This window comes from Curtobacterium sp. NPDC088465 (assembly GCF_044753165.1).
Classification (GTDB): domain Bacteria; phylum Actinomycetota; class Actinomycetes; order Actinomycetales; family Microbacteriaceae; genus Curtobacterium.
This window is the reverse complement of the sequence record NZ_JBIVMR010000001.1, coordinates 1,401,092-1,512,999: the sequence shown is the minus strand read 5'-3', so window position 1 is coordinate 1,512,999 and position 111,908 is coordinate 1,401,092. Positions and strand designations below refer to the sequence as shown.

The 111,908-nt window shown below is 71.6% G+C and carries 116 protein-coding genes, 1 pseudogene and 1 riboswitch (2 of these 118 running past the window's edge); of the genes and pseudogenes, 38 read left to right on the top strand and 79 right to left on the bottom strand.

Annotation, left to right across the window (positions count from 1 at the left end; all coding sequences use genetic code 11):
* Window positions 1-87 carry the 5' end (the start) of a hypothetical protein gene (locus ACIP6W_RS07185; RefSeq protein WP_251160921.1) on the bottom strand. 447 nt of this gene lie to the left of the window's left edge, so only the first 87 of its 534 coding nucleotides appear in the window; its start codon is at window positions 85-87; the stop codon falls past the left edge of the window.
* Between the two features lie 119 nt (window positions 88-206).
* On the opposite strand from ACIP6W_RS07185, the gene ACIP6W_RS07180 reads away from it, so the two are divergent.
* The gene (locus ACIP6W_RS07180) at window positions 207-2,672 is read left to right on the top strand and encodes an ATP-dependent helicase (RefSeq protein ID WP_066656896.1); all 2,466 of its coding nucleotides are present in this window, start codon (window positions 207-209) and stop codon (window positions 2,670-2,672) included.
* Window positions 2,673-2,730: 58 nt separating this feature from the next.
* On the opposite strand, the gene ACIP6W_RS07175 is transcribed toward ACIP6W_RS07180, so the two are convergent.
* The 10 genes from ACIP6W_RS07175 to ACIP6W_RS07130 all read right to left on the bottom strand — a co-directional run bounded on the left by ACIP6W_RS07175 (window position 2,731) and on the right by ACIP6W_RS07130 (window position 11,111).
* Window positions 2,731-3,003, bottom strand: a complete 273-nt coding sequence (locus ACIP6W_RS07175) for a hypothetical protein (protein WP_251160922.1) — start codon at window positions 3,001-3,003, stop codon at window positions 2,731-2,733.
* Window positions 3,004-3,167: 164 nt separating this feature from the next.
* The gene (locus ACIP6W_RS07170) at window positions 3,168-3,659 is read right to left on the bottom strand and encodes a GNAT family N-acetyltransferase (protein ID WP_251160923.1); all 492 of its coding nucleotides are present in this window, start codon (window positions 3,657-3,659) and stop codon (window positions 3,168-3,170) included.
* A 229-nt stretch (window positions 3,660-3,888) separates the two neighbouring features.
* On the bottom strand, window positions 3,889-4,524 hold the full coding sequence (locus ACIP6W_RS07165; RefSeq protein WP_066656890.1) for a pyridoxal 5'-phosphate synthase: 636 nt from the start codon (window positions 4,522-4,524) through the stop codon (window positions 3,889-3,891).
* Window positions 4,525-4,542: 18 nt separating this feature from the next.
* Complete coding sequence (locus ACIP6W_RS07160; RefSeq protein ID WP_400340653.1) at window positions 4,543-5,196, bottom strand: hypothetical protein; 654 nt, start codon at window positions 5,194-5,196, stop codon at window positions 4,543-4,545.
* A complete protein-coding gene (locus ACIP6W_RS07155) occupies window positions 5,193-6,746 on the bottom strand; it encodes a nicotinate phosphoribosyltransferase (protein ID WP_251160925.1) in 1,554 nt (517 codons plus the stop codon). Before ACIP6W_RS07155 ends, ACIP6W_RS07160 begins: the two co-directional genes overlap by 4 nt.
* Window positions 6,743-7,573: a ribose-phosphate pyrophosphokinase gene (locus ACIP6W_RS07150; protein WP_400428837.1), complete on the bottom strand. Its 831-nt coding sequence runs from the start codon at window positions 7,571-7,573 to the stop codon at window positions 6,743-6,745. The genes ACIP6W_RS07155 and ACIP6W_RS07150 overlap by 4 nt, the downstream gene beginning before the upstream one ends.
* Before the next feature lie 49 nt (window positions 7,574-7,622).
* Window positions 7,623-8,504 (bottom strand): oxygenase MpaB family protein, encoded by an 882-nt coding sequence (locus tag ACIP6W_RS07145; RefSeq protein WP_066656870.1) that lies wholly within the window; start codon window positions 8,502-8,504, stop codon window positions 7,623-7,625.
* Window positions 8,501-8,863 (bottom strand): hypothetical protein, encoded by a 363-nt coding sequence (locus ACIP6W_RS07140; protein ID WP_066656866.1) that lies wholly within the window; start codon window positions 8,861-8,863, stop codon window positions 8,501-8,503. Before ACIP6W_RS07140 ends, ACIP6W_RS07145 begins: the two co-directional genes overlap by 4 nt.
* A gap of 50 nt (window positions 8,864-8,913) precedes the next feature.
* Window positions 8,914-9,207: a hypothetical protein gene (locus ACIP6W_RS07135; RefSeq protein WP_066656863.1), complete on the bottom strand. Its 294-nt coding sequence runs from the start codon at window positions 9,205-9,207 to the stop codon at window positions 8,914-8,916.
* 272 nt (window positions 9,208-9,479) lie between these two features.
* Window positions 9,480-11,111: an ATP-dependent DNA helicase RecQ gene (locus ACIP6W_RS07130; protein ID WP_066656860.1), complete on the bottom strand. Its 1,632-nt coding sequence runs from the start codon at window positions 11,109-11,111 to the stop codon at window positions 9,480-9,482.
* A 296-nt stretch (window positions 11,112-11,407) separates the two neighbouring features.
* Here ACIP6W_RS07130 and sucC point away from each other — a divergent pair, with 296 nt between their 5' ends.
* The 3 genes from sucC to ACIP6W_RS07115 all read left to right on the top strand — a co-directional run bounded on the left by sucC (window position 11,408) and on the right by ACIP6W_RS07115 (window position 15,680).
* The gene (sucC, locus tag ACIP6W_RS07125; protein WP_066656857.1) at window positions 11,408-12,577 is read left to right on the top strand and encodes an ADP-forming succinate--CoA ligase subunit beta; all 1,170 of its coding nucleotides are present in this window, start codon (window positions 11,408-11,410) and stop codon (window positions 12,575-12,577) included.
* A gap of 14 nt (window positions 12,578-12,591) precedes the next feature.
* A complete protein-coding gene (sucD, locus tag ACIP6W_RS07120) occupies window positions 12,592-13,485 on the top strand; it encodes a succinate--CoA ligase subunit alpha (protein WP_271826383.1) in 894 nt (297 codons plus the stop codon).
* 140 nt (window positions 13,486-13,625) lie between these two features.
* The gene (locus ACIP6W_RS07115) at window positions 13,626-15,680 is read left to right on the top strand and encodes a DUF6350 family protein (protein ID WP_400428834.1); all 2,055 of its coding nucleotides are present in this window, start codon (window positions 13,626-13,628) and stop codon (window positions 15,678-15,680) included.
* Between the two features lie 29 nt (window positions 15,681-15,709).
* Here ACIP6W_RS07115 and ACIP6W_RS07110 read toward each other — a convergent pair whose 3' ends face one another.
* A complete protein-coding gene (locus ACIP6W_RS07110; RefSeq protein WP_400428832.1) occupies window positions 15,710-16,678 on the bottom strand; it encodes an SDR family NAD(P)-dependent oxidoreductase in 969 nt (322 codons plus the stop codon).
* Window positions 16,679-16,778: 100 nt separating this feature from the next.
* Here ACIP6W_RS07110 and ACIP6W_RS07105 point away from each other — a divergent pair, with 100 nt between their 5' ends.
* The 6 genes from ACIP6W_RS07105 to ACIP6W_RS07080 all read left to right on the top strand — a co-directional run bounded on the left by ACIP6W_RS07105 (window position 16,779) and on the right by ACIP6W_RS07080 (window position 24,670).
* A complete protein-coding gene (locus ACIP6W_RS07105; protein WP_400428830.1) occupies window positions 16,779-17,615 on the top strand; it encodes a helix-turn-helix transcriptional regulator in 837 nt (278 codons plus the stop codon).
* A gap of 10 nt (window positions 17,616-17,625) precedes the next feature.
* Window positions 17,626-18,219, top strand: a complete 594-nt coding sequence (gene purN / locus ACIP6W_RS07100; RefSeq protein WP_209685336.1) for a phosphoribosylglycinamide formyltransferase — start codon at window positions 17,626-17,628, stop codon at window positions 18,217-18,219.
* Window positions 18,216-19,874: a bifunctional phosphoribosylaminoimidazolecarboxamide formyltransferase/IMP cyclohydrolase gene (gene purH, locus ACIP6W_RS07095; RefSeq protein ID WP_400428828.1), complete on the top strand. Its 1,659-nt coding sequence runs from the start codon at window positions 18,216-18,218 to the stop codon at window positions 19,872-19,874. Before purN ends, purH begins: the two co-directional genes overlap by 4 nt.
* Before the next feature lie 599 nt (window positions 19,875-20,473).
* Entirely contained in the window at window positions 20,474-22,297 is a 1,824-nt protein-coding gene (locus ACIP6W_RS07090; protein WP_066656843.1) for an ABC transporter ATP-binding protein, read from the top strand.
* Window positions 22,294-24,216, top strand: a complete 1,923-nt coding sequence (locus tag ACIP6W_RS07085) for an ABC transporter ATP-binding protein (protein WP_400428826.1) — start codon at window positions 22,294-22,296, stop codon at window positions 24,214-24,216. The genes ACIP6W_RS07090 and ACIP6W_RS07085 overlap by 4 nt, the downstream gene beginning before the upstream one ends.
* Before the next feature lie 31 nt (window positions 24,217-24,247).
* Window positions 24,248-24,670 (top strand): DUF805 domain-containing protein, encoded by a 423-nt coding sequence (locus tag ACIP6W_RS07080; RefSeq protein ID WP_066656841.1) that lies wholly within the window; start codon window positions 24,248-24,250, stop codon window positions 24,668-24,670.
* A 4-nt stretch (window positions 24,671-24,674) separates the two neighbouring features.
* Here ACIP6W_RS07080 and ACIP6W_RS07075 read toward each other — a convergent pair whose 3' ends face one another.
* Complete coding sequence (locus ACIP6W_RS07075; protein WP_400428824.1) at window positions 24,675-25,055, bottom strand: MGMT family protein; 381 nt, start codon at window positions 25,053-25,055, stop codon at window positions 24,675-24,677.
* Window positions 25,056-25,061: 6 nt separating this feature from the next.
* On the bottom strand, window positions 25,062-25,517 hold the full coding sequence (locus ACIP6W_RS07070) for a GNAT family N-acetyltransferase (RefSeq protein WP_066656837.1): 456 nt from the start codon (window positions 25,515-25,517) through the stop codon (window positions 25,062-25,064).
* Window positions 25,518-25,615: 98 nt separating this feature from the next.
* Here ACIP6W_RS07070 and ACIP6W_RS07065 point away from each other — a divergent pair, with 98 nt between their 5' ends.
* Entirely contained in the window at window positions 25,616-26,866 is a 1,251-nt protein-coding gene (locus tag ACIP6W_RS07065; protein WP_311206393.1) for an ROK family protein, read from the top strand.
* 165 nt (window positions 26,867-27,031) lie between these two features.
* On the opposite strand, the gene ACIP6W_RS07060 is transcribed toward ACIP6W_RS07065, so the two are convergent.
* A complete protein-coding gene (locus ACIP6W_RS07060) occupies window positions 27,032-27,460 on the bottom strand; it encodes a hypothetical protein (protein WP_209685343.1) in 429 nt (142 codons plus the stop codon).
* A gap of 160 nt (window positions 27,461-27,620) precedes the next feature.
* On the opposite strand from ACIP6W_RS07060, the gene ACIP6W_RS07055 reads away from it, so the two are divergent.
* The 9 genes from ACIP6W_RS07055 (at window position 27,621) to ACIP6W_RS07015 (ending at window position 41,150) form a co-directional block, all read left to right on the top strand.
* Window positions 27,621-30,203, top strand: coding sequence for a lamin tail domain-containing protein (locus ACIP6W_RS07055; protein ID WP_400428821.1), 2,583 nt, complete (start codon window positions 27,621-27,623; stop codon window positions 30,201-30,203).
* A 138-nt stretch (window positions 30,204-30,341) separates the two neighbouring features.
* On the top strand, window positions 30,342-31,184 hold the full coding sequence (locus ACIP6W_RS07050; protein ID WP_271826388.1) for a PhzF family phenazine biosynthesis protein: 843 nt from the start codon (window positions 30,342-30,344) through the stop codon (window positions 31,182-31,184).
* A 324-nt stretch (window positions 31,185-31,508) separates the two neighbouring features.
* Window positions 31,509-32,873, top strand: a complete 1,365-nt coding sequence (locus ACIP6W_RS07045) for an extracellular solute-binding protein (RefSeq protein ID WP_066656825.1) — start codon at window positions 31,509-31,511, stop codon at window positions 32,871-32,873.
* 103 nt (window positions 32,874-32,976) lie between these two features.
* Window positions 32,977-33,927 (top strand): carbohydrate ABC transporter permease, encoded by a 951-nt coding sequence (locus tag ACIP6W_RS07040; RefSeq protein ID WP_374109582.1) that lies wholly within the window; start codon window positions 32,977-32,979, stop codon window positions 33,925-33,927.
* A gap of 71 nt (window positions 33,928-33,998) precedes the next feature.
* Entirely contained in the window at window positions 33,999-34,829 is an 831-nt protein-coding gene (locus ACIP6W_RS07035; protein ID WP_235426671.1) for a carbohydrate ABC transporter permease, read from the top strand.
* Between the two features lie 61 nt (window positions 34,830-34,890).
* On the top strand, window positions 34,891-38,019 hold the full coding sequence (locus tag ACIP6W_RS07030) for an alpha-mannosidase (RefSeq protein ID WP_400428819.1): 3,129 nt from the start codon (window positions 34,891-34,893) through the stop codon (window positions 38,017-38,019).
* 415 nt (window positions 38,020-38,434) lie between these two features.
* Entirely contained in the window at window positions 38,435-39,394 is a 960-nt protein-coding gene (locus ACIP6W_RS07025; RefSeq protein ID WP_400428817.1) for a hypothetical protein, read from the top strand.
* Between the two features lie 141 nt (window positions 39,395-39,535).
* The gene (locus ACIP6W_RS07020; protein WP_400428815.1) at window positions 39,536-40,276 is read left to right on the top strand and encodes a histidine phosphatase family protein; all 741 of its coding nucleotides are present in this window, start codon (window positions 39,536-39,538) and stop codon (window positions 40,274-40,276) included.
* Window positions 40,266-41,150 (top strand): NAD(P)H-hydrate dehydratase, encoded by an 885-nt coding sequence (locus tag ACIP6W_RS07015; RefSeq protein WP_400428813.1) that lies wholly within the window; start codon window positions 40,266-40,268, stop codon window positions 41,148-41,150. Before ACIP6W_RS07020 ends, ACIP6W_RS07015 begins: the two co-directional genes overlap by 11 nt.
* A 204-nt stretch (window positions 41,151-41,354) precedes the next feature.
* Here ACIP6W_RS07015 and ACIP6W_RS07010 read toward each other — a convergent pair whose 3' ends face one another.
* Window positions 41,355-41,870: a YdeI/OmpD-associated family protein gene (locus ACIP6W_RS07010; RefSeq protein WP_400428811.1), complete on the bottom strand. Its 516-nt coding sequence runs from the start codon at window positions 41,868-41,870 to the stop codon at window positions 41,355-41,357.
* A gap of 197 nt (window positions 41,871-42,067) precedes the next feature.
* Here ACIP6W_RS07010 and ACIP6W_RS07005 point away from each other — a divergent pair, with 197 nt between their 5' ends.
* The 5 genes from ACIP6W_RS07005 to ACIP6W_RS06985 all read left to right on the top strand — a co-directional run bounded on the left by ACIP6W_RS07005 (window position 42,068) and on the right by ACIP6W_RS06985 (window position 46,975).
* A complete protein-coding gene (locus tag ACIP6W_RS07005; RefSeq protein WP_251155233.1) occupies window positions 42,068-43,207 on the top strand; it encodes an extracellular solute-binding protein in 1,140 nt (379 codons plus the stop codon).
* A 5-nt stretch (window positions 43,208-43,212) separates the two neighbouring features.
* Window positions 43,213-44,238, top strand: a complete 1,026-nt coding sequence (locus ACIP6W_RS07000) for an ABC transporter permease (protein WP_400428809.1) — start codon at window positions 43,213-43,215, stop codon at window positions 44,236-44,238.
* Window positions 44,239-44,261: 23 nt separating this feature from the next.
* A complete protein-coding gene (locus tag ACIP6W_RS06995) occupies window positions 44,262-45,110 on the top strand; it encodes an ABC transporter permease (RefSeq protein ID WP_400428807.1) in 849 nt (282 codons plus the stop codon).
* Entirely contained in the window at window positions 45,107-46,177 is a 1,071-nt protein-coding gene (locus ACIP6W_RS06990) for an ABC transporter ATP-binding protein (RefSeq protein WP_271826396.1), read from the top strand. The genes ACIP6W_RS06995 and ACIP6W_RS06990 overlap by 4 nt, the downstream gene beginning before the upstream one ends.
* Before the next feature lie 267 nt (window positions 46,178-46,444).
* Entirely contained in the window at window positions 46,445-46,975 is a 531-nt protein-coding gene (locus ACIP6W_RS06985; RefSeq protein ID WP_400428805.1) for a hypothetical protein, read from the top strand.
* A gap of 250 nt (window positions 46,976-47,225) precedes the next feature.
* Here ACIP6W_RS06985 and ACIP6W_RS06980 read toward each other — a convergent pair whose 3' ends face one another.
* Window positions 47,226-47,705, bottom strand: a complete 480-nt coding sequence (locus tag ACIP6W_RS06980; protein ID WP_400428803.1) for an NUDIX hydrolase — start codon at window positions 47,703-47,705, stop codon at window positions 47,226-47,228.
* A gap of 58 nt (window positions 47,706-47,763) precedes the next feature.
* On the opposite strand from ACIP6W_RS06980, the gene nagB reads away from it, so the two are divergent.
* On the top strand, window positions 47,764-48,549 hold the full coding sequence (gene nagB, locus ACIP6W_RS06975) for a glucosamine-6-phosphate deaminase (RefSeq protein ID WP_209685360.1): 786 nt from the start codon (window positions 47,764-47,766) through the stop codon (window positions 48,547-48,549).
* A gap of 16 nt (window positions 48,550-48,565) precedes the next feature.
* Here nagB and ACIP6W_RS06970 read toward each other — a convergent pair whose 3' ends face one another.
* Together ACIP6W_RS06970 and ACIP6W_RS06965 are read right to left on the bottom strand one after the other, a co-directional pair.
* A complete protein-coding gene (locus tag ACIP6W_RS06970; RefSeq protein ID WP_400428801.1) occupies window positions 48,566-49,735 on the bottom strand; it encodes a MalY/PatB family protein in 1,170 nt (389 codons plus the stop codon).
* 31 nt (window positions 49,736-49,766) lie between these two features.
* Window positions 49,767-50,705 carry an SDR family oxidoreductase gene (locus ACIP6W_RS06965; protein ID WP_066656779.1) on the bottom strand — a complete coding sequence of 313 codons (939 nt, stop codon included), beginning with the start codon at window positions 50,703-50,705 and terminating at the stop codon, window positions 49,767-49,769.
* A gap of 122 nt (window positions 50,706-50,827) precedes the next feature.
* Here ACIP6W_RS06965 and ACIP6W_RS06960 point away from each other — a divergent pair, with 122 nt between their 5' ends.
* From ACIP6W_RS06960 to ACIP6W_RS06950, 3 genes are all read left to right on the top strand, one after another.
* Entirely contained in the window at window positions 50,828-51,655 is an 828-nt protein-coding gene (locus tag ACIP6W_RS06960) for a helix-turn-helix transcriptional regulator (protein WP_400428799.1), read from the top strand.
* 54 nt (window positions 51,656-51,709) lie between these two features.
* The gene (locus ACIP6W_RS06955; RefSeq protein ID WP_271826399.1) at window positions 51,710-52,210 is read left to right on the top strand and encodes a hypothetical protein; all 501 of its coding nucleotides are present in this window, start codon (window positions 51,710-51,712) and stop codon (window positions 52,208-52,210) included.
* 83 nt (window positions 52,211-52,293) lie between these two features.
* Window positions 52,294-53,838 carry an alpha-L-fucosidase gene (locus ACIP6W_RS06950; protein WP_400428797.1) on the top strand — a complete coding sequence of 515 codons (1,545 nt, stop codon included), beginning with the start codon at window positions 52,294-52,296 and terminating at the stop codon, window positions 53,836-53,838.
* Between the two features lie 27 nt (window positions 53,839-53,865).
* On the opposite strand, the pseudogene ACIP6W_RS06945 reads toward ACIP6W_RS06950, so the two are convergent.
* The 4 genes and pseudogenes from ACIP6W_RS06945 to purU all read right to left on the bottom strand — a co-directional run.
* Window positions 53,866-54,063, bottom strand: a pseudogene (locus ACIP6W_RS06945) (VOC family protein); the annotation flags it as partial.
* 76 nt (window positions 54,064-54,139) lie between these two features.
* Window positions 54,140-55,291, bottom strand: a complete 1,152-nt coding sequence (gene nagA, locus ACIP6W_RS06940; protein WP_066658744.1) for an N-acetylglucosamine-6-phosphate deacetylase — start codon at window positions 55,289-55,291, stop codon at window positions 54,140-54,142.
* A gap of 116 nt (window positions 55,292-55,407) precedes the next feature.
* The gene (locus ACIP6W_RS06935) at window positions 55,408-55,821 is read right to left on the bottom strand and encodes a YrdB family protein (RefSeq protein WP_066656768.1); all 414 of its coding nucleotides are present in this window, start codon (window positions 55,819-55,821) and stop codon (window positions 55,408-55,410) included.
* 7 nt (window positions 55,822-55,828) lie between these two features.
* Complete coding sequence (gene purU / locus ACIP6W_RS06930; RefSeq protein ID WP_066656765.1) at window positions 55,829-56,689, bottom strand: formyltetrahydrofolate deformylase; 861 nt, start codon at window positions 56,687-56,689, stop codon at window positions 55,829-55,831.
* A gap of 165 nt (window positions 56,690-56,854) precedes the next feature.
* Here purU and ACIP6W_RS06925 point away from each other — a divergent pair, with 165 nt between their 5' ends.
* Window positions 56,855-57,178: a hypothetical protein gene (locus tag ACIP6W_RS06925; protein WP_066656763.1), complete on the top strand. Its 324-nt coding sequence runs from the start codon at window positions 56,855-56,857 to the stop codon at window positions 57,176-57,178.
* A gap of 26 nt (window positions 57,179-57,204) precedes the next feature.
* Window positions 57,205-57,837, top strand: coding sequence for a nucleotidyl transferase AbiEii/AbiGii toxin family protein (locus ACIP6W_RS06920; protein WP_251155245.1), 633 nt, complete (start codon window positions 57,205-57,207; stop codon window positions 57,835-57,837).
* Between the two features lie 9 nt (window positions 57,838-57,846).
* Here ACIP6W_RS06920 and ACIP6W_RS06915 read toward each other — a convergent pair whose 3' ends face one another.
* The 4 genes from ACIP6W_RS06915 to clpS all read right to left on the bottom strand — a co-directional run bounded on the left by ACIP6W_RS06915 (window position 57,847) and on the right by clpS (window position 60,674).
* Window positions 57,847-59,394 carry an MFS transporter gene (locus ACIP6W_RS06915; RefSeq protein ID WP_400428795.1) on the bottom strand — a complete coding sequence of 516 codons (1,548 nt, stop codon included), beginning with the start codon at window positions 59,392-59,394 and terminating at the stop codon, window positions 57,847-57,849.
* A complete protein-coding gene (locus ACIP6W_RS06910) occupies window positions 59,283-59,702 on the bottom strand; it encodes a MarR family winged helix-turn-helix transcriptional regulator (protein ID WP_209685378.1) in 420 nt (139 codons plus the stop codon). Before ACIP6W_RS06910 ends, ACIP6W_RS06915 begins: the two co-directional genes overlap by 112 nt.
* A 202-nt stretch (window positions 59,703-59,904) precedes the next feature.
* A complete protein-coding gene (locus ACIP6W_RS06905) occupies window positions 59,905-60,378 on the bottom strand; it encodes a DUF2017 family protein (protein ID WP_326496942.1) in 474 nt (157 codons plus the stop codon).
* Window positions 60,375-60,674, bottom strand: a complete 300-nt coding sequence (clpS, locus tag ACIP6W_RS06900) for an ATP-dependent Clp protease adapter ClpS (protein ID WP_066656757.1) — start codon at window positions 60,672-60,674, stop codon at window positions 60,375-60,377. Before clpS ends, ACIP6W_RS06905 begins: the two co-directional genes overlap by 4 nt.
* A 64-nt stretch (window positions 60,675-60,738) precedes the next feature.
* Window positions 60,739-60,824: riboswitch (ZMP/ZTP riboswitch) on the top strand.
* 51 nt (window positions 60,825-60,875) lie between these two features.
* Here clpS and glyA point away from each other — a divergent pair.
* From glyA to ACIP6W_RS06885, 3 genes are all read left to right on the top strand, one after another.
* Complete coding sequence (gene glyA, locus ACIP6W_RS06895; RefSeq protein ID WP_400428792.1) at window positions 60,876-62,165, top strand: serine hydroxymethyltransferase; 1,290 nt, start codon at window positions 60,876-60,878, stop codon at window positions 62,163-62,165.
* Window positions 62,162-63,085 (top strand): tetrahydrofolate dehydrogenase/cyclohydrolase catalytic domain-containing protein, encoded by a 924-nt coding sequence (locus ACIP6W_RS06890; protein WP_400428790.1) that lies wholly within the window; start codon window positions 62,162-62,164, stop codon window positions 63,083-63,085. Before glyA ends, ACIP6W_RS06890 begins: the two co-directional genes overlap by 4 nt.
* Before the next feature lie 153 nt (window positions 63,086-63,238).
* Window positions 63,239-63,688 carry a hypothetical protein gene (locus tag ACIP6W_RS06885; RefSeq protein ID WP_400428788.1) on the top strand — a complete coding sequence of 150 codons (450 nt, stop codon included), beginning with the start codon at window positions 63,239-63,241 and terminating at the stop codon, window positions 63,686-63,688.
* A gap of 165 nt (window positions 63,689-63,853) precedes the next feature.
* Here ACIP6W_RS06885 and glmM read toward each other — a convergent pair whose 3' ends face one another.
* From glmM to truA, 6 genes are all read right to left on the bottom strand, one after another.
* Entirely contained in the window at window positions 63,854-65,230 is a 1,377-nt protein-coding gene (gene glmM / locus ACIP6W_RS06880; protein WP_066656981.1) for a phosphoglucosamine mutase, read from the bottom strand.
* Between the two features lie 22 nt (window positions 65,231-65,252).
* A complete protein-coding gene (gene rpsI / locus ACIP6W_RS06875; RefSeq protein WP_066656983.1) occupies window positions 65,253-65,738 on the bottom strand; it encodes a 30S ribosomal protein S9 in 486 nt (161 codons plus the stop codon).
* 36 nt (window positions 65,739-65,774) lie between these two features.
* Window positions 65,775-66,221, bottom strand: a complete 447-nt coding sequence (rplM, locus tag ACIP6W_RS06870; RefSeq protein ID WP_022904636.1) for a 50S ribosomal protein L13 — start codon at window positions 66,219-66,221, stop codon at window positions 65,775-65,777.
* A 253-nt stretch (window positions 66,222-66,474) separates the two neighbouring features.
* Window positions 66,475-69,270, bottom strand: a complete 2,796-nt coding sequence (locus tag ACIP6W_RS06865; RefSeq protein ID WP_400428786.1) for an ExeM/NucH family extracellular endonuclease — start codon at window positions 69,268-69,270, stop codon at window positions 66,475-66,477.
* 139 nt (window positions 69,271-69,409) lie between these two features.
* On the bottom strand, window positions 69,410-70,156 hold the full coding sequence (locus tag ACIP6W_RS06860) for an MBL fold metallo-hydrolase (protein ID WP_400428784.1): 747 nt from the start codon (window positions 70,154-70,156) through the stop codon (window positions 69,410-69,412).
* On the bottom strand, window positions 70,153-71,085 hold the full coding sequence (gene truA / locus ACIP6W_RS06855) for a tRNA pseudouridine(38-40) synthase TruA (protein ID WP_251155201.1): 933 nt from the start codon (window positions 71,083-71,085) through the stop codon (window positions 70,153-70,155). Before truA ends, ACIP6W_RS06860 begins: the two co-directional genes overlap by 4 nt.
* 165 nt (window positions 71,086-71,250) lie before the next feature.
* On the opposite strand from truA, the gene ACIP6W_RS06850 reads away from it, so the two are divergent.
* Together ACIP6W_RS06850 and ACIP6W_RS06845 are read left to right on the top strand one after the other, a co-directional pair.
* Window positions 71,251-72,264: an ATP-binding cassette domain-containing protein gene (locus tag ACIP6W_RS06850; protein WP_400428782.1), complete on the top strand. Its 1,014-nt coding sequence runs from the start codon at window positions 71,251-71,253 to the stop codon at window positions 72,262-72,264.
* Window positions 72,261-73,097, top strand: a complete 837-nt coding sequence (locus ACIP6W_RS06845) for an ABC transporter permease (protein WP_400428780.1) — start codon at window positions 72,261-72,263, stop codon at window positions 73,095-73,097. Before ACIP6W_RS06850 ends, ACIP6W_RS06845 begins: the two co-directional genes overlap by 4 nt.
* A 42-nt stretch (window positions 73,098-73,139) precedes the next feature.
* Here the strand turns inward: ACIP6W_RS06845 and ACIP6W_RS06840 are convergent, their stop codons facing one another.
* On the bottom strand, window positions 73,140-76,343 hold the full coding sequence (locus tag ACIP6W_RS06840) for a BTAD domain-containing putative transcriptional regulator (RefSeq protein WP_400428778.1): 3,204 nt from the start codon (window positions 76,341-76,343) through the stop codon (window positions 73,140-73,142).
* Between the two features lie 105 nt (window positions 76,344-76,448).
* Between ACIP6W_RS06840 and ACIP6W_RS06835 the strand changes: the two genes are divergently transcribed.
* Entirely contained in the window at window positions 76,449-77,597 is a 1,149-nt protein-coding gene (locus ACIP6W_RS06835; RefSeq protein ID WP_400339949.1) for a hypothetical protein, read from the top strand.
* A 13-nt stretch (window positions 77,598-77,610) separates the two neighbouring features.
* Here ACIP6W_RS06835 and ACIP6W_RS06830 read toward each other — a convergent pair whose 3' ends face one another.
* The 7 genes from ACIP6W_RS06830 to infA all read right to left on the bottom strand — a co-directional run bounded on the left by ACIP6W_RS06830 (window position 77,611) and on the right by infA (window position 82,059).
* Entirely contained in the window at window positions 77,611-78,723 is a 1,113-nt protein-coding gene (locus ACIP6W_RS06830) for an aromatic acid exporter family protein (RefSeq protein WP_209684907.1), read from the bottom strand.
* A 170-nt stretch (window positions 78,724-78,893) separates the two neighbouring features.
* Window positions 78,894-79,451, bottom strand: coding sequence for a 50S ribosomal protein L17 (rplQ, locus tag ACIP6W_RS06825; protein ID WP_251160639.1), 558 nt, complete (start codon window positions 79,449-79,451; stop codon window positions 78,894-78,896).
* A 66-nt stretch (window positions 79,452-79,517) separates the two neighbouring features.
* Window positions 79,518-80,513 carry a DNA-directed RNA polymerase subunit alpha gene (locus ACIP6W_RS06820; protein ID WP_066656999.1) on the bottom strand — a complete coding sequence of 332 codons (996 nt, stop codon included), beginning with the start codon at window positions 80,511-80,513 and terminating at the stop codon, window positions 79,518-79,520.
* A gap of 205 nt (window positions 80,514-80,718) precedes the next feature.
* On the bottom strand, window positions 80,719-81,117 hold the full coding sequence (gene rpsK / locus ACIP6W_RS06815; protein WP_017885507.1) for a 30S ribosomal protein S11: 399 nt from the start codon (window positions 81,115-81,117) through the stop codon (window positions 80,719-80,721).
* Between the two features lie 9 nt (window positions 81,118-81,126).
* Window positions 81,127-81,501: a 30S ribosomal protein S13 gene (gene rpsM / locus ACIP6W_RS06810; protein WP_058728274.1), complete on the bottom strand. Its 375-nt coding sequence runs from the start codon at window positions 81,499-81,501 to the stop codon at window positions 81,127-81,129.
* 149 nt (window positions 81,502-81,650) lie between these two features.
* Window positions 81,651-81,767, bottom strand: a complete 117-nt coding sequence (rpmJ, locus tag ACIP6W_RS06805) for a 50S ribosomal protein L36 (protein WP_022903266.1) — start codon at window positions 81,765-81,767, stop codon at window positions 81,651-81,653.
* A gap of 70 nt (window positions 81,768-81,837) precedes the next feature.
* Window positions 81,838-82,059 carry a translation initiation factor IF-1 gene (infA, locus tag ACIP6W_RS06800; protein ID WP_017885509.1) on the bottom strand — a complete coding sequence of 74 codons (222 nt, stop codon included), beginning with the start codon at window positions 82,057-82,059 and terminating at the stop codon, window positions 81,838-81,840.
* A gap of 285 nt (window positions 82,060-82,344) precedes the next feature.
* Between infA and ACIP6W_RS06795 the strand changes: the two genes are divergently transcribed.
* Window positions 82,345-83,622: an LCP family protein gene (locus tag ACIP6W_RS06795; RefSeq protein WP_400428775.1), complete on the top strand. Its 1,278-nt coding sequence runs from the start codon at window positions 82,345-82,347 to the stop codon at window positions 83,620-83,622.
* Between the two features lie 179 nt (window positions 83,623-83,801).
* Here ACIP6W_RS06795 and map read toward each other — a convergent pair whose 3' ends face one another.
* From map to ACIP6W_RS06605, 38 genes are all read right to left on the bottom strand, one after another.
* The gene (gene map / locus ACIP6W_RS06790; protein WP_400340378.1) at window positions 83,802-84,581 is read right to left on the bottom strand and encodes a type I methionyl aminopeptidase; all 780 of its coding nucleotides are present in this window, start codon (window positions 84,579-84,581) and stop codon (window positions 83,802-83,804) included.
* Between the two features lie 59 nt (window positions 84,582-84,640).
* Window positions 84,641-85,231, bottom strand: a complete 591-nt coding sequence (locus tag ACIP6W_RS06785) for an adenylate kinase (RefSeq protein WP_400339967.1) — start codon at window positions 85,229-85,231, stop codon at window positions 84,641-84,643.
* Window positions 85,228-86,550 (bottom strand): preprotein translocase subunit SecY, encoded by a 1,323-nt coding sequence (gene secY / locus ACIP6W_RS06780; protein ID WP_066657008.1) that lies wholly within the window; start codon window positions 86,548-86,550, stop codon window positions 85,228-85,230. The genes ACIP6W_RS06785 and secY overlap by 4 nt, the downstream gene beginning before the upstream one ends.
* 146 nt (window positions 86,551-86,696) lie before the next feature.
* Window positions 86,697-87,161, bottom strand: coding sequence for a 50S ribosomal protein L15 (rplO, locus tag ACIP6W_RS06775; protein WP_066657012.1), 465 nt, complete (start codon window positions 87,159-87,161; stop codon window positions 86,697-86,699).
* Entirely contained in the window at window positions 87,158-87,343 is a 186-nt protein-coding gene (rpmD, locus tag ACIP6W_RS06770) for a 50S ribosomal protein L30 (RefSeq protein WP_031273241.1), read from the bottom strand. Before rpmD ends, rplO begins: the two co-directional genes overlap by 4 nt.
* The gene (gene rpsE, locus ACIP6W_RS06765; protein ID WP_081985128.1) at window positions 87,343-88,116 is read right to left on the bottom strand and encodes a 30S ribosomal protein S5; all 774 of its coding nucleotides are present in this window, start codon (window positions 88,114-88,116) and stop codon (window positions 87,343-87,345) included. The genes rpmD and rpsE overlap by 1 nt, the downstream gene beginning before the upstream one ends.
* Complete coding sequence (gene rplR / locus ACIP6W_RS06760) at window positions 88,113-88,484, bottom strand: 50S ribosomal protein L18 (protein ID WP_066657014.1); 372 nt, start codon at window positions 88,482-88,484, stop codon at window positions 88,113-88,115. Before rplR ends, rpsE begins: the two co-directional genes overlap by 4 nt.
* 2 nt (window positions 88,485-88,486) lie before the next feature.
* Window positions 88,487-89,023, bottom strand: a complete 537-nt coding sequence (gene rplF, locus ACIP6W_RS06755; protein WP_066657016.1) for a 50S ribosomal protein L6 — start codon at window positions 89,021-89,023, stop codon at window positions 88,487-88,489.
* 6 nt (window positions 89,024-89,029) lie between these two features.
* A complete protein-coding gene (gene rpsH / locus ACIP6W_RS06750; RefSeq protein ID WP_065960021.1) occupies window positions 89,030-89,428 on the bottom strand; it encodes a 30S ribosomal protein S8 in 399 nt (132 codons plus the stop codon).
* A gap of 179 nt (window positions 89,429-89,607) precedes the next feature.
* On the bottom strand, window positions 89,608-90,198 hold the full coding sequence (gene rplE, locus ACIP6W_RS06745; protein ID WP_066657018.1) for a 50S ribosomal protein L5: 591 nt from the start codon (window positions 90,196-90,198) through the stop codon (window positions 89,608-89,610).
* Complete coding sequence (gene rplX / locus ACIP6W_RS06740) at window positions 90,198-90,557, bottom strand: 50S ribosomal protein L24 (RefSeq protein WP_066657021.1); 360 nt, start codon at window positions 90,555-90,557, stop codon at window positions 90,198-90,200. Before rplX ends, rplE begins: the two co-directional genes overlap by 1 nt.
* A 3-nt stretch (window positions 90,558-90,560) precedes the next feature.
* A complete protein-coding gene (gene rplN, locus ACIP6W_RS06735; RefSeq protein ID WP_017885523.1) occupies window positions 90,561-90,929 on the bottom strand; it encodes a 50S ribosomal protein L14 in 369 nt (122 codons plus the stop codon).
* 31 nt (window positions 90,930-90,960) lie between these two features.
* Complete coding sequence (rpsQ, locus tag ACIP6W_RS06730) at window positions 90,961-91,245, bottom strand: 30S ribosomal protein S17 (protein ID WP_066657023.1); 285 nt, start codon at window positions 91,243-91,245, stop codon at window positions 90,961-90,963.
* Window positions 91,245-91,562 (bottom strand): 50S ribosomal protein L29, encoded by a 318-nt coding sequence (gene rpmC / locus ACIP6W_RS06725; RefSeq protein ID WP_058728265.1) that lies wholly within the window; start codon window positions 91,560-91,562, stop codon window positions 91,245-91,247. The genes rpsQ and rpmC overlap by 1 nt, the downstream gene beginning before the upstream one ends.
* Window positions 91,562-91,981: a 50S ribosomal protein L16 gene (rplP, locus tag ACIP6W_RS06720; protein WP_066657030.1), complete on the bottom strand. Its 420-nt coding sequence runs from the start codon at window positions 91,979-91,981 to the stop codon at window positions 91,562-91,564. Before rplP ends, rpmC begins: the two co-directional genes overlap by 1 nt.
* Before the next feature lie 2 nt (window positions 91,982-91,983).
* The gene (rpsC, locus tag ACIP6W_RS06715; protein ID WP_066657031.1) at window positions 91,984-92,790 is read right to left on the bottom strand and encodes a 30S ribosomal protein S3; all 807 of its coding nucleotides are present in this window, start codon (window positions 92,788-92,790) and stop codon (window positions 91,984-91,986) included.
* Window positions 92,790-93,182 (bottom strand): 50S ribosomal protein L22, encoded by a 393-nt coding sequence (gene rplV, locus ACIP6W_RS06710; protein ID WP_056121420.1) that lies wholly within the window; start codon window positions 93,180-93,182, stop codon window positions 92,790-92,792. Before rplV ends, rpsC begins: the two co-directional genes overlap by 1 nt.
* Before the next feature lie 25 nt (window positions 93,183-93,207).
* Window positions 93,208-93,489 carry a 30S ribosomal protein S19 gene (gene rpsS, locus ACIP6W_RS06705; RefSeq protein WP_017885529.1) on the bottom strand — a complete coding sequence of 94 codons (282 nt, stop codon included), beginning with the start codon at window positions 93,487-93,489 and terminating at the stop codon, window positions 93,208-93,210.
* Window positions 93,490-93,500: 11 nt separating this feature from the next.
* Window positions 93,501-94,340, bottom strand: a complete 840-nt coding sequence (gene rplB / locus ACIP6W_RS06700; protein ID WP_058728264.1) for a 50S ribosomal protein L2 — start codon at window positions 94,338-94,340, stop codon at window positions 93,501-93,503.
* Window positions 94,341-94,358: 18 nt separating this feature from the next.
* Window positions 94,359-94,658 (bottom strand): 50S ribosomal protein L23, encoded by a 300-nt coding sequence (gene rplW, locus ACIP6W_RS06695; protein ID WP_058742338.1) that lies wholly within the window; start codon window positions 94,656-94,658, stop codon window positions 94,359-94,361.
* The gene (gene rplD, locus ACIP6W_RS06690; protein ID WP_066657033.1) at window positions 94,655-95,314 is read right to left on the bottom strand and encodes a 50S ribosomal protein L4; all 660 of its coding nucleotides are present in this window, start codon (window positions 95,312-95,314) and stop codon (window positions 94,655-94,657) included. The genes rplW and rplD overlap by 4 nt, the downstream gene beginning before the upstream one ends.
* A gap of 2 nt (window positions 95,315-95,316) precedes the next feature.
* Entirely contained in the window at window positions 95,317-95,970 is a 654-nt protein-coding gene (gene rplC / locus ACIP6W_RS06685) for a 50S ribosomal protein L3 (RefSeq protein WP_022903285.1), read from the bottom strand.
* 13 nt (window positions 95,971-95,983) lie between these two features.
* The gene (gene rpsJ, locus ACIP6W_RS06680; protein ID WP_022903286.1) at window positions 95,984-96,292 is read right to left on the bottom strand and encodes a 30S ribosomal protein S10; all 309 of its coding nucleotides are present in this window, start codon (window positions 96,290-96,292) and stop codon (window positions 95,984-95,986) included.
* A gap of 842 nt (window positions 96,293-97,134) precedes the next feature.
* Window positions 97,135-97,995 carry a DarT ssDNA thymidine ADP-ribosyltransferase family protein gene (locus ACIP6W_RS06675; RefSeq protein WP_209684903.1) on the bottom strand — a complete coding sequence of 287 codons (861 nt, stop codon included), beginning with the start codon at window positions 97,993-97,995 and terminating at the stop codon, window positions 97,135-97,137.
* 36 nt (window positions 97,996-98,031) lie between these two features.
* Complete coding sequence (locus ACIP6W_RS06670) at window positions 98,032-99,009, bottom strand: DNA topoisomerase IB (RefSeq protein WP_271826706.1); 978 nt, start codon at window positions 99,007-99,009, stop codon at window positions 98,032-98,034.
* A gap of 143 nt (window positions 99,010-99,152) precedes the next feature.
* On the bottom strand, window positions 99,153-100,340 hold the full coding sequence (tuf, locus tag ACIP6W_RS06665) for an elongation factor Tu (protein ID WP_058728450.1): 1,188 nt from the start codon (window positions 100,338-100,340) through the stop codon (window positions 99,153-99,155).
* A gap of 136 nt (window positions 100,341-100,476) precedes the next feature.
* Window positions 100,477-102,591 (bottom strand): elongation factor G, encoded by a 2,115-nt coding sequence (fusA, locus tag ACIP6W_RS06660; RefSeq protein ID WP_066657042.1) that lies wholly within the window; start codon window positions 102,589-102,591, stop codon window positions 100,477-100,479.
* 102 nt (window positions 102,592-102,693) lie between these two features.
* The gene (rpsG, locus tag ACIP6W_RS06655; RefSeq protein ID WP_058742332.1) at window positions 102,694-103,164 is read right to left on the bottom strand and encodes a 30S ribosomal protein S7; all 471 of its coding nucleotides are present in this window, start codon (window positions 103,162-103,164) and stop codon (window positions 102,694-102,696) included.
* 5 nt (window positions 103,165-103,169) lie between these two features.
* Complete coding sequence (rpsL, locus tag ACIP6W_RS06650) at window positions 103,170-103,538, bottom strand: 30S ribosomal protein S12 (protein WP_058728453.1); 369 nt, start codon at window positions 103,536-103,538, stop codon at window positions 103,170-103,172.
* Window positions 103,539-103,874: 336 nt separating this feature from the next.
* The gene (locus ACIP6W_RS06645) at window positions 103,875-105,008 is read right to left on the bottom strand and encodes a hypothetical protein (RefSeq protein ID WP_271826705.1); all 1,134 of its coding nucleotides are present in this window, start codon (window positions 105,006-105,008) and stop codon (window positions 103,875-103,877) included.
* Between the two features lie 182 nt (window positions 105,009-105,190).
* The gene (locus tag ACIP6W_RS06640) at window positions 105,191-105,649 is read right to left on the bottom strand and encodes a DUF6121 family protein (RefSeq protein ID WP_271826704.1); all 459 of its coding nucleotides are present in this window, start codon (window positions 105,647-105,649) and stop codon (window positions 105,191-105,193) included.
* Between the two features lie 52 nt (window positions 105,650-105,701).
* Complete coding sequence (locus ACIP6W_RS06635) at window positions 105,702-106,367, bottom strand: hypothetical protein (protein ID WP_400428772.1); 666 nt, start codon at window positions 106,365-106,367, stop codon at window positions 105,702-105,704.
* Between the two features lie 173 nt (window positions 106,368-106,540).
* Window positions 106,541-107,317, bottom strand: a complete 777-nt coding sequence (locus ACIP6W_RS06630; protein ID WP_400428770.1) for a hypothetical protein — start codon at window positions 107,315-107,317, stop codon at window positions 106,541-106,543.
* 1 nt (window position 107,318) lies between these two features.
* Window positions 107,319-107,939, bottom strand: a complete 621-nt coding sequence (locus tag ACIP6W_RS06625) for a hypothetical protein (RefSeq protein WP_400428768.1) — start codon at window positions 107,937-107,939, stop codon at window positions 107,319-107,321.
* A gap of 161 nt (window positions 107,940-108,100) precedes the next feature.
* Entirely contained in the window at window positions 108,101-109,153 is a 1,053-nt protein-coding gene (gene pilM / locus ACIP6W_RS06620) for a type IV pilus assembly protein PilM (protein ID WP_400428766.1), read from the bottom strand.
* Between the two features lie 21 nt (window positions 109,154-109,174).
* Entirely contained in the window at window positions 109,175-110,011 is an 837-nt protein-coding gene (locus ACIP6W_RS06615; protein WP_400428764.1) for a prepilin peptidase, read from the bottom strand.
* Window positions 110,008-111,762: a hypothetical protein gene (locus tag ACIP6W_RS06610; protein ID WP_400428762.1), complete on the bottom strand. Its 1,755-nt coding sequence runs from the start codon at window positions 111,760-111,762 to the stop codon at window positions 110,008-110,010. Before ACIP6W_RS06610 ends, ACIP6W_RS06615 begins: the two co-directional genes overlap by 4 nt.
* Window positions 111,759-111,908: the 3' portion of a type II secretion system protein J gene (locus ACIP6W_RS06605; protein WP_400428760.1), read on the bottom strand. The gene runs 579 nt beyond the window's last position; the window shows 150 of its 729 coding nt (coding positions 580-729); its start codon lies off the right edge, out of view; the stop codon is at window positions 111,759-111,761. The genes ACIP6W_RS06610 and ACIP6W_RS06605 overlap by 4 nt, the downstream gene beginning before the upstream one ends.

The window sequence follows — 111,908 nt, the reverse complement described above, 5'->3', positions numbered from 1 at the left end:
GATCGTCACGGGCGTCGTGACGAACGACATCCAGACCCAGCTCCGCTCGACGAGCTCGAGGGCGTCACCTGCGGTCCACGTCCTCATGCCCGACAGCCTGTCCGCCGTCGGACCCGATCCCGGTCCTGGTGCGTCGCAGTGTGTCCCGCGGCCCACGGACCGCAGCCGCTGCGCCTGTCGGAGGGCGCGCCTAGACTGACCCGGTCATGACGATCGTGCTCGACCCCTTCGACCAGTCCCCCGAGCCGGGCGCGGGCAACCGCCCCGGCGGGTACGACGACCCCTTCACGGCGGGTCTCAACCCCCAGCAGAAGGAAGCCGTCGAGTACCGCGGCGAGTCCCTGCTCATCGTGGCGGGTGCCGGATCGGGCAAGACGAGCGTGCTCACCCGCCGCATCGCCCTGCTGCTGGCGAACCGCGAGGCCTGGCCGTCGCAGATCCTCGCCATCACGTTCACGAACAAGGCCGCCGCCGAGATGCGCGAGCGCGTGCAGGCACTGGTCGGGCAGGCCGCCGAGGGCATGTGGATCTCGACGTTCCACTCGGCGTGCGTACGGATCCTCCGGCGCGAGGCCGAGCGCTTCGGGTTCCCGCAGTCGTTCACGATCTACGACTCCGCGGACTCCCGTGCGCTCCTCAAGCGGATCATCAAGGAGCTCGAGGCGGACTCCCTCGGGCTGACCGTCGGCGCCGCGGCGTCGAAGATCTCGAAGCTCAAGAACGAGCTGCAGGACGTCGACACCTACGCCCGGAACATCAACGTGAACGACCCGCAGGAGGTCATGTTCACGGAGGTGTTCCGGCGCTACACGAACGAGCTCCGCCGGGCGAACGCCTTCGACTTCGACGACCTGATCGGGCAGACCGTCTTCCTGTTCCGCGCGTTCCCCGAGGTCGCCGCGCTCTACCAGCGCCGCTTCCGGTTCGTCCTGGTCGACGAGTACCAGGACACCAACCACGCGCAGTACGCCCTGATCCGCGAGCTCACCCGCCCGGTGCCCGTCGAGCAGGTCGACAAGCTGGAGGACACCGGACAGCACGTCGCCCGGATGCGCGAGGCCGACGGGTCGATCGCCCCGGCATCGCTCACCGTCGTCGGTGACTCGGACCAGTCGATCTACGCCTTCCGCGGCGCGGACATCCGGAACATCGTCGAGTTCGAGCGGGACTTCCCGAACTCGAAGGTGATCCTGCTCGAGCAGAACTACCGGTCGACGCAGACGATCCTCGACGCTGCGAACGCCGTCATCGCGAACAACTTCGACCGCCAGGCGAAGAACCTGTTCACCGACGTCGGGGCCGGCGACAAGATCGTCGGCTTCACCGGGTACACCGGCCACGACGAGGCGCAGTTCGTCGCCGACGAGATCCAGCGCCTGCACGACGAGGGCACGTCGTACCGGGACATGGCCGTGTTCTACCGGACCAACTCGCAGACGCGTGCGCTCGAGGAGATCTTCATCCGCTCGGCGATCCCGTACCGGGTGCTCGGCGGCACGAAGTTCTACGAGCGTGCGGAGATCAAGGACGCCATGGCGTACCTGATCACCGTCGCCAACCCGGCCGATCCGCTGTCGCTCCGGCGCATCCTCAACGTGCCCAAGCGCGGCATCGGTGCCGTGACGGAGACGGCACTGCAGCGCTACGCCGACGAGCACGAGACCTCGATGCGCGACGCCCTGCGGCACGCCGACGAGCTCGGGTTCGGGCCGAAGGTGCGGACCGCGATCACGTCGTTCGCAGCGCTGCTCGACGACGTCGCTTCGCGCGCCGCCACCCAGCCGGTGGTCGACACGCTCACGCAGCTGCTCGACGGCTCCGGGCTGCTCGAGAACCTGCGGAAGTCGCCCGACGCGCAGGACGCGGCGCGTGCGGACAACATCGACGAGCTCGTGGCGGTGACGCGGGAGTTCCAGAAGAACAACCCCGAGGGCACCCTGTCCGACTTCCTGACCGAGGTCTCCCTGGTCGCAGCGGCCGACGAGCTCGACGACTCGTCCGGCACCGTGTCGCTCATGACGCTGCACACGGCGAAGGGCCTGGAGTACGACGCGGTGTTCCTCACCGGCGTCGAGGAAGACCTGCTGCCGCACCGGATGTCCGCGAACGAGCCGGGCGGCCCCGCCGAGGAACGCCGGCTCTTCTACGTCGGCATCACCCGAGCGAAGAAGTCGCTCTTCCTGTCGCTGGCGATGACCCGCGCGCAGTTCGGCGACGTCAACGTGGCGATGCCGTCCCGCTTCCTGCAGGAGATCCCCGAGGGACTGATCGAGTGGAAGCAGTCGCCCGGCATGGCGAACAGCCGTGGGGGGACCGAACCGCGCGCGCTGAACGCCCGTCGCGGTGGCGGTCCGGGTGGCTTCGGCGGTGCCGGCGGGGGCGGCGGTGGCTACCGCGGCGGTGGCGGCTTCGGCGGCGGTTCCTACGACCGTGCGGCCGCGGCGGCGAAGACCCGTCCGAAGACCGAGTGGGCGAACCGGGTGTCCGGGCAGGTCCGGGACAACGGTGACATGGAACTCGTCGCCGGAGACCGCATCAAGCACGTCGACTTCGGCGAGGGCACGGTGTCCGCGGTGACCGGGCAGGGCGCGAAGCGCATCGCCGAGATCGCCTTCGACGCCGCGGGTCGCAAGAAGTTGCTCATCAAGATCGCGCCGATCGAGAAGCTCTGACGGCAGCGGGCGCGGTGGTGCCGGTCGACCCGGGCGGGTCGACCGGCACCCGGTCAGCTCAGCGATCCACGGGGGACCACTTCCCGTCCATCTCCGAGCGCTCCTCGTCGGTCATGGGTCGGACGTCCTCCGTGCCGTCGGCGTTGCGCGAGACCGCGATGCCGCCCGCTCCGGGGTCCTGTGCGGCGGCAGCCGGGGCGCTCGTCGTGCTCGCAGCGGGGTCGGTCGGTGTCGCGGGCGCGGCGTTCGCGACGGACGTCCCGCCGACGAGGGCTGCGCCCAGCGCGCAGGTGGCGACGGCGGTGGCGAGCAGGTGCTTCGAGGTGGTCATGGTTCCTCCTGGGATCGGGGAGCGGCGGCTGGTCCGGCGCTCCTGAGTCCAGGGAACAGCATGTGATGTTCCAGATTCCGCACTCGCAGGTGATCTCTGGACGATGACCACCCGGCGCTCAGCCCGCGTGCTGATCGAGCCGCGCCGCGGTCGAGGGCGGGAGGTCAGCGCACCATCCGGACCGCATCGAGCCCGTGCGGGCCGATCGGTTCGTGCTTGACGGTGCCGTCCCGCTCGAAGCCGTTCCGGCGGTAGAAGGCCTCGGCGCGCGCGTTGCCGTCGGCGACCCAGAGGAACGCGGGCGCGGTGCCGATCGCGGCGTCGAGCAACGCCTGTCCGACGCCCGCTCCGTGCTGCGCGGCGAGGACGTCGATGCCCTCGAGCTCGCGGTCCCGCGGGGCCTCGCCGCGACCGGGCCCCGCGGACGCCCAGCCGACGATCGCGTCGCCGACGGTGGCGACGAGCACGTCGACACCGGGCTCGGCGATGATCCCGCGCCATCGTGCCGCGCGGGCATCGACGTCGAGGGCCGCGAGGAACTCCGCCGGCAGGAGGTGGGCGTAGGCCTCGCGCCACGCCTGCACGTGCACGGCGGCGATCGCGTCGGCGTCTCGCACGTCGGCCGGTCGGACGGTGAGCGCGTGCGTGGTCCCCATCCGACGACGGTACCGCTGGCCCTGCCGTCGGCGTCGAACCACGTTCCCGACGTCGAACCAGCACCGGCGGCTGGTTCGATGTCGGAGTCCTGGTTCGACGTGCCGCTGCACAACGCGGAGCACGTCGCGCCGTGGGGTTCCGTGGCGCGAGGTGCTCACGGTTGTGCGGGGCGCCGCCGGCCCCGCCGCGCCAGCCGCGCCCGCGGCCGACCGCGCCGACCGCGCAGCGCTACGGCTGCAGCCGCGCCACGTCCCAGCCGTCACCGGCGCGGACGTACTGCAGCCGCCGGTGCATCCGGTCGCGGCTGCCCTGCCAGAACTCCACCACGTCGGGCTCGAGCCGCCACGCCACCCAGCCCTCGGGGCGCGGCACGTCGTCGTCGCTCTCGTCGAGCAGCACGTTCGCGTCGTCGATCAGGTCCTGCAGCGTGCGCGGTTCGAGCACGTCCGACTGGTCGGCGATCGCGGTGGCGGCGCGTGACTTCGGCGAGCGGTCGGCGAACAGCGCGTCGGACTCCTCGTCGGACAGCTGCACGGCCCGGCCCTCGAAGCGCAGCTGCTGCATGCTCTCGCGCCAGTACACCTGCAGCGCCGCGTGCGGGTTGTCCGCCAGCTGCCGTCCCTTCGGGCTCAGGGTCGAGGTGCCGAACACCAGCCCGCGGTCGTCGAGCCGCTTCACGTCGACGGTGCGGGCGGACACCCGCCCGTCGGTGCCGGCGGTCGCGAGGGTCATCGACATCGGCTCGGACACCTCGCGCTCCGCGGCGCCGTCGAGCCAGGCTCGGGCGACGTCGAACGGGGACGCGGGAGGCGCGTCGAACTCGGGCAGGTGCAGGGAGTCGTCACCGGAGAGCGAACTGGACATGCCCCCACCCAACCGTGCTCAGTCGGTCCACGTCCAGGTCGCCGGGGGACGACCGCCCCGGCCGGTGGACGTCGGGGAGGCATCGGCTCGGACGAGCGCGGGGTTCGTCCGGAGTGCACGGTTGAGGTTGCCGGCATCCGGGGCGGTCCCGTGGAGCGCCGCGTGGAGTACTGCCGCCGCACTCGTCGGGAAGACGTCACCGAGCAGGGCGCGTGTCATCGGGACGTCCCGCCAGAGCCGGGTGCGCACCTGGTCGAGGGCGGCCCGCACGATCGTGTCGTGGTCGAACGGGAGGCCCGGGTCGCCCCCGTCGGTCGACCTCCACACCACGGGCCCGCCGTCCACCGCCGGTGCCACGACCGCCGCGAACGCGATGCTGATCGCGGTCTCCCGCGGGTCGCGGGACGGGCCGTCGAACGCACCGACCTGTGCGAGGTGCCGCACCGCCCCGGTGCCGATGGCGGCCTTGGTGCGCAGGGCGCGCCGTGCACCGTCGGCGAGGCGTTCCGCAGCGTCCAGGAGCACGCCGGGCAGTGCCTCCCGACCGGCGTACGGGTCGTACGCCCGGCGCGCGGTGGCGACCCGCAGACCCTCCGTCACCGTGAACGACACCGGGACGACGTCGATCGCGATGAGCGGCTGGTCGCGGGTCGCCGTGTGGGCGTCGGTCACACCGACGCCCGGCGGGCCGCGCGGGCGGCGCGTTCGGTGCGGAGCGTCTCGCGCACGTCGGCGAACGACTGGTGCACCCGGAAGCGGCCGTCGACCCAGACGGGCTGGAGCAGGCTGGTCGCCTCGTCCTCGGCGGTGGCCTCGTCGGTCTGGCGGATCTCGCCGGTGTCGTCGCGGTGCAGGGCGATGCGGCCCTTCGCGCTCTTCTTGCCGCTGCCGGTCTTCGGGTCCTTCTGGATGTCGACCGGCTGCCCGTCGACGAGGGCCCACGTGGCCTTCACGGCGCTGCCGAGGTTGTCGCGCGTCATGTACTGGTACGTGTACGACCCGATGCCGAGCACGACGTTGTCGCTCGCGTAGCCCTTCGCGGCGAGCCGCTCGTAGATGCGACGGGCACGGTCGAGCGTGATGCTGTCGCCGTAGATGACGCCGATGTGCTGGTCGAGCACCTTGAAGCCCCGCTCGTTCACGGTGTGCCCGAACAGCTCGTCGAGGAGCTCGACGACGCCCTTCTCCTCGTGGCTGCGCGACGGGTCGGTCAGCGCTGCCTGGTCGACGCCGTGCACGGTGCCGGTGACGATGTCGACCGGGTCGCCGGAGTCCGGGCGGATGACGAGCTTGCCGTCGCGGGCCGTGATGCGGTCCTCGAGCTGCGGGAGCGTCTCGGTGATCACCTTGAACAGGTCGAAGCCGTCGCTCACCGCCGAGACGATGCCGGTCGGGTACACGTCGAGGATCTGCGCGAACGTCTCGAGCTCGCCGTCGGCGCCGCGGACGCACATCACGCTGTGCTCGGTGGCGGGGACGCTGGCCGCCACCCAGCCGTTGTCGCCCGGGTAGTAGCGGTCGATGAAGTCGAGCGACGGCATCGAGTCGGTGCCGAGGAACGACAGCAGGTGTCCGGCACCGCCCGCGGCGGCGGACTCGATGCTCGTCTGCCCGCGGAACGAGAAGTCGTGGGCGGCGAAGTCGATGCTCGCCGGGTCGGCGCCGGTGCGCTCGGCCCACTCCTCCATGAGGTCGCGGTACTCGAGCGCCTTCGTCGCGACGGTCGAGGGGTGCCAGATCGACGCCGACAGGGCGGTCTCGATGTAGTTCGGCAGCCAGAAGAAGTCGTCGAGGGTGTTCTCGACCGTCAGCGTCGCGACGCCGATCGGGGCGAGGGTGCCCTCGGGGAGCGCCCGGATGTCGAGCGGGAGGTACCCGAGGCGGTGCAGGGCGCGGACGTGGTCGACACCGATGTGGTTCGGGCCGAAGTAGCCCTGCAGTGCCTGCTCGAACAACCGCGCGACCTCGTCCTCGTCGGCGGCGAAGAACGGCGCCCACGCCTCGACCAGGTACCGCTGCACGAACGCCTGCAGCCCGAAGACCACCGCGTGGGTCGACTCGGGCATGTGCGCGTTCGAGCGGTTCGTCCAGTTGATCAGGATCCGGGTCGTGCCCTCGGGGTAGACCTGCCGGTGCGAGTGCTTGTACCCGTCGACCGCCAGCAGCGGGGCGATCGGACTCGCGGTGGTGGTGCGGGGCTCGAGGCCCGTCGTGGTCGTCATCGGATCTCCTCCGTGAGGTACGGGCTGAGCGGGACGGTGCGGAGGCCCGGGACGTCCTGCTGTGCGGGGTAGCTGTCGGTGGTGACGATCTCACCGAAGTGCTCGGCGAGCTGCGGGGCCCGTCCGGAGAAGACGCCGTGCGAGACCCAGAGGCCCAGGCGCTCCGCAGGCAGGCCGGTCGAGCCGGCGAGGCCCGCGAAGGTGCCGCCGCCGTCGCAGATGTCGTCGACGACGAGCAGCCGACCGGTCTCGGGGAGCGGCTCGCACGAGAACCCGTCGAGCTTGCCGGTGTCCGGGTTGCGGTGCTTCTCGGCGCGGAACAGGGGGAGACCGGCTGCCTCGGCGACGAGCGCCGCCCGGGCGACCGCGCCCTTGTCCGGGGCGATGATGCCGCTGTAGTCGGACCCGGCGAGGACCGCGTCGTGCACGACCCGCTCGCTCGGCACCACGGTGAGGCGCTCGACCAGCCCGACGATCACGGGCGAGTGGGGGTCGAAGGCGATCACCTGGTCGATGGCGAAGCCGTTCAGGACGTCCGCGTAGACCTTCGCGCCGAAGGGGAGTCCGCGGTCCTGCCGCGCTCCGGGCAGGTACGGGACGAGCGCCACCGAGCGTGCCCCGCGCTGTCGGACCGCGTCCGCCCACATGCCGAGCATCACCAGGTCGTCGCCGCCGGTGCCGCGCAGGGTCGCGATCTCGGTGGTCGCCCCCGCGTCGGCGTCGTCCCGGACCTTGACGTGTGCCTCGCCCGCGGGGAACCGCATCGTGGAGAACGTCGGTGTCGTCGGTGTGCCCTGGGCGTCCCAGGTGCTGAGTTCGACTGCCATGGTCCGACCGTACCACTGTTCTTGTCGCCATGACAAGAACTTGTCGGGATCAGTGGGCGTACCGCGCGGCGATCCGGTGCATGGCCCGCAGCAGCAGCGGCCCCGGGAGTCGGAGCGCCCACCCCGGCACGAGGCTCCGCACGCGCCGGACGAGCGCGACGGTGCGCCGGAAGCGCCGCTGCTCGCGCGGCCCCCAGGCGAAGCCGTACGCGGTCCGCAGGGCGTCCGGCAGCATGCCGACGGTGACGATCCGGACGAGCGGCATCGCGGAGCGGACCCACAGCGGTGCGAAGCGGGGGTGCAGGAGGTCGCGCACGATCCCGCGCGCATCGTCGGTGACGTGCAGGGTGGGCATGGTCGCACCCCAGTACGCGTCGAACGCGGCCACCGAGTCGAACCAGCAGTCGGCGGGCACGCGCAGGGACGTCGCGATCGGGGCGTAGGCCACCAGGACACGCTCGGCGTCGTCGGGCGACAGGGCGTCGCCGAACAGCTCGTGTGCCCGTCGTGCGGAGTCGAACAGGGTCGCCGCCACCCACCGCTGCCGGTCGACGTCGTCGGCGCCCTCGACCGGTCGGTGCGCCCGGTCGACGAACGCGGTCGCCACGGCAGCGTCGGTCTCGGTCCCGATCACGACGGCGTAGACGAACATCAGGGTGTGGGCCAGCCGCTGCTGCGGTCGGCGGGCGAAGTCGGAGTGCCGTCGGACCCCGGCTGCGACGACCGGGTCCGCGATCTGCAGCAGGATGGCGCGGCCACCGGCCGCGACGGGTGTGCTGTCCGCCAGCCACCGACGCAGGTCGCGGTCGGCGACGTGTCCGTGTGCCGGACGGGAGGCCAGTGGTCCGCCCGTCGCACCGCGTCCGTCCGCCGACCGGTCGCCGTGGCCGGCGGGGCGGGGGTGGGACGAGCCTCCCGGCCGTCGCGTCACGGGCGTGTCCCGGATCGCCGTGCCCGCCGCAGCGCTGCGGTGTCGAGGAACAGGGCTGCGGCCAGGGCCACTGCGCCGCCGATCAGTGCGCCGACCAGCCACGCGACGCTCACGAGCGTGCCGCCCGCAGCCGCCAGCAGTGTCGCGACCAGCCAGATGGCCGGCAGGGGCCACCGGTGCGCCGTCGCGCCGGTGACCAGGGCGAGCACGACACCCGCGACGAGCAGCGGAAGCCAGGCGACCCCGCCGCTCCGGGCACCCGAGTGCGCCGCCGCGGCGACGAGCAGCAGGGACGCCAGCGAGAGGAGCCGGGCCAGCGCGGGCGTCGCACGGACACGGTCGCGGACGCCACGGAGCACGGCCCGATCGTACTGGGCCGTGCTCCGTGGGGGTCGTGCGGGTGTGGTGCTCAGAGCGGCTTCGTGCCGAGGTCGCCGCCGAGGTCCGGACGCTCGGTGTCGTCGTCGTGCTCCCACAGGTCGGGCGAGCCCTCGCGCGGAGCGCCACCGGTGGGGCCGTCGTCGGTTCCGTCGCCCGGCTGGGGCTCGACGGTCTCGCCGGCGACGGCGTCGTTCGTGACGGTCTCGAGGGACTCCTCGGACTCGTCGACCTCGTACGGACCCACGTGCTCGCGGTCCAGGTCGTCGGTGCGGCGCTCCTGGGCGTCGAAGTCGTCGACGGGGCTGATGCCGGGGTCGCTCATGGTGCAGTCCTTCCGTGGGAGGGTCGGGCTCCGGAGCGGGTCGCCGGGGCCGTCGGGCCTTCCTGTGTACGCCGTCCGCCTGACCGGTCGTCCGGTCTGTGGTCGTCCGGTCTGCGCACCCCTCGTCCGGTTTCGCGTCCCGTTCACCTCGGCGTCACCTGCGGTCCACGATCGCGGGTCACACTCGCCGTGCTCGGGGGAGTGGAGCGCGGTCGCCGACGGGTGGTCGAGCGACCGCGCCTTCCCCACCCCGAGTCCCCGACACCGGCGCGTCAGACGCGCTCGAGCAGGTGCCGTTCCTCGACGTCGGCCAGCCCGAGGGTCTTGTAGCCGGCGGACTCGAAGAACACCGTCAACCGGTCGTCCTCCGTGCTCATCACCGTCCCTCGACCCCACTGCGCGTGCTCGACGGGCGACTCCGGGGGCCAGGCGTCGTCGTTCGCACCGTCGGCACCGTGGGCGTCCGCGTCCTGGGCGGTCCCGGCCGTGCACGTGTCGCAGTTGCCGCACGGCTCGGCGAGCTCGTCACCGAAGTACCCGAGCAGGAACTGCCGGCGGCAGCCCGAGGTCTCGGCGAACCGGCGCATCATCGCGATGCGCGACTCCTCGATCTCCTCGCGCTCCTTCGCCTGCGCCTTCGCGAGCCCCGCTGCCGCCTCGGCGTCGCGGGGGCCGTCCGGTCGACGGGTGAGACCGTCCTCACCGTCGTCGAGCGCGCCCGCGTCGACGAGGGCGTTGGCCGCACGGCCCGCGGTGCGAGCGGCGAGCCCGGAGCGTTCGGCGAGCTCGGACCGGGCCACCGATCCCTCGGCGGGGACGGCGTCGAACACGGCACGGAGGGTGGCCGGGCGCGGCGAGCCGGACGCGAAGAAGCGTCGGAGGCCGAGGTCCTCGGCGCGGTAGTGCATCGTGGCGAGGCCGACGTCGCCGTCGCGGCCGGCACGGCCCACCTCCTGGTAGTAGGCGTCGACCGACTCGGGGACGTCGGCGTGCACGACGAAGCGCACGTCCGGCTTGTCGATCCCCATGCCGAACGCGCTGGTGGCGACGACGACGTCGAGCTCGCCGTCGAGGAACTCGTGGTGGACCCGCTCGCGGTCCCGCACGCGGAGGCCCGCGTGGTACGCCTTCGCCCGGCGACCACTCTCCACGAGTTCGTCCGCGTACACCAGGGTCTCGGCGCGGGTGGCGACGTAGACGATGCCGACCCCCTCGAGTCCGACGACCTGCTCCACGACGGCCTCGCGCTTCGACTCGTCGTCGGCGTGCCGGGCGACCTCGAAGCGCAGGTTCGGCCGGTCGAAGCCGGTGGCGACGACCAGCGGGTCCCGCATGCCGAGCCGCTCGACGATCTCGGCGCGGACGGGCGTCGACCCGGTCGCGGTCATCGCGAGCACCGGCGGGCGCCCGAGGCGCTCCACGACCTCGCCGAGCACCAGGTAGTCCGGGCGGAAGTCGTGCCCCCAGCTCGACACGCAGTGCGCCTCGTCGACGGTGACGAGCGCGACGCCGGCGTCCCGCAGCCGCTCGACGACCTCGTCCTTCGCCAGTTGCTCGGGGGCCAGGAACACGTACCGGGCCTCGCCGGACGCCACGGCGTCCCACGCGTCCTCGAGCTGCCGGCTGCCCCTGGTGGCGTTGATCGTGACGGCTCGGGGCGCGTCCGGGTGGTCCTCGATGCCGACGACCTGGTCCTCCTGCAGGGCCACGAGGGGCGAGACGACGACGACCGGGCCGTCCAGGGCGAGCGCGGCGACCTGGTAGATCGCGGACTTCCCCGAGCCGGTGGGCATGAGCGCCAGGGCGTCGCGACCGTCGAGGACGGCGTCGACGACCTGTTCCTGCTCGGGGTGGAGGTCCCAGCCGAAGACGTCGGCGGCGCGGGTACGGAGTTCCTTCTGCACCCGTCGACCGTGCCCCGTACCGCCTGGCCGACCATCCGGCGACTGCGTCCCCCGGCCACCGGGGGGCGCGAGGGAGGTGACGGGGGTGGGGCGTGCCTCCCGGCCGGCGTTCCGCGGTGCCGACGCATCCCGCGGCCGAGCGGGCGCGACCGGTGTCCGGACGGACGTGTTCTCCGTCCATGTGGCGGCGCTAGGGTGGTCGCGGCCGTTGTCTCGACATCGAGCGACCCTCGACGTTGAGTGCGCGACCCGATGACCGATGCCGATCGCACGAACCGTGCGGGAAGAAGAACAGCGTGGATCTTTTCGAGTACCAGGCCAGGGACCTCTTCGAGTCCTACGGCGTCCCTGTGCTGCAGGGCATCACCGCCGACACCCCGGAAGAGGCGAGGGCGGCCGCCGAGCGGATCGGCGGCGTGGTCGTCGTCAAGGCGCAGGTGAAGGTCGGCGGTCGCGGCAAGGCCGGCGGCGTCAAGGTCGCGAAGACCCCGGACGAGGCGTACGAGCACGCCGAGGCGATCCTCGGCCTCGACATCAAGGGCCACACCGTGCAGCGCGTGATGGTCGCCCAGGGTGCGGACATCGCCGAGGAGTTCTACTTCTCGGTGCTGCTCGACCGGGCGAACCGCTCGTACCTGTCGCTCGTCAGCGTCGAGGGCGGCATGGAGATCGAGCAGCTCGCGGTCGAGAAGCCCGAGGCGCTCGCGCGCGTCGAGGTGAACCCGCTCACGGGCATCAACAAGGAAGCCGCGCTCGACATCGCGCGCCAGGCGAACTTCCCGTCCGAGCTCCAGGACCAGGTCGCGGACGTCTTCGTGAAGCTCTACGACGTGTTCGCCGGCGAGGACGCCACCCTCGTCGAGGTGAACCCGCTGGTCCGCACCGGCGACGGGCAGATCCTCGCCCTCGACGGCAAGGTGTCGCTCGACGACAACGCCGACTTCCGCCACGAGGGCCACGCGCAGCTCGAGGACACCGCGAGCGAGGACCCGCTCGAGGCCAAGGCGAAGCAGCACGGCCTGAACTACGTGAAGCTCGACGGCGAGGTCGGCGTCATCGGCAACGGCGCAGGGCTCGTCATGTCGACGCTCGACGTCGTCGCGTACGCCGGTGAGCGCCACGGCGGCGTGAAGCCCGCGAACTTCCTCGACATCGGCGGTGGCGCCTCGGCCGAGGTCATGGCGAACGGCCTCGACGTCATCCTCGGCGACCCGCAGGTGAAGAGCGTGTTCGTGAACGTCTTCGGTGGCATCACCGCCTGCGACGCCGTGGCGAACGGCATCGTCGCCGCACTCGGCATCCTCGGCGACTCGGCGACCAAGCCGCTCGTCGTGCGCCTGGACGGCAACAACGTGGACGAGGGTCGCCGGATCCTGGCGGAGGCGGCGCACCCGCTCGTCACCGTCGCCGAGACCATGGACGATGCGGCCGAGCAGGCCGCCGAGCTCGCCGCGGCCGCGGCGTAAGGAGCACCAGAGCAATGTCGATCTTCCTCAACAAGGACTCGAAGGTCATCGTCCAGGGCATCACCGGCGGCGAGGGCACGAAGCACACCGCGCTCATGCTCAAGGCCGGCACGCAGGTCGTCGGCGGCGTGAACGCCCGCAAGGCCGGCACCACCGTCTCGCACGGCGACGTCGAGCTCCCCGTGTTCGGCTCGGTGCGTGAAGCCGTCGACACCACCGGTGCCGACGTCTCGATCGTCTTCGTCCCGCCGGCGTTCGCGAAGGACGCGGTCATGGAGGCCATCGACGCCGAGGTCCCGCTCGTCGTCGTCATCACCGAGGGCATCCCCGTGCAGGACTCCGCGGAGTTCTGGGCGCACGCGAAGGCGCTGGGCGGGAAGACCCGGATCATCGGCCCGAACTGCCCCGGCATCATCACCCCGGGGGAGTCGCTCGTCGGCATCACCCCGGCGACGATCACCGGCAAGGGCCCGATCGGTCTCGTGTCGAAGTCCGGCACCCTGACCTACCAGATGATGTACGAGCTGCGTGACCTGGGCTTCTCGACCGCCATCGGCATCGGCGGCGACCCGGTCATCGGCACGACGCACATCGACGCGCTCGCCGCGTTCGAGGCCGACCCGGAGACGACGGCGATCGTCATGATCGGCGAGATCGGCGGCGACGCCGAGGAGCGCGCGGCCGACTACATCAAGGCGCACGTCACGAAGCCGGTCGTCGGCTACGTCGCGGGCTTCACCGCGCCCGAGGGCAAGACCATGGGCCACGCCGGCGCGATCGTCTCCGGTTCCGCCGGGACCGCCGAGGCGAAGAAGCAGGCGCTCGAGGCCGCCGGCGTCAAGGTCGGCAAGACGCCGTCCGAGACGGCCGCGCTGCTGCGCGAGGTGGTCGCCGCCGCGACGGCGTAGCGGTCCGAACTACCCGACGGACGGGAGGCACGGTGCCGGTGGGCACCGTGCCTCCCGTCATGCTGTGGACGGTCGGCCAGTCTCCACAGGTGCCGCGCGGCTCGCTCGGTGACCGCGGGACGGCACGTACCCTGACCACGATGAACCGCCTGGGAACCGCACTGCTGGCCGCCGTCGAGGCGATCGTGACGGTCGGCGTCGGCGTCGGGATCGCCCTCGTGCCGCTGACGCTGCTCTGGGGCTTCGAGTACGGGCTGCAGGTCGACTGGGACGTCTTCTGGAAGGCCGCGGGCAGCGTCTGGCTCGTCGGTCACGGCGTGGACGTCACGTTCCACCTCGGGACGGCCACGGCCGGCGCGTCCGGCATCGAGGGTGCGGGCGACCCCATCCACGTGACGCTCGCGGCCCTCGGCTTCGCGGTCGTCACGGCCTGGCTCGGGGGGCGGGCCGGTCGACGGTTCGCCGAGACGGAGCACCGCACGACGGGCCTGCTCGTCGGGACCGCGGGCGTGGCCCTGCTCGGACTGGCCATCGCGTTCTCGTCCACCTCCGCCGCGACCGACCCGGTCGTCTGGCAGGCGATCGTGTTCCCGGCGCTCTGGTTCGCCGTCCCCGCACTCGTGACCGCCGAGGTGTGCCGCATCCGCCGCGGGCTGCCGGCGGACCCGCTGACCGCCCGGTTGCTCGACCAGGTCGGCCGGGTGCCCGTGCTGTGGCGCACCACCGCCGGCTTCGCCCTCCGAGCTGGCACCGCGGTGACCGCCGTCGTGGTCGCGGCCGCCGGGGTGGTCGTCGCCCTCCTGCTCGTCACCTCGTTCGCCGAGGTCATCGCCCTGTACGAGCGTTCGCATGCCGGGGTCATCGGCGGCATCGCGCTCACCGTCGGCCAGCTCGCGTTCCTGCCCGACCTGGTCGGGTGGGCCGTCGCGTGGCTCGTCGGTCCCGGGTTCGCCATCGGCACCGGGTCGAACGTCTCGCCGATCGGCACGGTCCTCGGCCCCATCCCCGGGATCCCGGTCTTCGGCGCCCTGCCCGCCTCCGGCCACACCTTCGGCCTGCTCGGGGTGCTCGTGCCCGTCGTCGCCGGGTTCGTCGTGGCCGGACTGATGCGCCCCGGGCTCGTGCGCGCGCTCGGCTCGTCGGACAGCCCGCTCCGCCGAGCGCTCGCCGGAGCGGCCACCGGTGTCGTGGCGGGCGTGCTGACCGGGGTGGCCACGGCGCTCACGTCGGGGTCCCTCGGCCCGGGCCGACTCACCCAGGCCGGGCCGGACGGCCTGCTCGTCGGCGTGTTCGCGGCCCTCGAGGTCGGCGTGCCGGCCGCGGTGGCGCTCGCCGTGGGGAGCGACCTCGGGCGGCTGCCCGAGCGCTCCCGAGGCCGCGAGCGCTGGATCGAGGCCGACGAGGACGCTGCCGACGACGCCCGCGCCGGCTCGCTCGTCGCCGCACTCGACGAGGCCGGTGCCGGGCGCGCCTCCGCGTCCCACCGGTTCACCGTCGAGGAGGCCCACGACTCGTCGACCCGTGCTGCCGTGCCGTCGTCGGGTGCTGCCGCGGCCGCATCGGACGACCACCCGACGGAGCCGATCGCCGACACCGACACCGACACCGACGCAGCGCACGACGGCGGGCGCGAGCCCGTCGCGTCGCAGAAGCCCGAGCCCGAGCCCGAGCCCGAGCCCGAGCCCGAGCACGAGCACGAGCACGAGCCCGTCGTCGCCCGTCGCACACCCGTCGCGGAACCGGACGACGTGCCGCTGCCGGACTGGGCGCGGACCGACGCGGTCGCCGCCGAGCGGGTCGCTCCCGCACCGGCCGCCCCCGCCCGCAGCGGCATCAGCGGACTGCGGGACCGGCTCCGTGGCGCCGCCGACGACGTCCGCGCGCGTGCCGGCGACGTCCGCGCGCGTGCCGGCGACCTGCGCGACCGCGTCGGCGGGACCGGCGCGGGCGGCACGAGGGACGACGGACCGCGACCGGCTGACGAGACGCTCCCGCACGCGCCCGGCACCGAGCAGCAGCCCGCCTTCCCGTGGAGCACCGAGGAGTTCGTCGCCGGCCGTGACGACGCCGACGAGCCCACCCCGGCGACGAGCGCACCGGCAGCGCCCGCGTCCGGTGGCACCCGCTGGGACCAGACCGACCAGATCGCCGAGGACGAGCTGCCCTGGTGGCGCCGTCCGAAGCACGACGCCTAGGGCTCCTCGGCCGCGCGCCGTCGGACCGGTCAGCGCTGCGCCGCGGGCCGCACGACGATCTCGTTGACGTCCACGTCGGGGCGCTCGGCCACGGCGTACTCCACGGCGCGGGCGATGGCGTCGGCGGAGACGGAGTCGGCGCGGTAGGCCTCCATCGCGGCGGCGGCCGTCGCGTCGGTGATCGTAGAGGCCAGCTCCGACTCGGTCACGCCCGGTGAGATCGTCGTCACCCGGATTCCTCGGGGCGACTCCAGGCGGAGGCCCTCGGTGATCGCCCGTGCCGCGTACTTCGTGCCGCAGTAGACGGCCGCCGTCGGCGTGACGCTGTGGGCACCGATCGACGCCATCGTCACGAAGTGGCCGGCGCCCTGCGCGAGCATCGTCGGGAGGGTCGCCGCGATGCTGTGCAGGAGCCCGCGCAGGTTGACGTCGATCATCTGGTCCCACTGCTCGACGAGCCCGGAGGACGGGGGCGAGAGCGGCATCACGCCGGCGTTCGCGACCACCACGTCGATGCGCCCGAACCGTGCGGTGGCCGCGTCGGCGAACGCTTGTGTGGAGGCGAGGTCGGTGACGTCCGTCGGTACCGCCAGGGCCTGGCCGCCCGCGCCCTCGATCTCCGTCACGAGGGATTCGAGACGGTCGACCCGGCGAGCCCCCAGGACGACGGGGTGACCGGCCGAGGCGAGCCGGAGCGCGGTCGCCCTGCCGATACCGCTGGAGGCACCTGTGACGAGCACGATCTTCCGGCGTCGCAGCACCATGCCGCCGTGGTGCAGGACGTCGTCGCGGAAGTCGCCGTCCGCGGTGAAGCCGGTGTCGTCCCGGTACTCGACGTGGGCTCCGGCGACCTCGTAGCCGCCGGTGTACGCGGCCTCGCGGTCACCGCGGGCCTCGACGTACCGGCCTCCGGTGCGGAGCTCGTGACGGACGCGGCCGTCTTCCGTGACCCAGAGGCCGAGGTAGGGGTGGGGGGTGGTGGGAGTGTCGTCGTTCACGGAGCCAGCGTCCGTCTCGTGTGCAGGGCTTCCCGTGCCGGGTCGTTCCGGGGTGTGCCACGACCAGGGAGGCGGTCGCCGTCGGAACTACCCTGTCAGCGTGCCGTCGTCCTCTGCCGACCTTGCCCTGGGAGCGTACCTGCGGGCGATCCGCGGTCGTCTCTCCCCGGAGGCGCTCGGCCTGCCCTCCGGCGGGCTCCGCCGCGTGGCCGGCCTCCGGCGAGAGGAGGTGGCGGTGCTGGGTGGCCTCAGCGTCGACTACTACACGCGCCTCGAACAGGGACGCGAGATCAGCCCCGGGTCGGCGGTGCTCGACGGCATCGCCGACGGGCTCGAGCTGGAGGGCGACGAGCGCGACCACCTCTTCACCCTCGCCGGGCTCGTCCCGCCGCCGCGGCGGTCCCGCGCACCCGGCTCGGTCTCACCGGCTCTCGGTCAGCTCCTCGACTCGTGGTCCGCGCACCCGGCGTTCGTGATCGACCCGGCCCACGACGTCCTCGCAGCGAATGCCCTCGCCCGCGGCGTCCACGCACCGTTCGCCCGGTTCGACAACCTCGTCCGGATGGCCTTCACCGATCCGGTTGCTCGCGACTTCCACGTGGACTGGTCGAGGACCGCGGACTCGACCGTCGCCAGTCTGCGCGCCGCGACCGCCGAGCACGGAGCCGACCCCGGCCTCCTGGCGGTCGTGGCGGAGGTGCGCGGACGCAGCGACGAGTTCGAGGAACGCTGGAGTGCGCAGCGGGTGCAGCGGAAGGCCGTGACGACCAAGCGGTTCGTGCACGGGGAGGTCGGTGGGCTGGAGTTCGACGCGCACACCTTCGCCGTGCAGGGGTCGCCGGGGCTGCAGCTGGTCGTCTACGGCTGCGCCCCGGGGTCCGCGACAGCGCAGGCGCTCCCGCTGCTGGCGATCGGCGGGGCGGTCGTCCGCCGCTAGGCTGGTCACCGTGCTCGAACTGGTCGTCCTGATCTCCGGTACCGGCTCGAACCTCCGAGCCCTGCTCGAGGCGACGACCGACGCCGAGTACCCCGCCCGCGTGGTCGCGATCGGGGCGGACCGCGATGCCGAGGGCCTGGCGCTGGGCGAGGAGTTCGGGGTCCCGACCTTCTCGGTGCCGTTCTCCCGCTTCGCCTCGCGCGACGAGTGGGGCGCCGAGCTCGCCGCCCAGATCCGGCCGTGGTCGCCGGACCTCCTCGTGCTCTCCGGCCTGATGCGCCTGCTCCCGCACGCCGTCGTGTCCGAGTTCGCCCCCGCGATCATCAACACCCACCCCGCGTACCTGCCCGAGTTCCCCGGCGCACACGGGGTCCGTGACGCCCTGGCCGCCGGCGTCGAGCAGACCGGCGCCAGCGTGATCCAGGTCGACGACGGCGTGGACACCGGCCCGATCCTGGCGCAGGAGCGGATCCCGGTGCTGCCGGACGACTCCGAGTCGACGCTGCACGACCGCATCAAGCCGGTCGAGCGCCGCCTGCTCATCCAGACCATCCTCGACATCGCCAACGGCACCACCGACCTGAAGGGCCCCCCGAGCGCATGAGCGTGCACGCCGCCGACCCCAGCCTCTACCGCCACCGCGACGTCGTCCCCGTGCGGCGCGCGCTCATCTCGGTGAGCGACAAGTCCGGCCTGCTCGAACTCGCCGGCGCCCTGGCCGACGCGGGTGTGGAGCTCGTCTCGACGGGCAGCACGGCGCAGACGATCCGCGACGCCGGGTACGCCGTCACCGACGTGTCGAGCGTGACCGGGTTCCCGGAGTCGCTCGACGGCCGCGTCAAGACCCTGCACCCTGCCGTGCACGCGGGGCTCCTCGCCGACCTGCGCCTCGAGTCGCACGAGCAGCAGCTCGCCGAGCTCGGCATCGCGCCGTTCGAGCTCGTCGTGGTGAACCTGTACCCGTTCGTCGAGACCGTCGCCTCGGGTGCCGAGGCCGCGACCGTGGTGGAGAACGTCGACATCGGCGGACCGGCGATGGTCCGCGCCTCGGCGAAGAACCACCCGAACGTCGCGATCGTCGTGTCGCCGTCGTCCTACGCCGAGGTCGTCGAGGCTGTCCGGGCCGGCGGCACCACGCTCGAACTCCGGAAGCGCCTCGCCGCCCAGGCCTTCGCCCACACGGCGTCCTACGACGCCGCCGTCGCCTCGTACTTCGCGACCGACGTCGTCGGGCAGGACGCGGCACACGTCGCCGCCCAGGCCGCCGCGCCCACGGTGACGGGCGACCTCGAGACGCCGGGCTCGTTCGACGAGACGCTCCGGCTCGAGGCCGGACTGACCGCGACGCTCCGCTACGGCGAGAACGCGCACCAGGCCGCCGCGCTCTACACGACCTCCGGCGGAGCGGGCATCGCCCAGGCGACGCAGCTGCACGGCAAGGAGATGTCGTACAACAACTACGTCGACGCCGACGCCGCCGTCCGGGCCGCGTACGACTTCGACACCCCCGCCGTCGCGATCATCAAGCACGCCAACCCGTGCGGCATCGCCACCGCCCCGGCCGACGCGGTCGACCCGATCGCCTCGGCGCACGCCGCCGCGCACGCCTGCGACCCGCTGTCGGCCTTCGGCGGGGTCATCGCCGCGAACCGCCCGGTCACGAAGCAGATGGCCGAGACCGTGCGCGACATCTTCACCGAGGTCGTCGTGGCCCCGGCCTTCGACCCCGAGGCGCTCGAGATCCTCTCGCAGAAGAAGAACATCCGGCTCCTCACGCTGCCGGCGGACTTCGCGCTCGCGACCCGTGAGGTCAAGCAGGTCTCCGGCGGCTTCCTCGTGCAGGACGCCGACCGCTTCACCGCGTTCGACCAGTCCTCCTGGACGCTGGTGTCCGGCGAGCCCGCCGACGCCGCGACCCTCGCCGACCTGGCGTTCGCGTGGAAGGCCAGCCGCGCCGTGAAGTCGAACGCCATCCTGCTCGCCGACCAGGGCGCGAGCGTCGGCGTCGGTATGGGTCAGGTCAACCGGGTGGACTCCTGCCACCTCGCGGTGGACCGCGCCGGGGAGCGTGCCCGTGGCAGCGTCGCGGCGTCGGACGCGTTCTTCCCGTTCGCCGACGGCCTGCAGGTCCTGCTCGACGCCGGTGTCCGTGCCGTCGCGCAGCCGGGCGGCAGCGTCCGTGACGACGAGGTCATCGCGGCGGCGCAGGCGGCCGGCGTGACCATGTACTTCACCGGCGAGCGTCACTTCTTCCACTGAGTCACCGAACACCGAACACCGGTCGCCGGACACCGTCACGCGCTCGGATCGACGGCGTCCAACAACGCCGAGACCATTGCGCAACACCTGCGACTGTGAATAGTCTGTAAGGCTCCGCACCGCACCGGACGATCGCAACCGGATCGGCCGTGCCCGCGGACACAACGGTGACGAAGACGACGACTGGAGTGACGATGGACGCGACGACCGGAACAGTGGCGACGGCTGCCCGGACGGGTCTCGTGTCCCTCGTGGGGACCACTCCCGCCCCGCGACCCCGGACCCGGACGGCACCGCCGCTCCGGTACCCGGGCGCGGCCGCCGTCTAGCCAGGCCCCTCCCACGGCCTCGCGCCCGACGACACCGTCGGCGAGCGCGGACCACCTGCTGAGAACCCGGGGACCCGTGTCCCCGGTGCCCTCCGGCCCGGTCGACGTCACGCGAGTGGCGGCGACGGCGCGCGACCACGCGCCCGGCCGACGACCACCGCACTGCCACGCCGCGCCTCCCGGCCGGACCGCCACCCACCGACGCGACCCGTCGGCGGGCCGGACGACCCGACCGGGCGGACGCCGCACGACGCACGAGGACGCAACCGCATGTCCACAACGCCCGACCAGGCGACCCCCTCCACCGACCGCCCCTCGACCCTGCGCGCCATCGGGCGCATCTGGCCCTACGTCAGGCCGTACCGCTGGCGACTGTTCGGCGGCATGGCCGCGGCGATGGGCGCCTCGCTCGTCGCCCTGGTGATCCCGTACGTGCTCCAGTGGCTCGTCGACGGGCCGCTGTCCTCGCGCGACGCCGCGCTCATCTGGCCCGCCGGACTCGGCGTGCTCGCACTCGGCGCCCTCGAGGCCTTCTTCATCGCATCCCGCCGACGGCTCGTGATGCGCCCGTCGACGCGCATCGAGACGAGCATGCGCAACGCGCTCTACGCCAAGCTCCAGGACCTGCCGGTGGCCTTCCACGACCGCTGGGAGTCCGGGCAGCTGCTGTCCCGTTCGGTGTCCGACCTGTCGCTCATCCGCCGATGGCTGGCGTTCGGCGTCGTGCTGCTCGTGGTGAACATCGTCACGATCGCCGTAGGCTTCGTCGTGCTGTTCACCTTCGGGTGGCTGCTCGGACTGATCTTCCTCGTGGCGTCGATCCCGCTGTGGATCAACGGCCTGCTGTTCGAGCGGAAGTACTCCGTCGTCGCGCGGCGCAGCCAGGACCAGGTCGGCGACCTCGCCACGAGCGTCGAGCAGTCGGTGCACGGCATCCGCGTGCTCAAGGCGTTCGGCCGCGGTCGCTTCAAGCTCGACGAGTTCAGTGAGCAGGCCGAGGCGCTCCGCGGCACCGAGATCGAGAAGGCGAAGGCCATCGCGAGCATCTGGCTGTGGCTGCTGCTCGTGCCGGACGTCGCGTTCGCGCTGTGCCTGCTCGCCGGCATCTGGCTGGCGTCGCAGGGCGAGCTGACGGTCGGACAGCTGTTCGCGTTCTTCGCGACGGCGACCGTGCTGCGGTTCCCGATCGAGTCGATCGGGTTCTTCCTGTCGATGACGTTCGACACCCGGACCGCGGTCGACCGGTTCTTCGAGGTCATGGACTCCGAGAACACGATCCAGGACCCGGCGTCACCGAGGACCATCGACGAGCCGCACGGTGCGCTGTCGTTCAACGCCGTGCACTTCCGGTACCAGGACGCGACGGACGAGTACCCGGACCTGGTGGACGGCGTCGAGCTGCAGCTGCACCCGGGCGAGACCATGGCGCTCGTCGGCCTGACCGGCAGCGGCAAGACGACGCTGCTGTCCCTGGTGCCGCGGCTGTACGACGTGACCGGCGGCTCGATCACGATCGACGGCGTCGACGTCCGCGACCTCACCCGCGCGGACCTCCGTCGGCACGTCGGTGTCGCCTTCGAGGACGCCACGCTGTTCTCGACGAGCGTCCGCGACAACGTGCTGCTCGGCCGGCCCGACCTCGAGGGCGCCGAGGCCGAGCGCATCATGCGCGAGGCGCTCGACATCGCGCAGGCGTCCTTCGTCGACGACCTGCCCGAGGGTGTCGACACCCGCGTCGGCGAGGAGGGGCTGTCGCTCTCCGGCGGCCAGCGGCAGCGTCTGGCGCTCGCCCGCGCGATCGCCGCGCGGCCGTCGGTCCTGGTGCTCGACGACCCGCTGTCGGCGCTCGACGTCGACACCGAGGCGCGGGTCGAGGCCGGGCTCCGCCGCGTGCTGGCCGACACCACGTCGCTCATCGTCGCCCACCGCCCCTCGACCGTGACGCTCGCCGACCGGGTGGCGCTCATGGAGGGCGGACGCATCACCGCCGTCGGCACCCACTCGGAGCTGATGGCCACCAACGAGCACTACCGCTACGTCATCTCCTCGCTCGACGAGGACGACGCACCCGCCCGAGAGGAGGCGATGGCATGAGCCAGCAGGACCAGGTACCGCCCGTGGACACGGCAGCCGGGCCGGGAGGCCCCGATCCCGTCCTCGACGACGTCGCGGACACGAAGGCGGCCGGCCCCGTCACCGCCGCGGTCACCACGCTCGGCGTGCGCGGCGAGGAGCGCGAGGACTTCAGCAAGGCGGAGAGCAAGCGCCTGCGGCGTCGCTCCCTCGCCCTGCTCGGGTCGCTCGCGGCTCCGCTGAAGGCACGCCTCGTGCTGCTCGGCGTCGTCGTGGTGGTCTCCACCGCGGGGACCGTCGCGGGTCCCGCGCTCATCGCGTGGGGCATCGACAACGCCCTGCCCCGGGTGATGGACCAGAACGACTGGGTGCCGGCGTTCGGCGTCGTGGCGACGTACATCGTCGTCGCGGTGCTCGGCGCGGTCCTCACCGCCTGGTACACCGTGCTCGCGGCGCGGATCAGCCAGGCGATCCTGTTCGACCTGCGGAAGCGCGTGTTCCTGCACACCCAGCGGCTGTCGCTCGAGTTCCACGAGACGTACACGTCCGGGCGGATCATCTCCCGCCAGACGAGCGACCTGGACTCGATCCGCGAGCTGCTCGACTCCGGCCTGAACCAGCTCATCCAGGGCGTGCTCTACATGGTGTTCACGGGCATCGCGCTCGTGCTGCTCGACCCGACCTCCGGGCTCGTGCTCGCGGTGTCGCTCGTGCCGCTGTGGGTCCTGATCCGCTGGTTCCAGACGAACTCGCAGACCCTGTTCCGGGCCACCCGTGTGACCTCGGCGCGCGTCATCGTGCACTTCGTCGAGACCATGACCGGCATCCGGGCGGTGCAGGCGTTCCGGAAGGAGTCCCGCAACCGCGACGAGTACGGCGGCTACGTCGAGGACTACCGGGTGGCGAACACGAAGGTCTTCAACCTGTTCGGCACGTTCGACCCCGTGCTCGTCCTCATCGGCAACGCCACGCTCGCGGCCGTCGTCATCGTCGGCGGCTTCCGGATCGTGGGGGGCTCGCTCGAGGTCGGCGCGCTGCTCGCGGTCGCGCTGTACGCCAAGCGGTTCTTCGACCCGGCCCAGGAACTCGCGATGTTCTACAACGGGTACCAGTCGGCCTCGGCGGCGATGGAGAAGATCTCCGGCGTCCTCGAGGAACGCCCGTCGGTGCCCGACCCCGCGAAGCCCGTGCGGCTGCCGGACGCCACCGGTGCGATGGACTTCGACGACGTCGAGTTCGCGTACAACGCCGAGAAGGTCGTGCTCCCCGAGTTCGACCTGCACATCCCGGCGGGGCAGACCATCGCGCTCGTCGGGTCGACCGGTGCCGGGAAGTCGACGCTCGCGAAGCTCATGGCGCGGTTCTACGACCCGTCGAAGGGTTCCGTGCGGCTCGACGGCGTGGACCTGCGGGACATCGACCCGAAGGACATGCGCCGCGCGATCGTCATGGTCACGCAGGAGGCGTACCTGTTCTCCGGCTCCGTCGCGGACAACATCGCGCTCGGCAAGCCCGGGGCGACGCGGGACGAGATCGTGCGCGCGGCGAAGGCGGTCGGGGCGGACGCGTTCATCGAGGCCCTGCCCGACGGGTACGACACCGACGTGAACAAGCGCGGTGGCCGGGTGTCGGCCGGGCAGCGGCAGCTCCTGTCGTTCGCCCGGGCGTTCATCGCCGACCCGAAGGTGCTCATCCTCGACGAGGCCACGGCGTCGCTGGACATCCCGTCCGAGCGGCTCGTGCAGGAGGGCCTCGAGACCCTGCTCGCGGACCGCACCGCCGTGATCATCGCGCACCGCCTGTCGACCGTCGCGATCGCCCACCGGGTGCTCGTGATGGAGTACGGGCGGATCGTCGAGGACGGCACGCCGGACGACCTGATCGCGGGGACCGGGCGGTTCGCCCAGCTGCACGCCGCCTGGCGGGACTCGCTCGTCTGACGGACCGGGCTGCACGTGGTTTGCTGACTCCATGAGCAACGACAGCGTGCAGCCCGGCGGCGTCGCCCTGCGCGACCCCTTCTACGGGGCACCCTTCGCCGAGGCGGTCCGACGGTTCTGGCGGAAGTACACCGTGTTCACCGGACGGGCCTCCCGCTCCGAGGCCTGGTGGTGGTGGCTGACGTCGTTCGTGATCGGGCTCGTGCTCCAGCTCGTCCCGCAGGTGTTCACGCCCGGGACCCCGGTGCTCGAGAACCCGGTCGGCTCGTACCTGTTCGTGCTCTGGGGCCTGGCCACACTGATCGGGTCGCTCGCCCTCGGTGCCCGTCGGCTGCACGACGCGAACCTGTCCGGCTTCTGGCAGTTCCTGCACGTGGTCGTCGGCATCGGCTCGCTCGTGCTGCTGGTGATGTTCCTGCTGCCGCCGAACCCGAAGGGCTCGCGCTTCGACTGAGCGCTCAGAACGGGTCGTCGGCGTCCGTGGCGGGTGACCAGCGCGCCCGACGCACGTCGATCCTCCAGGCCGACGAGCCCGACGCAGCTGACGACCGCTCCACGAGCGGCGTGCCCTCGGCACGGTAGTGCTCGAGGGCCCGCGCCTCGTGCCAGACGGGCGGCAGTCCGCCGGCGCGCACCACGCGCCACCACGGCAGGTCGGCGCCCTCGCGGGCCATCACCGTGCCGACGGCGCGAGCGGCCCGCGACCCGAGGACGGCGGCGACGTCGCCGTACGTCATGACGTGCCCAGCAGGGATCAGCCGGACCACCTCGGCGACCGCTGCGCCGAAGTCCGGCTCGGCCCCGGAGTCCGGCTCGGGTCCGGACTCGGCTCCGTCCACGCCCGGCTAGAGCGCGAGGACGGCGTAGTGGTCGCCGTACTGCGTCTCACGCACGACCTCGAACCCGAGGGCGCGGAAGAACGCCTCGGGGCCGCCGTGGCCGCCCGGCTCGTACACGACCGTGAGCCGCTCGAACCCGCGGCTCCGGGCCTCGTCCGCGAGACCGTGCACCGCGAAGCGGCCGACACCGCGGCCCTGTGCGTCGGCGGCGACGTTGACGCGCCAGATCGCGCTGCGGAGCTCTTCCTCGTTGTTGTCCTCGTCGAAGGTGCCGATGATCATCCCGACCACGCGGTCACCGTCGAGCACCACGCGGGTCCACGCCGAGCTCGGCTTCACGTCGGACTCGGCGACGCCGTACGTCGTCGGCTGGACGAACTGCTCCTGCCCGGGCTTGAGCGTCAGCGAGTTGGCCGCGGCGGCGGTCGACGCGGAGAGGGCTTCGAGGCGGAGGTCCGTCATGCCGCTCAGGGTAGCGGTGCACCCCGTCCGGGTGCCAGGACGACGTGCGAAGCGTTGCAGCACCGTTGCGTGCGCACGGGCGGCGGTAGGGTCGCGGCATGGCGGAGCATCGGCGCGGGGCGAACCTGCCGTCGATCGGCGGCTTCAACCGCACCGTCGTGCTCGATGCCGTCCGCCGCTCGCCCGACGGGCTGAGCCGTGTGGAGCTCGCCGCGAGCACGGGCCTGAGCGCCCAGACGGTGTCGAACGTCACGCGCTTCCTGATCGAGGCCGGCATGATCGTCGAGTCCGGCACCGTGGTCGCCGGCCGTGGGAAGCCCCGGACGATCCTGCGGCTCGAGGCGACGAGCCGGTACGCGGTCGGTGTGCACGTCGACCCCGCGGTCGTGACGTACGTGCTCCTCGACCTCGCCGGCAGCGTGGTCGCCGAGACCACCACGTCGACGCCCTCCGCGGACGACCCCGCCGAGGTCGTCCGGACCATCGCGACCGCCGTCGACGGTCTCGTCGCGGACGCCGGTGTCGCGGCGGAGAGCGTGCTCGGCGTCGGCATCGCGAGCCCCGGGCCGATCGACGTCGACGCCGGCGTCGTGCTCGATCCGCCGTTCCTGCCCCGCTGGCGGGACGTGCCGCTGCGCGACGCGCTCGCCGAGGCGACCGGCTTCCCGGTGCTGCTCGAGAAGGACGTCACCGCGGCGGTCGTCGGCGAGATGTTCCTGGCGGGGGAGTCCTCGGCGCGGAACTTCGCCTTCGTCTACTTCGGCACGGGCTTCGGCGTCGGGCTCGTCGTCGACCACGAACCCGTCCGCGGTACCGGCTCGAACGCGGGCGACGCCGGGCACATCATGGTCGACCAGGGGGCGCTCGCCGGGACCCCCGACGGCTCCGGTCCGCGGGGTGAGGTCGGGGCCGCGGTCGCCCCGGCACGGCTGGTCGAGGTCGCGCGCGGACGCGGGCTCCGGCTGCCCGGCGCTGCTCGGGCGGACGACGTCACCGCCGTGCAGCGGGCCTGGGACTCCCTCGGCGAGGCGATCGCGTCCGGCGACGAGGTCGCCTCGGGACTCGCGGCGGACGCCGGGACCGTCATGGGCCGGGCCGTCGTGGTCATCGTCAACCTGCTCGACGTCGACCGCGTGGTCTTCGGTGGACCGTTCTGGTCGCGCATCGCCCCGGTCGCCCTGCCGGCGGCGCGGGCCGCGATCACGGGGTCGCCGCTGCTCGTCCCGAAGCACCCGATCGCGGTCGTGGACAGCGGGCGGGGTGCGGACGTGGCGGCCGTCGGCGCCGCGTGCCTCGTGCTCGACGCGGCGCTGTCACCGCGCGCGAGCGCGCTGCTCATCCGCCGCTGACCCGTCGACGCAAGTCGACAGGAGCCGCTGGCCGACGACCCGCCGGTGACCGCGTGCCGGACGGGAGGCCCTGGGCGTGCCCGCCCCGCGCCTCCCGTCCGGTCGTCCGTCGACCGGGAGGCACGGTGACGGTCCGCCCCGCGCCTCCCGTCCGACGATGGGCCGTCAGGCCGCGCCGAGCACCCTCCGCCACGCCGCCGTGAGCGTGTCGTACTCCTCGTCCGTCAGGAGGTCGCGGACGCCGGTGGCGAGGACCGCCGAGCGGACCGCTTCCTCGGCCCCGGCGCGGTCGCGGAGGTGTGCACCGCCGTGCTTGACGGCCTTGCCGGCCTCCTGCGCCGCCTCGATCTCGTCGACGCGACCGGCCTCGCCGGCGGCGTCGAGTGCGTGCTTCCACGCGGCCAGCAGGTCGGCGTTCGTCACCATCCGGCCGTCGGCGCCGCCCTGGATCGCGAGCGAGGCGCTCGCCTCCGGCACCACGATCTGCTCGTCGGCCTTCCAGACGACGTCGAGCGCCTCGGCCTCCTCGGCGGTGATCTGCCCGGCACGCTCGATCATCGACTGCAGTGCGGTGTTGCTGGTGTCGTCCGTCACGGTTCCCTCTCCGACCGAACGCGCTCGCGTGGTCGCTCCCATCCTCCTGACGCCTGCTGGGAGGACGCGGCACCGGTCGTTCACCCGGTAGCCACCGGCCGGACGCCGGGATGCTGAACAGTCGTGCAGGTCCCCCTGACCTCCCCGAGAAGGACCCTGCATGCACACCCCCGCCCTGCGGCTCGGTGCCGGCCTCGCGACGGGCATCGCCCTCGCCGCCGGCGTGCTGACCGCGACTCCCGCCGTCGCCGCGGTCGGTGACGACGACCCGACCGTCGGCGCCCGCGTCACCACCGGTCCCGCCGCCGGGCTCGCGATCAACGAGGTGGAGTCGAACGCCGACGACACCGACTGGGTCGAGCTGGTGAACACCTCGTCCGCCGTGATCGACCTGAGCGGCTGGCGCTTCCTCGACTCCGACTCGTCGCACCCGGCGCACACGCTGCCGCAGGGCTCGACGATCGCCGCCGGCGGGTACCTCGTCGTCGACCAGGAGACCACCACCCGGTCGGGCTTCGACTTCGGGCTCGGCGGTGCCGACTCGGTGCGGCTGTACGACGCCTCCGGCACGCTGACGCTGCGGTACGCGTGGACGACGCACGCCGCCGTGACGTACGGCAGCTGCCCGGACGGCTCCGGCACGCTCGTGGACACGACCGCGTCGACGAAGGGCGGATCGAACGACTGCTCGTCGCCCGTCCGCATCAACGAGGTCGAGTCGCAGGGCGGCATCCCGGGTGACTGGGTGGAGCTGACGAACGTCGGGACGACCACGGTCGACCTCGGCGGGTACGTGCTGCGGGACAGCGAGGACGACCACGCCTGGACGGTCCCCGCCGGCACCACCGTCGCGCCGGGCGGGTTCACCGTGCTCGACGAGGCGCAGGCCGGTGCGGACGCCGATACCGCTCCTGGGGCCGGGACCGGGACCGGGGCCGGGGCCGGGTTCGGCTTCGGGCTCGGGAAGGCAGACGGTGTGCGGCTCTCGGATGCCCGCGGCGTCCTGGTCGACGAGTACTCGTGGACCGCGCACGCCGCGACCACGTACGGCCGGAACCCCGACGGCACCGGCGCGTTCGCCGAGACGGCCGAGCCGACGAAGGGCTCGACGAACCGCTTCGCCGGCGTCGTCACCGCCGAGGCGTGGCCCGGCGGCCCGGACGAGATCGTCCTGGACGCCGAGGACACCTTCACCGGTGACCTGAGCGGCCTCGACTGGACGTCCTCCGCCTCCTCGCAGGACGGGCAGCTCTGGGCCGTGCAGAACGGGGACGGGCTGCTGTACCACCTCGTCCCGGACGGCCGGGGTGGCTGGGCTCCGACGAACACCGCGGGCGTCGACCTGCGGTACGCCGACGGCACCGGGACGCCCGACGCCGAGGGCGTCACCGTCACGGCCGACGACCCCGGCGCGGTGTACGTGTCGACCGAGCGCGACAACGACGTGTCGAAGGTGAGCCGCCCCGCCGTGCTGCGCTTCGCGACCACGGACGGCTCCGAGTCGGTCCTGCGCGCCACGGACGAGTGGGACCTCGCCGCGGACTTCCCGGGCCTGGGCGCGAACGCCGGGCTCGAGGGCGTGACCTGGGTACCCGACGCGTGGCTGACGTCCCGCGGGTTCGTCGACCAGCACACCGGTGCGACCTACGCGCCCGCCGCGTACCCGGGGCACGGCGAGGGGCTCTTCCTCGTCGGCGTCGAGGGCACGGCGAGCGCGTACGCCTACGCGCTGATGGACGACGGCTCGTCCCAGCGCGTGGCCACGATCGCGACGCCGTTCTCACTCGTGGCCGAGGTGCAGTTCGACCCGACGCTCGACGCGCTCTGGGTCGTGTGCGACGAGGCGTGCTCCGGCCGCACCGCGCTGTTCGACGTGCAGGACGGGGCGTTCACGCTCGCGACGCTGTACGAGGCCCCGGCGAACGCCGACCGGACGCTCGCCAACGAGGGCTTCGCGATCTCGGGGCGCTGCGTGGACGGTGCTCGGGCGACCTTCTACGCCGACGACAACGACACGAACGGCGCTTCGCTGCGCACCGGGACGTACCCGTGCGACGCGGTGGAGGAGCCGGGTGACGGCGATGGCGGGATTCCTGCGCCGGGTGACGGGGAGGCGCCTGCGCCGGGTGACGGGGAGGCGCCTGCGCCGGGTGACGGGCAGGCGCCTGCGCCCGGTGGCGGGGAGACGCCCGCGCCGGGTGACGGCGGCGGCAGCACCCCGGCTCCGGGCACGGGTGGCAGCAGCCCGGCCCCGGTCCCGACGACTCCTGGCCCGACGGCTCCTGGCCCGACGGCTCCGGGTCCGGCGGCACCCGCGGCTCCGGTCGCGCCGGACGTCTCGGCGCTCGTCGACGGGAACCGTGGCTCGGTCTCCGCGCCGTCGAACGTCCGTGCGGGCAGCTCGCTGACGATCGACGTCGGGACGCGGTACGCCGGGCAGCGCGTCGCGGTCTGGCTGTTCTCCGAGCCACGACTCCTCGGGACGCCGGTCGTCGCCGCGGACGGCACGGTGACGGTGGCCGTCCCCACCGACGTCCCGGCAGGGCAGCACCGCATCGCGGTGGCCGCGTTCGACGGCACGGTGCTCGGGTGGACCGGGATCACGATCGACCCCGCGACGGGGTCGCTCGCGTTCACCGGTGCCGAGCTGGGCGGTGGGATCGCCGCGGCGCTCCTGCTCCTGGCAGCCGGTGCGGGTGTCCTCGTGGCACGCCGTCGTCGGACGGTCGGCTCGCCCGCCTGACGCTGCACGACCCGACCGACGCCCCCGTCGTCCCACCGGACAGCGGGGGCGTCGGTGTCCCGCGCGGGGGCGTCGGTGCCTCCGCGATGGCGTCCCAGCACCGCGATGGCGTCGGTGCCTCCGCGGTAGCGTCGGGGGATGCGCTCCGAGGTCCTCCGCTACACCGCCTTCGCCGCCGAGCCAGGGGGCGGCAACCCCGCGGGGATCGTGCTCGACGCCGAGGGGATGACCGACGACGAGATGCTCGCGGTCGCGCAGGAGGTGGCGTACCCGGAGACCGCCTTCGTGGTCGCGCGGACGCCGGACGGCGCCCGGGTGCGCTACTTCTCGCCGGCCGCCGAGGTCCCCTTCTGCGGACACGCCACCGTCGCCACCGCCGTCGTGCTCGCCGAGCGCGAGGGGACCGGGGCCCGGGTGTTCTCGACGGCCGCGGGGGACATCGCGGTCGACGCCACGACCGCACCCGACGGCAGTGTCCAGGTCGCGATGACGAGCGTCGAGCCGTCGACCCGTCCGATCGATCCCGCACGGTGGGAGCGGCTCGCCGCCGTGCTCGGGCTCGTCGACGGTGACGTCGCCGAGGGGTTCCCGGTGCTCGAGTCCTCCGCCGGCAACCGGCACCCCGTGGTCGTGCTCGCCGACGTGGAGCTCTTCCACCAGTTCCGCTTCGACCCCGCCGCGCTCGCCGCACTCAAGCGGGAGTACGGGTGGGAGGGCACCGTCACCGTCCTGCACCGGACGGGTCCGCTCGAGTTCGAGGCGCGCAACCTCTTCCCCGCCGGCCGGATCACCGAGGACCCGGCGACGGGCTCGGCGGCGGCCTCGACCGGTGCGTACCTGCGCGCGGTCGGCGCGGTGTCGCCCGGGGCACGCGTGGTGATCCGGCAGGGTCGACACGTCGGGCGTCCGAGCGTGCTGCTCGTCGACGTGCCCGAGTCCGGCGGCATCACGGTGACCGGGGGCGCCACCCCCATCGCCTGACCCGGCGGCACCGCCTGCGCGCGACGCCGGGCGCCCGTTCCTCCCCCTGACGCCCGCGATGCCTGGCGCTTCCGGGCGTACCTGGTCGTTCCGGCAGACCAGGTACGCCCGTTCCGACCAGGTACGCCCGTTCCGACCGGGCACGCGCGACAGCTTCGAGCCCGCGCGGACGCCGCGGGCCCCGGCGCGCACGGGACCACCCTGCGCCCCCGGGACCGTTGCCGACCCGTGACGGAAAGTGCTTGACACGAATAAGTCCATCCGTTGTACTAATCCTGCGCGCGGGTGACGGAGCCCGCGGACATCCCGTGCAAAGGAGCACCGATGAAACGCCGCACCCGAATCATCGCCGGACTCGCAGCCGTGGCAGCCGCCGCGGTCGGGCTGGCGGGTTGTTCCAGCTCGGGCTCTGCCTCGAGCGACACGATCAAGATCGCCTATCAGAAGTTCGGTGCCTTCCAGCAGCTCGACGCCCAGATGAAGGTCGTCAAGCAGGAGTACGAGAAGGCCAACCCCGGCAAGAAGGTCGAGCTCGTCCCGATCCAGGCGCAGGAGGACGACTACGCCACGAAGCTCGCCCTCATGAACCGCGCCCCCGCGACCGCTCCCGACGTCATCTACGAGGACACCTTCCGCATCAAGGCGGACGCCGACGCCGGGTACCTGCTGCCGATCGACCAGTACACGGAGAAGTGGGACGAGTGGGACCAGTTCTACGACAACGCCAAGCAGGCCGGCGAGGGCGAGGACGGCAAGATCTACGGCGTCCCGATGGGCACCGACACCCGCGCGCTCTGGTACAACAAGGACATCTTCGAGAAGGTCGGCCTGCCGGTCCCGTGGGAGCCGAAGACCTGGGACGACGTGCTCGCCGCGGCGAAGACCATCAAGGAGCAGGACCCGGACGTCATCCCGTTCAACATCTACTCCGGCAAGGCACAGGGCGAGGCCTCGACCATGCAGGGCTTCGAGATGCTGCTCTACGGCGCGGACGGTGACGGCAACACGCTCTACCAGGACGGCAAGTGGGTCGTCGGGTCGAAGCAGTTCGAGGACTCGCTGCAGTTCATCGAGGACGTCTACCAGGGTGACCTCGGCCCCACCCCGCAGCAGGCGCTCGACACGAACATCGGCACCACGATCACGCAGACGTGGCTGCCCGAGGGCAAGCTCGCCATCGACCTCGACGGCTCGTGGCAGTCGGGCACGTGGCTCGAGACGGGCACCGCTCCGTGGAAGGAGTGGAACGACGTGATGGGGCAGGCGCCCTTCCCGACCCAGAACGGCCAGGAGCCCGGGTACAACTCGATGTCCGGCGGGTGGACGCTCTCGGTCGGTGCGAAGTCGAAGGACCCGCAGGCCGCGTTCGACTTCATCACGATGTTCCTCGACAAGGACGGCTCCATCAAGTACGACGCCGAGAACAGCCAGATCGCCGTCCGCAAGGACGTCGCCGAGGACCCCGAGTACACCGGCGCCAACCCCACGTTCGAGTTCTTCTCCGGCTTGGTGGAGCACACCAACTTCCGCCCGGCGACGAGCGAGTACGCGCAGGTGTCGAACGCCATCCAGGTCGCGATGGAGTCCGTCATGACCGGCCAGCAGTCGCCGTCCGAGGCCGCAGCCGTCTACGACAAGGCCGTCGAGGGCGTCGTCGGCAAGGACGGCACCGTCGCTGCCGGTCAGTGACGTGACCGTCTGACGGACGGGAGGCGCGGATCACCCCGTGCACCGCGCCTCCCGTCCGACCCACCCCACCTTCGGAACCCCTCCGCACCCGGAAGGCATCCACGTGTCCAGCACCCCTCTCGCGCCGACGCTGTCGGCGCCCGGCGCGCCGAAGCGCACCGAACCACCCGTGCCGCGCAAGCGGCGGCCCCTCCGGAACGCGACGCGGGTCGTCCCGCTCCTGCCCGCCGTGGTCCTCCTCGTCATCTTCCTGCTCGGGCCGGTCATCTCGTCGTTCTACGGATCGTTCACCAACGCGGCCCTGACCGGCGTCGACGCCGCGAACCAGCAGTTCGTCGGGTTCCAGAACTACGTCGAGCTGTTCCAGGACCCGGACTTCCCGAAGTCCGTCGTCCTGACGATCGTGTTCCTGCTCGCGTCCGCCGTCGTCGGGCAGAACGTGCTCGGTCTCGGTCTCGCGCTCCTCATGCGCAGCGCGAACAAGCTCGTCCGCGCGGTCGTCGGCACGTTCGTCGTCGCCGCATGGGTCCTGCCGGAGATCGTCGCCTCGTTCGCCGCGTACGCCTTCTTCCACGACGAGGGCACGCTCAACTCGTTCCTCGCCTCCATCGGGATCAGCGGGCCGAACTGGCTCTACACGTACCCGATGATCGCGGTCATCCTGGCGAACGTCTGGCGCGGTACCGCGTTCTCGATGCTCGTCTACTCGGCGGCCGTGCAGGAGGTCCCCGAGGAGATCACCGAGTCCGCCGAGGTCGACGGCGCCACCGGCTGGCAGCGCCTCGTCTACATCACGCTGCCGGTGATCCGTCGGTCCATCTCGACGAACCTCATGCTCACGACACTGCAGACGCTGTCGGTCTTCACCCTCATCTTCGTGATGACGGGCGGCGGACCCGGCACCAACTCGTCGACCCTGCCGATCCTGGCGTACCAGGAGGCGTTCCAGTTCTCGCAGCTCGGCTTCGGGACCGCGATCGCGACCATCCTGCTCGTGGTGGGGGCGGTCTTCTCGATCATCTACATCAAGGCACTGAAGCCGGAGGTGGACTGACCATGGCCCTCACCGCTGACCGTCCCGTGTCCGACACCACCCGGTCCGTCACCGCGCCGGGCGCCCTGCACATGACCTCTCCGCGGGGGCGCACCCTCCGCTGGGTGTCGAACATCGTCCTGCTCGTCATCGCCGTGTGCTTCGCGGTGCCGCTGCTCTGGCTCGTGCTCGCCTCCGTCGACGCCCAGGCCTCGCTGTCCGTGAAGATCCCGTCGCAGTTCACGCTCGACAACTTCACCCAGGTGCTCACCCCGGAGCTGTCGTTCATCCCGCTCGCGAACAGCCTGCTGCTCTCCGGCGGCACCGCGGTGGTGACGGTCGTCGCGGCGCTCCTCGCCGCGTACCCGCTGTCCCGGTACAAGATGCGGGTCAACAAGCCGTTCCTGTACAGCATCCTGTTCGGCACCGGCCTGCCCATCACCGCGATGATGGTGCCCGTCTACGCGCTGTTCGTGTCGCTCAACCTCATCGACAACATCTACGGCTGCATCTTCTTCCTCGCCGCCACGAGCCTGCCGATGGCGATCTGGATGGCGAAGAACTTCATGGACTCGGTGCCGATCTCGCTGGAGGAAGCGGCGTGGACGGACGGCGCCTCGATGTTCACCACGTTGACGCGCATCGTCGTGCCGCTCATGCGTCCGGGGATCGCCGTCGTGTTCATCTTCGTGTTCATCCAGGCGTGGGGGAACTTCTTCGTCCCCTTCGTCCTGCTGCTCTCGCCCGACAAGGTGCCCGCCGCGGTGAGCATCTTCAACTTCTTCGGGCAGAACGGGGCCGTCGCCTACGGGCAGCTCGCCGCGTTCTCGATCGTGTACTCCGTGCCGGTCATCGCCCTCTACGTGCTCGTGTCCCGCGGCCTCGGTGGGGGCAACGCCCTCGCCGGCGGCATCAAGGGCTGACCGCGCCCCACGCTCGCCGGGCACCACGCCCGACCGTCCCTGCTGGAAAGGAACCACCTCCATGCACCACGACGAACCCCTCGTCGAAGCTCGGATCGCCCGTCTCGTCCGGGACCGCATCGACCCCGCCGTGCACCGTCGCTCGGCGCCGGTCACCGTCGACGCCTGGCAGGTGCCGGACGAACCGGTGCCGTTCGCCGAGGCCGTCGCAGCCGAGTACACGCCGTTCCGCGTCGGTGACGCCTGGGGAGCGCGGCCGTGGGGGACCACCTGGTTCCGCGTCCGCGGCACCGTGCCGGAGGACTTCGGCGTCGACCCCGGCACCACCGTCGAGCTCCGGGTGGACCTCGGCTTCTCGAAGCGGCAGCCCGGGTTCCAGGCCGAGGGGCTCGCCTGGCGCGCCGACGGCTCCACGATCAAGGGCATCGAACCGCGGAACGACACCGTGCCCGTCGAGGTCGGCCCCGGCGGCACGTTCGAGGTCTACGTCGAGGCCGCCGCGAACCCGGACATCGGCGGCGACGACTTCCAGGGGGCGACCCCGCTCGGTTCGAAGACCACCGCCGGCACCGAGCCGATCTACCGCCTGCGCGCGCTGGAGCTCGTCGAGCGGGACGACACCGTGTGGGAGCTGCAGCAGGACGTCTGGGTGCTCCGCGGACTCATGGCCGAGCTGCCGACCGACGGCACCCGGGGCGCGGACATCCTGCGCGGGCTCGAACGTGCGGCGGACGCCCTCGACCCCGACGACGTCGCCGGCAGCGCTGCCGCGACCCGCGAGGTGCTCGCGCCGCTGCTCGCCGTGGGGGCGGCCGGGTCCGCCGGGCGCGCCGTCGCCGTCGGGCACGCCCACATCGACTCCGCCTGGCTCTGGCCCGTCCGCGAGACGATCCGCAAGTGCGCGCGCACGTTCTCGAACGTGCTCGACCTGATGGACCAGGACCCCGACTTCACCTTCGCCTGCTCGTCGGCGCAGCAGTACGCCTGGATCCGTGACGGCTACCCGTCGATCTGGGCGCGCATCAAGCAGCGCGTCGCCGAGGGGCGGTGGATCCCGGTCGGGGGCATGTGGGTCGAGTCGGACACGAACCTGCCCGGCGGTGAGGCCCTGGCCCGCCAGTTCGTCGCGGGCAAGCGGCTCTTCCTCGAGGAGTTCGGCATCGACACCCCCGAGGCCTGGCTGCCCGACTCGTTCGGCTACACCGGAGCCCTGCCGCAGATCGTCCGCGCCGCCGGGTCGAAGTGGTTCGTCACGCAGAAGCCCTCGTGGAACGAGACGAACGTCATCCCGCACACGTCCTTCCACTGGGAGGGCATCGACGGCTCGCGCGTCCTGACGCACCTGCCCCCGGCGGACACCTACAACTCGGACGTCTCGGCGGCCGACCTGCACCGCGGCGAGCGCGGGAACAAGGAGCGCGGCGTCGCGAACACGTCGATGCTGCTCTACGGGTTCGGCGACGGCGGTGGCGGACCCACCCGCGAGATGGTCGCGGCAGCACGGCGCCAGCACGACCTCGACGGCTCGCCGCGGGTCGACCTCGGCACCCCCGCCCAGGTCTTCGAGGAGCTCGAGCGCGTCCTGCCGGAGCCCGCCGTGTGGTCGGGGGAGATGTACCTCGAGTTCCACCGCGGCACCTACACGTCGCAGATCCGCACGAAGCAGGGCAACCGGCGCTCCGAGCACCTGCTCCGCGAGGCCGAGCTCTGGGCGGCCACCGCAGCCGTGCGACTCGGCGCCGAGTACCCGTACGACGAGCTCGAGTCCGTCTGGCACACCGTGCTCCTGCAGCAGTTCCACGACATCCTGCCGGGGTCGTCGATCGCGTGGGTGTACGAGAACGCCGAGGCCGAGTACGCCCGGGTGGCGGAGGTGCTCGAGGAACTCATCGGTGCCTCGACGACCGCGCTCGCGAGCGGTGGTGCGCCGGCGCTCGCCGGGGTCGGGGCGTCGGCGACCGCCTTCGCCGGGGACGGTGGGGCGCCGCTCGACGCTCCGCGTGGTCCGGGTGCCGCCGGGACCGGGGGCAGCGCCGAGGACGGGACGGTCGTGCGCTTCAACGCCTCGCCGGTCGCAGCGGGCGGGGTGACCGCCCTGGGTGGTTCCGCCGTGTCGGAGACGGAGGCCGTGCCTCCCGTCCGGAGCGGTGACCGCTTCGTCCTCGACACCGGTGTCGTCACCGCGACCGTCGACGCGGAGGGCCACGTCGTGTCGTTCGTCGACCACGCGACCGGACGCGACGCGATCGCGCCCGGCGCTGCCGCCGCGCAGTACACGGTGTTCCGCGACACCCCGAACCAGTGGGAGGCGTGGGACATCGACCGCGCCTACCAGCGCAGCGGGACCGTGCTGGCGGCGGCCTCCGTCGAGGTGGTCGGCGATGCGCTCGTCGTGACGCGTCCCTTCGGCTCGTCGTCGGTGACCACCCGGTACTCGGCCGTCGCCGGGCAGCCGGAGCTGCACGTCGAGACCGAGGTCGAGTGGCACGAGCAGCAGAAGCTCCTCAAGCTCGCGTTCCCGCTCGACGTCCGGGCGTCCGTCGCGTCGAGCGAGATCCAGTTCGGGCACATCGACCGGCCGACGCACCAGAACACCTCGTGGGACATGGCGCGCTTCGAGACCGCCGCGCACCGGTGGGTGCACGTCGCCGAGCCCGGCTTCGGGGTCGCGGTGGCGAACGACTCCACGTACGGGCACGACATCACCCGCTCGACCCGGGCCGACGGCGGGACGACGACGCTGGTGCGGGAGTCCCTGCTGCGCGCGCCGACGTTCCCGGACCCGCACGCCGACCAGGGGCACCACGTCTTCCGGACGGTGCTGCGCGTCGGGGAGTCCGTGCTCGACGCGGCGGACTCCGGGTACCGGCTCAACCTGCCGGTGCGGTCCGTGCCGGGGTCGGGGTCGGCCGACGTGTCGCCGCTGGTCGTCGTGTCCTCGCCCCAGGTGCTCGTCGAGGCCGTGAAGCTCGCCGAGGACCGCTCCGGCGACGTCATCGTGCGGCTCTACGAGGCCTCGGGCGGTCGGGCGTCGGACGTCGGGGTGTCGTTCGGGTTCGACGTCGCTTCGGTGGAGGCCGTGGACCTGCTCGAGCGGCCGCTCGGCTCGGGGACGTGGGCGGCTGGGGAACCCGTCGTGCTCACCCTGCGTCCGTTCGAGATCGTCACGCTGCGGGTGCGGCGGGCCTGAGGCCACGCCGACCCCGTGGCAGCGGGGCGGCGGCGCTGGGCCCGAGGCAGCGGGGCCGGCGGCGTCGGGCCCGAGGCAGCGGGGCCGGATCCCGAGGCAGCGGGTCCGGCGGAGAGACAGCGGCGCCGGGGGAGCACGGGTGCGTTCCCCCGGCGCCGCGTCGCGCGCGCCGGGCTGTGCTGTGCCGCGCTGGCCCGGGGCGCTACGCCCCGCTCCGCCCCGCGGAATCGGGCATACCTGGTCGATCCGGGCGTACCTGGTCTTCCGTTCCGACCAGGTACGCCCGGAAACGCTTGGTACCGCACCTGTTCTGGGAAGGAACGAGCGTCCTGCACAGGGCGACCGGACTGGAGGCTCGTCCACAGTTGCCACGATCGGCACCCGTCGGCGCGTGGAGACCGGGCACGATCGCGGCATGGAACGTCCACTCCCCATCCTCCGTGCGGGACCGGCACGCGAGATCGCGTGTGACCCGACGACCCTGCGCCGCCGCGCACGATCGAGCGGCGCTGACCGGTTGATCCGCGTCGGCCCGAACGCCTTCGTCGAGGGCGCCCGCTGGGACGCTGCGGGGCCTCGGCAGCGCTACGTGACCCGTGTCCATGCACGGCTCGGGCGGATCGGTACCGCGGCGGTCGCCTCGCACGTGTCGGCGGCTGCGGTCCTCGGGCTCCCGGCCCTGGGCGGCTGGCAGGTCCCCGTGCACGCGACCGTGCCCGAGACGATGTACCGCGGGCGGACGCGGGACCTCGTCCTGCACACGCGTCCCGTTCGTGGCGACGAGCTAGTGGCGGCCGACGGGATCCGGGTGACGACCGTGCCCCGCACCGTCGTCGACATCGCGATGCAGGACGACCTGCGCACCGCGGTGGTCGTGGCGGACGCTGCGGTGCGAGCCGGGACCGGAGCGGCGGAGCTCCTGGCGGCGGTCGACCCCCGAGCACGCGGGCACCGTCGAGCGGAGCACGTGCTCGGCCTCGCAGACGGGCGCGCCGGATCGGTCGCCGAGTCCTTCGCGCGGGTGGTGTTCCTCGAGCTCGGGCTGCCAGGGCCGGTCCTGCAGCAGGAGTTCGTGGTCGGCGGGAGACGGTTCACGGTGGACTTCTGGTTCCCGGACCAGGGTGTGGTCGTCGAGATCGACGGTCGAGCGAAGTACGCGCAGGAGCGGTACCTCGCGGGTCGGAGCCCCACCGAGGTGTTCCTCGACGAGAAGCGGCGGCACGAGCAGTTGCTCACCGTGCCCGGCGTGCGGACGATCGTCCGGCTCGAGTGGCGCGACCTGTTCGACCTCGATGGGCTGGTCCGACGCTTCCGAGCCGCGGGACTACCGTGCCCGGTCCGACCGTCGAGGAGCGCACGGCCCGGGGCGGCCTGACCCGGCAGGCACGCGCAACGAGGAGCGCACGGCCCGGAGCGGCTTGATCTGCAGGCACGCGCGCAGCGGCCCGAGCGCGCCGCAGCCCGACGACGACATGGCCGGGAGCCGACCCAGGGGCCCGCGGTTAGCGTCGCGCCCATGGCTGTCACCGAGATCTGGCTCGTCCGGCACGGGGAGTCGACCGCGAACGTCGCCGCCGCCAGAGCCGAAGCCGAGGGCGCGGACGTCATCGAGGTCGACCACCGCGACGCCGACGTCCCGCTCAGTCCGTTGGGGGAGGAACAGTCCCGAGCGCTCGGGCAGGAGCTCGCCGACCGCGGCGTCGACGACGTCCCGGTCGCCCTCTGGGTCTCGCCGTACCGCCGGGCGCAGCAGACGATCAGCATCGCGCTCGAGGCCGGCGGGCTGACCGAGCCGCCGAAGCGCGTCGACGAGCGGCTCCGCGACCGGGAGCTCGGCGTCCTCGACCTGCTCACCCGTGACGGCGTGCGGAACCGGTACCCGGACGAGGAACGCCGACGACAGTGGCTCGGCAAGTACTACCACCGTCCCGCCGGCGGGGAGTCCTGGGCGGACGTGATGCTCCGCCTCCGCACCGTGCTGACGGACGTCGACCGGCTCGAGGGCACCGAACGACTGCTCGTCGCCGCGCACGACGCCGTGGTGATGCTCGCCGTCGCCGTCTGCCTCGACCTCGACGAACACGCCCTCATGGCGTTCGCCGAGGACCACACGGTCGCGAACGCCTCCCTGACACGACTGCACCGCGACGGGCCCGGTGCCCCCTGGACGCTCGAGGAGTTCTCCGCCGTCGGGCACCTCGACGACGACGAGGTCACCGAGCACAGTGGCCGGAAGGACGACGCCCGTGCCGACTGACCAGGAGCCTGCAGCACCGCAGCACATCACACCGAACGTCCTCCGCGAGTGGGCGCTGCCCGACCCCGGCGCCGGCAAGTACGGCCGGGGACAGGTCCTCGTCGTCGGCGGCGCCGCCCACACCCCGGGTGCCGCCATGCTGTCGGCGCTCGCCGCACTGCGGGTCGGAGCAGGCCGACTGTCCCTGGCGGTCGGGTCGAGCGTGGCGAACCAGGTCGCGGTCGCCGTGCCCGAGTCGGGCGTGGTCCCGCTCGCCGAGGACGACGGCGGACACGTCGCCGTCGGCGCGATCGATGCCGTGCTCGACACGGCCGGTGCTGCCGACGCGGTGCTGGTCGGTCCCGGGCTGGACGAACCGGACGGCGCTCGGGACCTCGTCGCGGGCATCGCGGACGCGGTCGGTCCGGACACCTTCGTCGTGCTGGACGCCTTCGCGCTCGGCGTCGCGGCGGACGTCGAGGACCGGCTCAGGCCGTTGCGCGGTCGTCTCGTCCTCACGCCGAACAGCGGCGAGGCCGAGCGGCTGCTGGGTCGGGACTGCGGGGACGACGACGTCGCCGACGCCCGGGAGATCGCCGAGCGGTACGGCGCCGTGGTCGCGCTGTCCGACGTCATCGCGGCGCCGGACGGCCGTGCCTGGGTGAAGGGCACCGGCTCCGGCGGACTCGGCACCAGCGGCAGCGGTGACGTGTTGTCGGGTGTGGTGGTCGGCTTGCTCGCCCGTGGTGCCGAGCCGGCACAGGCCGTCGCCTGGGCGTCGTACGTGCACGCCGCCGCGGGTGACCGCCTCGCCGTGCAGGTCGGGCCACTGGGCTACCTCGCCAGCGAACTGTTGACCGAGATCCCGCGGGTCCTGGTCGAGCTCGGCGGCTGACGACGGCGCTCGTTCCTTCCCAGAACGACTGCGATACCTGGTCAGAACGGGTGTCCCTGGTGGAACCGAACGACCAGGTACGCCCGGTTCTACCAGGTACGCCCGATCGCGCCCGGCGAAGCCACGGCCACAGCCACGGTTACAGCCACGGCCAGGGCCAGACCTAGCGCCACGGCCAGGGCCAGGCCGAGCGCGCTCACCCGCCTACCCGCGCAACGCCTCCACGGCCTTGTCGACCCGGCGCTGCCGCGTCTCCGGGGCCTTCGCCGCGAGCACCGGGTCCACGAGTGCCCGCTGCCGTGACGCCGACAGGGTGTCGTACGCCGCACGGACCCCGGCCGCGTCGAACGCCGCCGCCAGGTCGGAGGGCAACTCGACGGTGCGCGGCAGGGTGTCGAGCTCGAGTGTGACCTCGACGGTGTCCCCGGCGCCGATCCCCGCTGCGGTGCGGTGCGCCTCCGACAGCGGCACGAGGAACTGCCCGCCCATCACCCCGACCGTGGACCGGTAGGTGTAGCCGCCGTCGATCGTGACCACCACGGCGGGGCGCTTCCCGGAGCCGAGGGCGTCGATGACCTCCTCGGGGACGGGCAGGCCGGTGGCCGTCTTCCTCGCCTGCAGGACCGTCGTCGTGAACTGCACCCGTGCCTCCCGGCTGTCCGCGGTCGTGACCGCACCCGCACGGCCGACGCGGCCGTGCCCCGTACCGGTCGAGCGCACGACGCGACCGGACGTCGAGCCCGCCGCGACCGACCCTCGCCGGGGACCGTCCCCGGCAGCGAAACCGTACAGCCGTACCCGCTGTTCCGCCACCGTTCACCGCCGCAGCACGACCCCGAAACCGGGCGCGTCCACGATCGTGCCGAAGCCGGACCCCCGGACACCCGAATCCCCACAGCACCCGGAAGGCGCACCCCGTGCAGCACACCCGCACCCTGGCCGGCATCGCCCTGGCCGCAGCAGCAGTCGTCACCCTGGCCGGTTGCTCGGCGACGAGCAGCGCGTCGACGTCGAGCGACACCGACTGGAAGACCGCCACGAGCGCCGAGTCGGCCGGCGGCATGGACGCCCTCGTGAAGGCCGCGAAGGCCGAGGGGCAGCTCAACGTCATCGCCCTCCCGCCGACCTGGGCGAACTACGGCAAGATCATCGACGGCTTCGAGCAGAAGTACGACATCAAGATCAACTCGGCCAACCCGAACGGCTCCAGCGCCGACGAGGTCGCCGCCGTCAAGTCGCAGCAGGGTCAGTCGACGGCCCCCGACGTGCTCGACCTCGGCAACGCCGTGATGCAGCAGAACCTCGACCTGCTCACCGACTACAAGGTGGCGAACTGGTCGGACATCCCGGACACGCTCAAGGACGCGGACGGCAAGTGGACCCGCGACTACACGGGCCTCATGTCGATCGGGTACGACTCGTCGAAGATCACGGACGCCCCGAAGGACCTGGACGACCTGCTCGGCAGCGAGTACAAGGGCAAGGTCTCGATCGCGGGCGACCCGACGCAGGCGAACCAGGCGGCGTCCGCGGTGTACCTCGCCGCGCTCGAGAACGGCGGGTCGGCGGACGACATCACGAAGGGCGTCGACTACTTCGGCAAGCTGCAGCAGGCCGGCAACTTCCAGAACGTGCTGCCCACGCAGGCGACGGTCGCCTCGGGGGAGACGCCCGTCGTGATCCAGTGGTCGTACAACAACCTGGCCTGGGGCCCGGCGGCCGGGTCGAGCGGCAACCAGGACTGGAAGACGGTCGTCCCCGAGGGGCAGGCGCTCGGCTCGTACTACTCGCAGGCGATCAACAAGGACGCACCGCACCCCGCGGCGGCACGCCTGTGGCAGGAGTACATCGCGAGCCCCGACGCCCAGAACCTGTACCTGCAGGCCGGCGCCTTCCCGTCGACCCTCGCGGCGATGGAGCAGTCGGGCAAGGTCGACGAGGACGCCCTGCGGGCCGCAGGCGGGATGCCGAAGGACTACGTCGAGCTGACCGACGCGCAGGTCACGGATGCAGCGAAGGTCCTCGCCGCGAAGTGGTCCGCCACGATGGGGTCCTGAGCAGCATGACGACCGCATCGGCGCCGGGCGGCAGCGCGTTCGCCCCGGGCGCGAGCAAGGGCGCGAGCACGGGCGCGGGCACGGCAGTCCCGGTCCCCGCCGCCACCAGCGCGGCAGCGGCCCCCGTCGCGTCGTCCGGCGCCGATGCGGCCACCGCCGCCCGTCGCGCCGGGACCCGGGCCCGCCGCCGCCCCGGCCTCGCCTGGCTCGGCCTCACCCCGTTCGCCGCGTACGTCCTGCTCTTCCTGGCCGTCCCCGCCGTGATCGCGGTCGGCAGCGGGTTCTCCACCGGCGACGGGCGGTTCACGCTCGCGAACCTCGCAGCGCTCCGTGACCCGTCCGTCCTCCGCGCGTTCGCCGGCTCGTTCGGCCTGTCCGCGGTCTCGGCCGTGATCGGCGCCGTCGTCGGTGCCCTGGTCTGCTGGGCGCTCGCCGCGCTCCGGCCCGACGGGCTCGTCCGCTCGATGATCGACTCCGCCGCCAGCGTCCTCGCCCAGTTCGGCGGCGTGATGCTCGCGTTCGCGTTCATCGCCACGATCGGCGCGCAGGGACTGGTCACCACCTGGCTGGTGTCGGCCTTCGGTCTCGACCTCAACGCGAACGGGACCCTCCTGTACACCGTCCCCGGTCTCGTGATCCCGTACGTCTACTTCCAGGTGCCGCTCATGGTCCTCACGTTCATGCCCGCCCTCGAGGGCGTCAAGCCCCAGTGGGGCGAGGCCGCCGCCACCCTCGGCGCCTCGCGCGCGACCTCATGGCGGCGCATCGCCCTGCCCGTGCTCGCGCCGGCGTTCTGGGGGTCGCTGCTCCTGCTCTTCGCGAACGCGTTCTCGTCGTTCGCCACCGCGGCGGCACTCATCTCGCAGGGCGGCATCGTGCCGCTGACGATCCGCGCGCAGCTCACCAGCGAGACGATCATCGGTCTGCAGAACGTCGCGGGTGTGCTCGCCCTCGGCATGGTCGTGGTCATGGCGGTCGTGATGGGCGCCTACTCGCTGCTCCAGCGTCGCGCTGCGCGGTGGCAGCGGTGACCGCCGTCCCCTCGGTCCGCCCCGTGGCCGCCGCATCCCGGCCTGGAGGCCCCACCCGTGTCGGCCGCTTCGGCGTCGCTCCGTCCCGGGGCACCGCCGTCGCCGTGCTCGCCCTGGTCGGACTCGTCGTCGCCGTGCCGCTGGTCGCCCTGGCACAGTTCACGTTCCGCCAGGGCACCGACGGGGCGCTCACGCTCGACCACTACGCCGCGATCGTCGACCCCGCGAACGCGTCCACCTACCAGCCGGTGTTCGACGGCCTCGCGTCGTCCCTGCTCATCGCGGTGATCACCGTCGCGATCGTGCTGCTCGTGCTCCTGCCCGCCCAGATCGTCACCGCGCTCCGCTACCCCCGCCTGCGCCGCGTGCTCGAGTTCGTCTGCCTGGTGCCGATCACGGTGCCCGTCGTCGTGCTCGTCGTCGGCTTCATCCCCGTGTACCAGGTCGTCGCGCAGGTGTTCGGCTCCGGCGCGTGGACCCTGGCCTTCGCGATCGGCATCGTGTCGCTGCCGTTCGCGTTCCGCCCGATCGCCGCGGCGCTGACCTCGGTCGACGTCACGGTGCTGTCCGAGGCCGCGCGCTCGCTCGGCGCCTCGTGGTGGACCGTGACGTGGCGGATCCTGCTGCCGAACCTCCGCCGCGGCATCACCGCCGCGTGCTTCCTGACCGTCACGGTCGTCCTCGGCGAGTACACCCTCGCCTCGTTCCTGTCCCGCACCACGTTCCAGACCGCGCTCGTGCTCGTGCAGCAGACCGACCCGTACGTGGCCGCGATCTTCTCGCTCGCCGCACTGCTGTTCGGCTTCGTGCTGCTCGTCGTCATCGGCCGGGTCGGCGCGGGCCGCCGGCGCACCCCGAAGGAGTCCACATGACCGTCACCGCTCCCGCCGCCCCGGCGTCCCTGTCCACCGAGGGGGCGACCGTCGAGCTCGAGGCGGTCGAGAAGCACTACGGCTCCCACCGTGCGCTCGCCGGCCTGTCGCTCCGCATCGAGCCCGGCGAGTTCGTCTCGCTGCTCGGGCCGTCCGGCTGCGGCAAGACCACCGCGCTGCGTGCGCTCGCCGGTCTCGAGGCGATCGACGCCGGCGCGATCCGCATCGACGGGGCGGACGTCGCCGCGGTGCCGGTCGAGCGGCGCGACATCGGCATGGTGTTCCAGCAGTACTCGCTCTTCCCGCACATGACGGTGCGGCAGAACGTGTCGTTCGGCCTCGAGATGCGGAAGGTCGCCGCCCCAGCACGCCGCGAGCGCGTCATCGAAGCGCTCGACATGGTGCACCTCGCCGGCCTCGCCGACCGGTTCCCGCACCAGCTCTCCGGCGGGCAGCAGCAGCGGGTCGCCCTCGCCCGTGCCCTCGTCACCCGCCCGCGCGTGCTCCTGCTCGACGAGCCGCTGTCCGCGCTCGACGCGAAGGTCCGGGTGTCCCTGCGTGACGAGATCCGCCGCATCCAGAGCGACCTCGGCATCACGACCGTCTTCGTCACCCACGACCAGGAGGAGGCACTCGCCGTCTCCGACCGCATCGCGGTGATGAACGCCGGCGGCATCGAGCAGGTCGGGACACCCGAGGAGCTCTACCGACACCCCGTCTCGGCGTTCACCGCGGACTTCGTCGGGCAGTCGAACCGCCTGCGTGGCGACCTGCGCAGCGGCGACGTGTTCGTCTACGGCTTCCGCGTCCCGGCGCTCGCAGCGGACACCGCGGACGGTCCGGTGCTCGCCTACGTCCGCCCCGAGGACGTCGCCTTCGCCGCCGAGGGCGTCACCGGCACCGTCGTCACGTCGAGCTTCCTCGGGTCGATCCGGCGCACGACGGTCCGGCTCGATGACGACACGGTCGTGACGGTGCAGCACGAGGTCGGCGACCGCCGCGCCGCTGGCGACGCCGTGGCCCTGCGACTGCTCGGCGCCCCGGCCGCGGTCGCCCCGCTCGCGTAGCGACCCCGTGCTCGGACCGTCCCGCCGAGACCCGGGCTGAGCGACGGATCGCGGGCCGCGCCGCCCGAGATCCGTCGCTGGACGCGAGACCCGGCCCCGGCCCCGGTCGGGGCGACCAGGTGCCGGTCTGGAGGCGCGGGGCGGGCCCGCCCCGCGCCTCCCGGCCCGCGAGTCCTCACGACTGTGATTGACTCCCCGGACATCTCCTGGTCATGGATGTGGAACATCAGTACGGGAGTCTCTCCTCACTGAACCAAGGAGGTACTGATGGGTTGCAAGATCGCGCTGTTGATCGCGAGCGTCGTCGTGGTCGCAGGGGCGGTGGTGCCTGTTGCACAGGCGCACGCGGAGCCGAACCCCGTGCGTGAGGCGAAGCAGCTGTTGCAGACGACGGACTTCGACTCGGTGCTGCGACAGCTGCGGGCTGCAGACCTCGTCGAGTCCGAACGGGACGACCCGGACGGGCACCACACGGTCATCACGCTCGGCGACGGACTCGAGCTCGACGTCGTGCGGCCGAAGGGCGATGCTCGCCTGGGCGGAGGCTACGACGCTGGAGGGCACTACGTGACGTTCAACCAGTACGACCAGAACCTGCTGTACAACGGAGCTGGCTTCGTGCTCGGTGCCGCGATCTGCGCGATCCCCGCAGTCGGCCAGCTCGCTTGCCTCGCCGTGCAGGCGATCATCGCAGCCGGCGCCGCCTACCTCGCGACGATCAAGGGGACGTGCAAGAACAACAAGCAGCTGAAGGTCTACTTCTCGAACAACCACGCTGCGCGTACGGGTTGCGTGTGAGCCCTCGTCGAGCTCGTGTCGTCACCCTCGTCCTGGTCGGGTCCGCGGCGGTCGTGATCCTGACAGCGGCACAGACGGCCACGGACGTGCCGTGGCTCGTCGTCGCGATCCGGGTCAGCATCGGGATCGTGTCGGTGCTCGTCGGATGCGGGCTCGTCCGGCTGCGGTCTCGCGGAGTGTCACGGGAGCGGCCCGGGCCCCGGCCTCGGGGTCGCGGTCGCTAGGTGAACGCGCCCTGGTCGGCGGAGGGTCAGCGCTCGAAGCGCGCGGTCGGCTCGTCGGACAGGCCCGCCCGGACCCGCTCCAGCATGTCCGTGGACATCTCCGGCAGGGCGTCGAGCCGCGCCCAGAACGCCTCGGTGTTCTCGCCGTCCGCGGGGGCGGGCGTGCCGGACACGTACCGGCACGCGAAGACCAGGTCGAGGTACTGCGCCCGGTCACCGTTCGGGTAGGTCATCTCGGGCAGGACGTGCACCCAGGTCAGGCGCTCGGCGACCGCGACGACGTCGGCCTCCTCGAGGACCTCGCGCTCTGCGGCGACCGCGGGTTCCTCACCCGGGTCGACGATCCCCGTCACCGGCGTCAGCGCGCCGTTGTCCGCGCGCCGGACGACGAGCAGTTCGCGGTCGGGGCCCTCGCCGCGTGTGACGACGGCGGTGATGCCCGTCATCCAGAGCGGGTCGTTGCCGACCTTCTCGCGCAGGGACAGGACGAAGTCAGGGGTGGGCATGCCCCCACGCTACCGACCACCCCTGTCGGCGACTGGTCATGACCAGTAGGGTGAGAGCGTGGAGATCATCATCCTGCCGACGCCGGCCGAGGTCGGTCGTGTCGCTGCCGCCAAGATCGCCTCGGTCGTGGCCGAGAAGCCGTCCGCCGTCGTGGGTCTCGCCACCGGGTCGAGCCCGCAGGGCATCTACGCCGACCTGCGTCGTCGGGTCGAGGCGGGCGAGGTGTCCTTCGCCGCGGCCCGCGGGTTCGCCCTCGACGAGTACGTCGGGATCCCGCTCGAGCACCCGGAGTCGTACGCGTCGGTGATCCAGCGCGACGTCGTGGAGCCGCTCGGGTTCGACCCCTCGCGGGTGCGGGTGCCGGACGGCCGCGCGACGGACCTGGCGTTCGCGGCGAAGGAGTACGACGCTGCGATCCGGGCCGCCGGCGGGGTCGACGTGCAGATCCTCGGGATCGGGGCGAACGGGCACATCGGGTTCAACGAGCCGACGTCGTCGTTCGCGTCCCGCACCCGCATCAAGACCCTCGCACCGTCCACGCGTGAGGCCAATGCCCGCTTCTTCGACTCGCTCGACCAGGTGCCGACGCACTGCATGACGCAGGGGCTCGGCACGATCCTCGAGGCGCGTGAGCTCGTCCTCGTCGCGCAGGGCTCGGCGAAGGCCGACGCCGTGGCCGCCGCGGTCGAGGGGCCGCTGTCGTCGTTCGTGCCCGGGTCGGCGTTGCAGCTGCACGAGCACGCGACCGTCGTGGTGGACGAGGAGGCCGCAGCCGGGCTCCGTCTGGCGGACTACTACCGGTACACGTACGCCAACAAGCCGGAGTGGCAACGCTTCGAGTGACGCCTGCCGAGCGGGGTCAGCAGGCGGCCGCCAGGCGCGCCAGCCCCTCGCGCAGGGTCTCCTCGGAGCAGCCGAAGTTGAGCCGGGCGTGGCCGATGCCCGGCTGCCCGAAGTCGCGACCGTTCGTCAGCGCGACCTTCGCCCGGTCGACCAGCTGCAGGGCGGGGTCGTCGCCCCACGGCAGGGCGCGCAGGTCGAGCCAGGCCAGGTAGGACGCCTGCGGCTGCCGGTACCCAGCACCGGGCAGGGCCGAGCCGAGCTCCTCGGCGAGCACACGGCGGTTGCCGGCCAGCTCGGCGAGCAGCGACGCGAGCCACGGCTCCCCGTCACGGAAGGCGGCGACGCTCGCGGTGTACCCGAGGATCCCGGTGCGCTCGACGACCTCGACGGGCAGCCCGTCGAACCAGCCGCGCGCCCGCTCGGACGCCCCGACCATCAGCGCGCACTTCGTCCCGGCCAGGTTCCACGCCTTGCTCGCGCTCGTCAGAGCGACGCCGTGCTCGATCGCCTCGGGTCCGCAGGTGAGGAACGGGGTGAACACCGCGTCCGCGTGCACGAGCGGGGCGTGGATCTCGTCGGAGACGACGACGGCGTCCCACTCCGCGGCGAGCCGGGCGAGTGCCACCAGGTCGTCGCGGGCGTGCACGAGCCCGAGGGGGTTGTGCGGGTTGCAGAGCAGGACCGTCCGGGCGCCGCCGGCGAAGGCGCGCTCGACCCCGGCGAGGTCCATCCGCCACCCGGCCGTGGTGTCGAACGGGTCGGGTTCGCCGTCCGGGGCGAGCAGCGGCACCTCGGTCACGGTGCCGCCGGCCTCGCGGACGTACTCCCAGAACGGCGGGTAGACGGGCGGCATGACGACGACCTGGTCGCCGGGGTCGACGACCCGCCGGAGCACCTCGACCGCCGCCACCGACACGTCCGTCGTGGTCCGGACGAGGTCGGGGTCGACGTCCCATCCCCACCGGCGGTCGGCGAAGTCGGCGAAGACCTCGGGCAGCACCCGGGTGTGCCCGACGTACCCGGTGTCCCCGGTGCGGACGGCGCGCTCGAGTGCCTCGCGCACCGGCTCGGCGGGGACCGAGTCCATCTCGGCGACGAACATCGGCAGGACCTCGGGCGGGTACGCGGTGTACTTCTCGCTCGTGCGGGTGCGCTGCGCATCGAACACCGAGATCATGACGCTCATGCGGCCATCCTGACAGCGCCGGTCGCGGACGTCACGCGACCGACGTGCCGAGCAGCTCCTCGGACAGCTCCCACACGCGTCGGGCGTCCTCGGCACTGCGGAGCGGCTTCCACAGCGGCGTCCGTCCGGGCGCTCCGCCGACACCGCCGGCACCCGTCGGACCCACGAACCCGCCGTCCCGCACGGCCGGGTCGGTGGCTGCGACGAGCGCCGGCAACCCGGCGGTCCTCGGGGTCCCGACGAGCAGGCCCCGAGCGGACAACCAGCGGATCACCCGGACCTGCGGGGTGTCGCCGCTCCGACCGAGCTCCGGGCGCGCGGCGAGCAGGCTCGTCGGCGCGACCCCGGGGTGCGCGAGGTTGCTCGTGATGCCCCATCCGCGGTCGGCGCTCCGTCGGGCGAGCTCGAGCCCGAACAGGCCGAACGCGATCTTCGACTGCCGGTACGCGCGCATCCCGTCGTAGCTCCGCTCCCAGTTCGGGTCCTCCCAGTGCACGGCGCCGCTGCGCGCGACGATGCTGATCTGCGACGTGACGTGGCCGCGCGCCGAACGGAGCAGCGGCAGGAGTCCGCGGACGAGTGCGACGTGTCCGAGGTGGTTCGTGCCGAGCTGCAGCTCGAAGCCGTCGGCCGTGGTCTGCCGCTCGGGTGGGGTCATGACCCCGGCGTTGCCCACGAGCAGGCCGACCGGCTGACCGGCCGACCGCATCGACTCCGCGAACGCGTCCACCGAGGCGAGGGACGACAGGTCCATCGCGCCGAGCTGCACGTCGGCGTCCGGGTGTTCGCGGAGCACCCGGATGCGTGCGGCCTCGCCCTTGCTCGGGTTGCGCACGGGGAGCACGACCGTGGCGCCGGCGCCCGCGAGTGCCGTCGCGATGCCCAGGCCGATGCCGTCGCTCGCACCGGTGACGACGGCGCGGGTGCCGTCCAGTCGCGGCAGGGTGATGTCGATGGGTCGTGTCGGCACGGTGGTCTCCTCGGGATCGTCGCCCGTCGTCGGGCTGGTGCCAGCCTGCGTCGGCGGCCGGACCGCAACCAGGACCTGACGGACCGTGGCTGCGGAGGACGCGGACCGGCGAGGATGGGCCCGTGATCGATCGACCGGCGCTCGGCGCCTTCCTCCGCGGACGCCGGGAGGCCCTGCAACCGTCCGACGTCGGCCTCCCGCCGGGACAGCGGCGCCGGACCTCCGGGCTGCGCCGCGAGGAGGTCGCGGCGGTCTGCCACATGTCCCCGGACTACTACGCCCGGCTCGAACGGGGCACCGGTCCGCAGCCCTCCGAGCAGATGGTCGCCGCGATCGCGCAGGGGCTCCACCTGAGCCGGGCGGAACGCGACCACGTCTTCCGCCTCGCCGGGCACCGACCGCCGGAGTCCGGCGCGGGCTCGGACCACGTGGGCCCGGGCATGATGCGCATCTTCGACCGCCTGGTGGACACCCCGGCCGAGGTCGTCACGGAACTCGGCGAGACGCTCCTGCAGACGCCGCTCGCCGCCGCACTGTTCGGGGACGCGAGCCAGCGGCAGGGGCCGTCGCGCTCGATCGGCTGGCGCTGGTTCACCGAACCGGGTGCGCGGGACCTCTTCCCGCCGGAGGAGCGCGACACCACCGCGCGGCTGTACGTGTCGTCACTGCGTGAGGTCGCGACCCGGCGCGGTCCCGGGTCCCGGGCAGCGCGGCTCGCGGACGAGCTCCTGCAACGCTCCGACGAGTTCCGGACGCTGTGGGACCGGCAGGAGGTCGGCCTCGTCCCGGGGACCGTCAAGCGCTACGACCACCCGGAGGTCGGCCGACTCGAGCTGCACTGCCAGGTGCTCCTCGACCCGGAGCAGGCGCACGTGCTGCTCGTCTACACCGCCGTCCCCGGGACCGAGAGCCACGACCGACTCCGGCTGCTGTCCGTCGTCGCGGCCTGACACCGTCGCCGGATCGTGACCACCCGTCCGCGATCGATCGGTGACGATGGACGCATGCGTCGGGGGACGAGGGGACTCGCCACGGCATCGGCCGTGCTGGTGCTCGTGACGACCGGCTGCGCCGGCATCGGGCCGACGGCGTGCACGGCGATCGGTCGGACCGACACCGTCGCCGTCGAGGTCCCGGGTTCCGCGGACCCGGCGTCCGGCGTCGCGGGCATCGTCGTCTGCCAGGGCCCGGACTGCACGCCCGGGGTGCCGCCCGAACCAGCCGTGCCGACCGCCCCTGGGGAAGCCACACCGGGCGCGCCAGCGGTCGGGACACTGCCGGACGGCACGGCGCCGACGGCAGTGCTCCCCATGGTCGAACACGACGGGGACGTGTGGTCCGTGCCGACCTCGTCGGACACCGCGGGACGCGGGCACGTGGCGGTCCTCGGCGCGGACGGCCGGGTGCTCGTCGAGCGTGGCGTCCACTTCACGTGGGTACGGCACGGCGGGTCCGAGCAGTGCGGTGGGCCCTCGACCGCCGAGGTCGTCGTCCGGCTGCCCTGACCGCCGGCATCCGTGACCCACCCGACTCCCGAACTCGACCGGTAGAAGTGGGGGACCGCATCCGACGCACGAAGGAGTGCCCCATGCCGGACCGCCACGGACCGCTCGACCCGGAGTCGCTCCCGGAGCCGGTCGACGTCAGCGACAACACCGAGGCGATGCGTGCCGTGCACGAGGTCGTCGCCGCCGGACCCTTCGACGCGACGTGGGCGTCCCTGGCCGCCTACGAGCCTCCACGCTGGTACGAGGACGCCAAGTTCGGGGTCTTCCTGCACTGGGGCGTGTACTCCGTCCCGGCCTTCGGCAACGAGTGGTACTCCCGCGAGATGTACCGGCAGGGCACCGACGCGTACGAGCACCACCTCGCGACGCACGGCGAGCACCGCGACTTCGGGTACAAGGACTTCATCCCGTCGTTCACGATGGAGCACTTCGACCCGGCCGCGTGGGCAGCGCTGTTCCGTCGTGCGGGTGCGCAGTTCGTCGTGCCCGTCGCTGAGCACCACGACGGGTTCGCGATGTACGACACGGACCGGTCCCGCTGGAGTGCCGCACGGATGGGGCCACGGCGTGACGTCTTCGGCGACCTCTCCCGAGCGGTCGACGAGGCCTGGATGGTCCGCGGTGCCTCGTCGCACCGTGCCGAGCACTGGTTCTTCATGAACGGCGGTGCCCGGTTCGACTCCGACGTGCTCGACCCGCGGTGGTCGGACTTCTACGGTCCCGCGCAGCGTGAGGAGACGGCTCCGAACGAGCGGTTCCTCGAGGACTGGCTCCTGCGCACCGTCGAGGTCATCGAGAAGTACCGGCCGCAGGTGCTCTGGTTCGACTGGTGGATCGAGCAACCGGCGTTCGCCCCGGTGCTGCAGACCCTCGCCGCGTACTACTACAACCGGGCGGCCGAGTGGGGACGCGAGGTCGTCATCAACTACAAGTGGGGAGCCTTCGCGCCCGGCACTGCGGTCTACGACATCGAGCGCGGAGCCGTGGCGGGCACCGAGCCGACCGTGTGGCAGAACGACACGTCGGTGTCACGGACCTCCTGGTGCTGGGTCGAGGGGCACGAGTACAAGAGCGTGCGCGAACTCGTCGCCGAGCTCGTCGACGTCGTCGCGAAGCGCGGGGTCCTGCTGCTCAACGTCGGCCCGAAGCCGGACGGCACGATCCCGGTCGAGGAGCAGCGCCTGCTCGAGGGCATCGGGCACTGGCTCGGCCTGCACGGCGAGGCGATCTACGGCACCCGGCCCTGGACCGTACCGTCCGAGGGACCGACCGCGGTGACCGCCGGGTCGTTCGTCGACGCTGCCGCTCCGGCGTACACGGCGGAGGACGTCCGGTACACCGTGCGGCACGACGTCACGGGCGACTCCCTCTACGCGGTCCTGCTCGCCCAGCCCGACGACGGCGTCGTACGACTGCGGTCGCTCGGGTCGGCGTCGGCGCTCCTCCCCCGCACGATCAGCGACGTCGCGGTGCTCGGCTCCGGGACCGTCACGCGGTGGGACCGGACCCCGGACGCCCTCGAGGCGGAGGTCAGCGGCTCCACGACCGAGGACAGCGGACCCGTGCTGCGGATCCGCTTCGCGCCGGAGCAGGAGCAGCCCCGTCAGGACTTCCTGCACCAGTGACCGTCCGGCGGGAGCGCGCGGACGAGGTCACGCGCCGGCGGTGTCGGGGTGCATCCAGAACGGCGACCAGTGGTACCCGTCCGGGTCGTCGAACTGCCGCTGGTACATGAACGGGTACTCGTCGGTGTCCCCGATCCGCCCGCCGGCAGCGCGGGCCCGCTCGACCAGCTCGTCGACGGCCTGTCGGCTGTCGAGGTCGAACGAGAGCGTGACCTTCGACGGGGTGGCGCGCTCGACGCTCTCGACCGGGCAGGAGACGTAGAGCGCCATGCGGAGATGGTCCCGCCGCGCGCCGTCCCGGTCAAGACCTGGCGGGCACCAGCTCCCGACCGGCGCCCCACACCCGCTGTACCTCGAGCGCGGGGGAGAGCGCCACGAGGTCCGCGGCGTACCCGGGCGCGACCCGGCCCAGCCGGTCCCCGAGCCCGAGCGCCGCTGCCGGCACGCTCGTCAGCGCCGCGACCGCCTCGGGCAGCGACGCTCCGGCGGCCGACACGGCGAGCCGCAGCGCCGCGTCCTGCGTCAGCGTCGAACCCGCGATCGTGTCCGTCCCGGCGACCCGCGCGACGCCGTCCACCACGTCCACCGTCAGCGACCCGAGCGCGTAGGAGCCGTCGGGCGACCCGGCCGCGGCCATCGCGTCGGTGATCAGTGCGACGCGCCCCGGCGCCGCACGGAGCAGCACGCGGGCGACGGCGGGGTGCACGTGCACACCGTCGAGGATGAGCTCGAGCGTCACGCGGTCGTCCTCGGTCGCCGCGGCGATCGGACCCGGCGCCCGGTGGTGCAACCCCGGCATTGCGTTGCACGCGTGGGTGAGCACGGTGGCACCGGCGTCGAAGGCCGCCCGGGCCTGGTCGTACGAGCAGACGGTGTGTCCGACGGCGACGGCGACCCCGGCGTCGACGAAGCGGCGGACGGCGTCCAGCGCTCCCGGCAGCTCGGGCGCGATCGTGACCTGCCGCAGGACCCCGGCACCCGCGTCGAGCAGGGCGTCCACGGCCGCCGGCGACGGATCGACCAGGTGGGCGGCGTTGTGGGCGCCCCTGTTGTCGGGGGAGAGGAACGGCCCCTCCAGGTGCGCGCCGAGCACGAGCGGGTCCGTCGCGGCGACGGTGCGGATGCGCTCGAGCGACGTCGCGAGCGCTGCCGAGGGGTTCGCGACGAGGGACAGGACCGAACGGGTCGTCCCGTGCGTCCGGTGCACGGCGAGCGCCGCGTCGAAGGTGTCGTCCTCGTAGGCCGCGCCGCCACCACCGTGCCCGTGCAGGTCGATGAACCCGGGCGTCAGGACGGCGTCGCCGAGGTCGACCACGTCCGGGGCGCTGGGCGCGTCGGCGCCGGACCCCACCGCTTCGATCACGTCGCCGGCGAGCAGGACCCACCCGTCGGCCGTGGAACCGGCCTCGTCGACCAGGCGACCGGCTCGGACCAGCGTGCGCCGCGCCTCCAGACCGGACCCGGAGCCGGAGCCGGACCCGGAGCCGGAGCCGGACCTGGACCCGGACCCGGAGCCGGACCCGGACCCGGACCCGGAGCCGAGGCCGGACACCGACGCGGGCCCGGAGCTCACGCCGTCTCCCGCCGGAACGCGACCACGCCGGAGAGCGCCGCGACCAGCACGAAGACCAACCCGACCACCGGGTGCCCGAGCGACACCCAGGCGCCACCGGCCGCGATCACCAGCGCGGTCTCGACGACCACCTTGCCCACCACGTCGGTGTCGATCGGCGAGCGCGGCGAGCGGAAGAGGAACCAGACGACCGCGGCGAACAGCGGTGCCCCGACCATGAACAGCACCCCCGGGAACGGGAACGGCCACGCGAGGTAGCCCCAGTACGCCAGTGACAGCAGCCCGAACGCGCACACGAGCACGCGCAGCACCGTCCAGCCGGAGACGGAGGCCCGGCGGCGTGCGGGTGCCGGGTCCGTGGGCGGCGGGACGTCGCCCCAGTCGACGGGGCTCTGCGGTGCGTTCGTCATGCGGTGCCTACCTGAAGATGATCGTGCGGGCGCCGTCGAGGAGGACGCGGTCCTCCGCGATCCAGCGCACCGCCTGCGTCAGCGTCCGGGACTCCTCGTCCTGGCCGATCGAGACCAGCTCGGCGGGCTCCTTCGTGTGGTCGACCCGGACGACGTTCTGCTCGATGATCGGGCCCTCGTCGAGGTCGCTCGTCACGAAGTGCGCCGTCGCACCGATGAGCTTGACGCCGCGCGCGTGCGCCTGCCGGTACGGGTTGGCGCCCTTGAAGCCGGGCAGGAACGAGTGGTGGATGTTGACGGCGCGGCCCTCGAGCGCGGCGCACAGCTCCGGCGACAGGATCTGCATGTAGCGGGCGAGGACGACGAGTTCGATGTCGTGCTCCTCGACGGCCTCGAGGATCCGCTGCTCCATCGCCCGCTTCGCGTCCGCGTCGGTGACCGGTCGGTGCTCGAACGGCACGGAGTAGAACGCCGCCAGCCCGGACAGGTCGGCGTGGTTCGACAGCACGAGGGGGACCTCGATCGGCAGCTGGCCGCCGCGCTGCCGGTAGAGCAGGTCGTTCAGGCAGTGCCCGGCCTTCGACACGAGCACCAGGGTCCGCATCGGACGCCCGACCACGTCGAGCTGGACCCGCATGCCGTAGCGCTCGACGACGGGTGCGAGGGCCTGCTCGAACGTCTCGCGGTCGACCGGCGCCATGACCTGCAGGCGCATGAAGAACGAGTTCGTGTCGGCGCTCGAGAACTGCTGCGACTCGGTGATGTTGCCGTTCGCCGCGACCACGGCTCCGGAGACGGCGTGCACGATCCCGGGCTGGTCGTCGCAGACGAGCGTGAGGGTCCAGTGCGTGGGGTTCGGGGCGGTCACGGAGATCAGGGTACCGGGGCGCTCCGGCGGTCCGGCCGGGAGGCCCGTGGCGCGTCCGACGTGCGGCCCACGTCGCCGACAGGTCGGGGCTGACCGCCGGGCGCCGCGTCCACAGGGGCTGGTCCTGTCGTGGGGGCATCGGTACCCTGGAGAGGGGAGGGTGCGATGACGATCGACTCAGCGGTGCGGGTCCGCACCCAGGCCACGCGCGGCTTCGCCGTGCCCGCCAGCTTGGACGATCTCACGGGCCCGGCCGAGGGCTCGCTCCGGCTCCCCGACACGGTGTACTGGGGGCCCGACCCGGTCGTCGACCTGGCCCACTGGGACGATGTCGCGAAGGCGTACGAAGCAACCCTGCGTGAGGGCACGCTTGCTGACGTCCAGGCCCTGGTCAGTCCGGCGGTCCTCCGGCGATGGTGGTCGCGGCTCTTCCTGCCCGTCCGGATCCGACGTGCGTGGGAGAGCCGGTTCCCCGAACTCGTCTCGTGATCGCGAGCGAGGCGATGCAGCGACGCGTGGCGTCGATCGCCCTCGCCGCGACCGACGACTCCGGGTTCGCACTGGCAGGGTCGGGTGCCATCCGTGAGCACGGGTTCACGGCTCGCCCCACTGCTGATGTGGACCTCTTCACCGACCGACGGGACGCAGGTGGGTTCGAGCGCGCTCTCGGCGATGTCATCGCGCAGCTCGCCTCCGAGGGCTTCGTCGTCACCGTCGCCAGACGCTTCGAGCTCTTCGCCAGGCTGCGGGTCACGCTCGATGGTGAGGTGGTCGAGGTCGACCTGGGAGTCGACTGGCGCGCTCGGCAACCCGTCGTGCTCGCCCTCGGCCCGGTGCTCGACGAGTACGACGCGGTGTCGAACAAGGTTGCAGCCTTGTTCTCGCGTGCGGAAGCGCGAGACTACCTCGACGTCGACGCGATCCGCCGGAGCGGGAGGTTCTCGGACGCCGAGCTCCTCGACGGCGCAGCCGAACACGACGACGGCTTCGATCGACAGCTCTTCGCCGAGGCGCTCCGACAGGTGCGGAGGATCGGTTCGCGGCGTGTGCGTGAGTACGGCGTGACCCCCGCCGAGTTGGCGGGTGTCGAGCGGAGGCTGACCGACTGGGCCGACCAGATCGAAGCGGCGATCGGCGCCGAGCACTGACGCGCCACGTCAGCGCCGGTCCGCCCGCGCCAGCGCCCGGTCTGCGAGCGTCAGCACGCTGAGCAGCACGCCGACGCCGAGCATCACCCACGCGAGCACGTGCAGGTCCGGCGTGGTCGGGGCCTGGCCGAACACCCCGCCGATCAGCGAGGACGCCGCGATCGCGCCGATGTAGATGCTCGTGCGCGACAGTCCGGCGGCGGTACCGATGTACTCCGAGGGCACCACCTTGTACAGCGCCGCCTGGTTCGACACCGACGCCAGCGCCTGGGGCACCCCGAACAGCGCCGGTACGACGAGCAGCAGCACGAGCGGCGACCCGGCGTGCAGCAGGAGCAGGAGCCCGGCGCCGACCAGGGGGACGAGCGCCGCGACGACGAGCGGCCGGCGGACGGCGGTGCGGCGGGCGACCATGAACGACACCACCCCGGCGACGACGGCTGCCGGGAGCTGCAGGTACCCGGCGACGTCGCTCGGGTAGCCCGCGACGTCCTGCACCCACTGCGAGAACCCGTACGTCATCGTGTAGGCGAGCAGGTAGGTCAGGAACAGCCGCGCGTAGGTGCGGGACAGCGCGCCGTTCCGGACGAGCAGGCGGACGTCGACGAAGGGCTTCGTCGCGCGCAGCTCCCAGAGCACGAGCGCCACGATCAGCACGACGGCGACCGCGAGCAGCCACCAGAGTCCGGCGCCGAGGTCGAGCAGGAACACCAGGAGCGCCGACACCGTGCCGGTCATGAGCACCATGCCGAGCGGGTCGAGCGCGGTCCGGACCGGCAGCTGCTCGGCGTCACGGGGTCGGAGCCGGTCGGACGGCAGCCACATCGCGGCGACGACGAGGCCGAACACGGCGAGCGGGACGTTCACCAGGAAGATCGCGTGCCAGCCGAACGCCGCGATCAGTGCGCCGCCGAGGGGCGGTCCGGCCGCAGCGGAGACCAGCGAGGTGATCGAGAGCGCCCCGAGCACGAGTGGCGGTGTCGGCTTCCCGATCCTGGCGGAGTGCTGCCGCAGGGTGGTGAGGGCGGCCGGGTACGCCGACGACGTCCCGATCCCGATCAGCACCCGTGCGGCGACCGCCCCGCCGAACCCGGTCAGCACCTCGGGCACGACGCCGGCGACGCCGACGATCACGAGTCCGGTGAGGAAGACCTTCTTCGGGCCGAACCGGTCGGCGAGCTTGCCCATCGTCGGCTGCGCGACCGCGCTCGCCAGGTAGAGCGCGGCGACCAACCAGATCGCCTGCGAGGCGCCGATGCCGAGGTCGCGGGAGATCGGCGCGAGGGCGACGGACACCATCGTCGTGTTGATCGGGTTGAGCAGCGGACCGACCAGGACGGGGACGAGCAGCTTCGGGCCGAAGCCGCTGCCGCCGGTGGTGCCGGCGTCGGGGACGGTCGGGACGGGGGAGGTCGACGTGGACGTGAGGGGGCTTCTTCCTGGGGTCAGTCGTCGGTGAGCGGCGTGAGGATCGCGAGGGCGCGGGCGACCGTCACCCGGTCCTCGTCGGGCAGCGCGGCGAGACGGTCCGCGAGCACCCGGGTCCGGGTGGTCCATGCGTCGGCGCGGGCTCGGGAGCCCGTCTCCGTGGCCCGGACGAGCGTGCGGCGGCCGTCCGTCGGGTCGGGGCGACGCTCGGCGAGCCCGAGGTCGACGAGGGCCTGCACGGTCGCGCCCATCGACTGCGGGCGGACCCCCTCGGCGCGCGCGAGGTCGGCGACGGTGCTCTCGCCGTGGCGCAGGAGCCGACCGAGCGCGGCGGTCTGGGACGCGGTGACCTCGTCGGCCTTCCCGGCGAGCAGCGTGCGGCGGATGCGACCGTGCAGGGTCAGCAGGTCGTCTGCGAGCGTGTCGATCGGTTCCACGGTGGAACAGTACGACTGAACAGGGCACCTTGCAAGGTTGCCTTCTGATCAGATGGTGCCGACCCCTCATTGCTCGCCCAGATGCGCGGCCACCGCGGCCACCGCGACCATCGCGACCACCGCGACCACCGTGACCACCGCGACCAGCTGACGGGCCGGTACTGACGAGGCGGGACGTGCGCCGCGCCTCCCGGCCGTCCCGTCAGCGGGTGGTGAGGGTCGTGACGAGGTGTTCCTGCACGTACCCGATCCAGTCGTAGACGTCGCGCAGGCCGAGGCCGGCGTCCCCGGAGGACGAGGCCTCCTCCGACGCGGCGTCGGTGATGCCGAGCCGCTCCGCGATCGTCAGCCGCAGGTCGGTGAGGCACCGGAGCCAGGCCTGCTCGTCCGGCGGGGTCATCGCGCCGTCCCGCGCACCGGTCAGCCAGTCGTGCACGACGCCGGCGTTCGCGGTCTTCTGGGTGAGCAGGTCCGCATGCGTCCAACGGCGGAACTCGTCGCTCGCCTCGGTGTCCGACGGGTAGGCGTCCGGGAACATCCGCGCGGCGACGGGGTCGGACGCGAGGTCACCGCCGAGCACCTGCTGCAGCTGTTCGGTGAGCGACGTGAGGACGGCGCGCTCGCCCTCGGACATGGCGAGGTGCACACCGTCCTGGCGCCGGCTGAAGGGGATCACGCGTCCGGTCCCGCCGCGCGGTCGACGGTGGCCTGCAGGCCGTAGCCGTGCATGGCCTCGACGTGGCGCTCCATGGCCTCGCGGGCGCCGGTCGCGACGATCGCCCGGCCGTCGTCGTGCACCTGGCGCATGAGTCGCTCGGCCCGGGCGTGCGAGAAGCCGAAGTAGCTCTGGAAGACGTAGGTGACGTAGGACATCAGGTTCACCGGGTCGTCCCAGACCACGGTGACCCACGGCACGTCGAGGCGCGCGGCGAGGTCGGTGCGCTCCTCGACGTCGGGGCTGATCAGCGTCATGCGTCGACGGGGATGCTCGGGTGCATGTCCCCAAGGGTGACACGAACGTGCGCGCTCGGTACGATCGACGGGTCGCGACTGGCGTTGGATGGGTCACCATCGGGGAGCGACACCTGACACGGAGCGCGGCCGTACGCCTGGGCCGCGCCCACCCGTCCACCTCGTCGCGTCCGCGCGGCGACTCAGACAACGAGGAGTCCCGTGTCCATCACCGATCTGACGCCCGCCACCGCGCAGTCCACGTTCAACGCCCCGCTCGCCGAGGTCGACCCCGAGATCGCCGCCGTGCTGCAGAACGAGCTCGGCCGCCAGCGCGACACCCTCGAGATGATCGCGTCCGAGAACTTCGTCCCGCGCGCCGTCCTCGAGTCGCAGGGCTCCGTCCTGACGAACAAGTACGCCGAGGGCTACCCGGGCAAGCGCTACTACGGCGGCTGCGAGTTCGTCGACGTCGCCGAGCAGCTCGCCATCGACCGGGCGAAGGCCCTGTTCGGTGCCGCCTACGCGAACGTGCAGCCGCACTCCGGCGCGAGCGCGAACGCCGCGGTGCTGCACGCCATCGCCTCCGCCGGGGACACGATCCTCGGCCTCGAGCTCGCCCACGGCGGTCACCTGACGCACGGCATGAAGCTCAACTTCTCCGGCCGCATCTACAACGCGGTGTCCTACGGCGTCGACCCGGAGACGTTCGAGGTCGACTACGACGACATCCGTGCGAAGGCCATCGAGCACCAGCCGAAGGTCCTCATCGCCGGCTGGTCGGCGTACCCCCGCCAGCTCGACTTCGCGAAGTTCCGCGAGATCGCGGACGAGGTCGGCGCGACGCTCTGGGTGGACATGGCGCACTTCGCCGGGCTCGTCGCCGCGGGCCTGCACCCGTCGCCCCTGCCGCACGCCCACGTCGTGTCGTCGACGGTGCACAAGACGCTCGCCGGTCCCCGCTCGGGCATCATCCTGTCCAACGAGGAGTCGCTCTTCAAGAAGCTGAACTCCGCGGTGTTCCCGGGCCAGCAGGGCGGTCCGCTCATGCACGTGATCGCCGCGAAGGCCACCGCGTTCCTGCTCGCCGGCCAGCCGGAGTTCAAGGACCGCCAGGAGCGCACGCTGCGCGGTGCCCGCCTGCTGGCGGACCGGCTCACGCAGCCCGACGCGAAGGCCGCCGGCATCGACGTCCTCACCGGTAGCACCGACGTGCACCTGGTGCTCGTCGACCTCCGTGAGTCCGAGGTCGACGGCAAGCAGGCCGAGGACCTGCTGCACGAGGTCGGCATCACCGTGAACCGCAACTCCGTCCCCTTCGACCCGCGCCCGCCGATGGTCACCTCGGGTGTCCGCATCGGCACCCCGGCGCTGGCGACCCGCGGCTTCGGCGACGCCGAGTTCACCGAGGTGGCCGACATCATCGCGCTGACGCTCATGCCGAACCCGGACATCGCAGCGCTCTCGGCACGGGTGAAGGCCCTGACCGACGCGTTCCCCCTGTACGCGTGAGCGCCGCGCTCCCACGTGAGCGCTGGGCGGGGGAGGGCAGTGCCGTCCGCATCGACGGCACCGCCCTCGCCGCGCGCACGCTCGACGACCTGAAGGTCCGCATCGACCGCCTGCACGAACACGGGTTCCGGCCCGGGCTCGGCACGATCATGGTCGGCGCGAACCCGGGGTCGGTGTCGTACGTCGCCGGCAAGCACAAGGACTCGGCACAGATCGGGCTCGACTCGGTCCGCATCGACCTCCCGGAGACCGCTTCGGCTGCCGACATCCGCGCCGCGATCCTGCAGATGAACGACGACCCCCGGGTCACCGCGTTCATCGTGCAGCTCCCGCTGCCGCAGGGCATCGACCCGATCCCGATGCTCGAGCTGATGAACCCGGCGAAGGACGCCGACGGACTGCACCCGACGAACCTCGGTGAGCTCGTGCTCGCCGTGCCCGGTGGCGCCGGCACGATCGACGCCCCGCTGCCGTGCACCCCGCGGGGCATCGTCGCGATGCTCGAGGCCTACGACGTCCCGATCCGCGGGCAGCACGTGACGATCATCGGCCAGGGCCTGACGGTCGGTCGTCCGCTCGGCCTGCTGCTCACCCGGCTCGAGGCGACCGCCACCCTCACGCACTCGCTGACCGAGGACGTCGCCGCCGAGTGCCGTCGCGCCGACATCATCGTCGCCGCGGCCGGGGTCGCCGGGCTCGTGCAGCCGGACTGGGTCAAGCCGGGTGCCGCTGTCATCGACGTGGGCATCAGCCGCGTCGTCTCCCCGGAGACGGGCAAGGCGAAGCTGCGCGGCGACGTCGACCCCGCCGTGGCGTCCGTCGCCGGGTTCCTGTCGCCCACGCCGGGCGGGGTCGGGCCGATGACCCGCGCGATGCTCATGAAGAACGTCGTCGAGGCCGCCGAGCGCCACCTGCGGTAGCGCGACCCCGGTCGACCGAGACTCGGCCAGGCGGACACTTCCGTCCCCTGTGCAGGACGAAAGTGTCCGCTCGGCCGAGTCTCGGTGTGCGGCTTCGGACGGGAGGCGCGGATCACCCCCGCCACGCGCCTCCCGCGGTGCTACGGTCACGCCATGGGGGACGAACGACAGCTGACCGAACCGGTGCTGCGCCCGCGGCCCGCGCCGTCGCAGCTCACGAAGGACGCCCGCTGGCTGGTCCTCATCGTGGTGCTCTGCATCCTGTTCCAGCAGCCCGGCTCGAGCTGGAGCACGACCTTCGTCCACGCCGGGCAGGAGTTCGACTTCCGGTCGTCGCCGGCCCTCGGGACGACGCTCCTGACCGTCGGCATCGCCCTCGTCGGGTTCGCCGTCGCGGTCGCCCGCCGAGGCGCGAGCCGGTTCGACGAGCACACCGTGATGGGACTCACCCTCGCCGGCGTGCTCGGCGTCACCGTGGCGGTGTGGCTGCTCATGCCCGTGCAGACGGCGTGGGTGCAGTGGGCCGTCGAGCACGGTCGGACGCACCCGTTCGTGCTCGGGAACGTCGTCGAGACGACGCGGTACGCCGACTACGGAGGGTGACCGGCGGGCCGGCGGGCCGGTCAGCCGCTCGTGGCCGTGCAGCGTGCAGCGCTCGCTGCAGACCGTCCTGGCCCCGCACAACGAGAAGCGGCTCGCGCCACGGGATTCCGTGGCGCGAGCCGCTTCCGGTTGTTCCGACGACCCGGGACGTCGCGTGCGAGTGCCCTACGCGGCCGCGTCGATCGCCAGCCGGTCGCGCACGACGGCGGCCAGCTCCTCGGCGACCCGCTGCGCATCCTCCTGCGACGCCGCCTCGACCATCACGCGGACGACGGGCTCGGTGCCCGACGGGCGCAGCAGCACCCGACCGGCGTCGCCGAGGGCCTCGGTCGCCGCGGCGATCGCGTCCTGCACGCCCTGGTCGTCCAGCCCGTGGCGGTCGACACCGCGCACGTTGAGGAGCACCTGCGGGAAGACGGTCATGCACGACGCGAGCTCCTGCAGGCTCTTGCCCGTGCGGGCCATCTCGGCCACCAGGTGCAGGCCCGTCAGCACGCCGTCGCCGGTGGTGGCGTAGTCGTTGAAGATGATGTGGCCGGACTGCTCGCCACCGAGCGAGAAGCCGCCCTCGTTCATCTTCTCGAGCACGTAGCGGTCGCCCACGCCGGTCTCGAGCACCGTGATGCCCGCGTCCGCCATGGCCCGCTTGAGCCCGAGGTTCGACATGACGGTCGCGACGAGCGTGTCGTCGGCGAGCCGGCCCCGCTCCTGGAGCGAGAGCGCCAGGATCGCCATGATCTGGTCGCCGTCGACGGCGTTGCCGGCGGCGTCCACCGCGAGGCACCGGTCGGCGTCGCCGTCGTGCGCGATGCCCACGTCGGCGCCGTGCGCCAGCACCGCGGCGGCGAGGTTGTCGATGTGGGTCGAGCCCACACCGTCGTTGATGTTCATGCCGTCCGGGTCCGCGCCGATGAGCGTGACGCGAGCGCCGGCGTTGACGAAGACCTCGGGCGAGACGCCCGCGGCGGCACCGTTCGCGCAGTCGAGCACGACGTGCAGGCCGTCGAGCCGGTGCGGCAGCGTGCCGAGCAGGTGGACGACGTAGCGGTCCTCGGCGTCGGCGAAGCGGGTGATCCGGCCGACGTCGCCACCGGTGGGCGTCGGGGCGGACTGGTCGTGCATGGCCGCTTCGATGCGGTCCTCGACCTCGTCCGGCAGCTTGCGGCCGCCCGTGGCGAAGAACTTGATCCCGTTGTCGGGCGCGGGGTTGTGGGACGCGGAGATCATCACGCCGAAGTCGGCGTCGATGTCCGCGACGAGGAACGCTGCAGCGGGGGTGGGGATGACCCCGGCGTCGAGCACGTCGACACCGGCGGAGGCGAGACCGGCCGCGACCGCGGCACCCAGGAACTCACCGGAGACGCGCGGGTCGCGCGCCAGGACCGCGCGGGGGCGCGGTCGACCGGACGCCCGGCGGGCGTCCGCATGGTGTCCGTGTGTGAGCACGGCCGCGCTGGCCTGGGCGAGACCCAGAGCCAGCGCGGCCGTCAGCTCGCCGTTGGCGAGTCCACGAACACCGTCGGTACCGAACAGACGCGGCATTGCGATCGGGTTCGTCGCGCGACTAGCGCTTCGAGAACTGCGACGCCTTGCGGGCCTTCTTGAGACCGGCCTTCTTGCGCTCGATGACGCGGGCGTCACGGGTGAGGAAGCCGGCCTTCTTGAGGGTGGCGCGGTTGTTCTCGCGGTCGATCTCGTTCAGCGCACGCGCGATCGCGAGGCGGAGCGCACCGGCCTGACCCGAGGGGCCACCACCGGTGATGCGAGCGACGACGTCGTAGGCGCCGAGGAGCTCGAGCACCTTGAACGGGTCGTTGATCAGCTGCTGGTGCAGCTTGTTCGGGAAGTAGTCCTCGAGCGTGCGGCCGTTGACCGTGAACGAGCCGCCACCGGGGACGAGACGCACGCGGGCGATGGCCTCCTTGCGGCGCCCGACGGCACCGCCCGAGACGTTGAGGATCTGGCGGGGAGCGGCCTCCGAGGACGCCGGGGCGCTCTCGGTGGTGAAGCTCTCCGGGGTCTGGTCGAGGGAGTCAGCGATCTGAGCCATGAGTTTTATCAGTCCTTGAAGTCGTCGTGGCCGGAACTACTGTGCGACCTGGTCGAAGGTGTACGCCTTGGGCTGCTGCGCGGCGTGCGGGTGCTCTGCGCCGGCGTAGACCTTCAGCTTCTTGAGCTGCTCACGGCCGAGGGTGTTCTTCGGCAGCATGCCGCGGATCGCCTTCTCGACGGCGCGGGTCGGGTGCTTCTCGAGCATCTCCGGGTAGGAGGTCGCCGTGAGGCCGCCCGGGTAGCCCGAGTGACGGTAGTAGACCTTCTTCGCGAGCTTGGAGCCGGTGAGGGCGACCTTGTCCGCGTTGATGATGATGACGTAGTCACCCATGTCCATGTGCTGGGCGAAGGTGGCCTTGTGCTTGCCGCGCAGGAGCGCCGCGGCGTGGGTGGCGAGACGGCCGAGGACGACGTCGGTCGCGTCGATGACGATCCAGTCGTGCTGGACGTCTGCCGGCTTCGGGGAGAACGTACGAGTCACAGGAGTGCTGCTTTCGTGTCGAGGTGAGGAGTCCGTGAATCCCGCTCCGGTGGGTGTTCCGCGGGCGATGCTCGTGGAACTGCCCGGTGGAGGGCTCATCTGACTGTCCGGCGCACGGGGCGCACAGACCAAGGTGAGAGCCTACCCGACGCGGCTCGCCTTGTCGAACGGGGCCGTGACGGACGGGAGGCGCGGTGCCGTCCGACACCGCGCCTCCCGTCCGTCACACGGTCACGTCCGGGCCGCGGTCACCTCAGCCGAACAGCCCACGCAGCCAGCCGAACACACCGAGCACGACACGGACGACGTCCGCGACGAAGCCACCGTGACCCGGCCCGCCCGGCTTCCCGTCACCGTGGCCGGGCTTGCCCGGCTTCCCGTCACCGTGACCCGGCTTGCCCGGGTGGTCGCCGCCGTGACCCGGCTTGCCCGGGTGGTCGCCGCCGTGGCCGGGTCCGCCGGGGGTCCCGCCGTTGCCCGGCGTCCCACCGTCACCCGGCGTCGGGGTCTCGTCCTCGGCCAGGTCGAAGCCGACCAGGATCGGGTCGTGGTCGCTCGCCCGGTACACGTCGTCGCGGTACAGGTCGGTGACGTTGTAGTCGTAGCGGCTGTACTCCAGGCCCACCGACTCGGTCGAGTTGATGTTCCAGATGTCCACGCCGGTCACGGCCTCGAGCGCCGCGGGTGAGGCCAGCACGTGGTCGAGCGAACCGCTCAGGCCGCTGAACACGTAGGAGTACTCGGTCGGGTCCTTCGCCGGCCCGAGGTCGGTGTAGCCCGCGTCGCGCAGGACGACCATCGGGTCCTCCTCGCTGTAGGCGTTGAAGTCGCCGAGCATGAACACCCTGTCCGTGCCGTACTTCTCCTGCTCGGTGGTCGAGAACGCGGCGAGCGCCGTCGCCTGCGCCACGCGGGACGCGTTCGAGGCACCCTGGCCGTCGCCCTGGTCGGCGTCCGCGCCCGAGCCGGAGCCCTTCGACTTGAAGTGGTTCGCGATCACCAGGAAGTCGTCGTCCGCGTCCCCGCCGACCGGGCGGAAGGCGTCCGCGACGGGCTGGCGGGCGTTCGCGAAGGCCGGGTCGTCGAGGATGGTCGACTCGCCGACGGGTGCGACGCGGTCCTGCTTGTAGATGAGGGCCAGGCGGATGACGTCCTCGCTCGCGGGCAGCACCGCCGGGGACGGCACGTACGCCCAGGTGTCCTGGCCGGTCGCCGCGTTCAGCGCGGAGACGAGCGTGCCGACGGCGGCGTCGCGGTCCTTGCCGAACCGTGCTGAGTTCTCGATCTCCTCGAGGGAGACCACGTCGGCGCCGAGGGCGTTGATCGCCTTCACGATCTTCACCTGCTGGCGCTCGAGGTCGTCGGCGTTCGCGGCGCCACGGGCGTCGCAGCCACCGCGGACGGTCACGGGGTCGCCGTCGCGGTCGGTGTAGTACGTGCAGCCGGTGAGCTGGTCGCCCGTGGTCGGGAAGTAGTTCAGCACGTTGAACCCGGCGAGCTTGAGGTCCCCACCGACGTTCTCGGGTGCCGCGGTGCGGACCTGCGAGAACGACGCGGGCAGGTCTGCCGCGGGCGTCGCACCGGTGATCGGCAACGTCGGCTGGAACTTCCAGGTGTCGTTGCGGTAGTCGAGGACGACCGGCTCCGAGAAGGTCGCTGCGGCACCGACCGTGACCGGGCCCTGCGTGAGCCAGGACACCGGGACCGACTGGTTCGCGGCGCTGAGGAAGTTCGTGCTCGCGCCGTCGTCGAGGACCACCGTGCGCGCGGCGTTGTCGGCGGCGACCGCTGCGGCCTCGGCGCTGCCCGGGCGGGCGACCTCGGTCGGCTGGATCAGGCGCTTCGTCCCCGCGGCGAGCGCGATCTCGCCGTACTGGTTCGTCGTGTAGTTGTCGGCGACCGTGTAGTCGCCCTGCGGCGCGATCAGCATGCTCTCGAGCGACTCGCGCTGCGCGTCCGTGCGCGGCAGGGTCAGCGTGGCCGGGACCGGCTGCACGACGCCCGCGGCGGGGAGCTCCTCGACGTCGGCGGTCGAGCCGACCTCGAGCTCGGTGAGGCCGTTGTACTCGGCGACCGTGCCCGTGAGGCGCACGGCGTCCCCGATGGCGACGCTGCCCGCGGTCGCGGCGGAGAACACGAACACGGCGTCCGACGCAGTGTGGGTGGCGAGGTCGACCGCCCCGCCCGTGCCGGCGGTCTGGATCGTGTAGCCGTTCAGCCCACCCGTGGCGTAGACCGCGGTCACGACGCCCTCGGTGACGACGCGCTTCCCCACGTACGGCGACGCGGGACCCGTGCCCTGCAGCTGGGCGATCGTGACCGCTTCGGCAGGCGTGGTCGGCGTGCCGGGGTCGGTGGGGGTGCCCGGATCGGTGGGGGTGCCCGGATCGGTCGGCGTCGTGCCGGCGCCACCGGAGTTCTCCGGCGTCACCGTCGAGCCCAGGGCGAAGTCCGCCGCGTTGGAGTCGGTGTCGACGGTGCCGTCGCGGTGCAGCGCGTCCGGCACGGAGTTCGCCGTCCCGGTCGGCGCGACGGCGGTCTCGAAGGTGTTCGACGTGCCGTAGCCCAGCAGGTCGACGACGCCGGGCGTCCCGGTGGTGACCGAGCCGACCGGCAGCGTGAGCGCCGTGGCCTGGTCGGACAGGACGAGCGTGCCGGTCGACCCGGACGGGTTGAGGCCGGTCACGGCGTCGGGGGTGGGCAGCGCCTGGCCGTTCGTCCCGTTCGAGCCCATCTGCACGAGGTACGACCCGTGTGCGGGGACGGTGCCGCTGAGCTTGCCGACCGACGGCGTGCCGGTGTTCGCGGCGGCCCGGTACTGGATCGACCACCCGTCCACGGCGACGGCGGTGTCGGTCGGGTTCGCGATCTCGACGAACTTGTTCGCGAACGGCTGGTTCGCGCTGCCGCCCTTCAGGTACGCCTCGGCGATGACGAGGCCGGTGCCAGCGGGGTCCGCGACGGCGGTGGAGACGGAGACGAGCGGGGCGGCGACGAGCGTCGCTGCCACCGTGGCGCACAGCACGGTGCGCCGCAGGAGGTTGGGCATGCTGACCTTCGGCAGGAGGAGGGGGACTCCAGCACGCTAGCGATCTGCGGGGCCACTCAGGTTTCCGGCAGGTGAACGATCCGGTCCACCCCCGTCCGGGGTGCGCCGCGTGGCGACGGGACGGTGCCCGGCGGCGGGCTCAGCCGGCGACCGGTACCCACCCGCTGCCGACCCGGTGCACGGCCGGTCCGTGCCCGGGCAGCACGATCTCCGGGATCGGCAGCGCCCGCGCGGACTCGAGCGCCGTCGCCTGGTCCGCGGTGAAGAACGGCGTGATCATGCGTGGCCGCGGCTGCCACGACCCCGGGAGCGTGTCGTGGTGCGAGACGACCGCGTCCCCGGTGACGATCGCGTTCGCGGCCGGCAACAGGTACGCGGTCGAGCCGGCCGTGTGCCCGACGGCGGGGAACGGCGTCATCGCACGCCCCGCGAAGTCCTGCGCGGTGAAGGCCCTGGCGGTGGGGACGGTCACGGGACGCAGGGCGTCGGAACCGACGGCCCGCGCCAGCCAGCGGAACGTCCGCGGTGCGGCGAGACGCCCGCCGATCTCCGCCGGCCGGACCTGCTGCCGCTGCGGCCCGCGCACGTTGTCGAGCTCGTCGGCGTGCGCCAGGACCTGCACGTGCGGGTACCGCTCGAGGATCCCCGGGATGCCCCCGACGTGGTCGACGTGCCCGTGCGTGACGTAGATGCGTCGGAGGTCGCCGAGGTCGTGCCCCGCCCAGCGCACGGTGTCGAGGACGAGCGCGGTGTCCGCGGGGTAGCCGGCGTCGATCAGCGCGACGCCGTCCTCCTCGGCGAGCACGACCCAGTTCGAGACCGGCCCCTCGACGAACACCACACCGGGTGCCACGGAGACGACGGACCGGGGCCTGCGGGAGCTCATCCCCCGACGGTACCGGCGTCCGGCTCGTCGTCCGTCCGGCGCGCACGGGTCTGCGCCGCCCGGGCCGCGAGCTCGTCGTCCCCCGGGTAGCCCACCTCGGTGAGGGTCAGACCGGCCGCGGGTGCGACCTTGAACGCGCTCGTGCGCTGCTGCGCGACCCGCAGCTCCTCGAGGCGGTCCGGGCCGAAGCGGCCCTCCCCGACGGCGATGGTCGCCCCGACCATCGCCCGCACCATGGAGTGGCAGAACGCGTCGGCCTGGAGGCGCGCCACCAGCACGCCGTCCGGCTCGCGGTCCCAGCGGAACTCCTGCAGCGTCCGGATCGTGGTCGCGCCCTCGCGCGGCTTGCAGAAGGTCGCGAAGTCGTGCAGCCCGAGCAACGTCAGCGCACCGCGCTCCATCGCCGCCGGGTCGAGGCGCGTCGGGTGCCAGAGCGTGTGCCCGCGGCGACGTGGGTCGCGCGGGGCGTCGGCGTCCGCCACCCGGTACTCGTAGCGCCGCCAGAGCGGGGAGAACCGGGCGTCGAAGCCGTCCGGTGCGACCGACGCGCGCGTGACGACGACGTCGCCCGTCGCCCCGGCGAGACCGTTCACGCGCTTGACGAGTCCGTCGAGCGAGGTGCGAGGAGGGCCGTCCGGCGACGACCGCCGCGGACGGGTGAGCGCACCCCACTGCTCCGCGGTCAGGTCGACGTGGGCGACCTGCCCGGTGGCGTGCACCCCGGCGTCCGTCCGACCGGCGACCGTCAGCTGCGGCGGCGCGCCCCACCGGGTGAAGACCGTGGCGAGCGCGGACTCGAGCGCGCCCTGCACGGTCCGCAGGCCGGGCTGCCGGGCCCAGCCCGAGAAGGCAGCCCCGTCGTAGGCGACGTCCAGCCGCAGCCGCACGGCACCGCCGACACCGGCACCCGAGTCGTCCGTCCCTGCCACGGGAGCGAGCGTACCGGGGCCGGGACGGGCCTCCCGTCCGGCCCCGCCGACGACGACCGCGCCCGCCCCGCTGACGGAGAGCGTCCGACCGTGTCAGCGCCACGTCAGTGCCGCGTGAGCGGCCGGCGGCACGATCGTCCCGACATCGACGAAAGGACCTGTGCGATGACCACCACACCACTCGCCGTCGAGGCGACCGGCCTCGTCAAGACGTTCGGCAGCAACCGTGCCGTGGACGGGGTCGACCTCCGCGTCGAGGCCGGCACGGTCTACGGCGTGCTCGGCCCGAACGGCGCCGGCAAGACGACCACCATCTCGATGCTCGCGACCCTGCTGCGGCCGGACGGCGGCGAGGCCCGCGTCTTCGGGCACGACGTCCGCCGCGAGCCGCAGACGGTCCGCTCCCTGATCGGGGTGACGGGGCAGTACGCGAGCGTCGACGAGACCCTCAGCGCCACCGAGAACCTCGTCATCTTCGCGCGGCTGCTCGGCCTCTCCCGCGGCGACGCGAAGCGCAAGGCGGTCGAGCTGCTCGAGCGCTTCGGGCTGTCCGAGGCGGCGTCGCGTCCGCTCAAGAAGTTCTCCGGGGGCATGCGCCGCCGGCTCGACCTGGCGGCGAGCCTCATCGCGCAGCCGCCGCTCATCTTCCTCGACGAGCCGACGACCGGCCTCGACCCGCGCACCCGGGCGCAGATGTGGGACACGATCCGCGAGCTCGTCGCGACCGGGTCGACCGTCCTGCTCACGACGCAGTACCTCGACGAGGCCGACCAGCTCGCCGACCGCATCGCCGTCATCGACCACGGACGTGTCGTGGCCGAGGGCACCGCGGACGAGCTGAAGTCCTCGGTCGGCACGGCCTCGCTGCAGCTCCGCCTGGCGGACGCGGATGCGGACGCCCTCGCGACCGCGGCGTCGCTCGTCGAGCGCGTGCTGGGCACCCCGGCGGTCGTCAGCCCGGAGGGCGCGCGGCTCACCGCCCCGATGACGGCGCCCGACCGGGTCACCGACCTGCTCGTGTCGTTCCGCGACGCGGGCGTCTCCCTCGCCGAGATGAGCGTGCAGAAGCCGACCCTCGACGAGGTCTTCCTCACCATCACCGGCTCGCCGACGTCTGCGGACGCCGACACCGACACCGACACCGAGTCCGAGCGCGCGCTCGAAGGGAGCCCCGCATGACCACCCTCGCCCCGACCCCCACCACCACGTCGTCGCCCCGCGTGACACCCCGACCCGGGATCGGCGGCACCGGCCTGGCCCCCACCGTCCGCCAGTCGTTCACGATGGCGTACCGCGGACTCGTGAAGATCCGCCGGACCCCCGAGCAGCTGTTCGACGTCACGCTCATGCCGATCGTCTTCACGGTGATGTTCACGTACATCTTCGGCGGCGCGATCTCCGGCGACGTCGGCAGCTACCTGCCCGTGATCATCCCCGGCATCCTCGTGCAGACGGCGATCACGTCCTCGGTCGTCACCGGCGTGCAGCTCCGCGAGGACATGGACAAGGGCGTGTTCGACCGGTTCCGGTCGCTCCCGATCGCCCGGATCGCCCCGCTCGCCGGGGCCCTGCTCGCCGACACCGTCCGCTACGCCATCGCGACGACGATCACGTTCGTGGTGGGCATCGTCATGGGGCTGCGCCCCGCCGGCGGACTCGGCGCCGTGCTCCTCGCGGCGCTGCTCGTCATCGTGGTGGCGTGGGCGATCAGCTGGGTCTTCGCGTACTTCGGGGTCATCGCCCGGACCGCGTCGAGCGTCTCCGGCATCGCGAACCTCGTGCTGTTCCCGCTGACGTTCCTGTCGAACGCCTTCGTCCCGACCGACACGCTGCCCGCCTGGCTGCGCTGGTTCACCGAGGTCAACCCGGTCTCGCACCTCATCACCGCGGTGCGCGACCTGGTGAACCACGGCGTGGTCGGCGGCGACCTCTGGCTGAGCCTGCTCGGCGCGGCCGTGGTCGTCGCGGTGTTCGCCCCGCTGACGGTCCGCGCGTACATGCGGAAGGCCTGACGGTCCGGGCGACCGTCCGGGAGCGGACGGACCGGACGCCGGTCAGCCGGGCAGGCGAGCGTCCTCGAGCACGCGCCGCACCCACGAGACGGCCTCGGTCCGGTCCCTGCCAGCCGCGGCCGTCTCGGCGTCGGCGAGCGCCGGCTCCCCCACGGCCTCGGCGAGCAGCGGTCGCAGCCGGGCGTGCGCGAGCACCGCGAAGTCCTGCCGCGAGCCGATCCGCGTGAGCGTGCCCCAGCACGCGGCAGCCGTGTCCGGACGTCCGGTGCGCGCGTAGGCGATCGCGAGCCCGGCGAGTGCCGTCCCGATGACGGGCACGTCCCGGCGGGCCTGGCGGAGCCGCAGCTGCACGAGGGTGCCGACACGGATCCGGCGGGCGACCGCCAGTTCGGCTGCCGGGAGGCCCGGGGCCGCGCCGTCGGTCCGGCCCGCGCCCGCCTCGTCCACCGCCGCGATGCGTGCCGCCCCCGCCGTCAGCGCCCAGTGCGCGGCGGGTCCGCGACCGGGCTGCACGACGTCCCAGGCCGCGGCGTACGCCGCCGCGGCCCCGGCGAGGTCGCCCTCGTACCGCGCGCACTCGGCGGTGATCGCGACCGCGAGCACGGCGATCAGCCCGCGGTCGTCGAACCCGCCGCGGCCGCCGTCGGGCCGGTGCCGCAGGTCTGCTGCGACGGCACGTGCACGGTCGACGTCGCCGGTCGCGGCCGAGGCGAGACCGACGGTCCACCCGATCTCGTACAGGTCGTCCTCCGCCCCGAACAGCTCGAGGTCCTCCCGGGCGGTGACGGCGGCGGCGAGGGACTCCCGGTACCGCCCGGACTGCGCGAGCAGCTGGGTCAGCGTGACCGCGACGGTGCCCGTGGTCCAGGCCTCTCCGGTCGTCCGTGCCAGCTCCTCCGCACGCCGGATGTACCGCAGCGCCCCGGCCGGGTCGCCGTCGTTCTCGGCCAGCGGCGCGCTGAGCAGGTGGCCGAGCAGGGCGACCGCGGGCTCCCGGTGGGCACGCAGCCGTGCCAGCTCGGCGGAGCCCTGCTCGGGTCGCGGCAGGGCGAGCAGGAGCCCGGCGAGCGCGTCGACGACCGGGTCCTCGGCACGCCCGGAGCGGTGCAGCTCCCGGAGTCCGCTGATCGCCCGGGCGGTGGTGCGGAGGTCGGTGAACACCGCGGTCGCACCGCACATCACGAGGCCGATCACCGTCGCGGTGCGGTCGGCCGGCGCCGGCACGCGCGACCGCAGCGCCGCGACGACGTCGGGTGCGGTCGCGGCGACCTCGCGGTGCAGCCCGCGGAGCGTCCAGTACCCGCCGAGCGCCGCGAAGACGTGCGCCACCGTCGGCACGTCGTCGGCGCGGATCGCCCAGCGCAGCAGGGTGACGAGCGTGTCGGCCTCGCGGCGGACCTCGGTGAACGCGACGAGCTGCGCCGGACCCCGCAGTGCGAACAGGTTGCGCGCTGCCGACAGCTCCCGGCCCCACGCGGTCATGGCGGCCCGCACGGCCTCGGTGGTGCCCCGCGCCGCCAGGCGTGCGGCGCCGAACTCGCGCACGGTCTCGAGCAGTCGGTAGCGGACCGGCTCCCCCTCGACCTCGACGAGCTGCACGAGGGACTGTTCCACCAGGTCGGCGAGGTCGTCGAGCGCGTCCCACCGCCGTCCGGGCTCCGCCACCGACTCGACGGCCTCGACCGCGACACCGTCGGGGAACAGTGCGAGGCGGGTCAGCAGGTCCTGGGCGCCCTCGTCGAGGAGCCGCCAGCTCCACTCGATGACGGCGAGCAGGGTGCGGTGCCGTTCGGGAGCGCTCCGGTCACCACCGCGCAGCAGGGCGAAGCGGTCGTCGAGCCGACGTTCGACCTCGTCGACCGACATCCCCCGGATGCGGGCGGCGGCGAGCTCGATGGCGAGCGGCGACCCGTCGAGCCGGGTGCAGATCCTGCGCACCGCGTCCACGGGCAGCACCGCACCGGGCCGAGCGGCACGGGCGCGTTCGGTGAACAGCCGGACCGCCGCACCGTCGGCCTCGACCGGCAGCGGTCCGAGGGGTGCGACGACCTCGCCCGCGATGGCGAGCGGTGCCCGGGACGTCGTGAGCACCCGCAGGCCGGGCACGGCGGCGAGCAGGTCGGCCGTGCAGCGGGCCACGGCCTGCAGCAGGTGCTCGCAGTTGTCGAGCACGAGCACCGTCGGTCCGTCGTCGAGGGCACGCACCACCCGGCCCCACAGGTCGGTGACGACCGCGTCCTGCAGCATGCGCGCCGTCCGGACCTCGGCGATCCCGAGCAGTGCGCCGAGGGCAGGCAGCAGGTCCTCGCCGTCGTCGATCGGTGCGAGCTCGCAGACGACGACGCCCGTGGTCGGGGGCAGCGCGGCGGCGACGGCCTGCGCCAGGCGCGTCTTGCCGAGTCCGCCCGGACCGAGCACCGTGACCAGGCGGTGCTCGTCGAGCGACCGGGACACCGTCGCGACGTCGTCCTGCCGCCCGACGAGCTCGTTCGGCGCTACCCGGAGCCCGGTCCGCCGGACCGGGTGGTCGGTCGCGGACGCCGACCGGCGCAGGAGCTCGGCGTTCAGCCGCACGAGCTCCGCGGACGGGTCGGCCCCGAGTCCGTCCGCCAGCCGTCCGCGGTGCGCGGCGAACACCGCGAGTGCCTCCGGGGTCCGCCCGTCGACGTCGAGGGCGCGCATCGCTCCGCCGACCGCCGTGTCGTCGAAGGGCGCCGCGTCGACCTCGGCGAGCCAGGTGGTCGCAGCGGCGGCGGCGTCGCCGTCCTCGAGCAGCAGGACGGCGAGCCGCCGACGCAGGGCGTGCTCGACCGCGGCCGCGCGGTCGGCGAGCGCCGAGCCCAGGTCCCCGTCGACGTCCGCACCCGGTGCGCCCCGCCACCGGCCGAGCGCTGCCCGCACCGCTGCGGTGTCGGGTGCGTGCACGGCTCGCTCCGCGGCGACGAGGTCGACGTCCGCCGGGTCGCCACCGAGCGCGTACCCCGTGCTGGTCGACACGACGAGACCGTCCGCCGTCGTCCGGCGCAGCCGGGAGACCAGGGTCTGCAGGGCCGCCCGGGCACCCCGCGGCCGGTCCGCACCCCAGAGCTCGTCGATCAGTGCCTCGGTGCCGAGTGCACGGCCGGGTGCGAGCACCAGCGCGGTCAGGAACGACCGCGCGAGTGCACCGGGAACGGCGACCGCGGCGCCGTCCGGGCCCGCCACCGTCACCGGTCCGAGGACGGCGACACGGGACGCGACGGGCACGACCCGATCCTAGTTCCGGCCGTGCGAGGACGCCGTCACCTGATCGTGACCGGCGAGCACGCGGTCGTCACCGGTCCGTGACACGCGAGGGTTAGCGTCACGGACATGGGATCCCCTCGTACCCGCTGCGCGGCCGTCCTCGCCACGTCGGTCGCCGTGCTCCTCGCGGTCACCGCCTGCTCGTCTCCGTCGACCGAGGGCGCGACACCGAGCGCCTCCGGCCCGCCCGCGTCGTCCGCGCCGAGCAGCAGCCCGTCCGCGGAGGTGGCCGTGGACTTCGGGACGGCCCCCGCCGGCGACGGCACACCGGACTGCGCGGCGCTGTTGCCCGCAGCAGCAGTCGACGCCGTCGTCCCCGGCGCGCGTGCGGTCGCCCTCGCCGACGTCGTGCACGTCGCGGCCGCCGACTGGGCACCCGTGGTCGCCGGTGGCTCCTCCTGCACGTCGACCACCGGCGTCGCACCGCTCGACGGCACCGTGCTCGGGACGATCGACGACCCCCGCTACGAGGGCGTGCGCGTCACGGTGCTGCCCGACGCCACGGCGGAGTACCAGGACCTCGCCGCGTCCGGGTTGACCGGCGTCCTGGACGGCGGTCCGAGCTGCAGCGCGAGCGACGCCGCGGTCGTGTACTGCGTCTCCCACGTGCTCGTCGGTGACGCCTGGGTGCAGGTCCTGGCGCAGCGCGTCCAGGACGACCCGGACACGACCGAGGCGGCACTCGACGCCCCCTTCCGCGCTCTCGTCGAGCAGGTCGGCGACGCCGTGCGCACGAGCCCCGTCACCACCGCCCGCGTCGACGAGCACGTCGACGGCAGTCTGCCGCCCTGCGTCGCCGACAACGTGGACGCGGTCACGGACACGACGCTCCGCTGGGCACTCGAGGGCACCGACGTCGCTCCGACGACGGTCGAGCACGCGCTCGACCGTCTGGCGGGAGCGTCGTGCGGCTTCGTGGCGCCCGTCGAGTCCGATCCGCGGTACGACCAGCAGCAGGCGCAGTACGACCGCCTTCCGAACGGTGGCTGGGCGGTGGAGCAGCGCCTGGCCGCGGGCACGATCGACCGGGACGGGCGGATCGACCTCGACGGCCTCGAGGACGGCGCCGGCGCCTGGCGGACGTGCGACGACACCGCGTGCACCCTCGACGTCGTGTCGGACGGTGGCACGTGGGAGCACTTCGTCCTGATGCGCGCGGTGGCCCCGGACACCGCCGAGGCCGTCGAGCGCTGGGCGACGGCCTCGCGCGGCTGACCGGGGGCGCTCGCTAGCGCTGTCGTCCCGAGGGCCCGGTCTCGGTGTCGACGTCGGCGGTCGCCCGCTTCTCGGACTCGAGCACCCCGCGCAGCGCGACGATCGCGCTGGAGGTCACCGTCACCTGCGACGGGTCCGCGTCACTGGCGTCGATGGCGCGCTCGAGGTCGGCGATCGACTCGTCCGCCCCGTCCTCCTCGCAGTCACCGCGAACCACGCAGGCGACCTTCCGGAGCGCGGCCGCGAAGGGTCCTGCGAACGCCGGGTCCGGCCGCCCGATGTTCTCCGCGACCGGACCCGAACGGGCGACCAGCTCGGTGAGGTCGGTCGTGTACCAGGCGACGCGCTCGAGCGCCCGGAAGCGCGCGCCGTCGGTCTGCAGGCGCGCACGCGGCCCCCGCAGCACGCTCCGGGGGTTCATCCGGCGCGCCTCCTGCGCCGTCGAGACGCGGTCCCGGACCTCGGCGATCGCCTTGTCCAGCCGCTCCTGCTGACGGTCCCAGGCACCGGTGTCCGGCTCGCCCTCGTCGAGCACGTCCGCCAGGTCGTCGAGCTGCTGCGCGAGCACGGCGTTCACCTGGTCGATGCGGCGCTCGGCGTCCCAGAAGTGCAGCGGGGGGACCACGGCGAAGTTCACCGCGAGCCCGATGCCGATGCCGATCGCCATCTGCACGACGTACGCGAACGAGTAGCCCTCCGCGTTGCCGCCGCCGATGAGGAGCACGAAGAGCGCCGCCATCGGCACCCACGAGTACCCCTCGCCCAGGATCCGGAAGCCCGAGACGAGCACCCCGAGGCCGACGACGAGCGCGACCGCGATGACCCCGGGATCGCCGATGAGCATCGTGAACCCGGCGATCAGGATGCCGAGCGTGATGCCGACCAGCGTCTGGACGCCGGCCCGGATCCCCGCGAAGACGGTCGTGCGCATCGCGACGATCGCACCGAGCGGTGCGTAGTACGGGTACTCCGCGGCGACGCCCGGCGCGTACTTCGCCAGGGTCCACGCGATCGTGGCGGCCAGCGCGGCCTTGCCGGCCAGCAACAACCGCGGCTGGGTGCCGGAGTCCCGACTCCACCGCCACAGACGGCGCCCTGCGCCGGTGATCCGTTCCGCTCTCGCCATGTCGCGATCACCGTACGGCGGCGACGCTGGGAGCGGACGCGGGTGCGCTCCGGACGGGAGGCCCGTGGCGGCCCCGCCCCGCGCCTCCCGTCCGTCGCCACGCCGTCCGCGGGGACGACGGAACCCCCCGCGACGTGGGTCGCGGGGGGTTCCGTGTGGTGGTGCTGGACCTACTTGGCGTCGTCCGACTTCGCCTCGGCGTCGGCCTCGACCTCGGCGGCAGCCGGGGTCTCGGTCTCGGCCTCGACGGGAGCGGACTCCTCGGTCGTCTCCGTGGACTCGACCGGGGTCTCCTCGACCGGGGTCTCCTCGGCCGGAGCGGCAGCAGCCGGGGCCGCGTCGCGCTTGACCGGGGCCGGCGTGCTCGACACCGGCTCGAGGACGAGCTCGATCGAGGCGAGCGGCGCGTTGTCACCCTTGCGGAAGCCGAGCTTCGTGATGCGGGTGTAGCCGCCCTGACGGTCCTCGACCTGCGGGGCGATCTCCGTGAACAGCGTGTGCACGACGGACTTGTCGCGCAGCTGGGCGATCACACGACGACGCGCGTGCAGGTCGCCACGCTTCGCGAACGTGATGAGACGCTCGGCGACGGGACGCAGGCGCTTGGCCTTCGTCTCGGTGGTCGTGATGCGACCGTGCGTGAAGAGGGCGTTGGCGAGGTTGCTCAGGAGCAGGCGCTCGTGGGCGGGGCCGCCACCGAGGCGGGGGCCCTTGGTGGGCTTCGGCATGTCAGTTCTCCAGTGGTGATGGTGGTGCGCACCGACTCATCGGTGCGCGTGCGCGTGAGCGCGAGGTCAGTTGTTGGACTCGTCCTCGTCGTACCCGCTGTAGAAGTGGGCGCCGTCGAATCCGGGGACGGTGTCCTTGAGGGACAGGCCGAGCTCGGTGAGCTTGTCCTTGACCTCGTCCACCGACTTCTGACCGAAGTTGCGGATGTTCATGAGCTGCGTCTCCGACAGGGCGACGAGCTCGGACACCGTGTTGATGCCCTCCCGCTTGAGGCAGTTGTAGCTGCGCACCGACAGGTCGAGGTCCTCGATCGGGGTCTGCAGCTCGTTCGAGAGCACCGCGTCGACCGGCGCGGGGCCGATCTCGATGCCCTCGGCCGCCGTGTTCAGCTCGCGGGCGAGACCGAACAGCTCGACCAGCGTGCGACCGGCCGACGCGATGGCGTCGCGCGGCGTGATCGCCGGCTTCGACTCGACGTCGACGACCAGGCGGTCGAAGTCCGTGCGCTCACCGGCACGCGTCGCCTCGACGCGGTAGGTGACCTTGAGGACCGGCGAGTAGATCGAGTCGATCGGGATCTGCCCGGCCTCGCTGAACTCCGAGCGGTTCTGGGTCGCCGAGACGTAGCCGCGGCCACGCTCGATCGTCAGCTCCAGCTCGAAGCGCGCGGTGTCGTTCAGGGTCGCGATGACGAGGTCCGGGTTGTGGATCTCGACGCCGGCCGGGGCGGAGATGTCCGCCGCGGTGACCTGACCGGCACCCTGCTTGCGCAGGTACGCGGTGATCGGCTCGTCGTGCTCGCTGGAGACGACGAGGCTCTTGATGTTGAGGATGATCTCGGTGACGTCTTCCTTGACACCGGGGACGGTGCTGAACTCGTGGAGGACGCCGTCGATGCGGATGCTGGTGACAGCCGCGCCGGGGATCGAGGAGAGGAGCGTGCGGCGCAGCGAGTTGCCGAGGGTGTAACCGAAGCCCGGCTCGAGCGGCTCGATGACGAAGCGCGAGCGGTGCTCGGAGATCGACTCCTCGGTCAGGGTGGGGCGCTGTGCAATGAGCACTGTGGGATTCCTTTCGGCGGAGTGTCCGCTATATGACACTCGGCGGTACGACGGGGCCGACCGGGCCCCGACGGGTCTGTTGAGTTGTGATCACGCGCAGCGCGGGGCCGGGAGGGCCCGACGTACGCGATCGAACGACCAGGAATGGCCGGCCCCGCTCGCCCCGGTCAGGGGACGAGCGGGGAACGGCCGGTTGCTCCTCGCGTCAGACGCGGCGACGCTTCGGCGGGCGGCAGCCGTTGTGCGCCTGCGGGGTGACGTCGTTGATCGAGCCGACCTCGAGGCCAGCGGCCTGGAGCGAGCGGATCGCGGTCTCGCGACCCGAGCCCGGGCCCTTGACGAAGACGTCGACCTTCTTGACGCCGTGCTCCTGCGCCTGACGCGCAGCGGACTCGGCGGCGAGCTGCGCCGCGAACGGCGTCGACTTGCGCGAACCCTTGAAGCCCACGGCACCCGAGGACGCCCAGCTGAGGACGGCACCCGACGGGTCGGTGATGCTGACGATGGTGTTGTTGAACGTGCTCTTGATGTGGGCCTGGCCCACGGCGACGTTCTTCTTCTCCTTGCGACGCGGCTTGCGCGCGGCAGTCTTGGGGGTAGCCATGATGATCTCCTATCGGGCCTTCTTCTTGCCTGCCACGGTGCGCTTCGGTCCCTTGCGGGTACGCGCGTTGGTCTTGGTGCGCTGACCACGCACCGGGAGACCACGACGGTGGCGGAGACCCTCGTAGCTACCGATCTCGACCTTGCGGCGGATGTCGGCGGCGACCTCGCGGCGGAGGTCACCCTCCACCTTGAAGTTGCCCTCGATGAAGTCACGGAGGGCGACGAGCTGGTCGTCGGTCAGGTCCTTGACGCGGATGTCACCGGAGATACCGGTCTCGGCGAGTGCCTGGACCGCGCGGGTACGGCCGACGCCGTAGATGTACGTGAGTGCGATCTCCACGCGCTTCTCGCGCGGGATGTCGACGCCTGCTAGACGTGCCATGTTCTGGCTGCTCCTGTTTTCGGTGGAGGTGTGGCGCAGTACCGGTGCCCGGGCCTCCGCCCCGAGGTGTCCCCCCGCCGACGACCGAGGTCAGTGGCGGAGTTCTGGTACTGCGTGTTCAGTGTTGAGTTGTGGGTCCTGCTGGGAGCTCAGCCCTGGCGCTGCTTGTGGCGCGGGTTGCTCTTGCAGATCACCATGACGCGGCCCTTGCGGCGGATGACACGGCAGTGCTCGCAGATGGGCTTGACGCTGGGGTTGACCTTCATGATTGCTTCCTGTTGCTCGCTGGCTTCGTGCCCGGCGGGTTCGCCGAGCCGTTCCTTTCCAGCTCGCGGATCACTTGTAGCGGTAGACGATCCGGCCGCGGGTCAGGTCGTACGGGCTCAGCTCCACGATCACGCGGTCCTCGGGGAGGATGCGGATGTAGTGCTGGCGCATCTTCCCGGAGATGTGCGCGAGGACCTTGTGTCCGTTGGTCAGCTCAACGCGGAACATCGCGTTGGGCAGAGCTTCGAGCACCGAGCCTTCGATCTCGATGACGCCGTCTTTCTTGGCCATAGCCTCACTGTCGCTTGGTTGGATTACCGGTGTGATCCCCGAGCCGGTCTGCGGGTCGGGCGCCACGCCGAAGGGCATGACACACCAAAGATCAACCCTATGCGATCAGGCGCAGATTGCCAAGTGCCGGTCGGGCCGCGACCCTCCGTCTGGGGCTCGCCGTCCGGAGCTGAACGGTCCACAGTGGATCAGCGGCCGCTTCCGAGGTCCGGAACGGGCCCGTCGCCGTAGCCTGGCCGTCGCTGACCCCCCGACGCCCGCGCCGGAGAACCGATCGGAGACCACGTGCCTGACGCGCCCCGCCGCCCCCTCGCCCGTCACGGTCGACTGCCGCGCCGTCGCGGATGGGGCACGCTGCTGGGGTTCGTCGCGGCCACGGTCGCCGTCGTCCTGGTCAGCGGCACGAGCGTCGCGGCGATCGCCGGCGCACAGCTCGCCGCGGCACCGCACACGGTCGAGCTCAGCACCGACGACCAGAACACCGCGAAGACCGCCGACATCACGGCGATGCAGGGCGGCGCGAACATCCTGCTCCTCGGCAGCGACACCCGCGTCGGGCAGTTCGACTCGGACGAGAACGTCGAGGGCGCCCGGAACGACGTCACGATCCTCGTCCACATCTCGCAGGACCACCAGCAGCTCACGGCCGTCAGCTTCCCCCGCGACCTCAAGGTCCCGATCCCGGCGTGCACGAACCCCGAGACGGGCACCTCGTACCCGGCCGTGGACAGCGAGCTCATCAACGAGTCCCTCGGGCACGGCGGGATCTCCTGCGCCGTGGACACGGTCGAGAACCTGACCGGGCTGACGATCCCCTACGCCGGACTCATCACCTTCGACGGGGTGATCGAGATGTCGAACGCCGTGGGCGGCGTCGACGTCTGCGTCGCGAAGCCCATCGACGACTCGTACACCGGCCTGCAGCTCTCGGCCGGTCAGCACACCCTCGCCGGCCAGGACGCGCTCGCGTTCCTGCGCAGCCGGCACGGCGTCGGTGACGGCAGCGACCTCGCGCGCATCAGCTCCCAGCAGGTCTTCCTGTCCGCCCTGCTCCGGAAGGTCACCTCGGACGGCACCCTGTCGAACCCGGTGACCCTCTACAAGCTGGCCGGTGCGGCGCTGTCGAACATGACGCTCTCCGACGGCCTGGCGCAGACCCGCACCCTCGTCGGACTCGCCTCGACCCTGCGGGGCATGAGCACCTCGGACATGCTGTTCGTGCAGTACCCGGTCGTCGACGACCCCTCCGACACCGCGCACGTGCTCGTCGACGAGGCGGCGGCGCACGACCTCAACGTCGTGCTGCAGCAGGACCGCAAGACCTCGCTGAGCGACTCGTCCACCGGCCGGGCGTCGGAGGAGTCCCCGACCGCGGCGGGCACCCCGGGGAGCGACGCACCGCCGTCCGACGCGCCGGCCGCGGGGGACGATGCGGCGAGCGGAGCTGCGACCGGGACGCCCACGGGTGGGGCGACCGATGCCGGGACGCCGACGGCGACCCCACTGCCCTCGAGCATCTCCGGCCAGTCGGCGTCCGAGCAGACCTGCACCGTCGGCAACTGAGCGCGTCGGGGACTGAACCCGTCGGGAACTCAGCCCGCCGGGGACCGGCGCGGACGCGCGCGGAGCGGTCCCGGCGTCGGCCCGGCCGTCGTCGGTGACCGGGCCGGTGCGCGGAGTCGCACCGCGCCTCCCGGCCGACCGCGCGGTCACCGGTCACGGACCGGACGCGTCCGGTCGCCCTACGGGACGGGGACGGGCGTGACGCCGAGCGGCACGAGGCCGGAAGCGCCGCCGTCCGATGCGGTGAGCACCCAGATGCCCTCGGCGTGCACGGCCACCGAGTGCTCCCAGTGCGCCGCGTCGGAACCGTCGAGGGTCCTGATCGTCCAGTCGTCGTCGTCCGTGGAGCTGTCGATCGTCCCGGCCGTCACCATCGGTTCGATCGCCACGACCAAGCCGGGCCGGACCGCCGGACCGGCACCGCGGACCCGGTAGTTGAAGACCGGCGGGTCCTCGTGCATGGACCGGCCGATCCCGTGCCCCGTGAAGTCCTCGACGATGCCCCAGGCGCCCGTCTCGTCGATGGCGTCCTCGATCACCGCGCCCACCTCGTTGAGGTTCCGCGCGTGTGCGAGCGCCGCGATGCCGTGCCAGAGCGAGCGCTCCGTGGTGTCGCAGAGCGTCTGGCGCGCCGCAGTCACGGGAGCGTCGCCGCCGGGGAGCACCGTCGTGAAGGCGCTGTCACCGTTCCACCCGTCGACCTCTGCACCGGCGTCGACCGAGACGATGTCGCCCGGCTCGAGCACGCGGTCGCCGGGGATCCCGTGGACGATCTCGTCGTTCACGGAGACGCACAGGGTGTGCCGGTAGCCCGGGACGAGCTGGAAGTTCGGGACGCCACCGCCCTCGCGGATCGTCCGCTCGGCGATCGCGTCGAGCTCGCCCGTGGTGACGCCCGGGCGGATCGCAGCACGGACCGCGACGAGCGCGGCCTCGGTGAGCAGTCCGGGACGGACCATCGCGCGGAGCTCCTCCGGCGACTTGTAGATCGAGGGCTTGCGACGACGCACGAGGGGTGTCAGACGCCCGCGGTGAGGCCGCGCGAGCTGAGCGCCGCCTGGATGCGGTCCCCGACCTCGTCGATGCCGCCGAGGCCGTCCACGTCGACCACGAGACCGCGCTCGGCGTACGCCGCGACGATCGGCGCGGTCTGCTCCGTGTAGACCTCCTGGCGACGTCGGATGGTTTCCTCGTTGTCGTCGCTGCGCCCCTGGTCCTCGGCGCGCTTCAGCAGCCGCGCGACGAGCGCGTCCTGGTCGGCGACGAGCTGCACGACGGCGTCGATCCCGGTGCCCTGCTCCGCGAGCAGCGCGTCGAGGTACTCGACCTGGCCCACCGTGCGGGGGTAGCCGTCGAGCAGGAAGCCCTGCTCGGCGTCCGGCTCGGCGAGGCGCGACTTGACGAGCTCGTTCGTCAGTTCGTCGGGGACGTAGTTCCCCGCGTCCATGATCGCCTTGGCCTGCACGCCCAACGGCGTGCCCTCGGAGACGTTCTTGCGGAAGATGTCACCCGTGGAGATCGCGGGGACGCCGAAGCCCTCGGCGATGCGACCGGCCTGGGTGCCCTTCCCGGCTCCGGGAGGTCCGACGATGATGAGGCGTGCGCTCAACGGAGAAGCCCTTCGTAGTGACGTTGCTGCAGCTGCGAGTCGATCTGCTTCACGGTCTCGAGACCGACACCCACGATGATGAGGATGCTCGCGCCGCCGAACGGGAAGTTCTGGTTCGCGCCGAACAGCGCCAGTGCTGCCAGCGGGATGAGCGCGATGAGACCGAGGTAGAGCGAGCCGGGCAACGTCACCCGGGTCAGGACGAAGTCGAGGTACTCGGCCGTCGGACGGCCGGCCCGGATGCCCGGGATGAAGCCGCCGTACTTCTTCATGTTGTCGGCGACCTCTTCGGGGTTGAAGGTGATCGCGACGTAGAAGTACGTGAACCCGACGATGAGCAGGAAGTACAGGACCATGTAGAACCAGTTGTCACCCGAGGTCAGGTTGTTCTGGATCCAGGTCACCCAGGCGGCCGGCTCCGAGCCGTCCGAGGGCTGGTTGAACTGCGCGACCAGGGCCGGCAGGTACAGCAGCGACGAGGCGAAGATGACGGGCACGACGCCGGCCATGTTCACCTTGATCGGGATGTAGGTGTTGTTGCCGCCGTAGGTGCGGCGCCCGACCATGCGCTTGGCGTACTGCACCGGGATGCGTCGCTGCGACTGCTCGACGAAGACGACGGCCATCATGATGACCAGACCGACGAGGATGACGAACAGGAAGAGCTCGAAGGACTGCGACTGCTCGATCGCCCACAGGGCCGACGGGAACTGCGCGGCGATGGACGTGAAGATGAGCAGCGACATGCCGTTGCCGATGCCGCGCTCGGTGACGAGCTCGCCCATCCACATGATCAGGCCGGTACCGGCGGTCAGCGTGACGACCATGAGCATGATCGCGTACCAGCTGTCGTTCGAGATGATCGACGAGCAGGACGCCGACGCGTTCGTGCCGAAGAGGGCACCCGAGCGCGCGACCGTGATGAGGGTGGTCGACTGCAGGACACCGAGCGCGATGGTGAGGTAGCGCGTGTACTGCGTCAGCTTCGCCTGGCCGGACTGGCCCTCCTTGTAGAGGGCGTCGAAGTGCGGGATCACCACGCGCAGGAGCTGCACGATGATCGACGACGTGATGTACGGCATGATGCCGAGCGCGAAGACCGACAGCTTCAGCAGCGCGCCGCCGGAGAAGAGGTTGATGAGGTCGTAGAGCCCACCCGAGGAGCCGGCGCTCGCCAGGCAGCTCTGCACGGCGGCGTAGTCGACGAACGGCGCGGGGATGTACGACCCGAGACGGAACAGCGCGATGATCGCGAGGGTGAAGCCGATCTTCTTGCGAAGATCTGGGGTGCGCATGATGCGCGCGACCGCTCTGAACACGAGGACTCCGAACTTCTGGGACCGGCGACCCGATCGGGGTCTTCACGGTGTCGATCGGCAGCGCCGACCTGGCCGACGGACGTCAGCCACTGTCAAGGAAACCGTAACGGCGGCCCGTGCGCAAACGCACGGGCCGCCGACGGGGGTTACTGGGAGACGGTTCCGCCAGCAGCCACGATCTTCTCGGCGGCGGACGCCGAGACCTTGTCGACCGAGACCGTGAGCTTCACGCTGATGTCACCCTGACCGAGAACCTTGACCTTCTCGTTCTTGCGGACGGCACCCTTGGCGACCAGGTCCGCTACGGTGACGTCGCCACCGTTGGGGTAGAGCTCCGCGATCTTGTCCAGGTTCACGACCTGGTACTCGACGCGGAACGGGTTCTTGAACCCGCGGAGCTTCGGGGTGCGCATGTGCAGCGGCATCTGCCCACCCTCGAAGCCGACCTTGACCTGGTAACGAGCCTTCTGGCCCTTGGTACCACGGCCGGCGGTCTTGCCCTTCGAGCCCTCACCACGGCCGACACGGGTGCGGTCCTTCTTGGAACCGGCAGCCGGACGGAGGTGGTGCAGCTTCAGCACCTGGACCCGCTCGTTCTTCTCGTCGCTCATGCGTCGACCTCCTCGACCTTCACGAGGTGCGCCACCGTCGCGATGTACCCGCGGTTCTGGGCGTTGTCCTCACGCAGGACCGTACGGCCGATGCGCTTGAGGCCCAGGCTGCGCAGGGTGTCGCGCTGGTACTGCTTCTCGCTGATAACGGACTTCGTCTGCGTGATCTTCAGCATCGCCATCACGCACCTGCCTTCTCGGTCGCGGCACGCAGCGCCGCAGCCTCGGCGTGGAGCAGACGGGCCGGGACGACCCGGTCGACGTCGAGGCCACGACGGCTCGCGACCGCGCGGGGCTCCTCGAGCTGCTGCAGCGCCTCGACGGTCGCGTGCACGATGTTGATGGTGTTCGACGAGCCGAGCGACTTGCTCAGGACGTCGTGGATGCCGGCGCACTCGAGCACGGCGCGGACCGGACCACCGGCGATGACACCGGTACCTGCAGCGGCCGGACGCAGGAGCACGACACCGGCAGCGGCCTCACCCTGCACCGGGTGCGGGATGGTGTTGCCGACGCGCGGGACGCGGAAGAAGTTCTTCTTCGCCTCCTCGACGCCCTTCGAGATCGCGGTGGGGACTTCCTTCGCCTTGCCGTAGCCGACACCGACGAGGCCGTTGCCGTCACCGACGACGACGAGCGCCGTGAAGCTGAAGCGACGACCACCCTTGACGACCTTCGACACGCGGTTGATGGTCACCACGCGCTCGAGGAACTGGCTGTCGCCACCGCGGTTGTTGCGGTCACGACCCTGCTGACGGTCACGCCCGCCACCACGACGGCCGCGCTGGTCGGCGTTGTCGCGGTTGTTCGACGCGGAGCCCGCGGCGGTCTCGACCGGACGCTCGGCGACGGCAGGGGCTTCCGCTTCCTTGCCGGCCGCGGCCTTGGCGACGGTCTCCGTCGCAGCAGCGGTCTCGGTCTCGGCCGCTTCGTTGTTGTTCGCGATGTCGCTCACAGGTTCAGCCCTCCTTCACGGGCACCATCGGCGATCGCGGCGACGCGACCGGCGTACTTGCTCCCACCGCGGTCGAAGACCACGGCCTCGACGCCAGCGGCCTTCGCACGCTCGGCGACGAGCTCGCCGATGCGACGGGCCTTGGCCGTCTTGTCGCCGTCGAACGAACGGAGGTCGGCCTCCATCGTCGACGCGCTGGCCAGGGTGTGGCCCTTCGCGTCGTCGATGACCTGGACGAACACGTGACGCGACGAACGGGTGACGGCGAGACGCGGACGCGCCTCGGTGCCGGTGATCTTCTTGCGGAGACGGTTGTGACGGCGCGCCTTGGCGGCCGACTTGCTCTTTCCTCGGATACCGAGAGCCATGATCACTTACCTGACTTTCCGGCCTTGCGGCGCACGATCTCGCCCGCGTAGCGGACACCCTTGCCCTTGTAGGGCTCGGGCTTGCGCAGCTTGCGGATGTTGGCAGCCACCTCGCCGACGGCCTGCTTGTCGATGCCCGACACGGTGAGCTTGTTGTTGCCCTCGACGGCGAAGCTGATGCCCGCCGGCGGCTCGACCGTGATGGGGTGGGAGTAGCCGAGCGCGAACTCGACGTTGCTGCCCTTCGCCGCGACGCGGTAACCGGTACCGACGACCTCGAGGCCCTTGGAGTAGCCCTGGGTCACGCCGACGATGTTGTTCGCGATGAGGGTGCGGGTCAGGCCGTGCAGCGCACGCGAGCTGCGCTCGTCGTCCGGACGGGTGACGAGGACCTGGTTCTCCTCGACCTTGGCCTGGATGGGCTCTGCGACGGTGAGCGCGAGCTCGCCCTTCGGGCCCTTGACCGCGACGGTCTGGCCGTCGATGGCGACGGTCACACCCGCGGGGATGTCAATGGGAAGACGTCCGATTCGAGACATTGTCGATCACCACACGTAGGCGAGGACTTCCCCACCCACGCCCTTCTGCTCGGCTTCACGGTCGGTGAGCAGTCCCGACGAGGTCGAGAGGATCGCCACGCCGAGGCCACCGAGGACCTGGGGGAGCTCCGTCGACTTCGCGTAGACCCGGAGACCGGGCTTCGAGACGCGCTTGATGCCGGCGATCGAACGCTCGCGCTCGGGGCCGTACTTCAGGTCGATCGTGAGGGTCTGCCCGACGCGGGCGTCCTCGATCTTCCACTCGCTGATGTAACCCTCGCGCTTGAGGATCTCGGCGATGTTCTTCTTCAGCTTGGAGCTGGGGAGCGAGACGGCGTCGTGGTGCGCCGAGTTCGCGTTCCGCAATCTGGTCAGCATGTCTGCGACCGGATCGGTCATCGTCATGATGGTCGTCCATTCTTCGCCTGGTTTCGACACCCGTTCCACGAATGCCGACCTGAGCGATCGGGTGGTCTCCGAGCGGATCCCGGAGACCTGGGGGCCGGCGGCTGTCGCCGTCGGCCGGTGTTCGTGCGTGCGGGCCGGAGGACGTGAATCCTCCGGCCCGCAGCGCCCGGACTAGCTTAGACCGTCTGGTCGGCCGAACGGAACGGGAAGCCGAGCTGGCGGAGCAGCGCGCGGCCCTCGTCGTCCGTCTTCGCGGTGGTCACGACGGTGATGTCGAAGCCACGCACGCGGTCGATGCGGTCCTGGTCGATCTCGTGGAACATCGACTGCTCCGTGAGACCGAACGTGTAGTTGCCGTTGCCGTCGAACTGCTTGTCGCTGAGCCCGCGGAAGTCGCGGATGCGGGGCAGTGCGAGGGTGACGAGGCGGTCGATGAACTCCCACGCGCGGTCACCACGGAGGGTGACGTGCGCGCCGATGGCCTGGCCCTCACGCAGCTTGAACTGCGCGATGGACTTGCGGGCCTTCGTCACGACCGGCTTCTGACCCGTGATCGCCGTGAGGTCCTTGACGGCCCCCTCGATGACCTTCGAGTCACGAGCTGCTTCACCGACACCGGTGTTCACGACGACCTTGACCAGGCCGGGGACCTGGTTGACGTTCGCGTACCCGAACTGCTCGGTGAGGGCAGCCTTGATCTCGTTCTTGTACTTCTGCTTGAGGCGCGGCTCGACCTTGGTCTCCGGCGCGGCAGTCGTGTCGGTCATCAGAGCTTCTCACCCGACTTCTTGGCGTAGCGGACGCGGACGGTCTTCTTGACGCCGTCCTTCTCCACCTCTTCGATGCGGAAGCCGACGCGGGTCGGCTTCTTGGTCTTCGGGTCGACGATGGCGACGTTCGACACGTGGATCGGAGCCTCGTGCTGCTCGACGCCACCGGTCTTCGACCCGCGCTGCGTCTGGCCGACGCGGACGTGCTTCGTGACGAAGTTCACGCCCTCGACGACGACACGGTTCTTGTCCTTGAGGACCTCGATGACCTTGCCCTGCTTGCCACGGTCGCCGCCACGCTCCTGCTTGGCTCCCGTGATGACCTGGACGAGGTCACCCTTCTTGATGTTCGCCATGGCTTACAGCACCTCCGGCGCGAGCGAGATGATCTTCATGAACTTCTTGTCACGGAGCTCACGACCGACCGGCCCGAAGATGCGCGTACCGCGCGGGTCGCCGTCGGCCTTGAGGATCACTGCCGCGTTCTCGTCGAACTTGATGTAGGAGCCGTCCTGACGACGGGTCTCCTTCTTGGTGCGAACGATGACCGCCTTGACGACGTCACCCTTCTTCACGTTGCCGCCGGGGATGGCGTCCTTCACCGTGGCGACGATGACGTCACCGAGGCCGGCGTAGCGACGACCCGAGCCACCGAGCACGCGGATGGTCAAGATCTCCTTGGCACCCGTGTTGTCGGCGACCTTCAGGCGGGATTCCTGCTGAATCACTGCTGTCTCCTATTCCGAAGCAGGCCGGGGCCTACTTGGCCTTCTCGAGGATCTCGACCAGGCGCCAGCGCTTGGAGGCGCTGAGGGGACGGGTCTCGCTGATCACGACGAGGTCGCCGACACCGGCGGTGCCGAGCTCGTCGTGCGCCTTCACCTTGGACGTGCGACGGATGATCTTGCCGTAGAGCGCGTGCTTCACGCGGTCCTCGACCTCGACCACGATGGTCTTGTCCATCTTGTCGCTCGTCACGTAGCCGCGACGCGTCTTGCGGTAGCCGCGGGTCGAGGCGGCGGAGTTGTTCTCTTCGTTCGCCATCAGTTCTCCTCGGCGGTAGCGGCCTCGGTCGACTCGGCGGGCTTGTCAGCCTTCTTCGTCTTCTTGGCCTTGGTGGCGGTCTCGACGGGCGCGGGGGTGGCACGGATGCCGAGCTCGCGCTCACGGAGGACCGTGTAGATGCGTGCGATGTCGCGCTTGACGGCGCGGAGACGACCGTGGCTCTCCAGCTGGCCGGTGGCCGACTGGAAGCGGAGGTTGAAGAGTTCCTCCTTGGCCTTCTTCAGCTCGTCAGCGAGACGCTCGTTCTCGAAGGTGTCGAGCTCCGTCGGACGGAGCTCCTTGGAACCGATCGCCATTATGCGTCGCCCTCCTCGCGCTTGATGATGCGTGCCTTGAGGGGCAGCTTGTGGATTGCACGGGTCAGCGCCTCACGGGCGATGTCCTCGCTGACGCCGGAGAGCTCGAAGAGCACACGACCCGGCTTGACGTTGGCGACCCACCACTCGGGCGAGCCCTTACCGGAACCCATGCGGGTCTCAGCCGGCTTCTTGGTGAGCGGGCGGTCCGGGTAGATGTTGATCCAGACCTTGCCGCCACGCTTGATGTGACGCGTCATGGCGATACGAGCGGACTCGATCTGACGGTTGGTCACGTAGGCGGGCGTGAGCGCCTGGATGCCGAAGTCGCCGAACGACACCTTGGTGCCGCCCGTCGCCTGGCCCGAACGCTTCGGGTGGTGCTGCTTGCGGTGCTTGACTCGACGGGGGATAAGCATGGTTACGCCTCAACTCCTGCGCCGGCCGGCGCGTCCTGCGGAGCCTGCTGCTGACGGCCGCCGCGGTCGCCGCCACGGCGGTCCCCACGGTCGCCGCGCTCGCCACGCGGGCCGCCACGACGCTCGGGGCGCGACGAACGCTGGTTCGCCTGCTCGCGAGCGAGCTCCTTGTTCGTGATGTCGCCCTTGTAGATCCAGACCTTCACGCCGATGCGGCCGAACGTGGTCCGGGCCTCGTAGAAGCCGTAGTCGATGTTCGCGCGGAGCGTGTGCAGGGGCACGCGGCCCTCGCGGTAGAACTCCGAGCGGGACATCTCGGCGCCGCCGAGACGGCCCGACACCTGGATGCGGACACCCTTGGCGCCGGCACGCTGTGCACCCTGCAGGCCCTTGCGCATGGCGCGACGGAACGCGACACGAGCGGAGAGCTGCTCGGCGATGCCCTGCGCGACGAGCTGGGCCTCGGTCTCGGGGTTCTTGACCTCGAGGATGTTGAGCTGGATCTGCTTCTTGGTGAGCTTCTCGAGCTCGCCACGGACGCGCTCCGCCTCGGCGCCACGGCGACCGATGACGATGCCCGGACGCGCGGTGTGGATGTCCACGCGGACGCGGTCACGGGTGCGCTCGAGCTCGATGCGGGCGACACCGGCGCGGTCGAGGGTCTTCTTCAGGTACTCGCGCACCTTGATGTCCTCGGCCACGTAGTCGGCGTAGCGCTGACCGGCCTTCGTGCTGTCGGTGAACCAGTGCGAGACGTGGTCCGTCGTGATCCCGAGACGGAAGCCGTACGGGTTGACCTTCTGGCCCATTACTTGCTCGCCTTCTTGCTCGTCGCGGCAGCCTCGGCCTCGTCCGGCGTCGCGAGGACGACCGTGATGTGGCTGGTGCGCTTGTTGATGCGGAAGGCGCGGCCCTGGGCACGCGGCTGGAACCGCTTCAGGGTCGTGCCCTCGTCGACGAAGACGCGGCTCACGTAGAGGTCGCGCTCGTCGAGGAAGCTGTTCGTCGAGTCCGCCTTGACACGTGCGTTCGCGATCGCCGAGGCGACCAGCTTGTACACGGGCTCCGAAGCGCCCTGGGGGGCGAACTTCAGGATGGCGAGGGCCTCGTGGGCCTGCTTGCCGCGGATCAGCTCGATGACGCGACGGGCCTTCTGAGGCGTGACGCGGATGTGTCGCACGCGTGCGATCGACTCCACCATTTCGTTCCTCCTCTGCGTCGCCGCGTTAGCGGCGACGGCCCTTCTTGTCGTCCTTCACGTGACCACGGAAGGTGCGGGTCGGCGCGAACTCGCCGAGCTTGTGACCGACCATCGACTCGGTGACGAACACCGGGATGTGCTTGCGGCCGTCGTGCACGGCGATCGTGTGTCCGAGCATGTTCGGGACGATCATCGAGCGACGCGACCAGGTACGGATCACGTTCTTGGTGTTGGCCTCGTTCTGCGTGACGACCTTGCGGAGCAGGTGCTCGTCGACGAAGGGGCCCTTCTTCAGACTGCGTGGCATCTTCTGAACTCCTACTTGCGCTTCTTGCCGGCGTTACGGCGACGGACGATGAGCTTGTCGCTCGGCTTGTTCGGCTTGCGCGTACGACCCTCGGCCTGGCCCCAGGGGCTGACCGGGTGACGACCACCGGACGTCTTGCCCTCACCACCACCGTGCGGGTGGTCGACCGGGTTCATCGCGACACCACGCACGGTCGGGCGGACGCCCTTCCAGCGCATGCGGCCGGCCTTGCCCCAGTTGATGTTGGACTGCTCGGCGTTGCCGACCTCGCCGATCGTGGCGCGGCAGCGGGCGTCGACGTTGCGGACCTCGCCCGACGGCAGGCGGAGCTGCGCGTAGGGGCCGTCCTTGGCGACGAGACGCACCGAGGCACCGGCCGAACGCGCCATCTTCGCGCCGCCACCGGGGCGGAGCTCGATCGCGTGGATGACCGTACCCACGGGGATGTTGCGCAGCGGCAGGTTGTTGCCGGGCTTGATGTCGGCGCCGGGGCCCTGCTCGATGACGTCGCCCTGCTTGAGCTTGTTCGGCGCGATGATGTAGCGCTTCGTGCCGTCGACGTAGTGCAGGAGCGCGATGCGCGCGGTGCGGTTCGGGTCGTACTCGATGTGTGCGACCTTGGCGTCCACGCCGTCCTTGTCGTGACGACGGAAGTCGATCACGCGGTACTGGCGCTTGTGGCCACCACCGATGTGGCGGGTGGTGATGCGGCCCGAGCTGTTGCGGCCACCGGTCTTCGGCAGCGGACGAAGCAGCGACTTCTCCGGCGTCGAACGGGTGATCTCAGCGAAGTCGGCGACCGACGAGCCGCGACGACCGGGGGTCGTCGGCTTGTAGTTACGAATAGCCATGATTTATCCCTCTGGTCCTCAGCCGACAGCCGTGAAGATGTCGATCGAACCGGACTTGAGCGTCACGATGGCGCGCTTGGTGTCCTTGCGCTTGCCCAGGCCGAACTTCGTGCGACGGGTCTTGCCCGGACGGTTCAGCGTGTTGATGCTCGCGACCTTGACGTCGAAGATCTTCTCGATGGCGAGCTTGATCTCGGTCTTGTTCGAACGGGGGTCCACGATGAACGTGTACTTGCCCTGGTCGATCAGGCCGTAGCTCTTCTCCGAGACGACCGGCGAGATGATGATGTCGCGCGGGTCCTTGTTGAAGCCGCTCATGCGGAGATCTCCTTCGCGGTCTTCGACGCGATGAAGGCGTCGAGTGCGCTCTTGCTGAAGACGAGGGCATCCGACTTGAGCACGTCGTAGGCGTTGAGCTGGCCGTACGAGAGTGCGTGGACACCCGGCAGGTTGCGGATCGACTTGAGCGTGAGCTCGTCGTCCGACTCGAGCACGACGAGCACGTTCTTGACGGGCGCGACCTTCTCGATGAGCGTGCGAGCGGTCTTGGTCGACGGCACCTCGGCCGCGACGAAGGACTCGACAGCGGAGATGCGGCCACCGCGGGCGCGGTCCGAGAGCGAGCCGAGCAGGGCTGCGGCGATCATCTTCTTCGGGGTGCGCTGCGAGTAGTCGCGCGGGGTCGGTCCGTGGACGACGCCACCGCCGGTGTGCTCCGGAGCGCGGACCGAACCCTGACGGGAGCGGCCGGTGCCCTTCTGCTTGAACGGCTTGCGACCAGCACCGCGGACCTCGCCGCGGTTCTTGGTCTTGTGGGTGCCCTGACGCGCGGCGGCGAGCTGCGCGGTGACGACCTGGTGGATCAGCGGGACGTTGGTCTCGACGTCGAAGAGCGCGGCGGGCAGCTCGATGCTGCCGGCGACGGCTCCGGTCGCGTCGAGGACGTCGATCGTGGTTGCGGTCTCGGTGGCCATGATCACTTACCCTTCACGGCGGTGCGGACGAAGACGGAGCGACCGCGCGCACCGGGGACGGCGCCCTTGACGAGCAGCAGACCCTTCTCGGCGTCGACGGCGTGCACCGTGAGGTTGAGGACGGTCACGCGCTCGCCACCCATGCGGCCGGCCATGCGCATGCCCTTGAAGACACGCGACGGGGTCGACGAAGCACCGATCGAACCGGGCTTGCGGTGGTTGCGGTGGGCACCGTGCGAAGCGGACACACCGGCGAAGCCGTGGCGCTTCATGACACCGGCGAAGCCCTTGCCCTTCGACGTCCCGACGACGTCGACCTTCTGGCCGGCCTCGAAGGTGTCGACGGTGAGCTCCTGGCCGAGCGTGTACTCGGCGGAGTCGTTGGTGCGGATCTCGGTGAGGGTGCGACGCGGGGTCACACCGGCAGCCTCGAAGTGGCCGGCGGCCGGCTTGTTCACCTTGCGCGGGTCGATGGCACCGGCGGCGATCTGGATCGCCTCGTAGCCGTCGCGCTCGACGTTGCGGATCTGGGTGACCACGTTCGGGCCGACCTCGATCACGGTGACGGGGATGAACTTGTTGTTCTCGTCCCACACCTGGGTCATCCCGAGCTTCTTGCCGAGGAGGCCCTTGACGGTCTTGGTTGAGTTCGCCATTGGTCGGTCCCCCTTACAGCTTGATCTCGATGTTGACGTCAGCCGGGAGGTCGAGTCGCATGAGCGAGTCGACGGCCTTCGGCGTCGGGTCGACGATGTCGATGACCCGCTTGTGCGTGCGCTTCTCGAAGTGCTCGCGCGAGTCCTTGTACTTGTGGGGCGAACGGATCACGGTGACCACGTTCTTCTCGGTGGGGAGCGGCACCGGGCCGACCACGGTCGCACCGGCACGGGTCACCGTGTCGACGATCTTCCGGGCCGACGTGTCGATGACCTCGTGGTCGTACGACTTGAGCCGGATGCGGATCTTCTGTCCCGCCATGTGTCTCTCTGTCCTCTCTGCGCCGCGCACCCTCGGGCCGCCTGACGCCGCCGTCACCGTGCATTCCTGCAGGGCTTGGCTGTTTTCCTGAACCAACCGGCCGCATCCTCGGGGGATGACCGCTGTTCTCCTGTCAACCGCGCAGGGCGACCGTGGCCGTCCAGCGTGGGCATGTCGCTTCCCCCACACCTGGACACAGCAGTGGCCAGGCGCTCACGAGGGACTCGATCGTGTTCTGCTGCCTGCGGCCCAACCCAGCTCCGCTGGACGGAGGGGTTGTGCACTGCCAGAGCAGTGATCCTGCGCGCGCGAACGCCCGCGGAATTCGGAACCGGACAAGTCTCGCACAGCACGTCCGTGCGTGCAACCCGGGCGTGTCGTCGGATTCCGTGGGGCGCGGAGCGGCTCGCTCCCCCGGAACGGCGGGGTTCCGGTCGGCCTGGAGGCACGGCGCACCCCGGGCGCGTCGGGCGCGTTCCCGAGGTGCTCGGTGTGCTCGCGGCAGCGCTTGCGGCGGGTGCCAGTGCGGCCGGCGCCGGTCCGGCCGCCGTCGCTCCGGCCGGCGTCGGTCCGGCCGGCGCCGGTCCGGCCGGCGCCGGTTCGGCCGGCGCCGGTCCGGCGGGTGCCAGTGCGGCCCCGTCGCTCCGCGAGCGGGCAGGACACGCCGTGTGGTGCGCGGCGGGCGGGCGGGATCGGTCGGGTCGAGGTGCCGAGCGTGACGGAAACGGCCCGCTCGGCACGGCGCAGTGGAGGACCGGGCAGCCCGGCGAACCCTGAGGAACGGATCGTGCCCGCTCGGCGAGGCCGAGCGGGCACGATGGTGGGGAGGTCGTCCGACCCGGTCAGAACTCCTCGGGCACGGGCGGGACGAACCAGGGCGGGAAGACCGCGACGCGGGGCCCGGTGACCCGGTGCTGCGCGAGCAGCGACTTGACCTGCTGTCGGACGCGGTCGTTCGGCACACCGATCACGGCGACGGACGAGAACGGCACCCGGGGACCGGCGAGCAGCTCGAGCCCGTGCATGTCCGGGTCGGTGAAGTCGGTCCGGCGGATCAGGTTCGTCGCGGCCTCGGGACCGACGGCGAACCGCACGTCGTCGGCGTCGGCGTCCTGGTCGGCCACGATCACCGACGCGCCGAACGCGGACACCGGCACGACGAGCACGACGTACTCGGTCGCGCGGGTGCGGCGTGCGGCGTCCGACCACCGGGTGCCCTCGGCACCGTGACGGAGCTCGTCCCAGCGGGTGGCGTCGGGCGAGAGGGTGAAGGGCACGTGCCCGGAGACGGGTCCGCCGTCGGGAGCACTCGCCTCGGCGCGGGCGGCCCGCGTCTCGGCCGAGCTGACGTCGACGACCGGGGCGGCCGCGTCGGCAGCGAGGATCGCACCCTCGGCGACGATCGACGACAGGTTGTCGACGTGGGTGGCGTGGTGCGCGCGGAGCGACGCGAAGACGCGGGGCTCCGGCAGCTCGGGAGCCGCGGGAGACCGGAGCGACGACGAGCCGCGCGCGGGCGCCGGGGTGGAGCGGAGGTCGGTGGTGATGCGGGTCCGACGGGGCGTCGGCGTGGTGGGGACGGCAGGCACCTCGGCCTGTCGGGGGGAGCAGATGTCGCAGAGCTCGGTGGGGAAACCGTGGATGCACTCGTCGGTCACGACTGGGAGGGGTCCTTCCGTGCCCGGGTGGGGGAGGTCGGGCACGGTGTCCAACCGTACGTCATGATCCGCCCCCTTCCGTCACTGTCGGTAGAGCAGGGCACGCACCTCGGACTCGGCTGCGTGCAGGCGCTCGGGGTCGATGGTCTCGCCGTGCTGGTACGCGTCGAGCAGCCGCGGGTCGATGTAGCTCTGCCGGCACACGGTCGGCGTGTTGCCCAGCTCCTCGCTCGCGGCCTTCACGGCGTGCGAGACGGCCTTCTTGCGCTTCGCCTCGCTGGGTTGGGGTCCGGTGCGCGCGAGGTCCACGGCGGCGGCCACCGTGCCGTGCAGGGTGCGGAAGTCCTTCGCCGTGAACTCGTCGCCGGCGCGCTCCTTCACGTACTCGTTGATGTCCTCGGCGGCGAGGGGCTCCCACTCCGCGCCCCGTCCGGCGCGGAACGACAGCAGGCGGGCGTTCGGGCCACGCCGCTTCATCCCGGCGATGACCCGCGCGAGGTCGTGGTCGTGGATGGTCGAGGACCACTCCTGGCCGCTCTTGCCCGGGAAGTCGAGCTCGATGTCGTCGCCCGACACGTGCGCGTGCGCACAGAGCAGCGTCGACAGCCCGCGGCTGCCGTGCTCGGTGGCGTACCGCTCGGACCCGACCCGGAGCGAGCCCTGGTCGAGCATCCGGAAGGCCGCGGCGAGGGCACGCCGGCGGTCGGGCTCGGGCCGTCGCAGGTCCTGCGTCACCATCCGTCGCGCGGACGGTAGCGACTCCGCCAGGGCCAGCGCGCGGTCGTACTTGATGCGGTCCATCCGCTCGCGCCAACCGGGGTGGTACATGTACTGGCGACGACCGACGCCGTCCTTGCCGGTCGCGAGGATGTGCCCGTTCTCGTACGGCGAGATCCACACGTCGTCCCAGGCCGGCGGGATCACGAGGTCCTCGAGGCGCTGCCGGACGGCCTCGTCCGTGACGGTCTTCCCGTCCGGGTCGCGGTACGAGAAGCCCTTGCCGCTGCGGACACGGTGGTAGCCACGACCGTTGGTCGCGGAGCGGCGGAGACGGGTCACTCCGACGATGTTGCCCGTCAGCGCCTGGGACCCGTCACCGGGAACGCTCCCGGAGGAGCCCAGAGGTCCGCCGGGAACGACGAAGCGGGGCCGGACCCGAAGGCCCGACCCCGCTGGCGCAGTGTCTTCCGGAGAACCGGGAGTTACTTGACGATCTCCTCGACCGTACCGGCGCCGACCGTGCGGCCACCCTCACGGATGGCGAAGCGGAGGCCGGCCTCCATCGCGATCGGCTGGATCAGCTCGACCGACATGGCGACGGTGTCGCCGGGCATGACCATCTCGGTGCCCTCGGGCAGCGTGATGACGCCGGTGACGTCCGTGGTGCGGAAGTAGAACTGCGGACGGTAGTTCGCGTAGAACGGGTTGTGACGACCGCCCTCTTCCTTGGTCAGGATGTACGCGTTCGCCTTGAACTCGGTGTGCGGCGTGACCGAACCCGGCTTCACGACGACCTGGCCGCGCTCGACGTCCTCGCGCTTGAGGCCACGGATGAGGAGACCGGTGTTGTCGCCCGCCTCAGCCTTGTCCAGCAGCTTGCGGAACATCTCGATGCCCGTGACCGTGGTCTTCTGCGTCGGGCGGATGCCGACGATCTCGACCTCGGAGTTGAGGTCCAGCGTGCCACGCTCGACACGACCGGTGACGACGGTGCCACGACCGGTGATCGTGAAGACGTCCTCGATCGGCATGAGGAACGGCTGGTCGGTGGCGCGCACCGGGTCCGGGACGTTCTCGTCGACGGCGGACATCAGGTCCTGGACGGACTTGACCCACTTCTCGTCGCCCTCGAGCGCCTTGAGCGCCGAGACCTGCACGACGGGGGCGTCCTCGTCGAACTCCTGCGAGCCGAGGAGCTCACGGACCTCGAGCTCGACGAGCTCCAGGATCTCCTCGTCGTCCACCATGTCGGACTTGTTCAGCGCGACGACGATGTAGGGGACGCCGACCTGGCGGGCGAGCAGCACGTGCTCACGCGTCTGGGGCATCGGGCCGTCGGTGGCGGCGACCACGAGGATCGCGCCGTCCATCTGCGCCGCACCGGTGATCATGTTCTTCACGTAGTCGGCGTGACCCGGAGCGTCGACGTGCGCGTAGTGGCGCTTGTCGGTCTGGTACTCGACGTGGGAGATGTTGATCGTGATGCCGCGGTCGCGCTCCTCGGGAGCGCTGTCGATCTGAGCGAAGTCACGGGCCTCGTTGAGGTCCGGATACTGGTCGTGCAGAACCTTGGTGATCGCCGCCGTGAGCGTGGTCTTGCCGTGGTCGACGTGACCGATGGTTCCGATGTTGACGTGCGGCTTGGTCCGCTCGAACTTGGCCTTGGCCACTGTGGGTCCTCCTCAGGACTCGGAGAGCACGCCCCCGGTCTGACGACCGTTGGCGAGCAGGGTGTGTGTCTAACTGTACTTGGTGACGAGGGGCCCGTCGCCGGGCACCCTCGCCTGTGGAGAGAACGCCGGAGCGTTACTCTCCGCTGTTCTTCGCGATGATCTCCTCGGCGACCTTGGCCGGGACCTGGCTGTAGGTCTCGAAGGTCATCGAGTAGACCGCACGACCAGAGGTCTTGGACCGGAGGTCCCCGACGTAGCCGAACATCTCGGACAGCGGCACGCTCGCGCGGACCACCTTGACGCCCGAGGCGTCCTCCATCGAGGCGATCTGGCCACGACGGGAGTTCAGGTCACCGATGACGTCGCCCATGTACTCCTCGGGAGTACGCACCTCGACGGCCATGATCGGCTCGAGGATGGCCGGGCCGGCCTTGCGGGCGGCCTCCTTGTAGGCGATGGAACCGGCGATCTTGAACGCCATCTCGGACGAGTCGACGTCGTGCGCCGCGCCGTCCTTGAGGATGGCCTTCACGCCGACGGTCGGGTACCCGGCGAGGATGCCGACCTGCATGGCGTCCTGGATACCGGCGTCGACCGACGGGATGTACTCACGCGGGACGCGACCACCGGTGACGGCGTTCTCGAACTCGTAGACCTTCTCGGCCGTGACTTCCATCGGCTCGAGGGCGATCTGCACCTTCGCGAACTGGCCGGAACCACCGGTCTGCTTCTTGTGCGTGTAGTCGTAGCGCTCGACGACCTTGGTCAGGGTCTCGCGGTAGGCCACCTGCGGCTTGCCGACGGACGCCTCGACCTTGAACTCGCGCTTCATGCGGTCGACGAGGATGTCGAGGTGGAGCTCGCCCATGCCCTTGATCGTCGTCTGACCGGTCTCGGCGTTGAGCTCGACGCGGAACGTCGGGTCCTCTTCCGCGAGCTTCTGGATGGCCGTGGAGAGCTTCTCCTGGTCGGCCTTCGTGTTCGGCTCGATGGCGACCTCGATCACCGGCTCCGGGAACGTCATCGACTCGAGGACGACCTGGTCCGACGGGTCGCACAGGGTGTCACCGGTGGTGGTGTCCTTGAGGCCGATGACCGCGTAGATGTGACCGGCGGTGACGTTGTCGACCGGGTTCTCCTTGTTGGAGTGCATCTGGAAGATCTTGCCGATGCGCTCCTTCTTGCCCTTGGTCGAGTTGATGACCTGGGCACCGGACTCGATCGAGCCGGAGTACACGCGGACGTAGGTCAGACGACCGAAGAAGGGGTGCACCGCGACCTTGAACGCCAGGGCCGAGAACGGCTCGGTGGCGTCGGGCTTGCGGATGATCTCCTTCTCCTCGTCCTTGACGTCGTGGCCGATCATCGGCGGCACGTCGAGCGGGGACGGGAGGTAGTCGATGACCGCGTCGAGCATCGGCTGGACGCCGCGGTTCTTGAAGGCCGAGCCGCAGAGGACGGGGTAGACCTCGGAGGCGATCGTGAGCTTGCGGATCGCGCCCTTGATCTCGTCCTTGGTGAGCTCCTCGCCACCGAAGAACTTCTCGAGCAGGGCGTCGTCGGTCTCGGCGACGCGCTCGATCAGCTTCGCGCGGTATTCCTCGGCGCGGTCCTGGAGGTCCGCCGGGATCTCCTGGACCTCGTACTGGGCGCCCATGGTCACGTCACCCTTGGCGTCGCCGGGCCAGACCTTGGCGTGCATCTCGATGAGGTCGATGACGCCGACGAAGTCGTTCTCGGCACCGATCGGGAGCTGGAGCACGAGCGGCTCCGCACCGAGGCGGTTGATGATCGTGTCGACGGTGAAGTAGAAGTCAGCGCCGAGCTTGTCCATCTTGTTGACGAAGCAGATGCGCGGGACGTCGTACTTGTCCGCCTGACGCCACACGGTCTCGGACTGGGGCTCGACGCCCTCCTTGCCGTCGAAGACGGCGACGGCACCGTCGAGGACGCGGAGCGAGCGCTCCACCTCGACCGTGAAGTCCACGTGACCGGGGGTGTCGATGATGTTGATCTGGTTGTTGTCCCAGAAGCAGGTCGTCGCGGCCGACGTGATCGTGATGCCGCGCTCCTGCTCCTGCGCCATCCAGTCCATCGTCGCGGCGCCGTCGTGGACCTCACCGATCTTGTGCGTGATGCCCGTGTAGAACAGGATGCGCTCGGTCGTCGTGGTCTTGCCGGCATCGATGTGCGCCATGATGCCGATGTTGCGGACCTTGTTCAGGTCGGTGAGCACGTCCTGTGCCACAGGTTCCTCCGGAAGAGTTGTAGGAGAGGTTGGCGTCCGGGTGGGCGCCGACGGTTCATGACCGCCGGCACCCACCCGGAGCCGGGACTACCAGCGCCGGACTTACCAGCGGTAGTGGGCGAAGGCCTTGTTCGACTCGGCCATCTTGTGCGTGTCCTCACGGCGCTTGACCGCGGCACCGAGACCGTTCGACGCGTCGAGGATCTCGTTCATGAGACGCTCGGTCATCGTCTTCTCGCGACGGGCCTTGGCGTACGAGGTGAGCCAGCGGAGCGCGAGGGTGTTCGCGCGGTGCGGCTTGACCTCGACCGGGACCTGGTAGGTCGAGCCACCGACGCGGCGGCTGCGGACCTCGAGGGTCGGACGGACGTTGTCGAGCGCCTTCTTCAGCGTCGCGACGGCGTCCTGCTGGTTCTTGGCGGTGACGCCCTCGAGTGCATCGTAGACGATGCGCTCGGCGAGGCCCTTCTTGCCGTCCAGGAGGATCTTGTTGACGAGCTGCGAGACGATCGGCGCGCCGTACACCGGGTCGGCGACGACGGGACGCTTCGGGGCGGGACCCTTACGAGGCATCTAACTCAACCCTTCTTCGCGCCGTAGCGGCTGCGGGCCTGCTTACGGTTCTTGACGGCCTGGGTGTCCAGGGCACCGCGGATGATCTTGTAGCGCACACCGGGGAGGTCCTTCACACGACCGCCGCGGACGAGCACCATCGAGTGCTCCTGCAGGTTGTGGCCCTCACCGGGGATGTAGGCCGTGACCTCGGTGCCGTTCGAGAGCTTGACACGAGCGACCTTGCGCAGGGCCGAGTTCGGCTTCTTGGGGGTGGTGGTGTAGACGCGGGTGCAGACACCACGCTGCTGGGGGTTCGCCTTCAGTGCCGGCGCCTTGGTCTTGACGACCTTGGGCGTACGACCCTTGCGAACGAGCTGCTGGATGGTAGGCAACTGTTCTCCTGGTTCTTCGCTCGTGTTCTGGCCGACGCCTTCCGTCGGCTTCCTCATCCCACGCTGATCACCGCCTGACGGCGGAGGGGAGGTCGTGGGATGGATGACCCGGTACGGTCTCGTCGAGGACGACGAGGGTGACCCGGGATTTCGGGCGCGCCCGAGAGCGCACACCTGGTAGAGACTACCCGCGTCACACGGCGAAATCAATCCGGGCGCGTCGCGCTCCGAGCGACCCGCCGACGCGCCAGACCGGCCCCGTACCGGACCGCACCGGTCGGGGCGGAGGCGGGGCGGGCCTCCCGGCCGTCGACCGCGGGTCCGGGCCGGTCCGCGTCAGGAACCCGAGTCCGACGACCCGTTCCCGACGGCGGACTCGAAGGTGGCGCCGTCGTCGGAGAAGCCCGACACGTACCCGCTCGCGTTCACGTTCATCGGCCCCGCCGTGGCCGTGCCGACGCCGTCGGGTCCGGAGATGTCCGCGGTGAAGGTGGCGCGGCCGAGCGTCGTCGTCGAGATCGTCCACCCGCGCGACAGCCAACCGCCGACCGTGACCTCCGGGCGCTGCTCGAGCGTCCACTTCTGGTTGGTGTAGGTGTACGCCGGGTCCTCGCCGTAGGCGTAGAAGCTGCAGCCCGCCGGGGCCGGGTCGGTGGAGGCGATGCAGCCGTCCACCCAGCGGTCCACCGCCTGCTGCGCGGCCTGCTTGCCGTCGTCGGTGAGCTCCGTCGTCAAGGACACCGGCACCGAACCGGTCCCGCTGAACCCGGGGACACGAGCGGAGGCGCGCTCTGCCGTGAACCACTTCCCGCCGTCGACGGTCACGTCGTACGTCCCGGGCAGCGCGGTCAGGTTCGCGATGCCGTCGTCGGACGTCCGGACACGCTGGCCGGCGACCTCGACCGGGGTCCCGCCGGGGCCGCGCACCGAGACCTGCACCCGGCCGAGGTCGGGGGCCTCGAGCTCCCACACCGGGAAGACCCCCCAGTCGGTCCCCGTGCGGTCGAGCGTGAAGGTGGAGGCGACGTCCCGGCCGCCCTGACGGAGGTAGGCACGCACGGTCGCGGTGTCGCCGTCGGTGCGCGTCGCCGCGATGCGGTACCCGGTGACCCGGTCGGACGCCTTCGCGTAGGCGGCGTCGGTGAGCAGGACGTCCTCGTCGTCGTGGTCCACACCCGCCAGACGCAGCGCGTCGTCGACGTGACCGGCGGTCAGGTCGTCGAGGAAGGCCCGCACCGGCCGGTCGGCCGAGTGCGAGGAGGACTGGAGCGCGTACCCGACGACCCCCGTCGCGAGCAGCAGCACCACGGCGGCACCGCCGGCGATGATCCCGACCAGTGCGCCGCGGCGCATCCGGCGACGAGGCCGTCGTGCAACCGGGGCGGCCGCCGGGACCGGTGCTTCATGCGTCCCGCGGATCGTGTCGACGTGCGGGACACGTGCCCACCCGTCCGGCTCATGGTCGGTCATGCGTCCCCCGTCGTGCCTGTTGCGTGCCCCCGGATCCTACCGCCGACCGGCGCCGCGGGACCGGGGCTGTGGCCGGCGCTGTGGAGCGCGGGTCGGAGTCGGAGTCGGGGCGGGGTCGGGGGGGGCGCACACGCATGCACGGCGCGCGACGGCCGGGGGGGCGCCGAGCGCGCGGGTGACTCCTAGCGGCGGTCGCCCTCCACGCCGGGGGTCGCGCCCGCCGGACGCTGCCGGGCCTGGTAGCGGGCGGCGGAGACGCCGCCGACGACGCAGAGCAGCGCCACGACGACGGACCCCACGACGAACGGGCTCAACGCGGACCCCGCCGGGAACACGAGGAGCTCGGTACCGTCGCCCCGCGTCATCGAGTACCCGACCGCACCCGTGCCGAGCATGACGAGGTACGTACCGGCAGCGGCGACGAGCCCGGTGACGCCCGGGTTGCCCTCGCGGATGCCCGCGGCGGTGGCGAGGAACACGACGGCGGCCGCCGCGACCACCATCGCAGGGCCGAGGTAGGGACTCGCGTCCGGCTGCGGGATCGCCTCGACGTCGGCGAGCAGGGCTTCGAAGCCCGTCACCGCGATGACGAGCGCGATGAAGAGGACCGACGTCATCGTCGCGATCAGCCACCGGGACATGGCTCGATGCTACTGCCGGGCACCCTGGGTGGCGGGTTGCGGCGCCGTCACGTCACCGTGCGGCGTGCTCCTGCGCGTGCTGGGGTCCCTGCGCTGCGGGGCTGCCCTGGGTCGCCTGGTGCTGCGCGGAGTCGTCCTGGGTCGCCTGGTGCTGCGCCGAGTCGTCCTGAGCCACGTGGTGCTGCGCGGGGCCGCCCTGGGTCGCCTGGTGCTGCGCGGCCGCGACGAGCGCGAGCGCGATCGTCGCCGTGATGACGGGGACGGACTCCGTCATGGGAGCGACGGGGGCCGTCATGGTGCCGTCCTGGAGGCGCGACTCGCCGCGGTCGCGCTCCCCCGGCTCCGCCTCGTGGTCGCGCAGGGCCGGCCCGACGACCGGCAGGACCGCCGTCGTCGTCGGCGGCTCGCTGTGCAGGACCGGCGCCGTCGGCAGGGCCGACGCGCTCGGCAGGGCCGAAGCCTGGTTCCGGGCGGCCCGACGTGCGCGGCCCATCCTGACCAGGACGACCACCGCGATGACCGCCCAGATGCCGTTCACGATCGTCGACGGGATCGCGTGGTGCGCAGCGACGTTGACGGCGACGGAGAGGCCGCCGACAAGGTTGAGGGACTGGTAGAGCGGCCCGTTCGGGATCTTGCCCAGTGAGAACAGCAGGTAACCTGCGAGAACGGTTACGGCTCCGAACCAGCCGAGGAACTCCACGATTCCGACCAACACGCGCGACTCCGGGCACGACGAGGAACGGCCGTCCTGAGGCGACCGTCCGAGAGGGGTGTGAGCAGCCGCGAGTGCGGCGTCGGGAGCATCGTAGGCACACCGACGGGTGTCGCGGAAGTGGGTGCGGCGTGGCGTGTCGCACCCACTTCGCGGGGGGCTCTGCGGGGGGGGTGTCAGCCGTTCGTAGAGGCGCTCGACGAGGACGCCGCTGCGGCCTGTTCGGCCTGCGTGGAGGCGGCGTCCTGCAGGACGTAGATGAAGCCACTGAGGGTCCAGGTGGTGGGACCGGCGTCGTTGCTCGCGTCCGAACCGCTCGCGGAGGACGACGAGACGATCGATGAGACGAGGAACAGCCGCTTGCCGTTCTGCACGGCCTTCATGTAGGCGGTCGCCTGCTCGAAAGACCCCTGGACCCCGACGGTCACCGGCACCGCGGAGAAGTTCGCGCTGGTGATGACAGGGCTCGTGGTCACGGCGGGCGCCGCGGCTGCTCCGGGGGTGGCGGAGGCGTCGGGGGTGGCGGAGGCGTCGGGGGTCGGGGTCGGGGTCGCCCCGGCAGAGGCGGTGCCGGCCGCCTCGGTGCTCGTTGCCGGAGCCTGCGGCGGAGCGTACGACTGCGCATCGGAGGTGGTGAGCGACGAGATCGTCACCCCACCCGCGTCCGCGAGGTCCGACAGTTCCCGGTAGAACGCTGCCTGATCGAGCGACGAGGGGATGGAGCCCTCGAGGACCGCGAGCTCTGCCTTCTGCGCCGGCAGCGTCTGGCTCTCGGCGCGCAGCTTTGCGATGCGCCCCTCCGCCGTCGCGTTGCTCTGCTCGGCCGAGGCCTGCTGCTCGGCACTGGCGTCCGCCCGTGCGAGCTGCGGTTGCACGCCGAGGAAGAAGCCGCCGACGGCGACCACGACGCTCGCCATCACCGCGACGAGGAGCATGAGTCGGTTGCGGGACATGTCACTCCCCCTTCTCGGCGGCGTACTTGCCGTCGTAGGCGCCGGTGTCGAGGTGGATGGTGAGGTTTGCCGTGTACCCACCGGAGTCGTCCGCGCTGAGGGTGACCGAGTTGGCGTTGGCGTCCACGTAGCCCGGGATCTGCTCCAGTGCGGTGATCCAGTCCGAGACGGACGGGAGCACGGCGGTGGTCGCGGTCACCGTGACCGTCGCCACCCGCGGACCCTGCAACGGCGCCGTCGACTGCGAGAACGCCTGCAGCGGCGTCGCACTGTCGACCTGGACGCCGGTGATCGCGACCCCTGACGGCAGCGATGCCTGCATCCCCTCGAGTGTCGTGCCCCAGTCGATCTCCGTCGAGCCGCCGACCTGCTGCGCCGACGTGATGAGCGCCGACTGCGCCTGGACGGTCTTCACCTCGGCGAATCCCTGCTCCTGCTTGAGCAGCGACACGGTGTGGTCCTGGGCGATGGTGAGGTCCGATTCGGCGTTCGCCGCGGTCGCGTACGCCCCACCGGTGCCGAGCAGGGCGACGGCAGCGACGAGTGCCACGACCAACCATGCTCGCCTGACGCCTGCTCGCTGCCGTCGTTCGATCAGGACCTCGACGGGCAGCAGGTGCACCCGGGGCTCGTACCCGACGCTGACGGTGGTACGCCTGCCCCGCCGGTCCGGTTCGTCCGGCCGGGTCCGTCGCGCGGGCTTCCCCTGCGACGTTACCGACGGTGTCCGTCGGAACAGGGGCCGCCGGCCTCCCGCGGACCGGGCGTCCGCTCCTGCGCTGGTCATGCTGCTCTCCCTCCGACCGCGAGGCCGTAGGCGACCGCGACGGACGATCCGCGGGTCTCCAGATCGTGGTCCCGGACGGACCGGGCGCGCGCCACACCGTCGAAGGCGGATGCGACCCGAACCGGCATGCCGACACGATCGCCGAAGCCGTCGGCAAAGCCCCCCAGCGCCGCACCACCGCCGGCGAGCACCACCTCGCGGACCGGCTGGTCCGGGTGCGTGTTCACGAAGTAGTTCACGGTGTTCCTCAAGCTCGAGTAGAGCTCCTCGATGGACTCGCGGACGACGCCGGCGGCCCGGTGGTCGTCCGGCGTCCGGGCGGCCGCACCGAGGCCGAGGTGCCGCTTGACCATCTCCGCTTCGTCCCACGAGATGGACATGCGCGCAGCGAGGGCCTTCGTCACGTCGGCCCCTCCGGTCGGGATGATCCGCACGAACTGCGGTACACCGTCGGTCAGGATCACGACCGACGTGGTCTGCGCACCGAGGTCGATGACGGTGACCGTCCCGGGGACGGACCGGCGGGTCGTCAGCACCCTGCTCAGCGCGAACGGGATGAGGTCGACCCCGACCGGGTTGAGACCGGCGAGCTGCACCGCGCGCACGTTGTTCAGGACCGCGTCCTTGACCGCAGCGATGAGCAGCCCCTCGAGAACGGGCGCTCCGTCCTGCACGCCCTCGCTCGTCGGGTAGAAGTCGAGGATCGCGTCACCGACGGGGACGGGCAGCATGTCCTGCACCTGGAAGGGCAGCGATTCGCGGACCTGTGCCAGTGGCGCCCGCGGCACCGTCAGCGGACGCGCGAGGACGCGTTGGTTGCCCATGCCGAGCACCACGTCCCGCGATCGGAACCGGCCCAGGGACCAGAGTTGCTTCACCGCCCCGGCCACGGTGTTCGGCTCGAGCACTTCGCCCCGGGTCACGGAGTCCTCGGGGGTCGGGACCTCCGCGATGCGGACGACGGTCGGGTTCGCCTTGTCCGCATCGGCGACCTCGACCGCACGGATGGACTGCGCGGAGATGTCGAGCCCGACGATGTTCTTTCCCATGGTGGTCTTTCCGTCCGGTCCTCAGCCGATGCCGAGGAGTGCGAGGTAGGCGTTCCAGAAGTCAGCGCCGGAGAAGACACCGACCCAGGCGCCGCACACCATCCAGGGCCCGAAGGGGATCCCGCTGCGCCGACCGACGCGCCTCGTGGCGACGAGGACGAGGGCGAAGGTACCGCCGAGCAGGAACGCTGCGAAAGAACCCACTGCGAGGGGTCCCCAACCGAGGTACGCGAGCGCGAGCCCCAGGACACCGGCGAGCTTGACGTCTCCGAAGCCCATCCCGCCCGGTACGAGCACGGCGAGCAGCAGGTACGCCGCAGCGAGGGCACCCATCCCCACGAGTCCGCGGAGGAGCGCGCCCCAGTCACCGCTGAGAGCGCTCCCGAGGGCGAGCAGCACGAGCAACACCGGGTAGGCCGGCAGCACGATCCGATCAGGGAGGCGGTGCACGTCGAGGTCGATCATCGTCAGCGCCACGCTGATCGCCATGAGGTACAGGAACGCGAGGACGACCGGCAGGACGGCCGTCGCCGAGGCAGACGTCGGCGAGGTCGAGGTCACGGCCCGCACGACGACGACCGCGAAGAGGACTCCGGTGACGAGCTCGACCACCGGGTACCGCGCGGAGATCGCCGTCCTGCAGTGCCGACAACGGCCCCGCAGGACCACCCAGGACAGCACGGGCACGTTGTCACGTGACCGGATGGCGGTGTGGCACGTCGGACAGGCGCTCCGCGGACGTACCACGGACAGGCCGGCGGGAACGCGGTGGATGACGACGTTGAGGAAGGAGCCGATGAGGAGGCCGACACCGCCGCTGAGGACAGCGAGCAGCACGACCGGGGGTACGCCGATCACGATGCCGCGCTCCCGTCGGTCCGGAAGGCCGCCTTGACCTCTCCCACCGTCGTGATGCCGTAGGAGGTGGTCACCGGGCTGAGGAACCGCGGCGGAGCGGTGTACTTGAGTCGCGCGTCGTACTGGTAGTCCTTCACGTACCCGTTGCTGCCCGAGGAGACGATGCCGCGGAAGCGCTGGGCGATCGCACCCTTGACGGTGAGCTTGCCGCGAGCACCCCCTCGGTCGTAGTTCTGCACCTGGAAGGTGTGTGCGGCCGAGATGATCGCGGCGTCGATCTCGCGCCCGTCGTCGTCGAGCATCGCTCCGTTCCTGTTCCACGACACGGCCCCGTAGGGGTTCCACACCCACACCGCGTTCGTCGCGGTGAGGCCGAGGATGTCCGCGCTCGAGTCGACGTAGTCCAGGTCACCCGTGACGTACAGGTAGTTCTGGGCCGCGATGGTCAGCTGACCGTGGAAGTCCCCCTTCACGAAGGCGTCTCCGTTGCGCGAGCCGTACGCACAGGGCGCCGTCCCGAGTCCGGGTGTGGACTCCCCTGCGAGCGGGTACCCCACGCCGTTGCCGGTGCAGGTCGCGGCGGTGGATGAGGCGTTCTTGTTCGACGCGTCCGTGGGGATGTTCTGCACGTAGACGATGTTGTTCTCCGGAACCGGGATCGTGGCTCCCGCAACCGAGCCGAGCTGGCCCGACGACGTGCCCGGCTGCCCGCACTGCGCCGGCTTCGACCCGCCCGTGGCGCCGTCACCCGTCGTGTTCGTGAACTTCGTACCGGGTGACTTCACCGTCATCGTCCCGCCCGCGTTGAAGACGATGTCGGTCGGTCCGGTGTACAGGCACCCGGGGCGGGGAACGGTGGCACCGAGGTCGGAGCGCGTCTCCTGGAGCTGCTGCGAGTTCGTGGACGGCATGCCGATCGACGAGGCGAACGACGGCTGGTTGACGCCCGCCGGGAACTGCTGCCCGGCGCAGGCCTGGTTCAAGGAGTTCTTCGCCGTGTACCGAAGGGCGGTGCCGGTCGGTGAGTAGGACGTCGAGGGCGTCTCGGTGAACTTCGCCTCACAGATGCGCATGGTGTCGTTCGAGTGCGCAGGCCCGGCGATGACGTCACCGCTGCCGAAGGCGATCTCGTTGCAGCCGGTCGTCGGCCGCCCCTGGTAGGCGTACCGGACGCAGTTCGTGGTACTGGCACCGGAGATCTGCGGGTCCTGGATCTCGAGGTCGGTGAAGTACAGGAAGTCGATGAAGCCCTGCTGCCGGATGGACGCGACGACCGAGCGCACGGCGTTGCCGACCATCCCCGTCGACCGGACCTTGATCGTGCCGCTCGTGCCGTACTGCGCGGTGTTGACCTCGTACCGGTAGTACGACGTCGGCGTGTCCGGTGCCGTCACCGGGACCTTCGCCCACGACGCTCCGGCACCCACCCCGAATGCTGGGTTGGCCTTGGCCGCCGGCGGCATCGTCACCGAGCTGCCCCGGCTGTAGGTGGATGCCGGGTTGCCGTACTGGAAGTACGTGTTGTCGTTCGACAGTCGCGCCTGGTAGTCCGCGATGCCGGCGTACGCCGCGCTCAACGCCGCGTTGAAGTTCTGGTCGGCGTTCGCCTTGACCCGGCCGGACGTCGCGATCGACAGCGACGTCGCGACGAAGGCGACGATGACCATGCCGAAGATGAGCGCGATGACCATCGCCAAGCCCTGGTCGTCACGCGCGCGGGTCAGGTCGATGCGCTGTCGGAGTCCGTTCACGGTCCGACCCTTCCGGTCGAGAGGAGGTTGGGGAGGCTCACCTGGTTACTGAGGGTCACGCTGTTGTCGGCGACCGAACCGTTGTTCGACAGACGGAGGGTCACGCCGACCGAGACGACCGACTGCATCTGCGCGGCACTCAACGC

What these genes read in the sequence shown, in the direction of transcription:
- rplB (WP_058728264.1), bottom strand. Translation starts at nt 94,340, where the DNA reads ATGGCTATTCGTAACTACAAGCCGACGACCCCCGGTCGTCGCGGCTCG.
- ACIP6W_RS07050 (WP_271826388.1), top strand. Translation starts at nt 30,342, where the DNA reads ATGCGCTCCGAGGTCCTCCGCTACACCGCCTTCGCCGCCGAGCCAGGG.
- ACIP6W_RS07150 (WP_400428837.1), bottom strand. Translation starts at nt 7,573, where the DNA reads ATGGCAGTCGAACTCAGCACCTGGGACGCCCAGGGCACACCGACGACA.
- ACIP6W_RS07175 (WP_251160922.1), bottom strand. Translation starts at nt 3,003, where the DNA reads ATGACCACCTCGAAGCACCTGCTCGCCACCGCCGTCGCCACCTGCGCG.
- ACIP6W_RS06860 (WP_400428784.1), bottom strand. Translation starts at nt 70,156, where the DNA reads ATGAGCTCCCGCAGGCCCCGGTCCGTCGTCTCCGTGGCACCCGGTGTG.
- ACIP6W_RS07085 (WP_400428826.1), top strand. Translation starts at nt 22,294, where the DNA reads ATGAGCCAGCAGGACCAGGTACCGCCCGTGGACACGGCAGCCGGGCCG.
- ACIP6W_RS07170 (WP_251160923.1), bottom strand. Translation starts at nt 3,659, where the DNA reads ATGGGGACCACGCACGCGCTCACCGTCCGACCGGCCGACGTGCGAGAC.
- ACIP6W_RS07070 (WP_066656837.1), bottom strand. Translation starts at nt 25,517, where the DNA reads ATGACGGACCTCCGCCTCGAAGCCCTCTCCGCGTCGACCGCCGCCGCG.
- ACIP6W_RS06630 (WP_400428770.1), bottom strand. Translation starts at nt 107,317, where the DNA reads ATGTCCCGCAACCGACTCATGCTCCTCGTCGCGGTGATGGCGAGCGTC.
- pilM (WP_400428766.1), bottom strand. Translation starts at nt 109,153, where the DNA reads ATGGGAAAGAACATCGTCGGGCTCGACATCTCCGCGCAGTCCATCCGT.
- ACIP6W_RS06925 (WP_066656763.1), top strand. Translation starts at nt 56,855, where the DNA reads ATGACGATCGACTCAGCGGTGCGGGTCCGCACCCAGGCCACGCGCGGC.
- rpsJ (WP_022903286.1), bottom strand. Translation starts at nt 96,292, where the DNA reads ATGGCGGGACAGAAGATCCGCATCCGGCTCAAGTCGTACGACCACGAG.
- ACIP6W_RS07090 (WP_066656843.1), top strand. Translation starts at nt 20,474, where the DNA reads ATGTCCACAACGCCCGACCAGGCGACCCCCTCCACCGACCGCCCCTCG.
- ACIP6W_RS06980 (WP_400428803.1), bottom strand. Translation starts at nt 47,705, where the DNA reads ATGCCCACCCCTGACTTCGTCCTGTCCCTGCGCGAGAAGGTCGGCAAC.
- ACIP6W_RS07035 (WP_235426671.1), top strand. Translation starts at nt 33,999, where the DNA reads ATGACCTCTCCGCGGGGGCGCACCCTCCGCTGGGTGTCGAACATCGTC.
- rplW (WP_058742338.1), bottom strand. Translation starts at nt 94,658, where the DNA reads ATGAGCGGCTTCAACAAGGACCCGCGCGACATCATCATCTCGCCGGTC.
- rplC (WP_022903285.1), bottom strand. Translation starts at nt 95,970, where the DNA reads ATGGCGAACTCAACCAAGACCGTCAAGGGCCTCCTCGGCAAGAAGCTC.
- rpsS (WP_017885529.1), bottom strand. Translation starts at nt 93,489, where the DNA reads ATGCCACGCAGTCTGAAGAAGGGCCCCTTCGTCGACGAGCACCTGCTC.
- ACIP6W_RS06950 (WP_400428797.1), top strand. Translation starts at nt 52,294, where the DNA reads ATGCCGGACCGCCACGGACCGCTCGACCCGGAGTCGCTCCCGGAGCCG.
- clpS (WP_066656757.1), bottom strand. Translation starts at nt 60,674, where the DNA reads ATGACGCTGATCAGCCCCGACGTCGAGGAGCGCACCGACCTCGCCGCG.
- rplR (WP_066657014.1), bottom strand. Translation starts at nt 88,484, where the DNA reads ATGGCTCTCGGTATCCGAGGAAAGAGCAAGTCGGCCGCCAAGGCGCGC.
- rpmC (WP_058728265.1), bottom strand. Translation starts at nt 91,562, where the DNA reads ATGGCGATCGGTTCCAAGGAGCTCCGTCCGACGGAGCTCGACACCTTC.
- ACIP6W_RS06850 (WP_400428782.1), top strand. Translation starts at nt 71,251, where the DNA reads ATGACCACCACACCACTCGCCGTCGAGGCGACCGGCCTCGTCAAGACG.
- ACIP6W_RS06640 (WP_271826704.1), bottom strand. Translation starts at nt 105,649, where the DNA reads ATGTCCCGGTGGCTGATCGCGACGATGACGTCGGTCCTCTTCATCGCG.
- rpsI (WP_066656983.1), bottom strand. Translation starts at nt 65,738, where the DNA reads ATGGCTCAGATCGCTGACTCCCTCGACCAGACCCCGGAGAGCTTCACC.
- ACIP6W_RS06845 (WP_400428780.1), top strand. Translation starts at nt 72,261, where the DNA reads ATGACCACCCTCGCCCCGACCCCCACCACCACGTCGTCGCCCCGCGTG.
- ACIP6W_RS07020 (WP_400428815.1), top strand. Translation starts at nt 39,536, where the DNA reads ATGGCTGTCACCGAGATCTGGCTCGTCCGGCACGGGGAGTCGACCGCG.
- ACIP6W_RS07180 (WP_066656896.1), top strand. Translation starts at nt 207, where the DNA reads ATGACGATCGTGCTCGACCCCTTCGACCAGTCCCCCGAGCCGGGCGCG.
- rpsC (WP_066657031.1), bottom strand. Translation starts at nt 92,790, where the DNA reads ATGGGCCAGAAGGTCAACCCGTACGGCTTCCGTCTCGGGATCACGACG.
- rplF (WP_066657016.1), bottom strand. Translation starts at nt 89,023, where the DNA reads ATGTCTCGAATCGGACGTCTTCCCATTGACATCCCCGCGGGTGTGACC.
- ACIP6W_RS07000 (WP_400428809.1), top strand. Translation starts at nt 43,213, where the DNA reads ATGACGACCGCATCGGCGCCGGGCGGCAGCGCGTTCGCCCCGGGCGCG.
- rpmJ (WP_022903266.1), bottom strand. Translation starts at nt 81,767, where the DNA reads ATGAAGGTCAACCCCAGCGTCAAGCCCATCTGCGAGCACTGCCGTGTC.
- ACIP6W_RS06955 (WP_271826399.1), top strand. Translation starts at nt 51,710, where the DNA reads ATGCGTCGGGGGACGAGGGGACTCGCCACGGCATCGGCCGTGCTGGTG.
- ACIP6W_RS07045 (WP_066656825.1), top strand. Translation starts at nt 31,509, where the DNA reads ATGAAACGCCGCACCCGAATCATCGCCGGACTCGCAGCCGTGGCAGCC.
- rplQ (WP_251160639.1), bottom strand. Translation starts at nt 79,451, where the DNA reads ATGCCGAAGCCCACCAAGGGCCCCCGCCTCGGTGGCGGCCCCGCCCAC.
- ACIP6W_RS07080 (WP_066656841.1), top strand. Translation starts at nt 24,248, where the DNA reads ATGAGCAACGACAGCGTGCAGCCCGGCGGCGTCGCCCTGCGCGACCCC.
- rplD (WP_066657033.1), bottom strand. Translation starts at nt 95,314, where the DNA reads ATGGCCACCGAGACCGCAACCACGATCGACGTCCTCGACGCGACCGGA.
- ACIP6W_RS06830 (WP_209684907.1), bottom strand. Translation starts at nt 78,723, where the DNA reads ATGGCGAGAGCGGAACGGATCACCGGCGCAGGGCGCCGTCTGTGGCGG.
- rplV (WP_056121420.1), bottom strand. Translation starts at nt 93,182, where the DNA reads ATGGTGGAGTCGATCGCACGCGTGCGACACATCCGCGTCACGCCTCAG.
- rpsH (WP_065960021.1), bottom strand. Translation starts at nt 89,428, where the DNA reads ATGACGATGACCGATCCGGTCGCAGACATGCTGACCAGATTGCGGAAC.
- ACIP6W_RS06970 (WP_400428801.1), bottom strand. Translation starts at nt 49,735, where the DNA reads ATGAGCGTCATGATCTCGGTGTTCGATGCGCAGCGCACCCGCACGAGC.
- ACIP6W_RS07165 (WP_066656890.1), bottom strand. Translation starts at nt 4,524, where the DNA reads ATGTCCAGTTCGCTCTCCGGTGACGACTCCCTGCACCTGCCCGAGTTC.
- ACIP6W_RS06885 (WP_400428788.1), top strand. Translation starts at nt 63,239, where the DNA reads ATGGGGGACGAACGACAGCTGACCGAACCGGTGCTGCGCCCGCGGCCC.
- glmM (WP_066656981.1), bottom strand. Translation starts at nt 65,230, where the DNA reads ATGCCGCGTCTGTTCGGTACCGACGGTGTTCGTGGACTCGCCAACGGC.
- rpmD (WP_031273241.1), bottom strand. Translation starts at nt 87,343, where the DNA reads ATGGCGATGCTGAAGATCACGCAGACGAAGTCCGTTATCAGCGAGAAG.
- ACIP6W_RS06645 (WP_271826705.1), bottom strand. Translation starts at nt 105,008, where the DNA reads ATGACCGACCATGAGCCGGACGGGTGGGCACGTGTCCCGCACGTCGAC.
- ACIP6W_RS07025 (WP_400428817.1), top strand. Translation starts at nt 38,435, where the DNA reads ATGGAACGTCCACTCCCCATCCTCCGTGCGGGACCGGCACGCGAGATC.
- ACIP6W_RS06835 (WP_400339949.1), top strand. Translation starts at nt 76,449, where the DNA reads ATGGGATCCCCTCGTACCCGCTGCGCGGCCGTCCTCGCCACGTCGGTC.
- purH (WP_400428828.1), top strand. Translation starts at nt 18,216, where the DNA reads ATGAGCGTGCACGCCGCCGACCCCAGCCTCTACCGCCACCGCGACGTC.
- ACIP6W_RS06985 (WP_400428805.1), top strand. Translation starts at nt 46,445, where the DNA reads ATGGGTTGCAAGATCGCGCTGTTGATCGCGAGCGTCGTCGTGGTCGCA.
- rplO (WP_066657012.1), bottom strand. Translation starts at nt 87,161, where the DNA reads ATGAGCGACGAGAAGAACGAGCGGGTCCAGGTGCTGAAGCTGCACCAC.
- ACIP6W_RS06865 (WP_400428786.1), bottom strand. Translation starts at nt 69,270, where the DNA reads ATGCCCAACCTCCTGCGGCGCACCGTGCTGTGCGCCACGGTGGCAGCG.
- rpsK (WP_017885507.1), bottom strand. Translation starts at nt 81,117, where the DNA reads ATGGCTACCCCCAAGACTGCCGCGCGCAAGCCGCGTCGCAAGGAGAAG.
- ACIP6W_RS07065 (WP_311206393.1), top strand. Translation starts at nt 25,616, where the DNA reads ATGGCGGAGCATCGGCGCGGGGCGAACCTGCCGTCGATCGGCGGCTTC.
- ACIP6W_RS07030 (WP_400428819.1), top strand. Translation starts at nt 34,891, where the DNA reads ATGCACCACGACGAACCCCTCGTCGAAGCTCGGATCGCCCGTCTCGTC.
- rpsQ (WP_066657023.1), bottom strand. Translation starts at nt 91,245, where the DNA reads ATGGCGAACGAAGAGAACAACTCCGCCGCCTCGACCCGCGGCTACCGC.
- ACIP6W_RS06915 (WP_400428795.1), bottom strand. Translation starts at nt 59,394, where the DNA reads ATGGACCACCCGGACCCGGGTGCTCGCGGACCGTCTCGCCGCGCTGCC.
- rpsM (WP_058728274.1), bottom strand. Translation starts at nt 81,501, where the DNA reads ATGGCACGTCTAGCAGGCGTCGACATCCCGCGCGAGAAGCGCGTGGAG.
- rplP (WP_066657030.1), bottom strand. Translation starts at nt 91,981, where the DNA reads ATGCTTATCCCCCGTCGAGTCAAGCACCGCAAGCAGCACCACCCGAAG.
- rplX (WP_066657021.1), bottom strand. Translation starts at nt 90,557, where the DNA reads ATGGCGAACATCAAGAAGGGTGACCTCGTCCAGGTCATCACGGGAGCC.
- map (WP_400340378.1), bottom strand. Translation starts at nt 84,581, where the DNA reads ATGGTCCGTCCCGGACTGCTCACCGAGGCCGCGCTCGTCGCGGTCCGT.
- ACIP6W_RS06935 (WP_066656768.1), bottom strand. Translation starts at nt 55,821, where the DNA reads ATGACGAACGCACCGCAGAGCCCCGTCGACTGGGGCGACGTCCCGCCG.
- ACIP6W_RS07055 (WP_400428821.1), top strand. Translation starts at nt 27,621, where the DNA reads ATGCACACCCCCGCCCTGCGGCTCGGTGCCGGCCTCGCGACGGGCATC.
- rpsG (WP_058742332.1), bottom strand. Translation starts at nt 103,164, where the DNA reads ATGCCTCGTAAGGGTCCCGCCCCGAAGCGTCCCGTCGTCGCCGACCCG.
- ACIP6W_RS07115 (WP_400428834.1), top strand. Translation starts at nt 13,626, where the DNA reads ATGAACCGCCTGGGAACCGCACTGCTGGCCGCCGTCGAGGCGATCGTG.
- rplE (WP_066657018.1), bottom strand. Translation starts at nt 90,198, where the DNA reads ATGACCGACACGACTGCCGCGCCGGAGACCAAGGTCGAGCCGCGCCTC.
- ACIP6W_RS07155 (WP_251160925.1), bottom strand. Translation starts at nt 6,746, where the DNA reads ATGACGACCACGACGGGCCTCGAGCCCCGCACCACCACCGCGAGTCCG.
- ACIP6W_RS07135 (WP_066656863.1), bottom strand. Translation starts at nt 9,207, where the DNA reads ATGAGCGACCCCGGCATCAGCCCCGTCGACGACTTCGACGCCCAGGAG.
- infA (WP_017885509.1), bottom strand. Translation starts at nt 82,059, where the DNA reads ATGGCCAAGAAAGACGGCGTCATCGAGATCGAAGGCTCGGTGCTCGAA.
- ACIP6W_RS06990 (WP_271826396.1), top strand. Translation starts at nt 45,107, where the DNA reads ATGACCGTCACCGCTCCCGCCGCCCCGGCGTCCCTGTCCACCGAGGGG.
- sucD (WP_271826383.1), top strand. Translation starts at nt 12,592, where the DNA reads ATGTCGATCTTCCTCAACAAGGACTCGAAGGTCATCGTCCAGGGCATC.